Below are 112,596 nucleotides of genomic sequence, written 5' to 3' on the forward strand. Positions count from 1 at the left end.
CTTTACCTATGCGCTGAGCATTGCCGATCAATATGTGAAATCCGGCGCAGTGAAATATGCGCTGGTCATCGGCGCGGACGTTCTGGCTCGCACCTGCGATCCAAACGATCGCGGGACGATCATTATTTTTGGTGATGGTGCAGGGGCTGTCCTGTTAGGACAATCTGAAGAGCCAGGCATCATCTCAACGCATTTGCATGCGGACGGTAGCTACGGCGAACTGTTGACGTTGCCAAACGCCGATCGTGTTAACCCGGACAATGCCATCTACCTGACTATGGCGGGTAACGAAGTCTTCAAAGTGGCGGTAACAGAGCTGGCGCACATCGTTGACGAGACGCTGGAAGCGAATAATCTGGAGCGTTCTGCTCTCGACTGGCTGGTGCCGCATCAGGCGAACCTGCGCATTATCAGCGCCACGGCGAAGAAACTTGGCATGTCTATGGATAACGTTGTGGTGACGTTAGATCGTCATGGCAATACGTCTGCAGCATCAGTACCGTGCGCGTTTGACGAAGCGGTGCGCGATGGACGAATTCAACGAGGCCAACTGGTCTTGCTCGAAGCCTTCGGTGGCGGTTTCACCTGGGGTTCTGCGCTGGTTCGTTTCTAGTATAAGGATAAAAAAATGACGCAATTTGCTTTTGTGTTCCCCGGTCAGGGTTCTCAGGCCGTTGGAATGTTGTCCGGCTTAGCGGAGCAGTATCCGGTCATCGAACAGACCTTCCGTGAAGCATCGGATGCCCTGGGCTACGATCTTTGGGCGCTGACCCAGCAGGGGCCAGCCGAAGAGCTGAATAAAACCTGGCAGACCCAGCCTGCACTGCTGACCGCATCGGTTGCACTGTGGCGCGTATGGCAGCAGCAGGGCGGTAAAACGCCAGCGCTGTTAGCTGGTCACAGCCTGGGTGAGTATTCTGCGCTGGTTTGTGCGGGTGTGATTGCGTTTGCGGATGCTGTGCGTCTGGTTGAGATGCGCGGCAAATTTATGCAAGAAGCGGTGCCGGAAGGCACGGGCGGCATGTCAGCCATTATTGGTCTGGATGATGCTTCTATCGCGAAAGCGTGTGAAGAATCCGCAGAAGGCCAGGTCGTTTCACCGGTGAACTTCAACTCTCCGGGCCAGGTGGTTATCGCCGGCCATAAAGAGGCGGTTGAGCGTGCAGGCGCAGCCTGTAAAGCCGCGGGCGCCAAACGTGCGCTGCCGCTGCCGGTGAGCGTACCGTCCCACTGCGCGCTGATGAAGCCTGCTGCAGACAAGCTGGCCGTTGAGCTGGAAAAAATCACCTTCAGCGCACCGACCATTCCGGTGGTCAATAACGTTGATGTGCAATGTGAAACCGCGCCTGAGGCCATCCGCCACGCGCTGGTTCGCCAGCTCTACAGCCCGGTTCAGTGGACGAAAACCGTTGAATTTATGGCAGCGCAGGGCGTAGAGCACCTGTATGAAGTGGGCCCGGGTAAGGTCCTCACCGGTCTGACTAAACGTATTGTTGATACCCTGACCGCATCGGCGATTAACGAGCCTGAAGCACTGTCAGCGGCACTTGCGCAGTAAGAAGAGGAATACCATGAGTTTTGAAGGAAAAATCGCACTGGTCACCGGCGCAAGCCGTGGTATTGGTCGTGCTATCGCTGAAACCCTCGTCGCGCGTGGCGCGACAGTGATCGGCACCGCTACCAGCGAAAATGGCGCGCAGGCTATTAGTGACTATCTGGGTGCGAGCGGTAAAGGTCTGATGTTGAATGTGACCGATCCGGCATCTATCGAATCTGTTCTGGGAAATATTCGCGCAGAATTTGGCGAAGTGGATATTCTGGTCAATAATGCCGGAATCACTCGCGACAACTTACTGATGCGAATGAAAGATGATGAGTGGAACGATATTATCGAAACCAATCTGTCATCTGTGTTCCGTCTGTCAAAAGCGGTAATGCGAGCTATGATGAAGAAGCGTCATGGGCGTATTATCACTGTCGGTTCTGTGGTTGGTACCATGGGAAATGCTGGTCAGGCAAACTACGCTGCGGCGAAAGCAGGCCTGATCGGTTTCAGTAAGTCGCTGGCGCGCGAAGTTGCGTCCCGCGGAATTACTGTAAACGTTGTTGCTCCGGGCTTTATTGAAACGGACATGACGCGTGCGCTGACCGATGAGCAGCGTGCGGGTACGCTGGCGGCAGTTCCAGCGGGTCGTTTAGGCGACCCTAAAGAAATCGCCAGCGCGGTTGCATTTTTAGCTTCTGACGAAGCGAGTTACATCACTGGTGAGACTCTCCACGTCAACGGCGGAATGTACATGGTTTAACCACGATAGAAAATATTTGCGTTATGAGGGGGAATGGCCTCAAAATAACGTAAAATCGTGGTAAGACCTGCCGGGATTTAGTTGCAAATTTTTCAACATTTTATACACTACGAAAACCATCGCGAAAGCGAGTTTTGATAGGAAATTTAAGAGTATGAGCACTATCGAAGAACGCGTTAAGAAAATTATCGGCGAACAGCTGGGCGTTAAGCAGGAAGAAGTGACCAACAATGCTTCTTTCGTTGAAGACCTGGGCGCAGATTCTCTTGACACCGTTGAGCTGGTAATGGCTCTGGAAGAAGAGTTTGATACTGAGATTCCGGACGAAGAAGCTGAGAAAATCACCACCGTTCAGGCTGCCATTGATTACATCAACGGTCACCAGGCGTAAGTGAACATCTCCAGGCGGTCATTCGACCGCCTGAGTTTTTTCTTTTGTAGTCCCTCGTTTTTCTTTTTTTATCCCTCCCTGGAGGACAAGCGTGTCTAAGCGTCGTGTAGTTGTGACCGGACTTGGCATGTTATCTCCTGTCGGCAATACCGTAGAGTCCACCTGGAAAGCTCTCCTTGCCGGTCAGAGTGGCATTAGCCTAATCGACCATTTCGATACTAGCGCCTATGCAACGAAATTTGCTGGCTTAGTAAAGGATTTTAACTGTGAAGAGATCATCTCGCGCAAAGAACAGCGCAAGATGGATGCCTTCATTCAATATGGAATTGTCGCTGGCGTTCAGGCCATGCAGGATTCTGGCCTTGAAATTACGGAAGAGAACGCAACCCGTATTGGCGCCGCTATTGGCTCCGGGATTGGTGGCCTTGGCTTAATCGAGGAAAACCATAGCTCTTTAGTTAATGGTGGCCCACGTAAGATTAGCCCGTTCTTCGTTCCGTCAACGATTGTTAACATGGTGGCAGGTCACCTGACCATCATGTATGGCCTGCGCGGTCCAAGCATTTCGATTGCTACTGCCTGTACATCTGGTGTGCACAACATCGGCCAAGCGGCGCGTATGATTGCTTATGGCGATGCTGACGCGATGGTCGCTGGTGGGGCAGAAAAAGCCAGCACCCCATTGGGTGTGGGCGGTTTCGGTGCAGCCCGCGCGCTGTCTACCCGCAACGATAATCCTCAGGCGGCGAGCCGTCCGTGGGATAAAGACCGTGATGGTTTTGTGCTGGGTGACGGTGCCGGTATGGTCGTGCTGGAAGAGTACGAGCATGCGAAGAAACGCGGCGCGAAAATTTATGCAGAAGTCGTCGGCTTCGGCATGAGCAGCGATGCCTATCACATGACCTCTCCGCCAGAGAATGGCGCAGGTGCTGCGCTGGCCATGGTTAACGCTATCCGTGATGCGGGTATCGAGCCGGGTCAGATTGGCTATGTGAATGCGCACGGTACTTCTACCCCTGCGGGCGATATCGCTGAAGCGCAGGCCGTTAAGTCTGTGTTTGGCGATGCAGCCCGCCGCGTCATGGTCAGCTCCACCAAATCCATGACCGGTCACCTGCTGGGTGCGGCGGGTGCAGTAGAGTCTATCTACTCCATCCTTGCGCTGCGCGATCAGGCTGTTCCGCCAACCATCAACCTGGATAATCCGGATGAAGGTTGCGATCTGGACTTCGTTCCGCACGAAGCGCGCCAGGTCAGCGGTATGGAGTACACCCTGTGTAACTCCTTCGGCTTTGGCGGCACCAACGGCTCTCTGATCTTTAAAAAGGTCTGATGCTAACCTGTCGTTAGTGCAGTAAAAAAAGGTCCGCTTGTCGGGCCTTTTTTATTCGGCTTTCTTCCCTTGTCCAGAGCCATCCTTCCTGCCAGACTATTCGACCATCTTAAAGGAGCCACCATGTTCTTGATAAATGGTATAAAGCAGGCACAGCTTCCGGCGAGTGACCGGGCGATTCAGTTTGGTGACGGATGCTTCACAACGGCCCGCATTGTCGAAGGCAAGGTCTGTTTGCTTGAGGCGCATCTGCAACGATTGCGGGCGGCCTGTGAAAAATTGTTCATTCCCTTTGCCCAGTGGACGGCGTTAGAAAATGAAATGACAGACCAGGCGCACGGCGTCGAACGGGGCGTATTAAAAGTGATTATTACCCGGGGAAGCGGCGGAAGAGGATACAGCGCGGCTGGCTGTCAGGATCCGGTTCGCATTCTGTCGGTATCTGCCTGGCCCGCCCATTACGATCGCTGGCGCAAGGAAGGCATTACCCTGGCATTAAGCCCGGTGAGGCTGGGACGTAATCCGCAGCTTGCGGGGATAAAACACCTCAACCGGCTTGAGCAAGTGCTGATTCGCTCCCATCTTGAACAGACCGACGCCGATGAAGCGCTGGTTCTTGACAGCGAAGGGTTCATTACGGAATGCTGTGCGGCGAATTTATTCTGGCGGCAGGGTAAGGATGTGTTTACCCCCCGTCTGGATCAGGCTGGCGTTAACGGTCTGATGCGGCAGTTTTGTCTGCGGCAACTGGCGCATTCCGGATTTCGCGTGGTCGAAGTGCAGGCGCGCGAGGCTGCGCTGACCGATGCTGACGAGATCGTCGTATGCAATGCGCTGATGCCTGTTGTGCCGGTGCGCCAGTATGGTCCTCACCATTTTATATCGCGTGAGTTGTACTCGTTTTTAGCCCCTCTGTGTGAGCAAACCAGATAGTCATGAAGAAAATGTTGCGCTTTATTCTCCTCGTCGTTGTCGTGCTGGGCATTGCCGCTGGCGTGGGGATGTGGAAAGTTCGCCAGCTGGCGGAGAGCAAAATCCTGATCGCCGACGAGACGGTATTTACCCTGAAACCCGGTACCGGACGGCTGGCGCTGGGTGAACAGCTGTACGGCGACAAGATCATTAACCGCCCGCGGGTATTCCAGTGGCTATTACGCGTGCAGCCGGAGCTGTCGCATTTTAAAGCTGGTACGTACCGCTTTACCCCAGGAATGACCGTGAAGGAGATGTTGGAGCTGCTTGAAAGCGGTAAAGAGGCGCAGTTCCCGCTGCGTTTTGTCGAAGGGATGCGTCTGAGCGACTACCTGAAGCAGCTGCGCGATGCGCCCTACATCAAGCACACGTTGCCGGACGACAGCTATGCCGCCGTCGCCGAGGCCCTGAAATTTGAGCACCCCGACAGGATAGAAGGCTGGTTCTGGCCCGATACCTGGATGTACACCGCGGGCACCACCGATGTGGCACTGTTGCAGCGTGCACATAAAAAGATGGTTGCAGCGGTGGAGAAAGCCTGGGAAGGGCGGATGGAAAACCTGCCGTATAAAGATCAGAACCAGTTTGTGACCATGGCTTCTATCGTCGAGAAAGAGACGGCAATCGCCAGCGAACGCGATCAGGTGGCCTCTGTGTTTATCAATCGTCTGCGTATCGGTATGCGTCTGCAGACTGACCCTACGGTGATTTACGGGATGGGTGAGAACTACAAGGGCAACATTTCGCGTAAAGATCTCGAAACCCCAACGGATTATAATACCTATGTCATTAGCGGATTACCCCCGGGGCCGATTGCCACGCCGGGTCAGGCATCGCTGAATGCCGCCGCGCATCCGGCCAAAACGCCGTATCTCTATTTCGTCGCGGACGGAAAAGGTGGACATACTTTTAACACCAATCTTGCCAGTCATAATCGTTCGGTCCAGGACTATCTGAAGGCACTTAAGGAAAAAAATGCGCAGTAATTACATCGTCATTGAGGGGCTGGAAGGCGCCGGGAAAACCACCGCACGCGATACGGTAGTCGAGACGCTGAAACAGTATGGCATCGAAGAGATGATCTTTACCCGCGAACCGGGCGGCACACAGCTGGCGGAAAAACTGCGTAGTCTGGTGCTGGACATTAAATCGGTCGGCGATGAAGTGATTACGGATAAAGCCGAAGTCATGATGTTCTACGCCGCGCGTGTCCAGCTGGTGGAAACCGTCATTAAACCTGCGCTGGCGCGTGGGTGCTGGGTCATTGGCGATCGCCACGATCTCTCCACCCAGGCTTACCAGGGCGGTGGCCGCGGCATTGACCAGACGATGCTCGCCACGCTGCGCGATGCGGTACTGGGGGATTTCCGCCCGAACCTGACGCTCTATCTTGACGTGACGCCAGAAGTGGGCCTGAAGCGCGCCCGCGCCCGTGGCGAACTGGATCGTATTGAGCAGGAGTCGCTGGACTTCTTCAACCGTACCCGCGCCCGCTATCTTGAGCTGGCCGCACAGGACAGCACCATTCGCACCATCGACGCCACCCAACCACTGGAAGCGGTGATGGACGCCATTCGTAAAACGGTCACCGACTGGCTGAAGGAACAACAGGCATGAAATGGTATCCATGGTTGCGCCCGCACTTAGAACAGCTGGTGAACAGCTACCAGTCCGGTCGGGGGCATCATGCGTTACTGATCCAGTCGCTGCCGGGAATGGGCGATGATGCGCTGATCTACGCCATCAGCCGTTTTCTGATGTGCCAGCAGCCCCAGGGGCATAAGAGCTGTGGCCAGTGCCGCGGCTGCCAGCTGATGCAGGCGCAGACGCACCCGGATTATTACGCGCTTGAGCCAGAGAAGGGCAAAACGACGCTGGGTATTGATGCGGTTCGCGCGGTCAGCGAGAAGCTGTACGAGCGCGCGCGGCTTGGTGGGGCGAAAGTGGTCTGGGTCAAGGATGCCGCCCAGCTGACCGAAGCGGCGGCCAACGCGCTGTTAAAAACCCTGGAAGAGCCGCCGGAAAATACCTGGTTCCTGATGGCCTGCCGTGAGCCCGGACGGTTGCTGGCGACTCTCCGAAGCCGCTGTCGCTTGCATCATCTTAACGTGCCGCAGGAGGCGTGGGCTATCAGCTGGCTTGCGCGGGAAGTGACAACGTCACAAGAAGCGGCGCTCAGCGCGCTGCGTCTGTGCGGCGGCGCGCCTGCAGCAGCGCTGGCGCTGTTGCAGCCCAACGTCTGGGGGCAACGCGAACAGCTTTGCCAGGCGCTTGGGGCTGTACCTGACAGTGGTGACTGGATGAGCCTGCTGCCGGTACTCAATCATGAACAGGCGCCCGATCGTCTGCACTGGCTGGCGGCATTGTTGCTGGATGCCCTCAAAATTCAGCAAGGGGCGACCTTGATCAGCAATGCCGATGCCTGGCAAGGGGTTAACAGCCTCGCCCGGCGCCTGCCAGGAGTGGCATTACGGGCTATCCTTCATGACGTATGTCAGTGTCGCGAACAATTACTCAGCGTAACGGGGGTGAATCGGGAGCTTGTGCTGACCGACCTGTTACTCACTATCGAGCATTACCTGCAACCGGGCACAACGCTGCCTGTATCCCATCTCTGAGAGAGACATTATGTTTTTAGTCGACTCACACTGCCATCTTGATGGCCTGGATTATCAATCCCTGCATAAAAACGTCGATGACGTGCTGGAAAAAGCCGCAGCCCGCGATGTGAAATTTTGTCTGGCGGTCGCCACAACGTTACCAGGCTACCGCACCATGCGTGAGCTGGTGGGCGTGCGCGACAACGTCGTTTTCTCCTGCGGCGTGCATCCGCTGAACCAGGATGAGGCCTATGACGTCGAGGATTTACGCCGTCTGGCGGCGGAAGAGGGCGTCGTCGCGATGGGCGAAACCGGGCTGGACTATTTTTACACCCCGGAAACGAAAGCCCGTCAGCAGGAATCATTCCGCGATCATATCCGTATTGGCCGGGAGCTGAACAAGCCAGTGATTGTCCACACCCGCGATGCCCGTGCCGATACGCTGGCGATCCTCTCAGAAGAAAAGGTGACGGATTGTGGTGGCGTACTACACTGTTTCACTGAAGACAGAGAAACAGCGGGCAAACTGCTGGATTTGGGTTTTTATATCTCGTTTTCCGGGATCGTGACGTTCCGTAACGCAGAGCAGCTTCGCGACGCTGCGCGATACGTCCCGCTCGATCGCCTGCTGGTGGAGACAGATTCCCCTTATCTGGCACCGGTACCGCACCGCGGTAAAGAGAACCAACCCGCGATGGTACGGGATGTGGCCGAGTATATGGCCGTTTTGAAAGGCGTCGATGTTGAAGAACTGGCACGCATTACCACTGATAACTTCGCCAGTCTGTTTCACATCGATCCCTCCCGCCTGCAATCAGCATGAATCGTCAGTTTTTTTTGGGCTCGTAATTAATAGCTAAAGCGAGTAAAGTTCACCGCCCGAACAGGGGCGGTGAATGCGTTTCTGGTAACATTTAGACACCTATTTTGTAAAAAACTGAAAGTTTTTCAGGTAACGAACGCTGAAACGTGATAGCCGTCAAACAAAGATCCGCAGATTTATTTTACTCTGCGTAATAAATAAAGGGCGCTTAGATGTCCTGTCCACGGCACGGTTCTCCCCCCGGGCCAATGCGTGAAAACGTAAAAAAAGCACAAATACTCAGGAGCACTCTCAATTATGTTTAAGAATGCATTTGCTAACCTGCAGAAGGTCGGTAAATCGCTGATGCTGCCGGTATCCGTACTGCCTATCGCAGGTATCCTGCTGGGCGTCGGTTCTGCAAACTTCAGCTGGCTGCCAGCCGTAGTTTCTCATGTGATGGCGGAAGCAGGCGGTTCTGTTTTTGCCAATATGCCACTGATCTTCGCTATCGGCGTTGCGCTTGGCTTCACCAATAACGACGGCGTATCTGCGCTGGCCGCTGTAGTTGCCTACGGCATCATGGTTAAAACCATGGCTGTGGTTGCACCTCTGGTGCTGCACCTGCCACCGGAAGAGATCGCTGCTAAACACCTGGCTGACACCGGGGTTCTGGGCGGTATCATCTCGGGTGCAATTGCGGCGTATATGTTTAACCGCTTCTATCGCATCAAGCTCCCTGAGTACCTGGGCTTCTTTGCAGGTAAGCGTTTTGTTCCAATCATCTCTGGTCTGGCGGCGATCTTCACGGGTGTGATCCTCTCCTTCATCTGGCCACCGATTGGTTCCGCTATCCAGACCTTCTCTCAGTGGGCGGCTTACCAGAACCCGGTTGTGGCGTTCGGTATCTACGGCTTCATCGAGCGTTGCCTGGTGCCGTTCGGTCTGCACCATATCTGGAACGTTCCTTTCCAGATGCAGATCGGCGAATACACCAACGCTGCGGGCCAGGTCTTCCACGGCGATATCCCACGTTACATGGCAGGCGACCCAACTGCAGGCAAACTGTCTGGCGGCTTCCTGTTCAAAATGTACGGCCTGCCGGCTGCTGCGATTGCAATCTGGCACTCTGCTAAACCAGAAAACCGTGCAAAAGTGGGCGGTATCATGATCTCCGCAGCGCTGACCTCGTTCCTGACCGGTATCACCGAGCCGATCGAGTTCTCCTTCATGTTCGTTGCGCCGATCCTGTACATTATCCACGCGATTCTGGCTGGTCTGGCATTCCCAATCTGTATCCTGCTGGGTATGCGTGACGGGACTTCTTTCTCGCACGGTCTGATCGACTTTATCGTCCTGTCCGGTAACAGCAGCAAACTGTGGCTGTTCCCAATCGTTGGTGCATGCTACGCGGTTGTGTACTACACCATCTTCCGTGTGCTGATCAAAGCGCTGGACCTGAAAACGCCAGGTCGTGAAGATGCAACAGAAGACAGCAAAGCGGGTGCGACCAGCGAAATGGCTCCGGCACTGGTTGCAGCCTTCGGCGGTAAAGAGAACATCACTAACCTGGACGCATGTATCACTCGTCTGCGTGTAAGCGTTGCTGATGTTGCGAAAGTTGACCAGCCGGGTCTAAAAAAACTGGGCGCAGCTGGTGTAGTTGTTGCAGGTTCCGGTGTACAGGCTATCTTCGGTACTAAATCCGATAACCTGAAAACCGAAATGGATGAGTACATCCGCAGCAACTAAGTTGTGACCTGGGGAGACTAAGGCAGCCGAATGGCTGCCTTTTTTATATCTGTAGTTTGTGACATGCCGGGTGGCGCTACGCTTACCCGGCCTACAAAGGCAACAACCGCACGAATCGTAGGCCGGGTAAGGCGTAGCCACCACCCGGCAAACAACGCGCACAAAAAAGGGAGCCATTGGGCTCCCTTAGACGCTACATGCTTTATCAGAACTGATAGCTTGCGGTAAGGCTCACGTTACGCGGTTCGCCATAGACAATTTCGCCCTCAATGTTAGTGTCGTAAGTCTTATCAAAGAGGTTATTCACATTACCCTGCAGGGAGAAGTTCTTCGTCACCTGATAACGCGTGAAAAGGTCTACCAGCGCATAGCTACCCTGTGAGGCACGCCAGGTGCCGTAAGGGGTGTCCTGATAGGTGTAAACACTGTTTTGCCAGTTAACGCCGCCACCAACGGTCAGCTCAGGCATCGCCGGCAGGCGGTAGCTGGTAAAGAGTTTCACCGTGGTCCGCGGCAGCTGCGGGTTCACCGCCTTGCCATCATTATCTTCCGCAACGTAACGCGTTGCGCCAAAGGTCATCTGCCAGTTATCGGTCAGCGCACCGTTGATTTCAAACTCCACGCCTTTACTCACGGTACCGTCTACGCTCTCGTAGGCCGTATCCGTGGAGCCCTGAATCGTCCGGCCGGTGCTTTGGCCCAGATTATCCTGCTCAATGCGGAAGACCGAGAGCGTGGTGGTCAGACGGCTGTTCATCCAGTCAGATTTCAGGCCCGCTTCGTAGTTATTCCCGGTGATCGGATCAAGATACCTGCCCGAGCTGTCACGGTAGTTCTGCGGCTGGAAGATAGAGGTATAGCTGGCGTAGGCTGACCAGTTGTCATTAATGTCGTAGACCAGACCGGCATAAGGGGTGGTGTGGTTCTTCTCCATGCCGTAGGTCAGGGTTTCAATGCTCCAGTTGGTATAACGGGCGCCAAGAATTAAATGCAGAGGATCGGCCAGGGAAATGCGCGTCGCGGCGTAGAGCGATTTCATATTGGTGGTGTCATCCTGGGCCAGCGACTGGGATCCCCAGTTGGTTTCCGGGAAGTAACCGTTGTAGTCGTAGAAACTGCCGAACTCATCCGGATAGACGTTGGCCCACGAGTTGGTGTAGCGGTTCGTCTGACGGCTGAAGCTGCCGCCAATCATCATGGTGTGCTGACGGCCCAACAGCTCGTAGCCGCCGTCAGCGAAGAGATCCACTGCGTCTACTTTACGCTTGCCGCTGTTCCAGCCGGTGCCACCAATATAATCATAGCCCGGGCCATAGTTCGCATAAGGGCCTTCCAGCATACCGGTGCTTTTATTGACGTAAGCATCCAGATACATCGCTTTACTGTCGAATTTCGCTTCGGTATGAGTCCCATTCAACGTGGCCTGCCAGTTGTCGGCAAAGCGCTGCTTCAGGGTGAAGAAGACCTTATTGAACTCTTTGTCGTTGTAAGCCCAGTCAGGTGAGGTGCTGTGCGCGCGATCGTAATGTCTGACGCTGCCATCGGTGTTCCAGCGCGGCAAACCACCCCACGTCTGGTTATTGATGTCGATACGCTGGTATTCGTAGCCTGCCGACAGTGAAGTGCTGGTGCCCAGGTCCGCGTCCAGAATACCGGAGAAGAAGGTGCGTTTCTGATTGTAGTTGTCGAGCCAGGAGTCGCTGTCCTGATAACCCGCCACAATGCGCGCCCGTAGGTTGCCATCTTCCGTCAGTGGACTTTGCATGTCCATCACGTAACGTTGCTTGTTCCAGCTGCCGTACTCTGCAGACAGGTTGCCTTTAAATTCACGGCTGGTGGCATGCTTGCGCACCATATTGATGGCCGCCGACGGGTTACCCGTTCCGGTCATCAGGCCGGTGGCACCGCGCACGACCTCGACGCGTTCAAACAGCGCCATATCTGACTGGGAATCACCCAGATTCCAGCGCGACTCAAAATAGGTTGGGATACCATCGACCATGTAGTTGTCGATTTCGAAACCACGGGAGTAATAATTGCTGCGATCGGAGTCAGTCGTGCTTTTGCTGATCCCCATCGTGCTGTCCATCACTTCGCCCAGGGTCTGAAGCTGCTGGTCTTCCATACGTTGTTCGCTGACGATGGTGACCGACTGCGGGATGTCACGTTGGATCATCTGCATTTTGGTGCCCACGGACGTGCTTTTTACGCTGTAGTCCTGGCTGTCATCGGCGGAGGCGTCCGACTGAAAAGAACCATCAACAATGACGGTATCTTCGGTGGGGGCGGCGAAAGCGGTGGCTGGCATCAATGCCATAGCAATGCAGGCTGCCAGCAACGAAGGTGTTGCGACAGACCGGGATTGCCCTTCCCTGGATTGAATGGTGAAAGACATCATTAAACCCTTATGTACGGTGAATGGTGTGCATCAGTCCCGTATCGACGGACTGAAATCATTTTTCTAGGTATAAATTGCGCATGAAAATGCAAATGCGAAATATACGCATTCGATTTATCACTGTAAACAGATGTTGCGACGGTAAGTGAAATAATGTTTCAGAGCGGGTGGAGGGGAGGTGGTTACTCCGCGAGCAGATCGGGCCGCATACGCAAAGAATTCGTGGGATAAGGTTGAAAGGACAGGAGAAAGTCGCTCATACTCTTTAGTCTTGCCACAAAATATTGCGCCTGCACCGGGCGGGTTGTTTCCGGGCTCGTCGCCAGATTAATGAATAAGGAAAACCTCATGGCTGAAGAAACCATTTTCAGTAAAATTGTCCGCCGCGAGATCCCGGCAGATATCATCTATCAGGATGAACTGGTTACCGCTTTTCGCGACATCTCCCCCCAGGCGCCTACGCACATCCTCATTATTCCCAATATTCTGATTCCGACGGTAAATGACGTGAAAACTGAGCATGAACTGGCATTAGGCCGTATGCTGACAGTAGCAGCGAAAATCGCTGAGCAGGAAGGCATTGCCGAGGACGGTTACCGTTTGATCATGAACTGCAACCGCCACGGTGGTCAGGAAGTTTATCACATTCATATGCATCTGCTGGGCGGTCGTCCGCTGGGCCCGATGCTGGCGCATAAAGGTCTTTAAGATGCAAAGAGGATGGATGGCGGCGCTGGTGATAGCGTTGGCAGGATGCAGTTCGCAACCGTCGATACCCGTCAATGACGATCAAACGCTGGTTATGGAGTCATCGGTGCTGGCGGCAGGGATCACCGCCGATCAGCCTTCGCTTTCGGTCAGCGAAATTCAACCGTCCGCCTCCTCTGTGCTGTTCAATGAAAGAGATGCGCCAGTTACCGTGCACTACCGTTTTTTCTGGTATGACGCCCGCGGCCTGGAAATGCATCCACTCGAGGCGCCGCGCAGCGTAACCATTCCGGCAAAATCGTCGGTTAAGCTATATGGCAGCGCAAATTATCTGGGTGCGCATAAGGTCAGACTTTATTTATATCTCTGAGGGGTGAATTTTGATTAAACAGATCGGTCGTTACGCGCTTGTCACGGCTTTTGCACTGTTCCTGTCGGGCTGTATTAGCCGCACTGAGCAACCACCTGCACCGGTGGAAGAGGTCAAACCGGGCGTCGAGCAGCCGGTTCAGCCAACCCAGCCGGTTCCTGTTGTTCCTACCGTGCCGAGCGTTCCTGCGCAGCCTGGTCCGATAGAGCATCAGGAAGAGCCCGCCCAGCCTGCACCGCGTGAACGTCACTACGACTGGAACGGCGCAATGCAGCCTATGGTCGGTAAGATGCTGCAGGCGCAGGGCGTTAACGCAGGCAGCGTGCTGCTGGTGGACAGCGTCAACAACCGCACTAACGGCAGTCTAAATGCTGGTGAGGCGACCGAAACGCTGCGTAATGCGCTGGCCAATAACGGCAAATTTACGCTGGTGTCCGCGCAGCAGCTCGCTGTCGCCAAGCAGCAGTTGGGCCTCTCCCCGCAGGATAGCCTGGGCTCACGCAGTAAAGCCATCGGCATTGCCCGTAACGTGGGCGCGCAGTATGTGCTTTACTCCAGCGCAACCGGCAACGTCAATTCCCCGGCGCTGCAAATGCAGCTGATGCTGGTTCAGACAGGGGAGATTATCTGGTCGGGTAAAGGTGCAGTTCAGCAACAGTAACCTGCCGCGCGACACGCTGCTGTCGCGCTATTTTCCGCAGTTTCGCATCGTCGCGTCGCCATCCCATGCCGGGTTGAGCGGCGCGAGCTGCATTATTGAGCATGCTGCGCGTCGTCTGGTGCTACGCCAGCGTCATGACGCCCTGGCAACGCCTGCCCATTTTCGCCGTCAGTACCATGCCCTGCGCCATCTTCCCGTCGACATTGCTCCTCAGCCGCACTTTTACAGTCCGGGCTGGATAGCGGTGGACTATCTGGCGGGGGAGGTCAAAACCACGTTGCCCGCCGCACCCGCGCTGGCCCGGATGTTGTATCATCTCCATCAACAGCCCGTGTTTGGCTGGCGTATCATCCTGATGCCGCTACTGGAGCAGTACTGGCTCCAGGCCTCGCCCTCCCGGCGCACGCCGTTATGGCTGCGATGGCACAAACGCCTGCAAAAGCGAGGGGAGCCACGCCCGCTGCGACTGGCGCCGCTGCACATGGATGTTCATGCCGGTAATATCGTGCATACGGACGCCGGCATCCGGCTGCTGGACTGGGAGTACGCGGGTGACGGAGATGTGGCGCTGGAGCTGGCGAGCGTCTGGACGGACAGTGACGCAGAGCGTCAGCAGCTGCTCGCTGCCTACGCCCAAGCTGCTCAGCTTGACCTGACGCCTCTGCAACGTCAGGTGAAGCGCTGGCGTCCCTGGGTACTGATGCTGATGGCAGGCTGGTTTGAGCTACGCTGGCAGCAATCACAAGATAAACAATTTATGACGCTGGCCGATGAGATCTGGCGCCAGTTAGAAACAACAGAATAAGAGAGGTTCGTGTGGGTCCGGTCATGTTGGATGTGGAAGGTTATGAGCTGGATGCGGAGGAGCGCGAAATTCTGGCGCACCCGCTGGTAGGTGGCTTGATCCTGTTTACGCGTAATTATCACGATCCGGCGCAGCTGCGCGAGCTGGTTCGCCAGATCCGGGAGGCCTCCCGTCACCGGCTGGTGGTGGCGGTGGATCAGGAGGGGGGCCGCGTGCAGCGATTCCGCGACGGCTTTACCCGTCTGCCCGCTGCCCAGTCGTTTGCCGCGCTGCTCGGGCTGGAAGAGGGCGGCAAGCTGGCGCAGGAGGCGGGCTGGCTGATGGCAAGCGAGATGATCGCCATGGATATTGATATCAGCTTTGCCCCGGTGCTGGATGTCGGCCATATCAGCGCCGCCATCGGTGAGCGTGCATACCATGACGAACCGCAGAAGGCGCTGCAAATGGCGACACGCTTTATCGACGGCATGCACGAGGCCGGGATGAAAACCACGGGGAAACACTTCCCGGGTCATGGCGCCGTGACGGCGGATTCCCACAAAGAGACCCCGCATGACCCCCGGCCACAGGCGGAGATCCGCGCCAGGGATATGTCGATTTTCAAATCGCTTATCAGCGACAACAAGCTTGATGCCATTATGCCCGCGCACGTGATCTATGCCGACGTTGATCCGCGTCCGGCCAGTGGCTCGCCGCACTGGCTAAAAACCGTCCTGCGTCAGGAGCTGGGCTTCAACGGTGTGATTTTCTCTGACGACCTGTCGATGGAAGGGGCGGCGATCATGGGCAGCTACGCGGAACGCGGTCAGGCATCGCTGGATGCAGGTTGCGATATGATCCTGGTCTGCAATAATCGTAAAGGCGCAGTGAGCGTGTTAGATAACCTGTCGCCGATCAAGGCTGAACGTGTTACACAATTGTATCATAAAGGTTCTTTTAGCCGTCAGGAACTGCGGGATTCAGCACGCTGGAAAACCGTCAATGCGCAACTTGAAGCGCTTCATGAGCGCTGGGAAGCGCATAAAGCGGGGCAATGATCCCTCCTGACAAGCGTAGTGTGACGAGGATACGATGATCATCTATTTGCACGGTTTTGATTCGAACAGTCCCGGTAATCACGAGAAGGTCCTGCAACTGCAGTTTATCGATCCGGATGTGCGGCTGATTAGCTACAGTACGCGCCATCCGAAACATGATATGCAGCATCTGCTGAAAGAAGTGGACAAAATGCTGCAACTGAACGTTGATGACCGTCCGTTGATTTGTGGCGTTGGCCTTGGGGGTTACTGGGCGGAGCGCATTGGGTTCTTATGTGATATTCGCCAGGTGGTGTTCAATCCTAACCTGTTCCCGAACGAGAACATGGAAGGCAAAATCGACAGGCCGGAAGAGTATGTTGATATCGCCACCAAGTGCGTGAGCAATTTCCGCGAGAAAAATCGCGATCGCTGCCTGGTGATCCTCTCCCGCAACGATGAGGCGCTCAACAGCCCACGGGCAGCGGAGCTGCTGCATCACTACTACGAAATTGTCTGGGATGAAGAGCAGACCCACAAGTTCAAAAATATTGCCCCTCATCTGCAGCGGATCAAAGCGTTCAAGACCTTAGGATAAGGCTCATTTTTTCAACCAGGCCCGGCCACCTACGTGAGCCGGGCTTTCTTTTTGCTAAGCTTGGGTGAATTTTAAGCGGCAAAACTTGATGCACATCAATTTTGGTATGACCAATGCACCGAACATGTTATTCTCATGGTCGTGGGATGGTTTCAGTGCTGTAACCTGTTGTTAATTAAAGGTTATTTTCATAACTTTTAGTTAACAATTGGTTAATAATTTAGGGGGTCACGTTGACTACACCATTGAAAAAGATAGTGATTGTGGGCGGCGGCGCAGGCGGGCTGGAGCTGGCTACGCAGCTGGGCAAGAAGCTCGGACGCGGCAAAAAAGCCAAAGTGACGCTGGTCGATCGTAACCACAGCCACCTGTGGAAACCGCTGCTGCACGAAGTTGCCACCGGTTCTCTGGATGAGGGCGTTGACGCGCTGAGCTATCTGGCGCATGCGCGCAACCATGGGTTCCAGTTCCAGTTGGGTTCAGTGGTCGATATCAACCGTGAAAGCAAAACCATTACCCTGGCGGAGCTGCGTGACGAGAAGGGCGAACTGCTGGTACCGGAGCGTAAGCTGGCGTACGACACCCTGGTGATGGCGCTGGGCAGTACCTCAAACGACTTCAACACGCCGGGCGTGAAAGAGCACTGCATCTTCCTGGATAACCCGCATCAGGCGCGTCGTTTCCATCAGGAGATGCTGAACCTGTTCCTGAAGTATTCCAATAACCTCGGCGCAAGCGGCAAGGTGAATATCGCTATTGTCGGCGGTGGCGCGACGGGCGTTGAGCTCTCTGCGGAGCTGCACAACGCGGTGAAACAGCTGCACAGCTATGGCTACAAAGGCTTAACCAACGACGCGCTGAACGTGACGCTGGTGGAAGCGGGCGAACGTATTCTGCCTGCACTGCCGCCGCGTATCTCCGGCGCGGCGCACAACGAGTTGACCAAACTGGGCGTGCGTGTTCTGACCCAGACGATGGTCACCAGTGCCGATGAACAGGGCCTGAACACCAAAGATGGCGAACACATTAAAGCCGATCTGATGGTCTGGGCGGCAGGCATCAAGGCGCCTGATTTCATGAAAGAGATCGGCGGGCTCGAGACCAACCGCATTAACCAGCTGGTGGTTGAGCCGACGCTGCAAACCACCCGCGACCCGGATATCTTTGCCATCGGCGACTGCGCCTCTTGCGCCCGTCCGGAAGGTGGGTTCGTGCCACCGCGCGCCCAGGCCGCACACCAGATGGCCAGCCTGGCACTGCACAATATCCTGGCGCAGGCGAAGGGCAAGCCGCTGAAGAACTATGTCTATAAAGATCACGGTTCTCTGGTGTCGCTCTCGAACTTCTCCACCGTCGGTAGCCTGATGGGTAACCTGATGCGCGGTTCGATGATGGTAGAAGGCCGTATTGCCCGCTTCGTCTACATCTCGCTGTACCGTATGCACCAGATTGCGCTGCACGGCTATTTCAAAACCGGGCTGATGATGCTGGTAGGCAGCATCAACCGCGTCATCCGTCCACGACTGAAGCTGCACTAACGCCTTTGCCCCTTCGCTCCCGCGAAGGGGCTTTTTCAGCATATCGTTCTGCAAATCGCCCTCACAAAGTCTAAGAGTCCTCCTAAACCGGCTCATTTTGCGCTTGTTCCCACATTTTTAATCCTTTCTCTGATTTGCCTGCACACACCTTTAGTTGCAGAATTGTTACTAATAGCAATACAAAGGAGAACGTCACATGAATAAATCCATGGTGGCAGGTATAGGGATTGGCGTGGTCGCCGCATTAGGTGTGGCGGCAGTTGCCAGTCTTAATGTTTTTGATCGTGGCCCGCAGTATGCGCAGGTGGTTTCGGCTACGCCTATTAAAGAGACGGTGAAAACACCGCGTCAGGAGTGCCGGAATGTGACCGTAACGCATCGCCGTCCTGTACAGGATGAAAACCGTATTGCCGGTTCTGTACTGGGTGCGGTGGCCGGTGGGGTGATTGGACATCAGTTTGGCGGCGGACGCGGTAAAGATGTCGCGACGGTCGTGGGCGCTCTGGGTGGCGGTTACGCGGGGAATCAGGCGCAGGGTGCCCTGCAGGCGCGTGATACTTACACCACCACCGAGCAGCGCTGTAAGACGGTCTACGATAAGTCAGAAAAAATGCTCGGTTACGATGTGACCTACAAAATTGGCGATCAGCAGGGCAAGATCCGTATGGATAAAGATCCCGGCACGCAGATCCCCCTTAATGGCGACGGCCAGCTGATACTGAATAACAAAGCATAAAAAAATCTGTTCTCTGCATTTAGCTCCCCATTCGCTCAGGCTGGGGAGCTTTTTTTGCGCATAAAAAAGACCTTAACAGCGGCGCGATGTGCGCCATGAGTAAGGTCTTTCCTGGAGAGGCTGCTGGGTGACAGGGGTTAAAGGTCGAATTCATTATACTGGCGCAGTAACATAAATCCCGTTATCAGTACGGAAAGAAAAGCAAATAAAACTGACCCACCACATAAAACCCAGAGACCGAATAACAATGTAATGACTATTAACACCTTAAAAAAAGGTAATAGCAAAATCATTATATTCTCCTTCTGAATGTGAATAGCCAGAACGCCTTCGTCATAACTAATGCACCTAATCATTAGCACATCAATAATCACAGGTTAAGCATAGCAAGCGGTGAAGCCGTGGTGATAGCTTTTAACTATCTTTCTATGAAGTATAGCGGAAGCTGCGGTGAGAAAAGGGGGAGCAGGGCGGCAGACCGCCCTGAAAATCAGACTTTCAGCAGTTCAGGCCATAGCCGCAGGGTTATCTGGGTGACAGTCAGCAGTTTTTCCAGGCTGGCCCCTTCGCGGGCACTGATGGACATACCCTGCAAAATGCAGCTCAGATATTGGGCAAGTTTCTTCGGATCGCACTGCACCGGGATCTCACCGCGCTGCTGACGCTGCTGTAAAAACTGGCACAGCGTCTCTTCCTGCATGGCATGGCGAGATTTAACCGTATGGGCAATCTCTTCAGAAGAGGCTGCAAGCGTGGCCGACGTGTTAATCATAAAACAGCCCGCAGGGGTATCTTTGCTGGTAAAGCAGGTCGCCACCGCGGTGAAATAGTCTTCCAGCGCCCGTTCAACGGGCTTCTCCTCGCAAAACAGCTGCGCTTCATGGCGGGCGGCGAAACGGCTGATATAGCGATCCAGCACCGCCCGGAACAGCCCCTCTTTATTGGTAAATTCTGCATACAGCGTAGGCGCTTTCGCCCCCGTCGCGGCAACCAGGTCAGCCAGTGATGTGGCTTCATACCCATGCTGCCAGAACAGCGTCATGGCCTTGTCCAGCGCCGCTTCCCTGTCGAACACTTTTGGTCGGCCACGGCTTTTCTTTTCGCAACGCGTGTCATCGGTTGTCATGAGCCGTTGTACCTCTGTTGGATTGTTGAACGACCATTATAAAAATAATCCCTTTCCGCAGCCAGCGCCGCATGAATAAAAATTTATTCATCATATCAATATGAATTTAAACGCTTTTAAAATTATTTTAATGATCGTTATAAAAATAAATTGACGTGTGATGTAGATCACATCTATCATTTTGTTATCGATCGTTAAGTTAATGCTTACGACATCCCGTTCACTTGCAAAAGGTCCTTATCATGAAAAACGTAAAAACAATCATCGCCGCTGCAGTACTCAGCTCACTCTCATTTGCCAGCTTCGCTGCGGTTGAGGTTCAGTCTACCCCTGCCGATCAACAAAAGGTGGGCACCATCTCTGCGAACGCCGGGACTAACCTGAGCTCTCTTGAAAGCCAGTTAGCGCAAAAAGCGGATGAAATGGGGGCGAAATCTTTCCGTATCACTTCCGTAACCGGCCCGAACACCCTGCACGGTACCGCAGTGATCTACAAATAAGCATGGCTTAACCCTCATTAATGCCACTGCGAAAAAAAACGCTCTGCCTGTGCAGAGCGTTTTTTTATCTGTTAAGGCTACAGCGCCTGGGTAGTGGGGTGAGGAGTCACATCTACCGGCATACCCGAACGCGCTTCCATGGCGCGCTCCATAACGACCTCGTCAGCGCTGGCTTTAAAGCCCTGCTGCGCAGCATTCAGGACAATCGGCAGGGTCTGGGGATCGTCATTCAGCGCTTTTGACAGCGGCTGATGAACCTCCACCAGGCGTACGCCGCCAGGCTCTTCTGACACTTTAATCGGCGTGTTCATGATATTCACTTTGGTACCGGGCTGGACCACGCGGAACAACGTCTCGATGTCATTATCCCGCAGGCGAATACAGCCGGAGCTGACGCGCATGCCGATGCCAAAATCGGCATTGGTGCCGTGCAGCAGATAGACCCCACCGTAGGCCGCCAGGCGAATGGCGTGATGACCCATCGGGTTATCCGGTCCGGCGGGGACCACCGCTGGCAGATCGATACCCTGGGCTTTATAGCGGGCGCGGATGTTGGCGGTTGGGGTCCAGGTTGGATTGGCGCGTTTGTCCGACACCGTAGTGACCATGGTTGGCGTCAGGGTATCGCCCCCCAGTTGGCCAATACCGATGGGGTAAACCGTGACCTCGTTTTTACCCGGCGGATAATAGTAGAGCCGCAGTTCAGCCAGGTTGATCACAATCCCTTCCCGCGGGGCATCGGGAAGAAGGGTCTGAAGCGGGATGGTCAGGACACTGCCTGCACGGGGGACGTAGGGATCGACACCCGGGTTAGCCTGCAGCAGCGCCAGGAAACCGACGTTATATTTTTTGGCAATCGCCTCCAGCGAACCGCCATCGTTTTCCACCACATGAAAACGATTTTCACCCACCAGCCGACTACCCGCCGGGGGCAGGGGCCAGGTATTCGCTTGGGCGGGTAGGGCAAGCGCCACGGTTGCGAGGAGTGCAACCACCGATATCCAACGGGTAAAACGCGACGTTTTTATCATCACCAGAATCCATAGCAATAAAGATTATTATTATCTGAACGTTAATTGATAATTATGGCGAATGAGTGTGTCGGGAAGTCCAGGGGGATTGCAAAGAGTTGTAAATTGCGCAGCGAAAATCATGCCGGGCGACCCGATGGTAGCCCGGCACAGGGTCAGGCTACGGCATTCTCTTCAAGCTGACGCATAAAGTTACGTACCCAGTCCATGCGGGTTTTGCGCTCCGCCAGATCCTGGGTGAATTTCAGGCGCGTCGGTCCATCGAGCCGGAAGTGCTGGGGCTGTTTTTGCAGCAGGCCGATCAGCCACATCGGATCGACGTGGTTCTTCTCGGCAAACTCAATCATGCCGCCTTTATCATTCCCCTCCAGCTTGCGGATCCCCAGCTTCTGCGCCTGCTGGCGTAAACGGGCAATATCCAGCAGGTTACGCGCTGCATCCGGCAGCAGGCCAAAGCGGTCGATCAGCTCCACTTTTATCTCTTCCAGACTCGCTTCGTCTTTGGCGCTGGCAATGCGTTTGTAGAACGACAGGCGGGTGTTAACGTCCGGGATAAAATCATCCGGCAGCAGGGACGGCATCCGCAGTTCCACTTCCGTTTGCTGGCTGGTGAGATCTTCCAGCGACGGCTCGCGCCCCGCCTTCAGGGCATCGACGGCGTTTTCCAGCAGCTCCATGTAGAGCGAGAAACCGATGGTTTCCATCGAGCCGCTCTGATCTTCCCCAAGCAGTTCGCCCGCGCCACGGATCTCCAGGTCGTGGGTGGCCAGCGCAAAACCGGCGCCCAGATCTTCCAGCGAGGCGATGGCTTCGAGACGCTTCTGCGCATCGGGGGTCATCGCTTTCGGGTGCGGGGTCATCAGCCAGGCATAGGCCTGATGGTGCGAACGTCCGACACGGCCACGCAGCTGGTGGAGCTGGGCCAGGCCAAAGTGATCCGCTCGCTCAATAATGATGGTATTGGCGGTAGGGATATCGATACCGGTTTCGATGATGGTGGTGCAGACCAGCACGTTAAAGCGCTGGTGATGGAAATCGTTCATCACCCGTTCCAGCTCGCGTTCGCGCATCTGGCCGTGGCCGATGGCGATCCGCGCTTCCGGCACCAGCTCCGCCAGCCGGTCGGCCGCTTTCTGGATATTCTCGACATCGTTATAGAGATAATAAACCTGGCCGCCGCGCAGCACTTCACGCAGGATCGCCTCGCGCACCACCAGGTTATCGTACTCGCGGACAAAGGTCTTCACCGCCAGACGGCGGGCAGGCGGCGTGGCGATAATCGACAGATCGCGCATGCCGCTCATCGCCATATTTAACGTGCGCGGGATCGGCGTGGCGGTGAGGGTCAGGATATCGACATCGGCGCGCATCGCTTTGATGCGCTCCTTGTGGCGCACGCCGAAGCGGTGCTCTTCGTCGACAATCAGCAGCCCCAGATCTTTCCACTTCACGTCGCTCTGCAGCAGTTTATGGGTGCCGATCAGAATGTCGATCTTGCCCTCGCTTGCCTGCTCCAGGATCTGCGCCTGCTCTTTGGCGCTGCGAAAACGCGACATCATCTCAATGCGCACTGGCCAGTTGGCAAAGCGGTCGCGGAAGTTATCGTAGTGCTGCTGCGCCAGCAGGGTGGTGGGCACCAGAACCGCCACCTGCTTGTTGTTCTCCACCGCCAGGAAGGTGGCGCGCATCGCCACTTCGGTTTTACCGAAGCCCACATCGCCGCAGACCAGACGATCCATCGCCAGCGGCTGACACATGTCGCTCAGCACGGCGTTAATCGCCTGGGCCTGATCCGGGGTGGTTTCAAACGGGAAGCTGTCGCAGAAGAGCTGATACTGCTCTTTATCATGCTTGAAGGCGTAGCCCGCCTTCGCCGCGCGCTGGGCGTAGATATCCAGCAGCTCCGCCGCCACATCGCGCACTTTCTCTGCCGCTTTCTGCCGCGCCCGCGCCCAGGCATCGCCGCCGAGCTTGTGCAGCGGGGCATTCTCTTCCGCACCGCCCGCATAGCGACTGATCAGGTGCAGGGACGACACCGGCACATAGAGTTTGGCGTCGTTGGCGTACAGCAGCATCAAGTATTCACCTTTGATGCCGCCCGCTTCCAGGGTGGTCATCCCCGCATAACGGCCTACGCCATGCTCAAGATGGACAATCGGCTGGCCGGGATGCAGCTCCGCCAGGTTGCGGATCAGCGTGTCCGGGTTGATGGTGCGACGGTTGTCCTGACGGCGGCGCGCCACGCGCTCACCCAGCAGATCGCTTTCGCAGATCAGCGCCAGATTATTGAGCGTATCAATAAACCCATGCTCGGCGGCGCCGATCATCAGATAGCGCCCGGTGCCGCTGGCCTCGTCCAGTCGCAGGATCCGCTTCGGTGCGACCTTAATGCGGCCAAGCAGCTCGCCCAGCGCCTCACGGCGCCCTTCGCTTTCCACAGAGAAGATCACCGGGCCGGTAAAGGATTCGAGGAACTTACGCAGGTTATCCAGCGGCGATTTGTTCTGCGCCTGCACCGCGAGGTCTGGCAGCGGCTGATAGGCCAGGTTGGTATTGGCAGCTTTCTCCGGCAGGCTGTCGGTTTTAAGCTGCATGCGCGGCCAGCGTTTCAGCTCGCTGAACAGCTCATCGGTGCGCAGCCAGAGCAGCTCGGGCTCCAGCAGCGGGCGCATCGGATCAACACCCCGATTTTCAAAGCGGGCGCGGGTTTCACTCTCGAAACGGCTGGCGCTGGTCTCCAGATCGCCGGTGTTGAGCACCAGCGTGTTGGCCGGGAAATAGCTGAACAGGGCAGGCAGCGGCTCGCTGAAGAACAGCGGCTGCCAGTATTCGATCCCTGACGGCAGGGTGCCTTTGCTCACCTGTTGGTAGATATGCTCGGCGTCGCGCTTGACGTCAAACTTATCGCGCCACTGGCTGCGGAAGAGCTCAATGGCGGTTTTGTCGGTCGGGAATTCGTGGGCCGGCAGCAGGTTGATGGCCTCCACTTCCTCCAGCGTGCGCTGGGTATCGGCATCAAACAGGCGCAGGCTGTCGATTTCGTCGTCGAAAAAGTCCAGACGATAAGGTTGTTCACTGCCCATAGGGTAGAGGTCGAGCAGCGCGCCGCGGGTGGCGTACTCCCCGTGCTCCATGACCTGATCGACATGGCGATAGCCCGCGCTGTCGAGCTGCACGCGCAGGCCATCCCTTGAGAGGCGCTGGCCTTTTTTCATCACCAGCGCGTGACCGTGCAGATAGCTGTGTGGGCAGACGCGCTGCATCAGGGTATTGACCGGCACAATCAGCACGCCGCGCTGCATGGAAGGCAGCTGATACAGCGTGGAGAGGCGCGAGGAGATGATCTCCTGGTGTGGCGAGAAGCTGTCGTAGGGCAGCGTCTCCCAGTCGGCAAGGCTGGTGACCAGCTGATCGGTGAACTGGCGGATCTCATCATGCAGACGCAGGGCGTTTTGCATGTCCGGCGCGACCAGTACCACCGGGCCCTGATGACGCTCTGCAATTTCCGCCACCAGCGTGGCGCAGGCTGCCCCGGTCAGTTCACCTAACTGGCGTTGGTCGCCCGCTTTGACGGGCAGGGAAAAACGATTTTGTTCAGGCATGGCTTTGTCAGGATCTCGTATGGGCATATCACTGATACACAATGTCTTTATTATCCTTGATCGTTTTACATTAGCAAACCGTAACCGCACACAGCGCAAAGCTGCCTCTCACAGGGGCGCTAGCGTGTCGCCTGAACCAGCGTCAGCCGGGCGGGTGGGGTAAAGAAAATATCTCCGGCCAGCGCGCGGGAGAGGTTACGCGCCCCCAGCCCCACCAGGGTGCAGATCAGCAGGCTGGCAAACGGGTAGATCAGAACCAGCGTCAGCTCCGCCCATACCGGCCAGGTGCCGCCATTCAGCTGGTGAATCATCAACAGGCTGACCCCTTCAATAAGAATGCGGTGGGTGGTGTAAATCGCAATGGTGTTGGAGCCAACCACGTTCAGCACATTGTCAGGGCCCACGGCGAAACGCTGCTCCAGGCGGTAGAACAGGGCCATAATCAGCAGGATCGACAGCAGCGACAGCGGCAGGGGAACCCCGACAAACCACAGCACGACGGAGACCACCCCGAACGCCGCAACCGCCAGGGCGTCACGGCGCCACACCCGGCTCTGCATCCACGCCATCAACTGCACGCCGTACCAGGCCCCGAGGCTGTAATAGATCATATTGCGCACCACGCTGTTCATCCCCCACCACGGCAGCGGCACAAAGTTGATGGCGATGCTGGCGAGCGCCAGCAGCCCGATAAGCGGCAGCTTCCAGCGGCTCAGCAGCTTGCAGAGCGTAAAATAGACCACCAGGGCGTAGAGATACCACAGGCTGGTGCTGGCAGTGAGCATGCCGGTGATAAAGCCGGTCAGCGAGTCGGCATAGGCGGCGTTCGACGCGGTATTGAGATCCCGCTCCGGCGCCAGCCACGCATTAAGATGGGTCAACGCCTGCCACTGTAATACTCCCCACAGCGCCAGCACCCAGATAATGCTCCAGAGCCGTTTGTCCAGGCAGGTTTTCCAGTCGACCTCGTCAATGTAGCGCCGGACCAGATACCCCGAAATAAAGAAGAACACCGGCATGCGGAAGGGGGCGAGATAGAGATTGAACGTTACCCAACATTTGGCGAGCAGCACCGAAAGGGGAGCATGCAGCGCCTCAAGATGGGGATAAAAGGTGATCACCGAGTGGTAAATCACCACCAGGCAGATGCAGAGTCCTTTTATCTGGTTAATCCATAGAGCTTTTTGTTTCATCGCGTTCCGGGTCCTGTTATTACCTTAATCGAGCGGGTAAGTGTGTTGCGCGGCGGGCGGGATGTAATGGGTAAGAGTCTGTATCCGGATGCTTTTCAGAAAAGCTGCAAACACCTGCGCGGGACAGGGCGTCTTACGAAAGGGGGATATTGCGCTGATTTAACGTGCTTTTTCAGACAAATGATAAGCAAAGCTTACGGTTTCAGTCATTTACCCTTAGCGGATTCGCTTATATACTCGTGGGTCTGCTACCAGCAAACAGACGGATTTCATGTATCAACCTGTCGCACTTTTCATAGGCTTACGTTATATGCGTGGGCGCGCCGCGGACCGATTCGGTCGCTTTGTCTCCTGGCTTTCCACCATTGGCATTACGCTTGGCGTGATGGCGCTGGTGACGGTTCTCTCCGTCATGAACGGCTTTGAGCGCGAGCTGCAAAATAACATTCTGGGGCTGATGCCACAGGCGATCCTCTCATCCAGCAGCGGGTCGGTGAATCCGCAGCAGCTGCCACAAAGCGCCGTCAAGCTGCAGGGCGTAAGCCGCGTGGCGCCGATCACCTCCGGTGACGTGGTGCTCCAGAGCGCGCGCAGCGTGGCGGTCGGGGTGATGCTCGGCATCGACCCGGCGCAAAAGGATCCCCTGACGCCGTTTCTGGTTAACGTCAAACAGAGCGATCTGGCTCCCGGCCAGTACAACGTCATTCTCGGCGAACAGCTTGCCGGCCAGCTCGGCGTCAACCGCGGCGATCAGCTGCGGGTGATGGTTCCGTCTGCCAGCCAGTTTACCCCGATGGGGCGTCTGCCGAGCCAGCGCCTGTTTAACGTAATCGGCACCTTCGCCGCCAACAGCGAAGTGGATGGCTACCAGATGCTGGTCAATATCCAGGACGCGTCGCGCCTGATGCGTTACCCGCTCGGCAACATCACCGGCTGGCGTCTGTGGCTCAACGAGCCGCTGAAGGTCGATGTGTTAAGCCAGCAAACCCTGCCGGAAGGCACCAAATGGCAGGACTGGCGCGAACGCAAAGGCGAGTTGTTCCAGGCCGTGCGCATGGAAAAAAACATGATGGGCCTGCTCCTGAGCCTGATTGTGGCGGTTGCCGCCTTTAACATCATTACCTCGCTGGGCCTGATGGTGATGGAGAAGCAGGGCGAAGTGGCGATCCTGCAAACCCAGGGGCTGACGCCGCGGCAGATCATGGCGGTCTTTATGGTGCAGGGCGCCAGCGCCGGGATTGTCGGCGCACTGCTCGGCGCGCTGCTCGGTACGCTGCTGGCCAGCCAGCTCAATAATTTAATGCCGATTATCGGCGCGCTGCTCGACGGCGCGGCACTGCCGGTGGCCATTGAGCCGCTGCAGGTAGTGGGCATTGCGCTGGCTGCGATGGCCGTTGCCTTACTCTCCACGCTTTATCCTTCATGGCGCGCTGCCGCCACCCAACCCGCTGAGGCTTTACGTTATGAATAAGATCCTGTTGCAATGCGACAACCTGTGCAAACGCTATCAGGAAGGCACGGTGCAGACGGACGTCCTGCACAATGTCAGCTTCAGCGTCGGGGAAGGGGAGATGATGGCGATTGTCGGCACCTCCGGCTCCGGAAAAAGTACCTTACTTCACCTGCTCGGCGGGCTGGATACGCCGACCTCCGGGGACGTGGTCTTCTCCGGCACACCGCTGAGTACCATGTCATCTGGCGCAAAGGCCGATCTGCGTAACCGCGAGCTGGGCTTTATCTATCAGTTCCACCACCTGCTGCCGGACTTTACGGCGCTGGAAAACGTGGCGATGCCGCTGCTGATCGGCAAAAAGAAACCGGCTGAAATCAACGCCCGCGCCAGCGATATGCTGAAAGCGGTCGGGCTGGGCCACCGAGGTAATCATCGTCCTTCCGAGCTCTCCGGCGGCGAGCGCCAGCGTGTGGCGATTGCCCGTGCGCTGGTAAATAATCCGCGCCTGGTGCTGGCGGATGAACCGACCGGTAACCTGGATGCCCGCAACGCCGACAGCATCTTCCAGCTTCTCGGCGAACTGAATGCCTCCCAGGGCACCGCCTTCCTGGTGGTGACCCACGATCTGCAGCTGGCAAAACGCATGTCCCGCCAGCTGGAGATGCGTGACGGTCGCCTGAATACCGAACTGACCCTGATGGGGGCAGATTGATGGCCTCACCGTTATCGTTACTCATCGGCCTGCGTTTTAGCCGGGGACGCCGCCGCAGCGGCATGGTGTCGCTGATCTCGGTCATCTCCACCGTCGGTATCGCGCTGGGCGTGGCGGTACTGATTGTTGGCCTCAGCGCCATGAACGGCTTCGAGCGTGAGCTGAACAACCGCATTCTGGCGGTGGTGCCGCACGGCGAAATTGAGCCGGTTAACCAGCCGTGGAATAACTGGAACGACGCCCTGAATAAGGTGGAAAAGGTGCCGGGCATTGCCGCGGCTGCGCCCTATATCAATTTCACCGGGCTGGTGGAGAGCGGCGCAAACCTGCGCGCTATCCAGGTGAAAGGGGTGAACCCGCGCCAGGAAGAGAAGCTCAGCGCGCTGCCACAGTTTATCCAGAAAGAGGCCTGGGCCAACTTTAAAGCTGGCGATCAGCAGATTATCCTCGGTAAGGGGGTGGCCGACGCGCTGAAAGTGAAGCAGGGCGACTGGGTGTCGATCATGATCCCGAACGCCAGCGCCGATCATAAGCTTCAGCAGCCGAAGCGCGTGCGTCTGCACGTGACCGGTATTTTGCAGCTAAGCGGTCAGCTCGATCACAGCTTTGCTATGGTGCCGCTGGAAGATGCGCGCCAGTATCTCGATATGGGCAGCAGCGTCACCGGGATCGCCATCAAGGTTAACGAGGTCTTCAACGCCAACAAACTGGTACGCGACGCCGGGGAAGTGACCGACAGCTATGTCTACATCAAGAGCTGGATCGGCACTTACGGGTATATGTATCGTGATATCCAGATGATCCGCGCCATCATGTACCTGGCGATGGTGCTGGTGATCGGCGTGGCCTGTTTTAACATCGTCTCTACCCTGGTGATGGCGGTGAAAGACAAGAGCGGCGACATCGCGGTGCTGCGTACCCTCGGGGCAAAAGATGGTCTTATTCGTGCCATCTTCGTCTGGTATGGTCTGCTGGCGGGGCTGCTGGGTAGCCTGTGCGGTGTGGTCATCGGCGTGGTGGTTTCATTGCAGTTGACGCCGATCATCAACGGTCTTGAGGCCCTGATTGGGCATCAGTTCCTGTCGGGCGATATCTATTTTATTGACTTCCTGCCATCTGAATTGCACTGGCTGGACGTTTTTTATGTGCTGGTTACAGCACTTTTACTGAGTCTGCTGGCAAGCTGGTATCCGGCGCGTCGCGCAAGCCGAATTGATCCGGCGAGGGTATTAAGTGGCCAGTAATTACGTCATGATCCGGTGAGCGTTGCCGCCGGGTCAAAAGAGGAATGCACTATGTATTATGGATTTGATATTGGCGGCACCAAAATTGCGCTGGGCGTATTTGATACCAACCTGAAATTGCAGTGGGAAACCCGGGTTCCCACTCCCCATGAAAGCTACGATGAATTTTTAACCGCCATTGCCGCGCTGGTGGCCCAGGCCGATGAACGCTTCGGCGTGAAGGGCACGGTGGGCATTGGCATTCCGGGAATGCCGGAAACCGACGACGGTACGTTGTACGCTGCTAACGTCCCTGCTGCCAGCGGTAAGCCGCTGCGCGCCGATCTGACCCGCCTCCTTGAGCGCGACGTGCGCCTCGACAACGACGCCAACTGCTTTGCCCTCTCCGAAGCCTGGGACGATGAGTTCCAGCAATATTCACTGGTGATGGGGCTGATCCTCGGCACTGGCGTCGGCGGCGGGATTGTGGTGAACGGCAAACCGGTGACCGGACGCAGCTATATCACCGGCGAGTTTGGTCATATTCGCCTGCCGGTGGATGCGCTGGAAGTCGTGGGGCGTGATTTCCCGCTCATCCGCTGCGGTTGCGGCCAGCACGGCTGCATTGAGAATTACCTCTCCGGCCGTGGATTTGCATGGCTTTATGAACACTTCTATCATCAAAAACGTCAGGCTCCGGAAATCATTGCCCTCTGGGAGCAGGGGGATGAACAGGCCGTAGAGCACGTTGAGCGCTATCTCGATCTGCTGGCGGTCTGTCTGGGGAATATTCTGACCATTGTCGATCCTGACCTGCTGGTGATCGGCGGAGGATTATCGAACTTTACGGCCATCGCCGAACGGTTGTCCGGTCGCTTGCCGCGTCATTTGTTGCCGGTTGCCCGCGTCCCGCGCATTGAGCGCGCGCGACATGGCGATGCCGGAGGAATGCGCGGCGCCGCATTCCTCCATCTCACCCGTTAGCCATACGAGGTTTTTATGCTGTCGCGACGGTCACTTCGACTCAGCCGTTTTCGCAAAAACAAACGCCGCTTGCGTGAGCGATTACGCCAGCGAATTTTCTTCCAGGATGTGGCAATGCCGGAATTGATGGAAAAACCAAGAGTACTGGTCCTGACCGGGGCGGGGATCTCCGCAGAGTCGGGCATTCGAACGTTTCGCGCGACCGACGGGTTGTGGGAGGAACATCGGGTTGAAGATGTGGCGACGCCGGAAGGTTTTGCCCGTAACCCGCAGCTGGTGCAGGAATTCTACAATGCCCGCCGCCGTCAGTTACAGTCGCCGGAGATCGCCCCTAACGCGGCGCATCTGGCGCTGGCTAAACTCGAAGAGGCGTTGGGGGATCGTTTCCTGCTGGTGACGCAGAACATCGATAACCTGCATGAGCGCGCGGGCAACCGCAACGTGCTTCATATGCACGGTGAATTGCTGAAGGTGCGTTGTTCCAGCAGCGGCCAGGTCTTTAGCTGGACCGGCGATGTGACCTCCGATGACAAATGCCACTGCTGTCAGTTCCCGTCGCCGCTGCGCCCGCACGTGGTGTGGTTCGGCGAAATGCCGCTGGGAATGGACGAGATCTACAGCGCCCTGGCGATGGCGGATCTGTTTATCGCCATTGGCACCTCCGGGCATGTCTATCCGGCGGCGGGATTTGTTCACGAAGCGAAGCTGCACGGCGCGCACACGGTGGAGCTGAACCTTGAGCCGAGCCAGGTCGGCAGCGAGTTTGAAGAGAAAACCTACGGGCTTGCCAGCGAGGTGGTGCCGCAGTTTGTGGATAAGCTGCTTAAGGGATTGTAAGTGGTTCACTGCGCGAAGAGCAGACGCTTTTCGCGCAAATTTTCAAGGAACGACAGGAACAGGTTATGGATAACCCGCTAATTATATCGGCCATTATTTTTATTGTGGCGGTAGGGATAGGGCTGTGGAGCCAGGGTTGCCTGCCTCGCCTTTCTGACAGCAGAAATATTCTGTTCATTCTCTTTTTGTTCCTCGGCATTGTCTCCGCCGGCTCGTGTATATTTAACCTAGTATACCTGCTGTTTACCGGGCAACTTGCGCATGGCGATGTGCAGCTGCTGGGCACGATTGTTACGCTGGTGGTGCTGTGGAGGCCGCTGATGTATGTGATTGGCAAAATTGATGACGCGTTGCAAAAAATATCGGAATAAATAGTTGCGCGGCGCGAATCAACGCCAGATTATCCGCAAAGTCCTGACAACAACGCAGGACCTTACGCAGTTAAAATAATTAATCTATTGTTTATCTGTTGTTGATTCGACCAGCGCCTCATCAGACCACGGCGTCTCCGGGAGCCTGCGCATAATTCGCCTCATTGCCAGAGCGTCCAGTAAAATGGTTGGCACCATAATAAAAGAGATGAGCCAGAAAAAAGGATTCCTGACGGGGAAAATGGTTGTCCATTTATCCTGTTCATTGACACGCGACAATGTCCGGCTACTCAATCTCGTCACGCAATATTTAAAGGAGTAGTTATTTTCTATCGATATTAAATTAACGGGTGTCATCAGACCATTCATATAGTTTCTGCACCACGCCCAGGATTCCGCATAACTCAAAAGAGTATCTGCGATATCGGTAGAGAAGCGAGAGACCTGATAAAATAAAGGCGCGTTATCATCGCTGATGATCACCCAGTTTTTTCTTCCGTCGGTCGAGGGGGCTTGCCACTTATACCATGTCCGGGAACCCGCGGTTCCGGAACCGTTACTAAAATGGGCTTCAATGTCCTTCCAGTCATAAATCAGCGTTTCGACAGGCCATTTCGCAAAGATATTACGCGTGGGACGATACGTTTGAACATACACGCGTTGGCGTTTGCGATTCAGCCTGACGAGTAACGTTTTGGGGTGGGTCATGACGACACGCAATGCGTGGATGCTGCTATAGAACATCAGGATGAGTATAATCTCAACCAGAATAAATATGGGAGAATACTCAATAATTGGGCCAATAAATAAAAGAGATAACAGAAGTGGGATTAATGTCAGAAGCGGCATCGTTACGCCAAGCCATTCGCTTCTGGGGACGTTTCTTATGATATCGCAATAAATATCATTGACGGCGACTACACCGAACAGGGGCGGCGCTTTTCTCTGCGTTTTTTTTGACATAATAAGTCCTTTTATGATGTTGCCTGTAATCCTTTAAATCAGGAAACTCAATGCCCATGTCTTGTTAACGGTAGTAAAAATAATGTCGATGCAGAAAAAAGAGAATAAAGAACGTTATTGTTCAGCTTCATATGTACTTATCCTTGTACCATTGAGTGATGCCGGGTCGAAACCCGGCGTATTATTACATTAACGACCCGCCTTCAACTTCTGGTAATACTCTTCATACAGGCGGCTCGCGTCGCCCACATCGTTCTGCCACTCGCCTTTACTGATGGTCTGCGCATCCGGGTAGAGCGACTTGTCATTTGCAACGGTCGGGCTCAGCAGCTTGCGGGCGGCGAGGTTTGGCGTCGGGTAGCCGATGGTCTCTGCCACCTGTTTTGCCACATCCGGGCGCAGCAGGAAATTAATCAGCTTCAGGGCACCGTCCACGTTTTTAGCATTGGCCGGGATAGCCAGGCTATCCATCCAGAAGATCCCGCCCTCTGCAGGCCACACCACTTCCAGCGGCGTACCGGCCTGACGCGCGACGTATGCCGACCCATTCCACACCATTCCCACGTTGACTTCCCCTTCCATATACGGGTTCGCCGGGTTATCGGAGTTGAAGGCGGCCACGTTAGGCATCAGTTTTTGCAGCTCATGGTAAGCCGCTTCAATCTCTTTCGGATCGGTGGTGTTGCCGGAGTAGCCCAGCTTACGCAGCGCAATCTGGAACACTTCGCGGGCGTCGTCGGTCAGCAGCAATTCGCCTTTATAGTCCGGTTTCCACAGGTCGGCCCAGCTCGTCACCGATTTAGGATCCATCGCTTCGCTGTTGATCCCGATTGCCGTTGCGCCCCAGATGTACGGAATGGAGTAATCGTTATTCGGGTCAAACGGCTTGTTGAGCATCTCCGGATCGAGGTTTGAAAAATTGGTTAGCTTCGATTTGTCGATCTTCTGGATCATGCCCTCTTTGCGCATCTTGTCGACGAAATAGGTCGACGGGACCACCAGGTCGTAGGCGCCATCTTTATAGGTTTTGAGCTTGGCATACATGGTTTCATTCGACTCGTATGTCGAATAGATCACCTTGATGCCGGTCTCTTTAGTGAACTGCTCCAGCAGGCCTGGCGGCACATACTCGGTCCAGTTATAAAAATAGAGCGTTTTACTGTCGTCCGCGTGCGCAGCGCTAATACCCATTGCGAGAGCGCCTGCCGCGAGCAGGTGGCGTGACCATTTTTTCATTAATACGTCCCCTGAGATTTTGTTTTATCACGAGCAATAAGCTGGCTGGCGATCACCAGAACCAGCGATAACATCAACAGTATGGTCGCCAGCGCGTTCACCTCCGGTGAGACGCCGACTTTCACCATTGAATAGATCTTCAACGGCAGAATTTCATAGCTCGGCCCGGTGACGAATGACGAAACCACCACGTCATCCATCGACAGGGTAAAGCTGAGCAGCCATCCCGCGGCCACGGCAGGCATCGCCAGCGGCAGGATAATTTTGCGCAGGATGGTCATCTCGCTGGCACCCAGATCTTTCGCCGCCTCCAGCATCCGCACGTCAAAGCCTTTCAGACGGGAGTAAACCGTCACCACCACAAACGGCAGGCAGAAGGTGATGTGCGAGAAGAGCAGGGACCAGAAGCCCAGTTGCACCCCCAGCAGCATAAAGAGCACCAGCAGCGAGATAGCCATTACGATGTCCGGAGACATCATCACCACAAACAGCATGCCGCTGACGAAAGGCTTACCGCGAAAACGGTAGCGATAGAGCGCCACCGCCGTCAGGGAGCCAATGAGGGTGGCGAGGGTGGCCGAGAAGATCGCCATCGTCAGGGAGTGCTGCGCCGCCTGCAGCAGGCTGTCGTTATTTACCAGCAGGCTGTACCACTGGGTGGTAAAACCTTGCCAGTTAATGCCAAAGCGCGAGCTGTTAAAGGAGTTCACGATCAGGATAATGATCGGAATGTAGAGGTACGCATAAATCGCAGTCATAAAACCGCCGCGGAGCAGTCGACCGATCATTCAAGTTCCCCTTTACTGTTAAGCAGCCGCGACGCGCGCCAGTAGACCAGCAGCATCAGGCCCATCACCAGGGTCAGGGTGATACTGGTGGCCGAACCGAACGGCCAGTCGCGGATATTGAGGAACTGGCTCTTGATGACATTACCGATCAGCAGGTTTTTAGCCCCGCCCATCAGGTCAGAGACGTAGAACAGCCCCATCGCTGGCAGCATCACCAGCAGGCAGCCGGCAATGATCCCCGGCATGGTCAGGGGGATGATAATGCGGATAAAGGTCTGGATTTTGCTGGCGCCCAGATCCCTTGCCGCCTCCAGCAGGGGCTTATCCAGCTTCTCAATGCTGGAGTAGAGCGGCATCACCATAAACGGCAGCAGGATGTAGACCAGCCCCACAATCACCGCGCCGGGAGTGAACATGATGCGGATCGGGGTATCAATGATGCCCAGCCACAGCAGAAACTCGTTCAGGTAGCCTTTGGTGCTGAGAAAGATCTTCAGGCCGTAGATGCGGATCAGCGAGTTGGTCCAGAAGGGCACAATCAGCAGGAACAGCAGCAGCGGTCGCACTTTCGTCGGCAGCTTCGCCAGGAACCAGGCAAAGGGATACCCCAGCACCAGGCAGGCAACGGTGGCTATCAGCGCCATATTGAGCGAATGGAGCAGGACCTGGAAATAGAGCGGGTCCAGCAGGCGCGCGTAATTTTCCAGCGTAAAGACCAGCGAGACAAAATGGGCGTCGTCACGGGTCAGGAAGCTGGTGGCGATAATCATCAGGTTGGGTAAAAAGACAAATAACACAAGCCAACCGACGATAGTGGCGATCACCACATTCTGGAATTTACTTGTGTTCTTCATCAGCCAGCACAACCTCCCAGCTTTCCACCCAGTTAATGACCATTTTTTGATTGAGCGAGTGGTCGAAATCAGGATCGTCTTCGTTAAAGAATTCGCTGACCATCACCATCTTGCCGTTTTCCAGCTCAACGACTGACTCAAGCGTCATGCCTTTGTAGTTGCGCTCGCGGATATAGCCGATTAGCCCTTCGACTTCGGTTTCGTCGTGGATCTCATCAACGCGCAGATCTTCCGGACGCAGCAGAACGTTCAGCTGCTGTCCCGGCTCAACGGCAAAATTGACGAAGATATTGCAGGCGCGGCCCTCGACGTTAGCCAGCACCCGCTGGTCGTCGAGTCGTTCAATAACGGTAGCACTGAAGATGTTGATTTCGCCAATAAAGCTGGCGACAAACAGGTTTTTCGGCTCTTCGTAGATCTCGCGCGGCGTGCCGTCCTGCTCGATTTTGCCGTCGCGCATCACCACGATGCGATCGGACATGGTCAATGCCTCTTCCTGATCGTGGGTGACAAAGACAAAGGTGATCCCGAGCTTACGCTGCAGCGCCTTTAATTCGTTCTGCATCTGCTTGCGCAGCTTGTAGTCCAGCGCGGAAAGGGACTCATCCAGCAGCAGCAGGCGCGGTTTATTAACCACAGCGCGGGCGATGGCGACACGCTGTTGCTGTCCACCTGAAAGCTGGTGCGGTTTACGCTGAGCGAAGGCTTCAAGCTGGACCATACGCAGAGCCTCGGTGACGCGCGGGGTGATTTCGCTGGCGGGCGTTTTTTGCATCCGCAGACCAAAGGCGACGTTTTCAAAAACCGTCATGTGCGGGAAAAGCGCGTAACTTTGAAAGACGGTATTGACGTGGCGGTGTTCAGCAGGGACCTGGGTAATGTCCTGACTGTCCAGATGGATGTGACCGCGATCGACGTTTTCCAGCCCGGCGATAAGGCGAAGCACTGTCGTTTTACCACAGCCTGAAGGGCCAAGTAGTGTAAGAAATTCGCCGTTGTTGATCGTTAAATCGAGGTCGGAAATGACGGTTTTTCCGTCAAAGCTTTTACGAATTCCGGCCAGTTGCACCAACGGTGACAGTGAAGCTGGTTGTGTATTCAATTTTTGATTCAGTCCCATATCGACGCTGCAAATGCTTATCGCAGCGGGGTTTGTGGTTAACCACCTTGGTGAAACGTAATGAGGGCGGACATTCTACGGGAAAGCGCTGCAATCGCCAATCCTTGTTACCCATTGATAAGCTACATTTATTAGCAAACGACGAGAGAAACGGAAATATTCTCGTTTACGGGATAAAAGTGACCTGACGCAATATTTGGGTTTTGCTGCTTACTGATAATGTTGTCACGAAAAGTGAGGGTGACTGCATGGATAAATTACTTGAGCGTTTTTTACAGTACGTATCGCTGGATACCCAATCTAAGCCGGGTGTCCGCCAGGTGCCAAGCACCGAAGGGCAGTGGAAGCTGTTGCAGCTGTTAAAAAACCAGCTGGAGGAGTTGGGGCTCGTTAACGTGACCTTAAGTGAAAAAGGGACGGTAATGGGCACGCTACCTGCGAATGTGAGCGGTGATATTCCTGCCATTGGCTTTATTTCCCATGTCGATACCTCACCGGATTTTAGCGGTAAAAACGTCAATCCGCAGATTGTTGAGAATTATCGGGGCGGTGATATCGCCCTTGGCGTCGGTGACGAAGTGCTGTCGCCGGTGATGTTCCCGGTATTACATCAGTTGCTCGGCCAGACCCTGATCACCACCGACGGCAAAACGCTGCTGGGGGCTGATGACAAAGCGGGCGTTGCCGAGATCATGACCGCGCTGGCGGTGCTGAAGAACAACAACGTGCCGCACGGCGATATCCGCGTGGCCTTTACCCCCGATGAAGAGGTGGGCAAAGGGGCGAAGCATTTTGACGTTGAGGCGTTCGATGCCCGCTGGGCCTACACCGTTGACGGCGGTGGCGTGGGGGAGCTGGAGTTCGAGAACTTCAATGCGGCGTCGGTGAATATCCGTATCGTCGGCAACAACGTCCACCCAGGCACCGCGAAAGGGGTGATGGTGAACGCGCTATCGCTGGCGGCGCGCATTCATGCCGAAGTCCCGGCAGATGAAAGCCCGGAACAAACCGAAGGCTATGAGGGCTTCTACCACCTCACCAGCATCAAAGGGACGGTGGACCGCGCGGATATGCACTACATCATCCGTGATTTCAACCGCGAAGGGTTTGAAGCGCGCAAACGCAAGATGATGGATATCGCGAAAAAGGTGGGCAAAGGACTCCACCCGGACTGCTACATTGAGCTGGTCATCGAAGACAGCTATTACAATATGCATGAAAAGGTGATCGAGCATCCTTACATCCTTGAGGTGGCACAGCAGGCGATGCGCGACTGCGACGTCGAGCCGCAGCTTAAGCCGATCCGCGGCGGCACCGATGGCGCACAACTCTCCTTTATGGGGCTGCCGTGCCCGAATCTGTTCACCGGGGGCTATAACTACCACGGCAAGCATGAGTTCGTGACCCTCGAGGGGATGGAAAAAGCGGTGCAGGTGATTGTGCGGATTGCGGAGCTCACCGCAAAACAATAGTCGCCGTTTGACGCCGGGTGGCGGCTACGCCTTACCCGGCCTACGGTAAACGCGTAGGCCGGGCAAACAACGTGCCGCCCGGCATTTCCACACATGAGGAGGGAACCTCATATGTCAAACTACCGTCGACATTATGTGCCAGGCGGAACCTGGTTTTTCACCGTTAACCTGCAAAACCGGCGCAGCGATCTGCTGACGCGTCATATCGATACGCTTCGTGCGTCAACGCAATGTGTTAAACGCCGCAAACCTTTTCTGATTAATGCCTGGGTGATCCTGCCGGAACATATGCACTGTATCTGGACGTTACCCGAAAATGACACGGATTACTCCGGCCGCTGGAGAGACATCAAAAAGACCTTCACCCGCGTGCTGGGGATGTCAGGCATCTGGCAGCCACGCTTCTGGGAACATACCATCCGGGATGATAACGACCTGCGGCGACATACGGATTACATCCATATCAACCCGCTGAAACATGGCTATGTGACGCGCGTGAAAGCGTGGCCCTATTCCACCTTTCATCGTGATGTACGGGAAGGGATATACCCGGAGGATTGGGCTGGGGAGATAGAGGATTTTGACACCGGAGAGCGGCGATAAAAAAGCCGGGTGGCGGCTACGCCTTACCCGGCCTACGATAGGGTTTTGTAGGCCTGGTAAGCGAAGCGCCACCGGGCGTTGTCACAGACGACGTTGTAGGCCGGGCAAACGCAGTGCCGCCCGGCAACCCACAAACGACTCAGTCCTCGAAGAACCAGTACCCGCTGTTCACCAGCGCGGCCATCATCGCGAGGAACGACGGATCGTCCAGCGCATCGCCGAAATGATCGGCAGTCAGCACCATATGGCTGGCAAGGGCCTCCAGCGCCGGACGGTGCGGGGAATCCAGCTGCTCGCCATTGACATACACCGCTTCGCCAATACGTAACACCCGCAATCCACCCAGACGCGCCAGCTTGTCGCCCTGCTGAAGCGCATCATAGATTTCATCCGGCTGATACGGCGGCTCCGGCAGGGAGACGTCCAGCTCGTGACGGGATTGGCTGATAAACTCCCCGAACCACTGATTGAAATGTTCCGGCTGGTTGATCATCTCCAGCATCATTCCGCGCAGCTGATCCAGCTCCTGCGGCAGAATATCGGCCGGATGTTCGCGGGAAGGGACCGCCGGATCGCTGAAGCGGTGGCTGCCCAGTTCACGCTGCAGAACATAGTCGGCAAACCCGCTGATCATCTCGCGACCGCTTGGGGCACGGAAACCGACTGAATAGTTCATCGAGTTCTCAAGGGAGTAGCCCTCGTGCGGGAAGCCCGGTGGAATATAGAGAATATCGCCCGGCTCCAGCTCTTCGTCGATGATGCCGACAAACGGATCGACCTGCAGCAGGTCGGGGTGCGGACAGTGCTGTTTCATCGGCACCTTTTCACCCACGCGCCAGCGGCGGCGGCCGGTACCCTGGATGATAAACACATCGTACTGATCCAAATGCGGGCCAACGCCGCCCCCGGGTACGGAGAAGGAGATCATCAGATCGTCCATCCGCCAGTCGGGCAGGGCGCGGAATGGCAGCATCAGGGCTGCGGCGGGCTGGTGCCAGTGGTTAACTGCCTGCACCAGTAACGACCAGTTGCTCTCGCCCAGGTGGTCGTAGCTTTCAAACGGGCCGTGGCTCACCTGCCATTTACCGTCCTGATGGCTGACGAGACGACTGTCGACTTCGCTCTCCATGGCCAGGCCAGCCAGCTCATCGGGAGAGATCGGATCGACGAAGTTGGCGATGCCGCGTTTCAGGACAACCGGACGTTTTTGCCAGTAACGTTCGATAAAGTCGGGCCAGTTAAGAGCTAATTGATAATCCATATTTATATTCCGCAGGCTTTTAATGACTCGGATTATAACGGAAGCTCGGCAGCCTGCGTGTGAGAATCACGCTTTTTTCACCCTGGGGTTTAACTATCGTCGCTTGTCAGATGCTGACGACCAAAAATTGCCTCCATTCGGGCACCGCCCAGCAGACTGTCGCTGGTTTCGATTCTGCCGCCATACTGCTCCACAATATCCCGGGCGACCGAAAGGCCGACCCCCTGACCGGGGCGCAAGGTGTCGGCGCGCTGGCCGCGATCGAAGACCTGGTCACGTTTGCCCTGAGGGATCCCGGGGCCATCATCCTCAACGATAATATGCAGCTGGTCCTCTCCCTGACGGGCGGAGACTTCAACAAACTCCAGGCAATATTTACAGGCGTTATCCAGCAGGTTGCCCATCACTTCCATAAAGTCATTTTTTTCGCCGACGAAGCTGATTTCCGGGGAGATATCGAGGGTGATGTTCACCCCCTTGCGCTGGTAAACTTTGTTCAGCGCAGAAGTCAGACTGTCGAGCAGCGGGGCGACGGGGTGCAGCTCCCGGCTCAGCAGGGTGCTGCCGGTGCGCATGCTGGCCCGGTGCAGGTAGTAACCAATCTGCTGGGAGATACGGCTGATCTGCTCCAGCATCACGGGTTCTGCTTCTTCGGCGCTCAGCTTCGCGCTGCGCAGGGATCGCATCGTGCTCTGCATGACCGCCAGCGGGGTTTTCAGGCTGTGGGTGAGATCGGTGAGGGTGGTGCGGTACTTATCGTAACGTTCGCGCTCGCTTTTCAGCAGCCGGTTAAGATTGCGCACCAGGCTGGTGAGTTCCCGGGTGGTGTTCGGGTCGAGTTTTTCACGGTGATGTTCTTCCAGCTCGCGCACCTCTTTCGCCAGCGACTCGATAGGGCGCAGGCTCCACCAGGCGGCCAGCCAGAGCAGGGGGATCACCAGCAGCAGGTTGGCGGCGAGCACGTAGACGAACCAGTTCCACACCATATAGGAACGTTTAAGCTCAACCGGAATGGTGTCGATGACCACAATGGTCAACTGGGGCATCTGGAGGGTCGCGGGGTAAATATTTACCGCCACCGAGTGGGTCAGCTCGCTGTCGTCGTCATCCTCGCGGATCTCGGCCAGCTCCCGCTGCATGTTCCGATCGTTACCGACCAGCACGCTGGTGGCATCAACATTGGCTTCCAGCTCATGAAAGCCGTTGGCTCTTAACCACTCCGGGCGGATACTTTTAATCAGCCACGGCACGTCGCGCTGGGCCCACAGCAGCCTGCCTTTTTCATCATAAATCAGCGACATGGTCGGGCTCTGGCGATCCAGATGCTCCGGCATATCGATGCTGATTTTATTGTCTTCCCATCTGGCGAGGGTATAGAAGAGATTGCTTTCGCCGCGCAGCAGGCGGAAGGTGGTTTTGTCGAAACTGACGCTGTAGCCCACCAGCGCGACCATACCGTAGGCCAGGGAGAGCACCAGCACCACTACTGCTGTCGCCAGCAGGAATCGAAACCGCAGCGACAGCGGCAGAAAGTGACGCAGGAGATTTTTCATTTAGCGTAATTCGAAAAGATAACCCTGCCCGCGCACGGTGGTGATGACATCCTCCGGGTACTGCGCCTGAATTTTCTTACGCAGACGCCCCATCAGAACATCGATGGTGTGGCTTTCGCGCAGCTCCGCGTCAGGGTAGAGCTGGAGCATCAGGGAATCTTTGCTCACCACCTTGCCGCTGTTACGGATCAGCGTCTCCATAATGGTGTACTCAAAAGCCGTCAGCTTAATCACCTCGTCATTTATCGCCAGTTCGCGACGGGAGAGATCGACCTGAAACGGCGGAATGGAGATCACCTGCGAGGCCAGACCGCTGTTGCGGCGCATCAACGCCTGCATGCGGGCGGCAACTTCTTCAATATGGAAAGGTTTGGTGACGTAGTCATCGGCACCGGCGCTGAGCACTTCAACCTTATCCTGCCAGCCTTCGCGGGCGGTTAAAACCAGTACCGGCAAAGAGACATCGTGGCTGCGCCAGCGGCGGATCAGCGACAGACCATCTTCATCAGGCAGACCCAGGTCAACGATGGCGATATCGGGCAGATGTTCATTGAGATAGTAATCGGCTTCTTTGGCATCTTCAGCATCATCCACCTGATGCCCCATCTCCTGAAGCTGAACTTTCAGGTGATGACGTAGCAACGCATTATCCTCAACAACCAGTACGCGCATCATCGCTTCTCCCTAATATGAATGGTCAGAGTAGTTTAACGCTGATTATGTTGCGGCGGGGATAAACATTTCGTAAACCGGGGGAAAGGAACCCTCTTTCCGGGCGGAAAGAGGGTAAAAAGCGTTATTTCAGCTCATCAACCATCGCAATGGCGCGACCGATGTAGTTTGCCGGAGTCATCGCTTTCAGACGGGTTTTCTCCTCTTCTGGCAGGGCCAGACCGTCGATAAACTGCTTCATGCCTTCGGCATCGACGCGCTTGCCGCGGGTCAGCTCTTTCAGTTTTTCGTACGGCTTCTCGATACCATAGCGACGCATTACGGTCTGGATTGGCTCCGCCAGCACTTCCCAGTTGTGATCCAGTTCGTCGAGCAGACGCTCGCGGTTCACTTCCAGCTTGCTCACACCCTTCAGGGTAGACTGATACGCAATCAGCGCGTAGCCGATGCCCACGCCCAGGTTACGCAGCACGGTGGAGTCGGTCAGGTCGCGCTGCCAGCGGGAAACCGGCAGTTTGCTGGCCATGTGCTGCAGCAGCGCGTTTGCCAGACCCAAGTTGCCTTCGGAGTTTTCGAAGTCGATTGGGTTGACCTTGTGCGGCATGGTGGATGAACCGATTTCACCGGCGATGGTCTTCTGCTTGAAGTGGTTCAGGGCGATGTAACCCCAGATGTCGCGGTCGAAGTCGATCAGAATGGTGTTGAAGCGCGCGATGCAGTCAAACAGCTCGGCAATGTAGTCGTGCGGCTCAATCTGGGTGGTGTACGGGTTCCACTGGATCCCCAGAGAGGTAACGAACTCTTCGCTGAACTGGTGCCAGTCCACTTCCGGGTAGGCTGCGATGTGAGCGTTATAGTTACCCACGGCGCCGTTGATTTTACCGAGGATCTCCACCTGCTCAAGCTGGCGGTACTGACGCTCCATACGGTAGGCGACGTTCGCCATCTCTTTGCCGATGGTGGACGGGGTTGCAGGCTGGCCGTGGGTACGGGAGAGCAGGGGGATATCGCGATACTCTACTGCCAGGGCTTTCACCGCATCGATGATTTTGCGCCAGTATGGCAGCACCACTTCTTCACGCGCGGTAGAGAGCATCAGCGCGTGGGAGAGGTTGTTGATATCTTCTGAGGTACAGGCGAAGTGAATAAATTCTGATACCGCGTGCAGGGCCGGGACGCTTGCCACTTTCTCTTTCAGGAAATATTCAACCGCCTTCACGTCGTGGTTGGTGGTGCGCTCAATAGTCTTAATGCGCGCGGCATCTTCTTCATTAAACTCTGCGACGATTTTATCGAGGTAATCGTTTGCCTGGCTGTCAAAAGCAGGAACTTCCTTGATTGCTGCCTGCGCGGCCAGCTTTTGCAGCCAGCGTACTTCAACCTGTACGCGGAATTTCAGCAGACCATATTCGCTGAAGATCCCGCGCAGCGCGCTGACTTTATCGCCGTAGCGTCCATCGACAGGGGAAACGGCGGTCAGTGAGGATAATTCCATAATTCGCAACTCCGGGAGGTTAACAATGAGCAAGAATTTGTTTTGCCTGAGTAGTCAGGCGATTACGAGAAAACATTAGCTGCAGGCGGCCACCGCCGACCTGTTGCCACAGTACCGCGGCACGAATACCGGCGAGCAGGGAGGCGCGTACTTTGGCCTGCACCTGTGGGCTTTGCAATACGGCAGGGGAGCCGGTCACCTGGATACGCGGCCCCAGTGGGCTGATAACATCCACATAGATGCCCGCCATGGCGCTGAGTAAGGTATCGGACTGCAGCTCGAAATGTTCCAGCTGGCGCTGCAGGCCGGTAATGCGCTCACCGAGGGTATCCATCGCCCCTTTGGCGGCATTCAGCTTACGCTCCAGCACCATCATGCTGAGGGTATAACGCGTCAGTTCGGTGTTAAGCCCCTGACGGTTGCTGGCATTTAACACGCCGAGCAAGGTTTCCAGACCGAGACGAAGATTCGCTTCGCTACCACCAAACACGCCGAGGGTTGAACTGGGGTTCAGATCCACGACGCTGTTGAGCGAAACGTGCAGCGCGTCAGCGTCGCAGTGACCCTGATGCGCCAGCTGTTGCACCAGACGGGCAGACTGGCAAATTCCCGCCAGCGCCAGGGTGATGTCATAATAATTCTTCGCCACACTTGCTCCTTTCTGTGTGTTATCGCATTAAACCGCGGTCAGCGGCAGGCGTTGTTCGATGATACCGCCGCCAAGGCAGATTTCACCGCTGTAGAAGACAGCAGACTGACCCGGGGTCACGGCGGCGACCGGCTCGTCGAAACGCACTTCAATGCGTTCGTCATCAAGCGCAGTCACGGTGCAGGGGATATCGGTCTGACGGTAGCGGGTTTTCACCGTGCAGCGCAGCGTGCCTTTCAGCGGCTCGCGGTCGACCCAGTGCAGCTGTTGGGCAATCAACCCGACGGACATCAGACGCGGATGGTCATGACCCTGGGCCACAATCAGAATATTGTTTTCGACATCTTTATCGACAACGTACCACGGATCTTCGCTACCCTCTTTGATACCGCCGATACCGAGGCCCTTACGCTGGCCCAGGGTGTGATACATCAACCCCTGATGCTCGCCGATGGTATCGCCATCTACGCTCACGATCTTACCCGGCTGGGCAGGGAGATAGCGGCCAAGGAACTCACGGAATTTGCGCTCGCCAATAAAGCAGATACCGGTTGAGTCTTTTTTCTTCGCGGTAATCAGATCCAGCTCTTCGGCGATTTTACGCACTTCTGGTTTTTCCAGCTCACCCACCGGGAACAGGCTCTGGGCAATCTGTTCGTGGCCGAGGGTATAGAGGAAGTAGCTCTGATCTTTGTTACCGTCGAGCCCGCGCAGCAGCTGGCTTTTGCCGTCGACATCTGCGCGGCGCACGTAGTGGCCGGTGGCGATGTAGTCAGCACCCAGATCTTCAGCGGCGAACTCGAGGAAGGCTTTAAATTTGATCTCTTTGTTGCACAGAATATCCGGGTTTGGCGTGCGGCCGGCTTTGTATTCAGCCAGGAAATGCTCGAACACGTTATCCCAGTATTCTGCGGCAAAATTGACGGTGTGCAGTTCAATGCCGAGCTTGTCGCATACCGCCTGGGCATCAGCCAGATCCGCGGCGGCCGTGCAGTATTCCTCGCCATCGTCCTCTTCCCAGTTCTTCATGAACAGGCCTTCAACCTTATAGCCCTGTTGCAGCAACAGCCAGGCAGAGACGGAAGAATCGACGCCGCCGGACATGCCGACGATCACTTTTTTTTGGCTTTCAGACATTGGAATACTCACGACATTGAACTTCAAGGCGGCGTATTCTATCACGCGCCCCCGGCATTGACACCCTCTGTAAACGGCCAGTTAAATTCGCCGATGGTCTCCAGTGGCAGACGCTGGCCGGTCAGGTAGCTGCGAATGCTCTCCGCAACCAGCGGGGAGCGCAGATTTGTTGCGTTAAGAATGGTGTCGGCATCCACCCACAGGCAACGATCGATATCGCTGTCGTGCGGCTCAGTGGCGCACGTTTCGTTAAGCTCAATGGCGAACAAAAAACGGATAAACGGCGTTTTGTCCGGCGCGATCCATTGATGGAGGCGGATGAAATGTTGCGGCCTGGCATGAATGCCGGTCTCTTCCCACAGCTCACGCTGCGCCGCCTGGACCAGCGTCTCGTCGGCTTCCAGGTGGCCCGCAGGCTGATTCCAGAGCGCTTTGCCGTTGATGATCTCTTCCACCACCAAAAATTTGCCCTGGGCGTGCACAATCGTGGCCACTGTGACATGCGGTTTAAACATGAGGCTCTCCTTGTTCGGTAACATCCCGCCACTCACCGTTGGCGAGGTTATCCAGCGTGTAACTGCCCATGGCGTAGCGGATCAGGCGCAACGTCGGATGGCCGACATGGGCCGTCATGCGCCGCACCTGGCGGTTACGGCCTTCATAAAGGGTGACTTTGATCCACGAAACGGGAATCGATTTGCGCTCGCGGATCGGCGGATTGCGCGGCCAGAGCCACTCTGGCTCATTCACCAGCTCAATGCCTGCGGGCAGGGTAGGGCCATCGTTCAGCGTAACGCCGTTACGTAAAGCATCCAGCGCCGCGTCGTCCGGGACACCTTCGACCTGCACATAGTAGATTTTGCCGGTGCGTTTGCCGGGCTGGGTGAGCCTGGCCTGCAGCTCGCCGTCGTTGGTGAGCACCATCAGCCCTTCGCTGTCGCGATCGAGTCGGCCTGCGGCATAGACCCCCTGAACGGGGATGTAATCCTTCAACGTGCTGCGTCCGGCTTCGTCGGTAAACTGCGGCAGGACATCGTAAGGTTTATTGAACAAAACGACGCGTGTTGGCGCGCGTTGCTTGCGTGGTCTGGACGCTTGTCGGGTGCTGAATCGTTCAACCCGGTGATTTCTAAAAGAAGTTTTCTGCATGGTATTTTCAGACGTTATCAATTGCCGCATTATAGCCTAATAACGAATGCCTTTCATGGCGCCAGACATTCAGGTACTATCGGTGGGCTCATTACAAATTATTAACATAAGATCAGTAACAACCAGAAGCGCTCGAAGGAGAGGTTAATGGAAAGCAAAGTAGTTGTTCCGGCGGAAGGTAAAAAGATCACCCTGCAAGACGGTAAGCTGAACGTTCCAAACAATCCGATTATCCCGTTCATCGAAGGTGACGGTATCGGTGTTGATGTAACCCCAGCGATGCTGAAAGTGGTGGATGCCGCTGTTGAGAAAGCCTATAAAGGCGAGCGTAAAATTTCCTGGATGGAAATTTACACCGGTGAAAAATCTACCCATGTTTACGGCCAGGATGTCTGGCTGCCAGCTGAAACGCTGGACCTGATTCGTGACTACCGCGTTGCCATCAAAGGCCCGCTGACTACCCCAGTCGGTGGCGGTATTCGCTCCCTGAACGTTGCTCTGCGTCAGGAACTCGACCTGTACGTCTGCCTGCGCCCGGTACGTTACTACCAGGGTACTCCAAGCCCGGTTAAACACCCTGAACTGACCGACATGGTTATCTTCCGTGAAAACTCCGAAGATATCTATGCGGGCATCGAGTGGAAAGCGGACTCCGCAGAAGCCGAAAAAGTCATCAAGTTCCTGCGCGAAGAGATGGGCGTGAAGAAAATTCGCTTCCCTGAACATTGCGGTATCGGCATCAAGCCGTGCTCCGAAGAAGGCACCAAGCGCCTGGTTCGTGCAGCGATTGAGTACGCGATCACCAACGACCGTGACTCTGTGACCATCGTTCACAAAGGCAACATCATGAAGTTCACCGAAGGTTCGTTCAAAGACTGGGGTTACCAGCTGGCGGCGGAAGAGTTCGGTGGCGAGCTGATCGACGGCGGCCCATGGCAGAAGATCAAGAACCCGAACACCGGCAAAGAGATCATCATTAAAGATGTCATCGCCGATGCGTTCCTGCAGCAGATCCTGCTGCGTCCGGCTGAATACGACGTTATCGCCTGTATGAACCTGAACGGTGACTACATTTCCGACGCCCTGGCGGCACAGGTTGGCGGTATCGGTATCGCACCAGGCGCGAACATCGGTGACGAGTGCGCCCTGTTCGAAGCGACCCACGGTACCGCACCGAAGTATGCTGGTCAGGACAAAGTGAACCCAGGTTCCATCATCCTCTCCGCAGAAATGATGCTGCGTCATATGGAGTGGTTCGAAGCCGCAGACCTGATTGTTAAAGGTATGGAAGGCGCGATCAACAACAAGACCGTGACCTATGACTTCGAACGCCTGATGGAAGGCGCTAAACTGCTGAAATGTTCAGAGTTTGGTGAAGCGATCATCGAAAACATGTAATCCGGATTTCGGGTTGTATGCAAACGGGAGCCTGTTGGTTCCCGTTTTTTATTATTAGCTTTCGAACGGTTATCAAAATTTTATCAAAACAAGTTATCAAAACCCCACCCCAAAATCCTATATCGCGATTGTCGTCCAGTCCTTCCCGCGGTCGTCGTTGTAGCGATCGGTCTGCTGCTGTGACTTGTGGCCGAGCAACTTTTTAGTGTCAATTCCCTGTTCCTTATAAAGACGTTCCGATAGCGATCGCTGCTCATGGAATGTCGCCGGCGTTCCTTCCCTCCAGTCGATCCCTGCCTTATCCCGGGCCTTACTAAAATTCATTGTGAGCGTGTTCGCTTTAACCTGGGCTCCACGCTCTGCTTGCGATGTTGCCCTGAAAAAATGGACGAGGTAAGGGCTAACCGCATAATCACGACAGCGCGATATAACATCCCGCAAACTCCAGTTGATGGCGTTCAGGCGGAGCGATAACGGGATCGCGATTTTGCTTCCTGTTTTCTCCTGAATAATGTGCAGCTGATCATCCCAGACATCGCTAAATTTCATCCTCGAAATATCACCAAGGCGTTGGCCGGTTACCAAAGCCAGCAGCATAGCGTTACCCATATATTGGTGGTTGGCGTCTGCAATCTCGAATATCCGCTGCCATTCCTCAAGGCTAAGTCGCTGCCGGGTGATTCTACGTCTGGGCTTTTTAGTGGCTGACGCAGGATCGTAACCCGGGGGAACTTCACCTGCGTGTTGCGCCTCTTTAAATATATCGACCAAAACGGTTCGAATAACCTGAGCCATTCTCGCCTGACCCGCCGCAATATATTCATCAAGAATTTGGGCGATATCGCGTACATCAACGGATGGCAACAATTTCATACCAACACGTTCACGCAGAAGAGCCGCTGGCTTATTTTTTTGTTTGAATGTGTTTAATTTAATGTCACCTGAAGCCAGGCGCTCTTCCTGAATTTTCCAGTATCGGTCGAGCCATGTTGAAACCGTTATCGCTTTGCCTTTGCTTGTGGCGATCCTGTCACTGATCGCCAAAATCTGCCGGGTTCTCTGTTCTGCCAGACGCGCGTTTGCCTCAGTAGCAATCGCAATGGCCTCCACTTCGTCAGTGCCCAGCGCATGGAACTTGCCGGTGATTGGATGCTTATAGCGCCAGTAAACCTTGTTCACCTTCCTGCTGTAGAGAGGGTAAAGGTTCGGTACAGAGACATTGTTTTTACGTGGTCTGGCAGCCATCGTTCAAAATCCTTTGCAGCAATATGGAGTCGTTCTTCTTAAGTACCGGCGCGGCCAGTTCCCCTACCAACTCAGCATCTTCACGAACGCGCCATAAGCGGCCCTGCTTCATTGCTGGTGGAGAGAACTGATTCTGCTTCGCATATCGTCGAAGTGTCGACACGCTTGGAGGGTTGCTTCTGTATTTTTCAGCAGCCCATTCTTCGAGAGTTAACATCTGGATCATATGCTTTACCTCATAATGGCCCAGAAACGGGCCATTGGCTGAAAAACTGAAATCAGATTGCTGTCAGGCGCTGCCAGATAGCTGATACGTATTTGACCTGGTGGCGGGCGTCGGCCAGGGCATTATGCTGATCGCCTACAAAAGGGATGTCGTAGCGCGAGTTCAGCCCAACAGCTTTGCCCAGTTCGACAACAGTACGAACATCCCGATAGTTCCAGTGCGGGATCGGGAAGGGCGTGTCGGCCAGTTCTAAAGCTGCTTCCAGAAGTGAGCAATCGAAAGAGCTACCATTCCCCCAGAGCTGCACATTCTTCGAGCCATTAGCCGCGTTTTCAGCAATGAAGTCGAGGAATTGCTCCAACGCTTCCACCAGGCCGACCGTATCATCCACCACGATTGCAGATCGTGCTTCCGGCGATTGCTTCAACCACCAGAGGATGGTGCTGGCATCTGGCCTGGCCCCGAATGACATCGACGATTCCAAGCTAATCACCTGATAGTATTCAGCACCGGTTTTCCCGCTGGCCGGGTCAAAGAATACTGCCCCCACAGAAACGATCGGCGCGCCCGGTTTTTTACCCATTGTCTCGAGATCCACCATCAGGTGCGTGAACATGGTTTCCGAGTTTGAGGTATCAGCCCCCAGCGTCTCCAGTTCCTCTTCCAGACCCGCCTCCATTCCCACATAAGTTGCATCGCCAACCGCGGCCCCACAGTCAGGGCAACCGCTGCCGCCTTCGGTACCACAACCAGTGCATATGGTTCCCGCTACGGCATCTGTTTGCGCAGTAGCTGCATCAGTGCTTTCGCCTGCTGGAACCGCGCCAACACTTTCTCCTTTCGCCGGGTTAGTCTCTTCCATCTGCACATCGCTGGTGGTCTCCTTATTAACCGATGAACGGTCATCATTTCCTGTTTGTTTTTCGTTCATCAGGCCATCGATGGCGAATACGCCTCCGCCGAGGTTCGCGACCTGCGGCTGACTGCTGGCCTCATCCGCACGACGGCGTGCGCCCTCTTCACGTACTCGTTTCAGGTTTTCCTCGTGAGTGCAGAGAGGGGCTCGAGAAGATTTTTCATCTGCAGGATTGGTGGTTATTTCATTCGCAACCAGAGCGGCGGAGGCTGCAGGGATCGGCAGCAGTTCGGTTGCAGCGTTAAACTCAGCCGTCATTGTCTGGTTTACGAACTCAAGGTGAGCCGCAGGCGTCAGATGAATGTTCTCCGGCGCGATGCGCACCAGGTTGAAGATGGCTGTGCGGTTCACTGCCAGAATGCCGGGCTGGTTGCGCAGAATTTTGCTCCACGATTTCCATGGTTCTTCTTTTTTCTCGATGATTTCCTTGGCGCGGCGGGCGATGCTGCCCGGGATTTCCCGATAGTTGAAGTCCATCGGCAGCAGGGCGCTGGCGATCTCCAGATCGAGAGTATCCAGGGTATGGTGTGCGTCAGCGCCGCGGTCAGTTACATACCCACCGTCGGCATTGGTGCCAGCGTCGGTGCGCTGCACGAGGTTAATGCGGTTACCGGCAGCCCATTCACGCGTCAGGATCCCGCGGTCGATATATGGAGTAGTTACGAAGGCCTTTGTGAACTGCAAAAGCAGGCCCAGCTCATGGCGCTTATGCATGCTGAACACTTTGCGAATGGCGGTTGTGTAGCGCCAAAGGTCTTTGGTGTCGAAAGCCTTAACTTCCGGGAAGTTTTCAGCGGCGAGCAGCAGATCCTGGACATAGCCATTGTCGGTATCCATTTCCAGTGCGTAGAGCTCTGCATTCTCGCTGCGGGTAATGTGGTGGCGCAGTTCGTCCACCGTCAGTTGGGCCAGCAGTTGTTTGCGGAATGACATTTTGCAAACAGGGTAGTGGGCTCCTCCGGTATCGTGTTCGCTGATCTGCAGGCCATGTTCATAATGGGGTTTAGGGGCTTCATCCCTGGCTGGAAGCTTGCCGCTCTTCCAGTCCTCAACCAGCTGATTGCGATCATCGGCGTTAATCCAGCCCGACATGAAGGCGGCCAGCAGCGCGGGTTCGTGTTCTTTGTCCTGCGGGAAAACGTCTTTGATGGCCTGCACCAGTTTCCACTCAGCATGCAGGCTGAGATCGCAAATATCAGCAACGTCATTTTTGGCCTGCAGCATGTTCTGGAAGTAAGCATTCCCCTCATCGGTCGCCAGTTCGTTGGCGATAATCTGCTGCTCCTGGCTGATCTCCGAAAGGTACTTGTCACCCAACAGATGGACGGCGAAGCGGACAGCCGGGGTGCGATTTTCAAGCAGGGAGGTGTTGTCGGCGACTGCTGTGTCAGTAGAAGATACAGGCGCGGCAGGCAGATCTGCATCGCTGGTGACCACCGGGGTGGGGGTGGTTTCACCCTGAGTTGCGGCGCCGGAGATCACCTTCCAGGTGCGCTGGTCGTCGGCCAGGGTGTAGCGCTTGCAGAACTCGAAGCAAACAACGCCTTCTTCGGGCAGATCATCCACAACCGGCATGTCTGTACGGATCGGCTTGAGGTAGTCTTTCCCGCGGCCAGTTTCAATGCCTGCATCTTCGAGTGCAACATCCAGTGCAAGATTGGCGCGGGCTTCTGTTTTAAATGTCCCCCAGTAGATGGCGTCAGGTTTGCCTGATTTCTGGGTCGCCTTAATATGATTAAAAAATTCCATCTTGGAGCCTCGTTTGGGTGTAAGATACCCAACAGCTGATGAGCGCTGCTTAGGTAGTGGTCATTGGTCAAAACTCGATTCCGGAAAGCTTTGGTCGGCTGACCGGGTACTTAACCCGCCTTGCGCGGGTTTTGTGCTTATTGGGCGCCGGGCTTATTCGCCAGCTGAGAGATAAGCACTCCATCAAGTGCATCAAGCACCGGGTCGAACGCGGTGTTCGACGGGATCTTGCTTACTGCGCGAATGACAGCTGAAACTGAGATATCACCTTCACGAAGGCTATAACCGCCACCGGGCCCTCTGTGTGAGGTGACCAGGTTACCGCTGCGCAGCCGCTTGAAGATTTGCTCCAGGTAGGAAACCGAGAGCTTCATTTCTTTACTCAGTCTGGCCAGCGGAACTGGTGTGCCGCAGTAGATTCTGTCCAGAACAGCAACAGCCTGGACAGATGCCATCACTCGTTTCATTCCAAATTCCATAATGGATCCCTTCAGGGCCAGTCAGGCCATTGGTCAAAACTCGATTAAAAATGTAACGCTGGCTGTTGGTCGTCAGCCGATTTGTACGGGTAACACTGTCCTTTCACATGCTGCTCTGCGGCAGCTGCTTCACAAACCGCCTCGGTGTTATAAACGCCGAGCATGATGTCTGAGCATTCCCCGGTGAGGGCGCAGACGGTAACGATTAAGGCGAAGAGCGAGGTCATGCGTTGAGCTCTGGATTACCTTTCTGCGCCATGAAGTAGCAGAACTTGCGGATCAAGATTTCAAAGATGTTGAGGCGAATAGCCTGCTGTCTTACGGGATTACGTGCGTAGTCGATCATGGTTATCTCCTTGTTGCCCTTTGCGTCTGGCCGACGGAACGGTAAAGCCTGCTGCGCGTTAGTTTTTGTCATCTCATCCGGTGTTTCATATGCCGCCGGCAGCTACTACGTGGGCGTCCTGCCTGGATGACTTACTTGCTGCTTGGTGTGGATATAGTAAAACCCATTCGGTGTTTTATTGTCAACACGCGGTGTGTTTGTTTGAGGCGAAAAAATGCGAATTCCGAATTATGGGCAATAAAAAAACCAGCGCTACGGCTGGTTTGGTGATTAAGAGGGGGAGAGAAAAAAATTAGTTATCGGATGTTTTAAAACGTCCGCGGAGATACTTCTGTACGTAATCATCAATTTCTTTGAGCCGTACCTCGAACAAATCAATCATTCGATCCTGCTCACTTTCTGGCAGCTGATCAAAGAGCTCGATAAGATGGCGATGGCGTGCTGTTATCCATGACTCTGTCGAATCAGCACCGAAAACCAGGTCTGCTGGCGCTACCTTTAGAGCCTTAGCGAGGGTAATTGCGTCGTCAATACCGATTGTTCTGCTGCCTGATTCGTAATTTCCAACACGTGACTGCGCCCACCCGCACAACTCCGCAAGCGCCTTCTGCGAAATACCTTTTTGCTCTCTGGCCCGTTTTAACCGGGCGGCAATCTGATCATTCATGTTCATAAAGATGTTTTACCACGTTGCGTGTTATCACTCAAAAAACAAACGGTGTTGACAATCAAACACGCAGCGTGTTTAATTCTCTCATCGTATTCATAACGAGGTAGCAATGAACAACATCGCAAAGACGAGGCAATCCCTCGGGCTCACTCAAGATCAACTGGCTTCAATGTTCGGTTGGCGCCAGTCGCGTATTTCGAATTACGAAAATGGAACGAGAAAGCCAACTCTCAACGATTGCAGGCTCATTGTTGAGAAATTCAATCAACTGGGCGCCGAATGCACACTTGATAGTGTTTTCCCGCCAAAAAGTGATGAACAAGGTGACGAGCATGCAAACAGTAACGTTTGAACATCTTAGCCGACAAAAAACCGCTTCGCTGAAATCGAAAAATCATTATGAACCGCGTCGCAGAGATAACTTACGGCGCCAGGCGATCCTGACAGCCGTTCGTGAATGGGAGCTTACTCTGCCCGGACAGGCGCAGGACGTTGTTACGCAGCTGGTGGCCGAGCAGTGGGCAAAAGAGGGCGGACGTGGGATCACTGTGAACAAACAGAACCTTTACCGCTACCTGAAAAACGAAACCAATTCCAGCAAGTACACGGCTTATGTCATGCAACTCGCGAACGCGATCAGCGTGGCAATGCCGATTGAGATCGCCAGAAAACATGGTCTCCGCCAGGGTAAAACCGACATCGAGCTGGTGGCCGAAGCAATAAGAGAGACCGGGGAGCACCACCAATCGAAGTTGCTGGGCCTGCCGAGCAAGAAGCAAGCGAAGGAGGGTTTTGAAAATCTTCTTGCCAACGCAGCCCTGCTACCGGGAGAACTGGCTGGTGTGGTGATCGCTCACCTGCAGGCGCTGGCTCCACTATTCACGTAATCGAGTTTTGACCAATGACCATACGACCCGGCACTCCGGGCAACAGGAGTAAACATGGCAGCGCTGCCCTATATGCAACTCTACATTGCTGATTACCTGGCGGACACCATGCATCTGTCTACGGAAGAGCACGGCGCTTACCTGCTGCTGATGTTCAATTACTGGCAGACAGGAAGACCGATCCCTAAAAACAGGCTGGCGAAAATAGCACGGCTGAGCAACGACCGTTGGAACGCCGTTGAGCCTTCGTTAAAAGAGTTTTTTAACGACAACGGTAGCGAGTGGTCGCAAGAGCGAATTGAGAGGGATCTGGAGGCAGTGAAAACTTCACTCAGTCAGAAGTCCGCAGCAGGAAAAGCATCAGCGCAGGCGAGAAAGGCCAAAAAAGAGACTAAAGACCAACGAAATGACAACGGGTGTTCAACGGGCGTTGAAGTTCCGTTGCAACAGGAGGCCAACGGAAACTCAACTAATAAAGATACAGATACAGATACAGATACAGATCTAAAAGAAAACCCAGAGAGAGAGGAGCGCGAGCAAAACGAATATTTCCCACCGTTCGGGAAATTCCCGATCACCAACGACTGGATCCCCGGAACTGATTTCGTGGGGCAGGCTGCGCTCTGGGGCATCAACCTTGGTGAACGTCCTGGTTATACCGCGGTTGAGCTGCAGCAGTTCCGTGATTACTGGCAATGCGAGGGGAAGGTAAAACACCACATCCAGTGGGAGCAGACCTTTGCGTCCAGTCTGCAAACATCTCGTGCTAAATCGGTCGCTCAGGCGAAAGGCCAGCGCCGCCAGCCAGCCCTGACAGTATCGACACCTGACAATGCAATACCACCAGGATTTAGAGGGTAAAGATGAAAACGACGAATGACGTTCTGGGCCGCCTTCAGCGACTGATCCCTGAAGGCATTCAGCCGAAGTTCACCAATGCCACGGAGTTAATGGCCTGGCAACTGGAGGAGGGACGAAAGCGAGCAGCGGAGCTGGAAAAAGAAAATCAGCGCGCTCGCTCGGAGAAGATTTTTGGCCGTTCTGGTATTTGCGATCTGCACCGCAATTGCACCTTCGCAAATTACCAGGTGAGCAACGAGGGGCAAAAAAAAGCGCTGACGCTGGCAAAGAGTTATGCCCAGAACTTCGGCAGTGGGTTTGCCAGCTTTGTTTTCAGTGGCGGTTGCGGTACCGGGAAGAATCATCTGGCGGCGGCAATAGGCAATTTCCTGCTACAGCGTGATCACTCCGTTCTGGTGGTGACCGTTCCGGACCTGATGCTGCGTGCGAGGAAATGCTACGACGAAGGCCAGTCAGAATCTGCATTGCTGGACGACCTTTGCAAAGTGAGTCTGCTGGTGCTGGATGAGGTCGGGGTACAGCGCGAGACACGTAACGAATGGGTTTTGCTTAATCAGATTATCGATCGCCGCCTGGCGGCAATGAAACCAGTGGGGATACTGACGAACCTGAATTTTGACGAGTTATCGAAAACCCTGGGTGAGCGGGTAATGGACCGCCTGACCATGGATAACGGGATCTGGGTGAATTTCGCCTGGGGGAGTTACCGCAAAAACGTGAGCCATTTGCGGCTTGTGAAATAACTAAACGAGTTTTGACCAATGACCAAACCATTAACGATGAAAGACCAGGTGGCGATCTTTGTTCGCTACCAGCCGAACTGCGACATCAAGGACGTTGCAGAAGCCCTGGACATGGCAAGCACCACCGCCGGAAAGCACCTGCGTGCGCTGACGGATGAGGGCGTGCTTATCCGCAACCACAACGGATCGCAATACAGCTACACCGTGGCGCCAGGCGCAGATATTCCTGACGAGGTGCTGCCGTGCATGGAGCAGAAGAGCGATCCGGTAAAAATTCTCGCTGCAGAAACGAAGGCCAAAGAGCTGGAGGGCAAAGGGCTCTGGCGCCGGGCTGCAACGGTCTACACCGACATGATGGCGATCGCCTGCAGTTCGCTCGAGGTGGCCCGCTTCGCGCAGTGTCGTGAAAAGTGTCTGCGTCAGGCCCGGAGATAACGCCATGCCAAGACCAAAAACGCCTAAGGAACGCTCCCTGTTCATCGCCTGGATTATCGAGTTGGTGAAAACGCATGGCCGCGCAACGACCAAAGAAGTCGCCGCCATTTTCGGCCTGCATCGCACCACCGCAGAGAAATACATTCGGGCTGCCATAGAGCAGGGCCAACTTATCCGCCACGGTCGCAGCGGCGTCTTCCGCGACCAGCGCGCAGTTATCGATTTTGACATGGAACGTTATACGCACCGAGGAGCATCACATGAGTGATTCACTGAACAACAAAGAGCTCGTGGCCGTGGGCCATCAGTTTGCAAAGGCGATGAGCACCGACACGCCGATCATCGATATGGCGAAGATTGTTTCGCGCCTGGCCGAACGTCTGGACTGCACTACTGCGGCGCTGCGCGAGATGACGAAGCAGCGGGATGCGCTGGCGGCCATGCAGCAGCAAGTTATCAGGAAAGCGCTGGATGACTGCTGTGAGTATCTCGACAGGGACTGCATCATGGAGTCGAACGGTATTAGCTACGAAGATGCTGCTCAGCGAGAAGTGGGTGCAATTGCTCTTTATAATGCGTTACTTCGCAGGGAGCAGTTCAATTACCATCAACAAATGATTCCGCGCTGTCAGCGGTGATATCGGCACCGGCCACCTGAAATAGAAACCGAGAACGCATACGGCGAAAAAGAAAAGCGCTGGTTAGCTGAGCGAGTGCTAGTGCTGCAGGATGAACAGGATGTCGCGGCGAAGCGTATCTCCAACTTTGAAGATGAGCACCGCACTGATGCTGTTTTAATCGACTTCGGCTACGGCTAGGGTCGTACCTGTCAACTGGTGTCGTTCGGCAAAGCATTGGCTGACCCGCGGAGGTTGAATAATAGAGATGAGATGTTCAACAGCGCCAAGACCTGGCTGAAACTGGGCGGCGTGCTGGATGATCATGAAACGGCTGATTAACAGTTGGCGGCAGAGTACAGAGTCAGGGTGGACGGGAAGATAGTCATCGAGCCGAATTAAGATATCAAAGACCGGTTAGGCTGTTCGCTAGGCAAAGGTGACGCGCTTCTGTTGACCTTCGCTTTCCTGGTGTCGAAGCGGGTCTGCATACCAAGCAGGCAGAGGGGTATGCAGACCCAGTACGATCCATATGCTTAATCTTTATCTTTATCTTTCTGGGCAGAGAACCCCGACCAAGTCTTAAAATCATTGCTAGGGATAGCCCCTTTTTCTGTTAGGCCAGATAAGCCGATTAATCCATTTTGATTTATAATACCGCTTACAGTCTGGCCATTTCTCAAGTACAGGGAATTCAATGTGGTGTTGGCTGGGTTATTAATCTTGTAGTCATCGTATTCATTTTTAAGGGTTTTATGCGACTTGTTAAGTCTCGCGAACGCCTCTGTAAGTTCTTTTAGTGAGCTATTTAGAGTGGATATTTCACTTCTGGCTCCTGTCAGTTCTTCATCTTTAGATTTTAGCTCGGCGGTTAATTCGCCCATGCTATCCTTTGACTTAATGATCTCTTCCTTCATCGCCTGAATATCCTTTTCAGCGCCAGTCTTCACCTTATCGTAAGTCACATCATGTTTAGCTTGAAGGCGTTGCAATCGCGTGGCGCGAACAATGCGTTTAGCCTTACGATGGTTTTCAATTGAGTCGTTATTGTCGAGTGGCTTGGACTGCCATGCAGAAATCAAGTTGTTAATCCAAGGCAGCCCCCCGCACAGAAGCACTACAGAAATACACGGATACAGAGCCACTGTTTTCCAGCTGCTGTTATCGGAGATATAGGTGATTTTGTCGATGATGCCGGAGTCGCTGAGGAAGAGGTACAAAATTGATTTCCAATTAAATGCGCACCACGAGAGCGAAAACGCGCCAAATACCGGATTGCTAACCCTTTGCGCTGCGGTATTGATGGTAGAAGAAAAATATTCTTTAAGTGATTCAAGCATGGCCAGGTCCTTTTGGGTTTTTTCTTATTCTACCTTTAAGGTTATTCGTGGTCATCAGCAATGATCGTGCTCGCTAAAGCATTTCGGGTTAACCGCTTCGGGGATAAAAAAGCCCAACGAAGTGGAAGAACTAGAATAAACGGGAGCCTGCCTTGAAGAATACAAGGTTGTGCGTTACGCCTAGGATAAGCAGCTTTTCCGCTGCCGCAAAGCTGTGCCGCCGCCGTTCGCCGAAGCGCTGGTGCGCGCAAATCTGCAGGAGATGTGCGAAGTGAAGGAGTAAGCAGCCTGAATCACCCTCTGGCTGCAGCTTAACCGCGGCATTTTCAAACATGATCGATATTACCGATCAATACCAGAATATTGATCTATTAAATCGATTATTAAATAGACACAGACAGCAACAAATTACCAACGGGACACCCCTTACCACAGACGAAATATCCACTGTCGATACCGACAACTTTGTCGCTTCTCTGACGCCGGTCTTTCTGCACAGATATTAACGGTCGACAATTCTGACGTGACCTCGTGTTAAATATAACGATCAATTTTTACACACAATTAGCAATAAAATTCATTCAAATCAATAATATGAATGGACTTGCACAGACATGTAATTCATGTGCATACCTAAGCTAAACGAATAAATACTGTTTATGCATACAGTATTTTGTTGTATGGTTTAGATGCTACAGGAAAAAATGAATTTTTCTTCCGGCGAACCTATTAGGAAATTTGCGCCGTTTGTTAACTTGGCTCTGTGAACAGGATTTCTCCCCGCCGGGAGAGGGTATTTGTGGATAGCAAAGAAAGGGGGTTTTGTGAGTGATAGTGAGGCACAGCAAAAGGGTTGGTACGATTTGGTGCGTCGTGACGATGGACTGGTTATGGCGTCATATCAATTTGGTCCTGAGGACCATGTACTATTTTACCGATACGGCGATAAATTTAGTTGCAGGCCGATGGCTCCTGATGAGCTGATCGGCGATTTATCGATGTTCACCCAGATGCTCGTCAAGGCGGGTTACCGCCCCTCATCCCTTTCTGATATAGTCACCTCGTCAGCCTGAACAACTGACAACCTGCTGCGCCACTGGAGAGATACCATGGCGCAAAAACCTTCCAAACAAGTACTTAAACTGGTTCCTTCCGGAATCAGCGATTTCTTTTTGCCCGCGCTCGAACAGGTGATGGCATGAAGAAAACCAGCTTCATTCACACGCAGCTCACCGAGAAAGAAGTAGGCGAACTCGAGGCCCGCTATCGCGTCAACGACGTGCGCACTGTGCGAAGCCTCGATTTCGATCTCATCCACTGGACGCTCACCGCCTATCTGCCTGAGGCAAACAGAGCCCCACGGCAGGATAAAACCTTCCAGCAAAAGCTCTGGAGGGAATCGTGAAGACCTACAACATCACCCCGATGGGCAAACCCAGGATGACGCGCGCTGATAAGTGGAAAAAGCGGCCGGAGGTTCTCCGGTACCGCGCGTTCTGCGATCACGTTCGGCTGCTGGGCGTCGAACTGCCGGAAGCAGGCGCGCACATTACGTTTATCCTCCCTATGCCGCCGAGCTGGAGCAAGAAGAAGCGGCAGGAAATGGCGGGGAAGCCCCACCAGCAGAAACCCGACAAAGACAACCTGGAAAAAGCCCTGATGGATGCCATCTATGCCGATGACGCACACATCTGGGATTCTCGCGTGACGAAACGCTGGGGTGAAGTAGGGCAAATCATTATTGGGGAGATCGCCTGATGCGTGCCTTGCTGAAACCAGTTATCGCCAAGGAGCTGGGCGTTGTGCTGTTGAAGCCCGGCAGCGAGCTGATGCCCATGTTCATTTCAGGGCGCGTGCTGGTTGAGAGCCAGCCCGCCAGCATGGCCAGTTTTGAGACCGGAAGGGTTCCTGATTTGCGCCAGCCGCTGGCGATGAACCCGGCGCTGCGCCCGTTCTTCCTCCACGAAAAGGTGATCACCGCTGCTGGTGGGCTTGCTGGCCTGGAATACTGGCTGTTGCGCCACGGCGGCGGTGCCTGCCAGTACCAGCTCAGCGATTACCACTATCACGAACTGACCACCATGCGGCACGAGCCCGGCGCGATTCTTCTTTGCGGCCACTGCGACAACCGGCTGCGCGAGCAGTACACCGAACGGCTGGCGGAGCTCGCGCGTCAGAACGTCATCGACTGGGTGCTGGACATTGCCCGGGTTACGCTCGCGCTCGACAAAACCCGTGAACTATCTCTGGCTGAATTGTGCTGGTGGGCTGTACGTGTCGGCGTTACTGATGCATTGCCAGAATCGGTTGCCCGCGAAGCGTTACGCCTGCCAGTAGCGAAAGTGACCTACCGCGAGAGCGAGATAGTGCCGTCGGTACCGGCCACCAGCATCATCGCCGACAAGGCTCGCACGCTTCCATCAGGACCTGCAGCCACACCACCAGCCATTAAGCCAATCGTAGGCGTTCTGGTGGATCCCGAATCCCCACAGACCTTCATGAAGCGGCCAAAGCGTACCCGCTGGGAGAACGCAAACTATCTGGCTTGGGTTAAAACGCAGCCGTGCGAGTGCTGCAGCAGGCCTTCAGATGATCTGCATCACCTCATTGGCTGGGGCCAGGGAGGGATGGCAACAAAGGCACATGACATATTCGCGATCCCCCTGTGCCGCCAGCACCACACCGAACTACATAACGACCCGGTGAAATTCGAGCGTAAGCACGGAAGTCAGCCGGCAATGATAATCAGAGTGCTGGACCGGGCCTACGCGCTCGGCGTTCTGGCTTAAGGAGCAGTACAGGATGACACCACGTCAACGCAGCATTCATATCGAAGGTCTGGGTAAAGCAGCATCTGCACCGCGCAAAAGCTGGCTCGGCAAGTTCACGCCATTAACGGGCGTTCAGTCAGCGTGGATTAAATCCTTGCTGACGATCTGGGGAGAATGCGTCGGAGGGAAAACCCGCGCGCAATACCGGCTGGAGAACTGCAGCCAGTTCTGGTCTGAGGTAAAGCAATCAGAGTGGTCAGACACTCAGCTGTCACGCATTACTGAGGCGCTGGGGCAGGCAAGGGAGGAGGGATTCTGTGGCGTACAGGCGGCGTTGCGTGCCCGGGCCATTTTGTGGCCGGTGACCCTGTCAGCGTTAATCGAAGAGAGCGAGCGTCGCGATGATGCTGACTTTATCGAGCAGATCATGTTGAACACTTTCGACCTGCACGACCCGGTGTATCTGGTTGGCCTGCAGTTCTATACCACCCGGAAGAAGATATCCGACATCACCCGGGAACTGCAGCACGTGGCTCCCTGGCTAACTGACGGCGAAGCGCGTAAACGCGTGCGCTGGTGCCTAGAAATCTTCCAGGCGAAAGTGTTTCTGGCCGTGCGCCGGCAGATGAAAACCGAGCAAAACTGAGAGGCCTGTTAAAAAAAGATTTTAATTTTTGTTGAAAACGGGCCAGAAAGATGAATAATTCATTCATGCTTGGCAGAGCTGCGCCACGATGGCAGCGAAGAAAAGCCCTTATCAAATAAATTCTGTAACCTCGCTCCGGCGGGGTTTTTTATTATTAATAAATAGTAAATTAAATGTGTCTTTTAAGGTGCAAGCCACGTAGAGTGCCCCGGTGGTGAATCCCCCTCAGCGGTGGGGCGGCTAGACAAAACGAGTCGGGTTTGTAAACGCGGTTCTGTGGTCTAGCACAGGGTCACCGGGAGGCACCCGGCACCACAACCTCAGTATCATCTATTTCCAAGGCTGTCGATTGGCGGCCTTTTTGTTTTACATGATTCCGGTCTTCATAGTACCGCCGGCCTTTTTCGTTCATACCGAATAATAAACAGATAAAGTTAGCTTTATTGCAGGAAAGCGATTAGGCTGCGCCTGTAGTGAATCCCCCTAAGCGGTGGGGCGACTAGACTGGGAGGTGAATGACGCGATTCTGTGGTCTAGCATAGAGTCACCGGGAGGCACCCGGCACTACAGTTCTATTACCACAGTTTTTAAGGCTGCCGATTGGCGGCCTTTTTGTTTTACCTGACCCTAACCTGCACAGCACTGCTGGTCTTTTTGTTCATACTGAATATATAAACAGATAAAAATAGCTTTATGGCAGAAAGAAGACTAGGCTGTGCCTGTGATGAATCCCCCTATGCGGCGGGGCGACTAGACTGGTAGGTGTGTAGAACGCGGTTCTGTGGTCTGGCGCAGAGTCACCGGGAGGCACCCGGCATCACATCTTCAATATCATTTATTTCTAAGGCTGCCTTTTAGCGGCCTTTAACAGAGCGCCGACTTTATTAGCAATGCTATAGTTGAAGTGGCATTCGATAATGCTCTCGATACGATTACAACACTGGAGTGGGGAAGCGCCCACTTTGCAGAGACAACTGCATGACCCTGACCAGCTTCATTGCTGGTCTTTTTTATCCGCCATTAGCTCAACTGGAAAGAGCACGGAGCTTCTACCTCTGTGGTTCGGGGTTCGAGTCCTCGATGGCGGACCATTGCATCGCTTCATTCTTAATTAAGTATTTCTCACACCAGCCCGTAACCACAATGGCTACACTCTCCTCTCAGTGAGGGAGGGAAAGGCATGATAGAGGGTTTTTACTGGATACAGCACAATGGCAGAGTTCAGGTTGCCTACTATACCCATGGAGAAACGGAAGACCTTGAAACGGGTAAGACCGTAACCGGTATCTGGCACCTGACGCAGGGGGATCCCATTTGTGATAATGGTGAAGCAGAAGTTCTGGAAGGTCCTCTTACACCATCATGAGATCGTTAGTCGTTTCGGAATTTGATGAAGGTAGTCGTTATTCGAATGCGTTCCCTGTAATTACAATTTAGGCGAATTTGGAATAACGCTCCTATTAACTGGCATCATCGCACTCCTGTAACCAGACTTAGTTTTCTGCTTACGACTGAAAGGAGCGAAATATGCCAATTAACCATGCTGAATGCATCGAGGCCTGCTACAAATGCGCGGCTGCCTGTGATTATTGTGCTGCTTCATGTCTGAAAGAAGAACAAGTGGATATGATGCGTGAGTGCATAAGACTCGATATGCAGTGCGCGAATATTTGTCGGCTCGCAGCGCAATTTATGACCTTTGATAGTGAATTTGCCAAATCGCTATGCCGGGTCTGCGCAGAAGTCTGTCAGAAATGCGGTGAAGAATGTGGGAAGCACGAAGCAGAACATTGTCAGAAATGCTCTGAAGCTTGCCTTCGTTGCGCAGAAGCGTGCCGCTCGATGGCTTAATGGAACTTGCTTCCAGTTTTCTGTTTGAGCATCGACACTTTAGAATTCTGACAAACTTTTGCTATTGTTAAGAGTCAGGTGAATCCCCCTGTGCGGCGGGGCAATCCAGTTAACTGCTAAGTGCAGATATGCTTGCGGCTCGTATAACTGGTAACGAGTCACCGGGAGGCACCCGGCACCTGTCTTAGTATCAATACCTGGGTTTAGTATTGCCTGCTTGCAAAAGCAGGCTTTTTTTATATGCGCTTCGTTAGTAGTGCTATTATTTAATCGTAACCAAGCCATAACCATTAACCGGAGCTCCTGACCGGTCAGTAATGCTGCTCGACACAGTTGCAATACGGATGGTGGCTGGGGAACATGCCTACCTACTTAGATTTAAACTCAGTTAGGCCCGCTGAAAATGCGGGCCTTTTTTTATCTCAGGCTCCCGGAACCCCCATCACTCGTCTTGTCGTTAATTCATCCGGAAAGCCTGAACCCTACCCAAACAACACCCGCATCCCAGCGAGGTGAGAGAAATGTCCCGTATGAGCAAACTTGTCACCGGAGTCGCCCTCGGCACCTCAGGAGGAACCATCCTGAACGGCGTCCTCACAAAACTGAGCCCTGACGAATGGAGCGCCATCGGCGTACTGGCTGGTATTGCCGGAATAATCGTTACAGGGCTCATTAACTGGTACTTCAAACGTAAGGTCGCCAATGCGCAGGTTAAGGCGCTTGAGAAGTATGGCCCAACAGTCAAAGTCGGAGATGAATAAATGCCAATGACCAGTAGCCTGCGTAACAAACTCATCGCCGCTGCTGGTGGCGGTGCAATGCTGATCGCCTCGCTGTTTCTCGGCGGGAAGGATGGTGTGGAAGGACGGAAGTACGAAGCGTATAAAGACGTCGCCGGGGTGTGGACTGTGTGCGACGGCCATACGGGCCGGGATATCGTGAGAGGGAAGAAATACACCGATCGCGATTGCGACAACCTCTTGTGGAAAGACCTACAGCCAGCAAAGCGGACGGTGGACAATCTGGTGAAGGTGTCGCTGGGCGAATATCAGCGCGCTGCACTTTACAGCTTTGTCTTCAACGTTGGGTCTGATGCGTTCTCGAAGTCCACGCTGCTGCGCAAGCTGAACAAAGGCGATCACGACGGAGCGTGCGAAGAGATGCGGCGCTGGGTTTACGCTGGTGGCATGAAGTGGAAAGGCCTCCAGAACCGGCGAGAGATGGAGCGATCGATGTGCCTGGCGGAGAGCAGCAATGACCTTTGAATGGAAGCCTCTGATTCTGTTTGCCGTGATGACGGTAGCCGGTGCCCTCGCGTTCTGGTTCTATGGCATAGCTCAAGACGAGCGTCAGCGCGCCGAGACTGCCGAACAAAGCCTGAAGCTTGCGAAAGACATGATAATCAATATGCAGCAGCGTCAGCGCGACGTTGCAGCTCTGGATGCGAAATACACAAAGGAATTAGCCGATGCAAAAGCTGAAAATGATGCTCTGCAGCGCAAGCTTGATAATGGTGGCCGGGTGCTCGTCAAAGGCAAGTGTCCTGTGTCAGCCTCAACCGAAGCCAGCACCTCCGGCGTGGGCCATGATGCCACCATCGAACTCTCTGACGCTGCTGGACGAAACGTTCTCGGTATCCGAGCCGGGATTAAGCAAGACCAGTCAGCGTTAAGGGTGCTGCAGGAATACATCAATACGCAGTGCCTGAAGTAGCTGCTAGAAACTATACCCCATGTGAAGCTAACAAAAGAAAACCCTTATGAGCAGGAAATTCGGCCTGCTTATAAGGGTATGCAAATGCATATCGTTACCCTATTACCATAGTTACTTCACTGAAATATCATTATGGGAACAGTCTTTGAAGCGAAGCTGCTTTATTCACTGACAAGTAAGTGGTTGCACTCATCAATTCAATTGGGAATGTTCGTTTAAATGAAGGAAGGATAAAACGTTGACGGGTTGCGATTGTGAGACGGGATGTGATTCTAAAAACAAAAAAAAGCCCCGGTGTGGGGCAACTTTGAGTCAAACTATTTTTCTTCTTATGTGCTTCTAGCTTTCGTAGCGCGGGGACAATAACACTTTCGTTAGAAATTGCAATTCTTTTACAACTTTAAGTGATTTTTATCCATTCCTCTGGCTTACGCCTTGCTTTGAAAGTATCCCCCGGCAGTGGATGATAGCATTGATTTATCCACCTGAAGGTAACCGCGTGAAGCACTAACGCGCCAGATCGAAGCAGCTGAATGGCGGCAAATGCAAGCAATGGCCTTCTCCTGAATCTCTGATTACAGAACCGGCTGTATATCTGGTAAGGATTGATGAGATAAAATTATAGAGCGCGCCAATCCCGAACTGGCTATGGGTGACTACAGAACGATGAAATCTCCAGACATGAGCGCGACCAAAGCATGAGTATGGTTGCCATTACAGAGTACAGTTGATGATGAAAACGATAAAGACTTCACCTGATCTTCATGCATGATTCCAGTTTATCATGCTACCTTTCTGGGTTTGTCGCGTTAAATTATGCCAGCAGGCAGCACATCCCAGCACTTTTTCTTTTTAATGGATGCTTAACTTTTTTTTATGTATAGACTCAAATCACCTCTCCTGAGATGGTTATGAGGAAGGTGTATTGCTTGTATATGAAAGATAGTTCGCTTGGTGGCACCAAAGTAATATGGTCTGGAAGATAAGCAGTGCTAATAAAGGTCATGCAGTAACATGGTTTTTTTCTAAGTGTCAGCGTTTTTTTGAAGACAAAGCGAAAATTGCCTTAAAACAGACGCACGGGGATTGAGGCAAATCGATGAAAAAGGTTTTGGTCTTCTTTAACTCCCAACAGGTAGAAGTCGTAAATGTGCTTAAACCTGTAACAGCTATTATACGGAATTACCCAAACGGTGATGAAGTATCGTTAAAAATAATGCTTACCGGAATACATTCATTAACAGGTGATCACGTCGAGATTTGTGTTGCTTCCGATCGGGAGCTGACTAAAGAAGAAGTGATAAATGCAGTGAATAAATACCTTTGACTGTACGTAAGCGGTATCAAAAGTTATTTTCAGTCTGTGAATGAGTGAAATGATATCAGAAACAATACTCTAAAAATATGGTGAATCCCCCTCAGCGGCGGGGCTAAGTAACCTGAACGCTCTTCACTGGCGCTCATCATGAAAGACTGAAGCAGCGAGTCACGGGTGGTTAACCCAGGACTCACCGGGAGGCACCCGGCACCATATGCCCAAAGCCCTTGTAGTGATACAGGGGCTTTTTATCGACTTCAACGTGAGCAGTACTAACATGGTGAGGTCGCTATATAAATGATTATGCAAGCAATTTCCTTGTGCATGCAGCGTCTGCAATATTGATGGTCTATAATTTATATACAGTTATGGTTAAGGATTGTTAATCAAAAACTGTCACCTTGCTGGAGAATGGAAACTGTAAATGAATCAGAAGAGGTAAAAATGAAAATTGAAGCTCTGACGCAAAAGGCTGAGGAAGACATTGCCGCTCTGATAGCCAAAAAAATTTCAGAACTACGAAAAAAAACCGGAAAAGAAATTTCTGAAATTCAATTTGTTCCTCGCGAAACGATGACAGGCCTTGAAGGTTATGACGTAAAAATTAAACTAATTTAATCTCACCCTCCAAACACAAGGTCGCAACAGCGGCCTTTTTTATTGCGCATCGCATGCGCATTAATGCAATTGACATCCATTATCGTTTGCGGGTCCTTTCTGGCATATCGGCCTGTTACGGGGCGGCGACCTCGCAGATTCTCGCTATTTATGAAAATTTTCAGGTATTTGCCGTTTCCGTTCTTCTTCTGGCTATCTCGCTGTTTTTACTGAAAACACCCCTTCAAAAGAAAGGAAATGGTGAAGCCCAGGAAATGGTGATTTGGCGTCTGTCGTTTCCTTTCTCTGTTTTATGCAAGGAGTGAGCAATGGAGGTTAACAAAAAAATCTTATCCGAGATTTTCGGCGTCAGCGTTCGCACGATTCAGAACTGGCAGGATCAGGGGATGCCGGTAGCGCGTGGAGGCGGGAAGGGAAATGAGGTGCTGTATAATTCCGCCGCCGTTATCGAATGGTATTCAGCGCGTGACACTGCGATTGAAAATGAAAAATTACGGAAGGAGGTCGAAGACCTGCGGATTGCTTCAGAGTCTGACCTTCAGCCAGGAACGATTGAATATGAGCGGCACCGTCTCACCCGAGCACAGGCTGACGCTCAGGAACTTAAAAATGCAAAAGAGTCCGCTGAGGTGGTGGAGACCGCATTCTGCACGTTCGTGCTGTCGCGGATAGCCGGAGAAATTGCCAGTATTCTCGATGGAGTGCCTCTGTCGGTTCAGCGGCGCTTCCCGGAACTGGAAAACCGACATATTGATTTCCTCAAGAAGGACGTCATTAAGGCCATGAACAAAGCAGCTGCGCTGGATGAAATGATACCGGGGTTGCTGAGTGAATATATCGAACAGTCAGGCTAAGGGGTTGCAGCACTCTGTGAGTGCGGGACTCCGTTCGCTTTTCCGGCCCGAGCCGCAGACAGCTGTTGAGTGGGCAGACGATAACTATTACCTCCCGAAAGAGTCTGCTTATCAGGAAGGGCGCTGGGAAACCTTACCCTTCCAGCGTGCGATCATGAATGCCATGGGCAACGACTATATCCGTGAAGTAAATGTCGTGAAATCTGCCCGTGTTGGCTACTCAAAAATGCTGCTCGGGGTTTACGCGTATTTCATCCAGCATAAGCAGCGAAATTCTCTGATCTGGTTGCCGACTGACGGCGATGCCGAAAACTTTATGAAGTCGCATGTCGAGCCGACAATCCGTGATATTCCCTCGCTCCTGTCCCTTGCTCCCTGGTATGGCAAGAAACACCGTGACAACACGCTCAGCATGAAACGTTTTTCAAACGGGCGTGGATTCTGGTGTCTGGGGGGGAAGGCCGCAAAAAACTATCGTGAGAAATCCGTCGATGTGGCGGGCTATGACGAACTGGCCGCCTTTGATGAAGACATTGAGAAAGAAGGTTCTCCAACTTTTCTGGGCGATAAGCGAATTGAAGGCTCGGTCTGGCCCAAGTCTATCCGTGGATCCACGCCAAAAGTCAGGGGCACCTGCCAGATTGAGCGTGCCGCGAAAGAGTCGCAGCACTTTTTGCGGTTCCACGTTCCTTGCCCGCATTGTGGTGAGGAGCAGTACCTGAAATTCGGCGATAAAGAGACGCCGTTCGGCTTCAAGTGGACGCCGGGTGAGCCTGCCAGTGTGTTTTACCTTTGCGAGCATAACGCCTGTGTGATTAAGCAGCAGGAGCTCGATTTTGCGCAGGCCCGTTACCTTTGCGGGGAGACGGGAATCTGGACGCGGGACGGCCTGTGCTGGTTTTCATCATCCGGTACCGAAATTGATCCACCTGACAGCGTCACTTTTCATATCTGGACCGCCTACAGTCCCTTCACGACGTGGGTGCAAATCGTCAAAGACTGGATCAAGACCAAAGGGGACACCGGCAAGCGCAAGACTTTCGTGAACACCACGCTTGGTGAGACATGGGAGCCGAAAATTGGCGACCGTCCCGATGCTGACGTAATGGCCGAACGTAAGGAGCACTTTGGCGCCGCGGTACCGGACCGGGTGGCCTACCTGACTGCCGGTATCGACTCCCAGCTTGACCGTTATGAAATGCGGGTCTGGGGCTGGGGGCCCGGCGAAGAAAGCTGGCTTATCGACAGGCAGATCATCATGGGCCGTCATGACGATGAAGCCACTCTGCTCAGGGTTGATGAGGCTATCAACCGGACATACACCCGGGAAAATGGGGTGCAAATGTCGGTTTCACGCATCTGCTGGGATATCGGCGGTATCGACCCGACCATCGTTTACAACCGCTCGAAAAAGCATGGCCTGTTCCGCCTGATACCCATTAAAGGGGCATCTGTCTACGGTAAACCCGTTGCCAGCATGCCGCGCAAACGCAACAAAAACGGTGTTTATCTCACGGAAGTGGGAACCGATACGGCAAAAGAGCAAATCTATAACCGTTTCACCCTCGTGCCAGAGGCCGGTGAACCCCTCGCCGGGGCAGTGCATTTCCCGAATAACCCTGAAATCTATGATTTAGCTGAAGCCCAGCAGCTGACAGCTGAGGAGCAGGTCGAAAAGTGGGTGGACGGTAAGAAAAAGATCGTCTGGGACAGCAAAAAGCGACGAAATGAGGCGCTCGACTGCTTTGTCTACGCACTTGCAGCCCTGCGGATCAGCATTTCGCGATGGCAGCTTAATCTCGATTCTCTTCTGGCAAGTCTGCTGGAGGAAGACAGCGGGCGTAAAAATCACAAAACCCTGGCGGATTACGCCCGGGCATTATCCGGAGAAGAATAATGGCGACACAGGCTGACCTGGAGGCAGCACGCGCTGCATTACATGACCTCATGATGGGTAAACGGGTGGCAACGGTACAGAAAGATGGTCGAAGGGTGGAATTTACAGCTACCTCAGTCAGCGAGCTGAGAAAATACATTGCTGACCTTGAATCTCAGGTTGGCTCCACTTCACGGCGCCGGGGACCGGCAGGGTTTTATGTATGAAATTACCAGCTTTAGTGGGGCCGGACGGTAGAACATCCCTGCGCGAATATGCCGGGTATCACGGCGGTGGCGGCGGCTTTGGCGGCCAGTTGCGATCCTGGAATCCGCCCATCGAAAGTGCTGATGCGGCGCTCCTGCCTAATTTCTCACGTGGAAATGCCCGTGCTGACGATCTTGTACGAAATAACGGCTACGCAGCAAACGCCGTGCAACTTCACCAGGATCACATAGTCGGGTCATTTTTCAGACTGAGTTACTGCCCGAGCTGGCGTTATCTTGGCATTAAAGAAGAGGAGAGCCGCGCGTTTGCCAGGGAGGTGGAAGCCGCCTGGTATGAGTATGCTGAAGATGACTTTTGCGGAATTGATGCCGAGCGCAAGCGAACGTTTACGATGATGATCCGTGAGGGGGTCGCGACGCATGCATTCAACGGTGAGTTGTGCGTGCAGCCCACCTGGGACAGTGATTCAACGCGGCTTTTCCGCACGCAATTCAAAATGGTCAGCCCGAAGCGCGTGAGCAACCCGAATAACATGGGGGACACCCGGAACTGCCGTGCCGGTGTCAGCATAAACGATGCTGGTGCAGCGCTGGGCTATTACGTGAGTGAGGACGGTTACCCGGGCTGGATGGCACAGAAATGGACGTATATTCCCCGGGAACTGCCCGGGGGCAGACCATCGTTTATCCATGTGTTCGAGCCGCTCGAAGACGGGCAAACCCGCGGCGCTAACGTGTTTTACAGCGTGATGGAGCAGATGAAGATGCTCGACACCCTGCAAAACACGCAGCTGCAGAGTGCGATCGTGAAAGCGATGTATGCAGCCACCATCGAAAGCGAACTGGATACGCAGACGGCAATGGACTTTATCCTCGGCTCTGACAGTAAAGACCAGCAAAGCAAAATGACAGGGTGGCTCGGTGAGATGGCATCGTATTACACCGCGGCGCCGGTTCGGCTCGGTGGTGCCAAAGTCCCGCACCTGATGCCTGGTGATTCACTGAATCTGCAGTCAGCACAGGATACGGATAACGGTTATTCAACCTTTGAACAGTCACTGCTGCGCTATATCGCCGCCGGGCTGGGGGTGTCATACGAGCAGCTCTCGCGTAACTATTCCCAGATGAGTTACTCCACCGCACGCGCCAGCGCCAATGAATCCTGGGCGTTCTTTATGGGTCGCCGCAAGTTCGTCGCAGCCCGGCAGGCCTGTCAGATGTTTGTCTGCTGGCTGGAAGAGGCGATTGCGCGCCGGGTTGTCACGCTCCCATCCAAAGCCAGGTTCAGCTTCCATGAAGCGAGAACCTCATGGGGCAACGCAAACTGGATCGGTTCGGGGCGTATGGCTATTGATGGCCTGAAGGAGGTGCAGGAGGCTGTAATGCTGATCGAGGCCGGTCTCAGTACCTATGAGAAGGAGTGCGCCAAACGCGGGGATGACTATCAGGAAATATTTTCTCAGCAGGTACGTGAAACTATGGAGCGCCGGAGTGCGGGCCTAAAACCTCCGGCCTGGGCGGCAGCCGCTTTTGAATCCGGGCTGAAAAAATCAAACGAGGAGAATAAAGATGACGCCAGAGCTGCGTAATCTCCCGCATATTGCCAGCATGGCCTTTAATGAGCCGCTGATGCTTGAACCCGCCTATGCGCGGGTTTTCTTTTGCGCACTGGCAGGTCAGCTGGGGATGACCCGACTGACGGATACGGTGTCGGGCGCAACGCTCGGTGCCGAGCAGATTGCCGAGCCGCTGGCGCTATTTGGTGATGATGAGGAAATGGGACCCCGGACAGCGCGCAGTTACCAGATAACGAACGGCATCGCGGTGCTGCCTGTTTCCGGCACGCTGGTCAGTAAAACCCGGTCGCTGCAGCCTTATTCCGGCATGACGGGATACAACGGGATCATTGCCCGCCTGCAGCAGGCCATGAGCGATCCCGGCGTCGACGGCATTCTCCTCGATATGGATACGCCTGGCGGGATGGTGTCCGGGGCATTCGACTGCGCCGACATTATTGCGCGGATGCGCGATATCAAGCCCGTCTGGGCGCTGGCAAACGATATGAACTGCAGCGCCGGGCAGCTTATCGCCAGCGCCGCTTCCCGCCGTCTGGTCACCCAGACCGCGCGTACGGGCTCAATCGGCGTGATGATGGCGCACAGCAACTACGGGGCTGCCCTGAAAACGCAGGGCGTCGAGGTGACCCTGATTTACAGCGGCGATCACAAGGTTGATGGCAACCCTTACGAAAAACTACCGAAAGACGTTCGCGATGATTTTCAGACGCGGATTGACGCCACCCGCCGGATGTTTGCCGAAAAGGTTGCTGCTTATACCGGCATGTCCGTGCAGGCCGTGCTGGATACCGAAGCGGCTGTATTTTCCGGTCAGGAATCGGTGGATGCCGGTCTGGCTGAAGAGCTGGTCAATAACACTGACGCGCTGAACGTGATGCGCGAGTCACTTAACAAACGAAAAACAATCTCCCCTGGAGGAAATATGGAAAAAGTAACCACCGCATCAGCTGCGGATGCAATTCAGGCCACCGCGTCAGCAGAACAGACAAATACCGTCGAAACCGCTGCTGCAGTTGTTGCTTCACCGGCAGAGGTCAGTGCCCGGGTCGCCGCAGCGGTGAGTGCCGAAAATGGCCGAATTATGGGGATCCTGAACTGCGAAGAGGCGAAAGGACGTGAGTCACAGGCGCGTGCACTGGCCGAAACGCCGGGTATGACGGTCGAAAGCGCACAGCGCATTCTGGCCGCTGCACCGCAAAGTGCCCAGGCGCGTTCCGATACGGCACTGGATCGCCTGATGGAAACAGCACCAGGTGCGTTGTCCTCAGGTAATGCATCTGCTGAAGCAGGTGAAGATTTGTTAAACACCCCCATTTAAGAGGCTCTTATGGCAACGACTGAAGTTTTTACCCATCAACAGCCGCTGGGCAACAGTGATCCGGCACATACTGCATATGCACCTGGTGAACTGACAGCATCCACCCCGGCAATGACCCCACTCATGCTGGATGCCGCTACGGGCAAGTTAACGGTCTGGGACGGTACTCACGCTGGCGCGGCATGCGGTATTCTGGCCGTAGCGGCAGACCAGAGCAGCGTGGAACTGGCATTTTATAAATCCGGCTCATTCCGCATTGAAGATGTTCTCTGGCCTTCAGCTGTGACCGATGAGCATATCAAACGTAACGCGTTCACCGGCACGGCCGTCAGCATCATCTGAATCCTTTCTTATCACTCACATTCATCCATAAAAGCCGCCTGCGCGGCTTTTTTTACGGGAAAAATCTATGTCGATTTATACTACTGCCCAGTTGCTGGCGGTCAATCAGAAGAAATTTAAGTTCGATCCGCTTTTCCTTCGCATCTTCTTCCGCGAAAGCTATCCCTTCAGCACTGAAAAAGTGTACCTGTCGCAAATCCCGGGCCTGGTGAACATGGCACTCTATGTCTCGCCTGTTATTTCCGGCAAGGTCATCCGCTCCCGCGGTGGCACAACCTCAGAATTTACGCCTGGCTATGTCAAGCCGAAGCATGAAGTAAACCCGCAGATGACCCTGCGTCGCCTGCCGGATGAAGATCCACAGAACCTGGCTGATCCTGCCTATCGCCGCCGCCGCATCATTCTGCAGAACATGAAAGATGAAGAGCTGGCGATTGCACAGGTAGAAGAAATGCAGGCCGTATCCGCCGTGCTCAGCGGTAAATATACCATGACCGGGGAGGCGTTTGAGCCGGTGGAGGTGGATATGCAACGCAGCGCCAGAAACAACATTGTTCAGGCGGGTGCTGCGGCCTGGTCCGCCCGGGACAAAGAAACCTATGATCCGACCGATGATATCGAGACGTATGCGGTGAATGCCAGTGGCGTGGTCAACATCATCGTGTTCGATCCAAAGGGCTGGTCACTGTTCCGCTCCTTCAAGGCCGTCAAAGACAAGCTGGATACCCGCCGCGGCTCTAACTCTGAGCTGGAAACCGCACTCAAGGATCTCGGTCAGGCGGTTTCCTACAAGGGTATGTATGGCGATGTGGCAATTGTCGTGTATGCCGGTCAGTACGTTGAAGGGGGTGTGCAGAAGAATTACCTGCCGGATAACACCATGGTACTGGGTAACACACAGGCGCGCGGTCTGCGGACCTATGGCTGTATCCAGGATGTGGACGCGCAGCGCGAGGGCATTAACGCCTCTGCTCGCTATCCAAAAAACTGGGTGCAGACCGGTGACCCGGCCCGTGAATTCACCATGATCCAGTCCGCGCCGCTGATGCTGCTGGCAGACGCGGACGAGTTTGTGTCCGTCAAACTCGCGTAACTTCCACCCGGTGGCCCTTCGGGGCCAATTTTTCGGAGTAGCTTCCATGACTGAAAAAGAGACACTCATCGCCCGGCTGAAAGAGCTGGGCAAAATGCTTGGCCGTGACGTAAATACCAGCGGCACCATCCAGGAGCTGTCGATGCGTATTGCTGAGCTTGAAGAGGAGCTGGATGGAGATGCCGGTTCGGTTGACGGTGAAAATGGAGAGGAGAATGCTTCCGGCAGCACCGGCAGCACCGGCAGCACCGGCAGCACCGACGGTGATATTGCTGACGCGGCGAAAGAAAAAAAGAAAGCGACCACAACCGATGACCGGATAACAGTAGAAACGCTGGCAACCCTGCATATTGACGCGCTGCATGCCATGCGTAACGAACCGGTCTCCATCGCTGAGCCCGGTGTGATCATTCGCGTATCCGAACAGGATGCAGACGAGCTGATCGCAAAGGGGCTGGCCAGAGAAGTCTGAAGGGGACCGCATGGCTGTTTTCGATAATCTCTTTGACGAGGCCATGTCGCGAGCGGATGGCGCTATCCGCAGTGTGATGGGCGCAGAGGCAAAGGTGATGTCAGGCGCTTTGTCAGGTGTCACCCTGATGGGCGTTTTCGATGATCCGGAGAATATTGGTTATGCCGGTGTGGGGATTCGGGTTGAAGGTACCAGTCCGACCCTGTTTGTGGAAACCGCCACTGTTCAGCAGCTGGAACGCATGGACACCCTGATGATTAACGGGCGGGCTTTCTGGGTTGAGCGAATTGGCCCTGACGATTGTGGATCCTGCCATATCTGGCTGGGTAACGGGAGCCCGCCCGCCGGTACCCGCCGTCGTTAAGGAGGCTGCATGTCCATTAAAGGCCTTGAGCAGGCGATAGAGAACCTCAACAGCATCAGCAAAACGGCCGTCCCGCGAGCGTCGGCACAGGCCGTTAACCGCGTGGCAAACCGGGCCGTCAGCCGCAGCGTGGCAGTCGTGTCGAAAGATACCCGGGTCCCGCGAAAACTGGTAAAGCAACGCGCCAGGCTGAGACGTGCGACGGTTAATAAACCCCGCGCGCTTATCCGTGTAAATCGTGGCAATTTACCGGCCATAAAACTGGGTACCGCCAGCGTGCGCCTTTCCCGCAGAAAACGGGATAAGAAAGGGGCCAACAGCGTGCTGCGCATAGGACCGTTCCGTTTCCCGGGCGGATTCATTCAGCAGCTTAAAAACGGTCGCTGGCACGTCATGAGGCGAACAGCAAAGCCCCGTTATCCGATCGAAGTGGTCAGCATTCCTCTGGCAGCCCCTTTAACCACGGCATTTAAAGCTGAGCTGCCGAAGCTCATGGACTCGGATATGCCCAAAGAGCTCCGGGCATCCCTTACAAACCAACTCAGGTTGATTCTGACAAAATGAAACACAGTGATATCCGACAGTTGATTCTTGACGCGCTGGAAAGCGCGATGGGTACTGACGCCATTTATTTTGACGGCAGGCCAGCAGTGCTCGAAGAGGGAGATTTCCCGGCCGTCGCCGTTTATCTCACCGACGCGGAGTACACCGGGGAAGAACTGGATGCCGATGTCTGGCAGGCCACTCTTCATGTAGAAGTCTTTCTTCCTGCCCAGGTGCCTGATTCGGAGCTGGATGAATGGATGGAAGCGCGTGTTTACCCGGTTCTGGCGGAGATCCCGGGGCTTGCATCCCTTATCACCAACATGGTGCAGCAGGGCTATGACTACCAGCGCGATGATGATATCGGACTCTGGAGTTCAGCCGATCTGAAATATTCCATCACCTACGAAATGTGAGGACGTTATGACCACACCTAACCCGCTGGCACCGACGAAAGGGGCCGGCACCACCCTCTGGATTTACACCGGAAGCGGCGATCCCTACGCCAGTCCCCTTTCGGATGTTAACTGGCTGCGTCTGGCAAAGATCAAGGATCTGCAGCCAGGCGAACTCACCGCCGAGTCAGAGGACGACACCTATATCGATGATGACAACGCAGACTGGGCTTCATCCATGCAGGGTCAGAAATCAGCAGGCGACACGAGTTTTACTCTGGCATGGCTGCCGGGTGAAAGCGGTCAGCAGGACCTGGTGAACTGGTTCGATGACGGCACGGTTAAAGGATACAAAATCAAGTACCCGAATGGCGCCGTCGATGTCTTTAAAGGCTGGGTGAGCAGCCTTGGGAAGACCGTTTCGGCTAAAGAAGTGATGACCCGAACGGCAAAGATCACTAATAACGGCAAACCCTCTCTGGCAGAAGACAGCGGTACTGCGGTAATTGGCGTGACGGGTATCAGCCTGGATAAATCCACTGCAGCGGTCGCTGTCGGTGCGACCACGCAACTGGCAGTGACGGTCCTGCCAGCCAGCGCTTCAGATAAATCCTTCCGCGTAGCCAGCAGTGATCCTTCAAAAGCAACGGTCAGCGTCAGCGGTAATATCCTTACCATCACCGGCGTGGCGGCAGGCGCTGTCGAAATCATCGTCATGGGCAATGACGGTAACTTTGTGGCGATCTGCAAGGTCACCGTTTCCTGATAACCGGGGCGCGAGCCCCGTTCCCCGGAGTAAATATGTTTCTTAAAACTGAACTGCTCGAGCATAACGGCAGCAGCGTGACGCTGTATCAGCTGTCCGCGCTGCAGCGCATTGAACACCTTGAGTACCTGAAAGAGCTGGAAGCGGTTGAAGAAGGTGATTTCCAGACCGCTATCACCCTCACCGTGAAAAATGGTGCTTACCTGGTGGCGTTGTCGCTCTGGCATGGTCATACGCTGAAAGGTACGCTTCCTGAGGGCGCGTCAGCGGAAGTGATGAAAATTCAGGATGAAGTCCTGCAGACCTGGCCGACGGAGCTTATTGCTGAAGCGGATTTTAAGGTGAAACTCCTCTCCGGCATGATTGAACCGCAACTGGAGGCGCCGCAGGTTGGCATCAGCGAATCTGCAGAGCCTGTTACGGCGGAAAAGCTCTCGCCAGTGAGCTGACGTTTGTCCTGAAACTGGCGCGTGAGTTCGGTCGCCCTGACTGGCGCGCCATGCTTGCTGGCATGTCCTCTACGGAGTATGGCGACTGGAAAATTTTCTACCGGGATAATTTCTTTCATGATGCGCAGCTGGACGCCCATTTCTCCGGCCTGCTCTACACCATTTCAACCCTGTTTTTTGCCGACCCGGAGCTGACGCCTGCCAGCTTCAGCATTCTTTCACCTGTATCTGTACCCGTTGATGTAGCAGAGCCGGACGACGATGCGCTGATGGCGAAGGCGGAAGGTATTTCTGGAGGTATACGCTATGGCCCAGACGGCAGTCGGTGATCTGGTCGTTAATCTTGACGTCAACTCGACGAAATTTAACGAGCAGATCAACTACGTCAAAAAAGAATTCAGGCAAACGGGAGACGCGGCGAACGATTCTGCTTTGCGGATCCAGCAGTCATTCAGCCGTCAGGAGAGCGCTGCCCGCAAGGCAGGCATCTCTGTTGGTCAGTATAACGCGGCGATGCGCATGCTCCCGGCGCAGTTCACCGATATCGCCACGCAGCTGGCGGGCGGCCAGAGCCCGTGGCTGATCCTTCTCCAGCAGGGCGGACAGGTTAAAGACTCCTTTGGCGGGGTTATTCCAACATTTCGTGCACTGTTGGGATCTATCTCGCCGGTTATGCTTGGTATTGGGGCGCTCTCTTCAGCGACGGGGGCGCTGTTGTATACCTGGTATGCCGGGTCGTCCACACTCTCCGACTTCAACAAAACACTGGTGCTCTCCGGTAACGCTTCGGGGCTGACTGCCGATCGAATGCTCACGCTGGCGCGAAGCGGCCAGTCTGCCGGTCTTACGTTTAATCAGACGAGCAAGGCACTGACGGAGCTGATCAACGCTGGCGTGCGTGCCGGTGCCCATTTTGACGACATGAGCCAGGCTGTTGCCCGCTTCACCGAAGCATCGGGGGTACCAGTCGATAAGGTTGCCGCTGCGTATGGCAAGCTGACAACTGACCCGACATCCGGGCTCATTGCAATGGCCCGGCAATTTCACAACGTGACAGCCGAGCAGATAGCACATGTTGCCCAGTTGCAGCGTGCCGGTGATGAAGCCGGGGCACTTAAGGCGGCAAACGACGCGGCCACCGCCGGATTCAACGATCAGACCAAATCCATCCGCGACAATATGGGGTCGATTGAAACTGCTGCCGATACGCTGAAACGCGCTTTCAAGTCGATGTGGGATGCGGCGCTTGATGTCGGTCGGCCCGATACCGCGCAGGAAATGGTGGCAAAAGCACAAGCCGCTTTCAAAAAGGCCGATGAAATCTGGAACCTGCGAAAGGGTGATCGTTATGTGAATGATGAGGCCCGTGCCCGGTTCTGGAATGACCGCGAAACGGCCAGACTGGCGCTGGACATGGCGCAGCAGCAGGCGGGGATTTCCAGAGCGAACGAGGAGAATGCCTCCCGCGAAGCGGCTGCGGAATCTGATCGCCAGAAGTATGCTGCGCAGGCACAGGCAAACTATGCCAAAACGCAGACTGCACTGGAGAAATACACGGCCAGGCAGGGCGAGCTTAACAAGGCTCTGAAAGATGGCCGGATCCTGCAGGCGGATTACAACATCAACATGGCGGCGGCCAAAAAGGAGTATGAGGACTCCCTGAAAAAACCGACGAAAGGCAGGGTGCCCGGTGGCGCAAAACTCACCGACAGCACCAGTGCGCAGACACTGGAGCTGCAGACTCAGCTTGAGGTTTTGCGTCAGCACAGTGATATCATTGACACTATTAGCCAGCAGCGCCAGCAGTTGTGGAAAGAACAGGCCAGATTTACGGTCCTTGAGCAGGCTGCCAGAACCCGGGCGCTGACGGGTGATGAAAAGTCCCTGCTCGCCAGCAAGGATAAGGTGCTCGCGCAGGCTGAAATCAATGCAAAACTGGGTGACCAGATCGTCACGCAGGAACGTCTCAATCGACTGCAGGACACATCGCAAAAATACGTTACCCAGATGGGTGAGAAAACCCGGGCGCTGGTGGAAAGCGCGGGGATGAGCAGCCGTGCGGCACAGCGGCGCAATGAAGAGGCTCAGTTACTACAGGGCTGGAAAAACGGTGGCGGGTCTGAAAAAGATCAGGGCTACCAGAAAGAGCTGCAGGCGCTACAGGGATATTATCAGGAACAGGATAAAGTGCGCGGTGACTGGCTCTCTGGTGGAAAATCCGCCTGGGCTGATTACGCCGATTCTGCGGGTGACGCGTACGGCCAGATGAAAAATGTCGCGGCCAGTACCTTTGACGGAATGACGCAGAATCTTGCGGACATGCTGACCACCGGTAAAGCAAAGTGGGGTGACTTCACCCGCTCAACGCTTTCGATGCTGGCGCAAATCGCCCTTAAACAGGCGGGAGTAGGGATCGTGGGCGCTGTCAGTTCGGCTATCGGATTTGCCGGGGGCGGCTATACCGGATCGGGCGGTAAATATGAACCTGCCGGGGTGGTGCATCGCGGGGAGTTCGTTTTTACAAAAGAGGCGACCAGCCGGATCGGGGTGGGGAATCTGTACAGCATGATGCGCGGTTACGCGTCCGGCGGGCTGGTCGGTGGCGGCAGAATGCCCGCTGCGGCCACGGGAGGGATCAGCGTTTATGCACCGGTCAGCGTCAGTCAGCAGGGTGGTGGCGAGTCCAGCCAGGCAAACACCATCGGAACGGCGCGGCAGCTTCAGGGCATTGTTCAGCAGACCATCACTGACCGGCTTAAAAAGGAGATGGGGCCGGGTGGTGTACTTTACCCAAGGAGGTAGCAGTGACAGACACATTCAGCTGGCGCACCCGTAAATCAGCCCGGGGAACAGAAAGCGCCCGGACGCTTCAGTCCCAGTTTGGCGACGGGTATAAACAGGTCGCCGGAATGGGGCTCAATGACAGGTCCGAAGTCTGGGATCTTGACTGGACGGGAACACGAAACGAGGCCGCAGTGCTGCGTGCGTTCCTTATGTCGCACATCACTAAATCGTTCTGGTGGACGAACCCCTGGGGGGAGAAGAAGCTCTACCGGATGAAGGCTGATTCCTTCAGTGTTTCGTTCCCCTCCGGGATAAAAGCGACAGTAGCGTTCACGTTCGAGCAGTCCTTTGCTCCCTGAATATCTTCAAATCCAGAACGACTGACCGCCTCCAGGCGGTTTTTTTATGGGGTGAATATGAGTTTCACGCAGGATATACAGCAGCTGGAACCGGGCCAGTTAGTCCAGCTGATCGAAATAGACGGCACCGAATTTGGCATGGATACCGTGCTGCGCTTCCATGCCCACAATATTGCTACTGGAGGCTGGGCTGCGTTCGCGGCTGACAACCTGCCTGCCATTATCTGGCAGGGTCAGCAGTACGACCCTTACCCTTACGAGCTGAAAGGCCTGGAGCTGTCCAGCACCGGGGCACAGCCCACACCCACGCTTTCCGTGTCGAACGTCGGCAACTACGTGACTGCGCTATGCCTAGAGTACGACGACCTGGCGAGAGCGAAAGTGAAGATTCACACCACGCTGGCGAAGTACCTGGACGCGGCCAACTGGACAGCCGGCAACCCGACCGCCAGCCCGACCGACGAGCGTGTACAGCTTTTTTACGTCAATGCCAAAACCGCTGAAACGCGGGTGCAGGTCGACTTTGAACTGTGCTCACCCTTTGACATCCAGAACCTGCAGCTGCCCACCCGGCAAATTACGCCGGTCTGCACCTGGTGCACGCGCGGCTGGTACCGCACCGGCACCGGGTGCGACTACAACGGGAACCGTTATTTTCTCAAGGATGGCACCCCCACGGATAACCCGGCGCTGGATATGTGCGGCGGCCAGATACAGGACTGCGAAGCGCGGTTCGGAACCGGTAACCCGCTGCCGTTTGGCGGCTTCCCGGCGGCAAACCTTCAGGGTAAATAACCATGCGAAAAAAACTGATGGATGCGATCCGCGCTCATGTTGCCGCGGAATATCCGAACGAGGCGTGCGGCGTGGTGGTGCAGGCCGGACGGGCGCAGCAGTACATTCCGTGCCGGAATATCTCAGCAACGCCCACTGAGGCCTTCACGATCTCGCCGGGGGATAAGCTGGCTGCATCGGAGCAGGGAGAAATCATTATGATTATCCACTCGCATCCTGATGTGGTGCAGCTTGTGCCGTCCGAAATGGACAGGGTGCAGTGCGACTGGTCCGGGGTGGAATGGGGCATCATGAGCTGGCCGGACGGTGATTTTTGCACGTTGGCACCCCGTGAGGACCGGGACTACGCCGGGCGTCGCTGGGTGCTGGGCTTTGCTGACTGCTGGTCGCTGATCCGTGAGTGGTTCCAGCGTGAGCACGGCATTACCCTGGGTGATTACTCGGTACCGTACGAGTGGTGGGAGCAGGGGGAAAATCGCTACGACGATAACTGGGAGGCAGAAGGCTTTATCCAGGTGGACCCCGCTGATATGCGCCCCGGCGATATGATCATGATGCGCATACAGGCGCAGGTAACCAACCACGCGGCTGTTTACCTCGGTCACCACGAGCACCAGGAAAACATCATGCTGCACCATAATTTCGGCAACCTGTCTGCCCGGGTGCCGTACGGCAAATATTACCGCGACCGCACCGTTCGTGTGGTCCGGCACAGGGAGCTGATGAATGCTGAAAACACTGATACTTGAAGGCCGCATGGCGAAAAAGTTCGGGCGCGAACACCAGTTTCACGTTGAGGATCTGCGCGAGATGCTGCGCGCTACCTGTCAGAAGGACATATGCAGGGGATCCGCTTTGCCTTCTTCAATGACAAAAACAATATTGGCCTTGACGAGTTTGAGATGACCCGCGGCGGTATGGTGTACCGGATTTCTGCCATTACCGAAGGTTCAAAGCGCGGCGGCGTGCTGCAGATTGTTATCGGGGCGGTGGCGCTCGTGGCCGCGTATTTTACCGCGGGTGCTTCTTTTTCTGCGTGGGCAGCTGCAAACGGAATCAGCGCTGCAGCAGTAACTGCCTCGTCTACGGCCCTTGCCGGGATCGGTCTGTCTACGGCCCTTGCCGGGATCGGTCTGTCTATGTCGCTTGGCGGCGTAGTGCAGATGCTGACACCCCAGCCGAAATACAACGTCGGTGCCTCGTCCAGTACGGACAATAAACCCAATTACGCTTTTGGCGCGCCGGTGAATACCGTGGCTGTGGGTTATCCGGTCCCCGTGTTTTTTGGTGAGCGCGAGATCGGCGGGGCAGTTATCAGCGCGGGGATCTTCTCCAGCGACCAGCAGTAAATTTTATTGCAGCTACAGGCCACCTGCGGGTGGCTTTTTTTATGGGTGAAATATGCGACTTCTCGAAGATGAAACCCTTATTCAGGGACGTAAAGGCGGTGGCGCTAAACAACACAGTCCTGTTGAGGATCCGGATGACCTGCTGTCGACAGCAAAATTAAAAATGCTGCTGGCGATCGCTGAAGGTGAAATCCAGGGCGAGCTGACGGCACAGAACATCTTCCTTAACGACACCCCGCTGGCAAACGCCGACGGCACAGAACATCTTCCTTAACGACACCCCGCTGGCAAACGCCGACGGCAGCTACAACTTCACCGGCGTGAAGTGGGATTGCCTGAGGTCGACAACGAAATGTCGGCAAACGTGACAGTGACCACCACCGCGCCCTGGACACGCCAGTTCTCTAACCTGATGCTGGATGCCGTGCGTATTAAGCTGAGCCTGCCCGTACAGTACACCTATAAAGACAACGGCGATATGGTCGGGACGGTCACGGAGTACGCCGTTGATCTCTCGACTGATGGTGCTGCCTGGCAGACAGTGGTAAACGGCAAATTCGACGGAAAGACAACCACGGAATACCAGCGCGATATCCGCATTGATCTGCCTGCCGCCACTACCGGCTGGGCTGTGCGGGTGCGTCGTATCACGCCTGATTCCGTGGGTAACTCAAAACTGATAAACGCCTTCAAGGTGTTCTCGTTCGCTGAGGTGATCGACAGCAAGTTACGCTATCCCAATACAGCGCTGCTGTATATCGAGGTGGATGCCAGCCAGTTTACCAGTGGGGCCCCAAAGGTGACCTGCAGGCCGAAGGGCAAACTGGTACGTGTCCCGGACTCCTACGACCCGGTTACGCGCACCTACAGCGGCACCTGGTACGTGTCCCGGACTCCTACGACCCGGTTACGCGCACCTACAGCGGCACCTGGTCCGGTGGCTTCAAAATGGCCTACACCAACAACCCGGCCTGGGTATTTTACGATCTGGTGCTGGATGAGATTTACGGCATGGGCACCCGCATCGATGCTGCCATGATCGATAAGTGGGAGCTGTACGCGATTGCGCAGTACTGCGATCAGAAGGTGTCGAACGGGGCGGGTGGTACCGAGCCGCGCTTCACCTGCAACGTCTACATCCAGAGCCAGCAGGACGCCTACACCGTTCTCAGCGATCTGGCGGCGATATTCCGGGGGATCACCTTCTGGGGCAACGACCAGATTTACGTGCGCGCGGATGTGCCGCAGGATGAAGTGGATTTTACGTGCGCGCGGATGTGACGGGCTGTTTACCTACGGCGGCGGCAGCTACAAAAACCGCTACTCGTCTGCCCTGGTGTCCTGGTCTGACCCGCAGAACCATTACAGCGATACTGTTGAGAGTGTCTACGATTCCGACCTGGTGAAGCGTTACAGCGATACTGTTGAGAGTGTCTACGATTCCGACCTGGTGAAGCGTTACAAGGTCAACCAGATGTCGATGACGGCGATTGGCTGCACATCCCAGAGTGAAGCGCACCGCCGGGGGCGCTGGGCGCTGCTGTCTAATGCGCGCGACGGAACGGTGTCATTTGGCGTGGGGCTGGACGGTTATATTCCCCTGCCTGCAGAAATTATCGGTATCGCGGATCCGTTCCGTGCCGGCAGGCAAAACGGCGGGCGTATCCGGGCGGTGAGCGGGCGTAATGTCACGCTTGATCGCCCTGTTGACTACGCCGCTGGCGACCGCCTGGTGGTCAACCTGCCGGACGGCAAGGCGCAGACGCGGACAATCGCATCCATCAGCGCGGACGGCAAGGCGCAGACGCGGACAATCGCATCCATCAGCGCGGACAAACAGACGGTGACGGTCACCACCCCCTTCAGGCTGCTGCCTGAGTCCGGTGCAGTGTGGGCCATCGACAGCGACAACCTGGCTATCCAGTATTTTCGTGTGACATCCATCCGGGCGAACGACGACAGCAACGGTGGTTTCACGATCACCGCAGTTCAGCATGACCCGAATAAATACCGCTATATCGATGACGGTGTGCGCATTACCCCAGCGCCGATCACCGTCACGCCGGTAAGTGTTCTTCCGGCACCGAAAAACATCACCCTCACCGAAACCGACCACATAGAGCAGGGACTTACCGTTGCCACCATGAATGCTTCCTGGGATCGGGTGGATGGTGCTATCCGGTACCAGGCGCAATGGCGCAAGGATAATGGCGCAAGGATAATGGCGACTGGATAAACGTTCCGGTGAGCAGCGCCCAGGGATTTACGGTGCAGGGGATTTACACCGGGAGTTATGACGTGCGGGTGCGAGCGCTGAACGCTCAGGATTCAAGCTCGCCGTGGGGTTATGCTGACACCACCTATCTGACGGGCAAAAACGGCAGGCCTGGAACGCCGCAGGCACTGGTCGCCACGGATGATGTCGTCTGGGCTATCGATATTACCTGGGCTTTCCCGGATGGCTCAGGTGATACGGCATACACCGAGATTCAGCGCGCCACCACTGAAGACAAGGCTAACCCGCAATTACTGGCTCTGGTGCCGTTTCCGGCCACGCATTACCAGCATGGCCCGATGCGGGCGGGCGGGCGGGCGTCAGTCAGTGGTACCGTGCGCGCCTGGTGGATCGTATCGGCAACACCGGCGACTGGACGGAGTGGGCGGCAGGCCAGTCCAGCTCGAAAGCCGGTGATTATCTCGACATGATCGGCGACACGCTTGAACAGACTGATGGCTATAAAAACCTCGTTTCGGACATTGCCGATCTGGGTGAAGATATCCAGTCTGTGCGCGACGACATCACCGCAGTAACGACAGAGTCGGCGACGACTAAAGCGGGCCTGGCGCAGGAGGTCACGGACCGTAAGAAAGCCATCACCGACGAGGCAACGGCGCGGGGGCAGGCGCTGCTGACGGAGAAGAACGAGCGCGTCGCGGATATCAGCAACGTCAACCAGACAATTCAGACCACCTCTGACTCGCTGGCGCAGCAGATTGCGCAAATTTCGGCAGGCACCGGCTCCCAGTTCGACCCGGCGAAAATATGGTACTTCGATTCGACGGTAGAAGGCTGGACCGGGAACGGGACTCCCACAATCGTTGACGGGTGGATCCGCCCGGCGAACCACGCCACCGATCCGTGGGTGGCATCACCGGGATCACTGGCTATCAACTCCTCGTCCTATCGCTTCGTTAAACTCCGCATCAGGAAATTCGGTGCGCCAGGCTGGACGGGGCAGCTGCGGTGGCGTGGTACGGGTGGTTTCAACGACACCAACATGATCACCGTCGCCGAGCCTGCCTATGACGCCAACGGTATCGCCACGGTGGAGTTCGACAACATCCCCTGGCTGACCGAAGCCACGATGAATCAGTTCAGACTGGACCTGTCCACCAAACAGGACGCGACGAACTATTACCTGATTGACTGGGTAGCGGTCGGACGGCCAACACCGGGGGCCGGGATGGCGGCGCTGCAGCAGGAAACAACGGCCCGTGTTACTGGCGATCAGGCGGAGGCAACGGCGCGCGAGACGCTGGCGACGCAGATCCGGGGCGGCTATACCGGCGACGACCCGTCAAAACTGGCATCGGGCCTGATGTATACCGAACGCCAGGCGCGCATCACGGCGCAGGAAGCGGAGGTGACAGAGCGGAAGAAACTGGAATCGACCGTCAATGACAACCATGCCTCTGTAACGCAGGAACTGGCAACGCTGACGACAGAGCAGGAGGCTCAGGCCACCACGCTTTCGGGACTGCAGGTTACCGTCGGCAAAAACACCGCTGATATCATTACGGTCACCAAAGCCGTTGCTGATAACAACAAGGCGCAGACCACGGCGCTGGCTGAGGTGAAAGCCACCACTGACCAGAACACGGCTGACATCAGCTCTGAAATCACAGCCCGCACGGATGGTGACAGTGCGCTGGGCCGCCGTATCGACAGTCTGAAGGTTGACGTGGACGGCAACACGGCCAGCAGGGATGCCGGTATTGTAGGCAACGTCACCAATGCGCTCGCCAACTTCATGGCGTTCTCGGATCAGCGCGTGACGTTCGCCGTTGGTGAAACGAAAACGATGGCCGAGATCAGCGACGTCCGGAAGACCTCTGCGGATGCCACAAGTGCCGTGGCGGAGCAGGTCACTACGCTTAAGGCCACGGTAGAGCAAAACGGCCAGACCAATGCTGCAGCCATCACGCGCATTGATAAAGCCGTTACGGATCTGGAGAGCGCCACGGCAACCAGCATTCAGCAGGTGACGGCGTCAATTGGGCAAACCAATGCCAATGTCCAGACGACCAGCCAGGCTGTTGCTGATATCAACGGCAAGCTAAGCGCGCAGTGGGGCGTTAAAGTTCAGGTGGAGGCGAACGGCATCAAACGTATCGCGGGTATCCAGCTGGGCATTGATGCCACAGGCTCCTCTAACTTCCTCGTCAGCGCCGACACGTTCGCGGTTTATAATCCGACGACCACAGGACAGGAGTTGGTGTTCGCAGCGACCGGCGGCCAAATGTTCTTGCGATCGGTGTTTATCCAGGATGGTTCCATTGATAACGCCAAGATTGGCTACCAGATAAGTTCTAATGACTGGAACGATCTCGGCCCATGGGATCCGAATGGGCGCGGCTGGTGTATCCGCAAGGATGGATCGGCTTATTTTAATAGCGTGACAGTCAGAGGGACTGTTTATGCCACCAACGGGAGTTTCAAAGGAAGCATCGAGGCAACCAGCGGGAGCTTCAGGGGCACGGTAGAGGCTACGTCTTTCATAGGGGACGTGGCAAACGTAGGTATAGCGCCGGATGCCTACATATCAGGCGCTGGCGTAGCATCAAGTTCAATTACCTTTACCGACTCATCCTCCTCATCGCTGGATAAATCGGCTCTGCTTGAGGCAATGGTTTATGTCACATCTATCTCTGGCACAACGTCCGTAAATATCACCCTCAACATAAACGGTAATGTCCGCGATATGGGCTCTATTGGCGTGCCAGCTGGAACGGGAGGACTCTGGATAACCGTACGTCACGCAGTACGCAACCTTACGGCCAATGTGATCAACGGGACCATTACTGTTGTTGGCTCGGGCACGGCAGGTAAGCGCATTGCCGCCCCGACACTGACCATTACCCGGGGCACCGGCTCCTTCTCCTGATCCTCATAACCTCAGACCACACAACCCGGCTCCGGCTGGGTTTTTCATTTTAAGGACATCATGAATGGCCACACTTGATGACGATTTAGCAAAAGCCGTCTCGGAAGGGTTTCGCCTGGCGCAAAGCAGTATCATCAACCAGGACCTGATTTTATCGGGTACCGGCGATGTCACCGTAACCCTGGCAGACGGCTCGAAAAAGACGGGTCCCAGCTGGTCAAAGCTGATCGCCCAGGCGGGTGCGGCAGGAACCAGCGCCGCTGCTGCTAAAACATCCGAAGCGAATGCCCTTGCTTCAAAAAATGCGGCCGCATTAAGCGCAACGAACGCTGCAACGTCTGAGGATAATGCACTCGCATCGAAGAATGCTGCCAAAACCTCCGAGACGAACGCCAAGACTTCGGAAAATAACGCAAAGACCTCTGAAAACAACTCAGCCGCCAGCGCCAGCAGTGCCGCAGCATCACTGGCGGCCGCGCAGAAGCTGACATCCGTACCCTATGAGGCAGCGCCGCACCCGGATGTGTGGGTACCGTTCAACGATAGTTTAAAAATGGAAGGTATTGCACCTTACGATACTTTGACTATTTCCGGGAAGTTGTTGGAATTGACATCAAAGTCTGCAACATTCACCCGGTCCACTGCCGGTAGTTATTATGACAAGTCTGGAGTAATGCGAAACGCGGATATTAATGAACCTCGTTTCGAGAAAGAGGGCCTTTTAATTGAGCCTCAGATTACGAACCTGTATACCTATTCAGAGCAGTGGGGTGCAGGTTCACGAGTTACCACAACGAATAATAGCGGCGACTCGCCTCGTGGCGATAAAACGATGGCGCTTATAGTTGAGGATACTGCGAGTTCTGAACACTATACGCAAGACCGTAACATCACTTTAACTGCCGGAACGATTTACTGTTATTCGGTATTTGTTAAAGCTCATACAAACTCTCGTCTTTTATATTTACGCGTCGCAACGGGAACGACATCGGGCGTATTCTTTGACCCGGTTGCAGGAGCTTTCGTTGGTGGCGCTGTCGGTGCTCAATACCTTGATCGTGGTTTTGAAGATCTCGGAAATGGTCTTTACCGTGTTTGGATGGCAGTTACAGCCGGGGCTACTCAGAGTAGCGTGTTCCGTCTGCAACTAGCGAAAGACGGTGTAACCGCAAGCTATGTCGGTGATGGTATCTCTGGTTTATATGTCTGGGGAGCACAGGTAGAAGATAGCCCGTTCCCTACATCGTACATCCCAACGATAGCGGCCACGGTTACGCGTGGGGCTGATTACTGGCAAATCCCGAAAGAAAACTGTGGATATAATTCTCTGGCAAATCTATTTAATCGGACTTTGGCATTTGAGTTTTTCCCTAAGAATTTCCAGGATGCCGCTGGTTATATTGAAATCGTTAAGGTTCAAGGCCCGAGTAATGATATTGCTTGCCGATGGGTTAATGACAACACATTAAAAGCATATCGCAGCAGCGGTGCTATAAGTGTGCCTTGTAAAAAAGGCGAAAGCGGGGTGTTCGCACACGCAATCGAAGGTAACAAAGTATCAACGTTCTACGGGGGTAATACTTCTTCCGCTGATAACGTACAGCCTAACGGCACAACGCAATCCGTTTCTTATATAGGGAACTCAAATCAAACCACATCCGTGAGATTTGTTTATCACATTCGAAATCTGCGCATCTGGCACCGCCTGCTAACCCTTAACCAAATTAATGGACTCCGATAATGAGAGACTTATATCTGCGCTTTAATGACGCCGACGAAATGCGCACGCAGTTAATCGCGGCGGGGTTTATGGATGATGAGGGGCATGGCAGCTTTTATCACCCGAATATCAGCCTGGATATCGTCGGCGTTATCACTGTTCCTGCTGAAGTTATCAATCCCGGTGAAGAAAACGAAGTTATCAAGTACACCACCGAACCCGGCTATCACGCCAATTTGCGGGTCATGAATGACTTGCTCGATTTATCCGGGCTGAACGACTTTGTGGTTACACCGAAAACACCGGCTCGCGTCTGGGCGTAAGGAGTTAAATCATGGCATTGAGAAAAGACACAGTAGCCCTGGCTGCGGCAGACGTAAAGGCACTGAGTAGTGAGTCCGGCGGTGTCGTAAACGGCAACGTACAGGTAACTGGCAAAATGACGGTTAATGCAGGAGGCAGCGTATTTACAGACATTCACACCAGTGCGGGAGGTGGCTGCGGGGTTAATGCGTGGCGGGCTGAATCCAATAATGGGATCGAGCTAAACAACACCCCAAATGATTCCAGTGAAGGAAATTACGTAAACCGGGTATCTGGCGGCTGGTACACTGCCGGCTGGGCGATTGGGGGCGTACGAGGCTCCAGCACTAATATTGACCGGGTGCAAATTAACGTTAACGGTGGGTCATCAGGTTTAAACTCGGCTTTTGTATTCGGTGCTAACGGCAACGCTGGCGGCGGGACATGGAATAATCCCTCTGATGAGCGCCTGAAATACAATATTAAAGATATCGAAAACCCCATAGAAAAAATGAAGTCCTTCCATGGGAAAACCTTCACTTATAAAAAAGGTGATGTTGATTCTGCAGGGTATATCGCTCAGGAAGTGAAAGAGGTTCTACCGGAGGTTGTCGGTGAGGATAATGACGGATTCCTGTCTCTAAACGTCGCGGGAGTTGGAGCGCTTCACCATGAGGCGATCCTGGCACTGATTGAGCGCGTTGAGTATCTGGAAGCTAAGCTCGGTTTGCAGTCAGACGAAAAGTTGGAGGTTCAGCAGTAATCATCAATAGGCAGGGCTTTCTTGATCTGCACTATCTTTAAAACTACTGTATGAATACACAGTAATAATAAATGAGAGGTCACCATGCCCCGCCAATCAGACGTTAACTCGGCTTTCCACGCTGCTATTCAGCTTAACCCCAAAGGTTACCGATGCCTGAGGTCTTCTGACTTCGTTCGGGAACTGGCAAAGGTTCACCATCATTTCACCCTGGTCGATGCCAACGAGTGGATAGAATTCTACCAAACTGGGTTCGTTGACAAGACTCCGGACAATAGCGAGAACCGATACTGGATCTTGCGCACTATGGGGCAAGTGTTCTGATGGGCTTCGTATCTCCAGCCACCGATTATGTCGAGCAGCGCTTGTCTCCGGCCAGCATTTGCACCACGAACGAAAGTCGCATCTTGGAAACGTCAACCGGGTTTGCGGTGGTCGAACCTGTCAGCCGGCTGACGCAGGGGCAGGTGCTGCTGATCCTCAGCGGTGGAAGGACTCAGTTCGCTAAGCTCAGAGGTAGGGCGTTAATCACCGATGATGGCGAGGCGATCGAGGGGGCAGCGGCGGAAGAGGTCGAAGTTATGGGCAGGGTGACATTCTTCATCAACAGTGTCGATGGTGATGGTGATAATTGCCCGGTGTAAGAAGCGGTGCGTGGTAAGGGGGATCAGATGATCCTCCCTAATGAGTTTTAATGTCTGCTATGAGCGAAAAGCGGACGCCCGCATAGCGTAAACAGGCGTCCGATATTTTGAAGTGGGTAGATTAATTAACCCGCTTCCCCGTTTCGTCAATGACCTTCTCGCCATCCTCTTTGGTAAACGCTCCTTTCTGGCCTTCCGGTAGAATATCCAGCACTATTTCTGAAGGGCGGCAAAGACGAGTGCCAAGCGGCGTAACGACAATCGGCCGATTAATCAGGATCGGATGTTGAAGCATGAAATCAATCAACTGCTCATCACTAAATTTCTCTTCATCAAGACCCAGGAGTTCATAAGGCTCAACATTCTTACGCAGTAATGCACGCACCGTAATTCCCATATCTGAAATAAGTTTAATCAGCTCATCACGGGTCGGTGGCGTATCGAGATAATGAATTATCATCGGTTCGTTGCCGCTGTTACGGATCATCTCCAGCGTGTTGCGTGAGGTGCCACAGGCCGGGTTGTGATAGATGGTAATGTTGCTCATATCAGTATCTCATTACAAAGTGACAGAGAGCCGCCACGCCAGAGCGGCCAGAGTGACAAACAGCACCGGCACAGTCATGACAATGCCGGTACGGAAGTAATATCCCCAGGTGATCGTCATATTTTTCCGGGCAAGCACATGCAGCCACAGCAAGGTTGCCAGACTGCCTATCGGGGTGATTTTCGGGCCTAAATCACACCCAATCACATTGGCATAAATCATTGCCTCTTTGACGACGCCAGTCGCCGTACTACCGTCAATCGACAGCGCGCCAATCAGCACCGTCGGCATATTGTTCATCACTGATGAGAGAAATGCCGTCAGGAAGCCGGTGCCGAACGTCGCTGCCCATAACCCCTTGTCTGCCAGCAGATTCAGCACACCAGACAGGTGCTCCGTGAGCCCTGCATTGCGCAGGCCATAGACCACGAGGTACATGCCCAGCGAGAAAATAACGATCTGCCATGGCGCACCGCGCAGGACTTTCCCGGTATTGATGGCATGGCCTCGTTTCGCCACCACAAACAGCACTGCTGCGCCAGCCGCCGCTATCGCACTGACCGGGATCCCCAGCGGCTCCAGAACAAAGAAACCGACAAGCAGCAATAACAGGACAATCCAGCCCGCCCTGAAGGTTGCCGGATCCTTGATTGCACTGGCAGGCTTCTTCAGCAGCGAAACGTCATACGTTGCCGGAATATCCCTGCGGAAGAAGAAATGCAGCATGATCAACGTGGCCGCAATCGCTGCCGCATCCACGGGGATCATAACGGAAGCGTACTGCGTAAAGCCCAGACCGAAGAAGTCCGCCGAGACGATATTAACCAGGTTAGAAACAATGAGCGGCAGGCTGGCCGTATCTGCAATAAATCCTGCAGCCATGACAAAGGCCAGTGTCGTGCCCTGGCTGAACCCCAGAGCGAGCAGCATCGCAATCACAATCGGCGTCAGGATCAGCGCGGCGCCGTCATTGGCAAACAACGCAGCAACAGCGGCACCGAGCAAGACTATCCAGGTGAACAGCAGGCGGCCACGTCCGTTACCCCAGCGGGAGACGTGCAGTGCGGCCCATTCAAAGAAGCCGGACTCATCGAGCAGCAGGCTGATGATGATGACCGCAATAAATGCCGCTGTCGCGTTCCAGACGATATTCCAGACAACGGGAATATCAGCGACATGGATGACACCGGCTCCGAGCGCCAGCACTGCCCCGATACTCGCGCTCCAGCCAATACTCAGGCCTCTGGGTTGCCAGATAACCAGTACCAGCGTCAGTAAAAATATACTCCCTGCCAGAAGCATCTCAGACTCCATCATATATGATTATGTAAATATGTTTTCCTGCCTCAGCAGGAGGTGCAGGCTGATTTATCCAGCCATTCACGCACATCCTCCCGCATACACTGCCAGGACGTTGTGATTGTCTCAGCTGCCCACGCCGGTATGTGGGGTGACAGACGATAGTGGATCCATTTGCCTTCACGACGGTCAAGAACCAGCCCAGCATCGCGAAGGATAGCCATATGTCGCGAGATTTTTGGCTGCGATACGGAGGTGGCCGCGCAGATATCGCAGACGCACAGTTCACCGGACTCCCGGAGAAGCATGACGATGGCAAGCCGTGTTTCATCCGACAGGATTTTGAAAAGCTGAACAGGTTGTAGCATTTATCACTCCGTTCTCTTTAGAATACATATATGTTAAATCATATGTATAAATTTTAAAATCACCTGTTCTCTCCGGAGGAGAAAAATGGAACAATTTCCTGCCTTGAACACCGAATGCTTTGATCAACACATCACGGAACGCCTGCACCTGCAGGAGCCGCCACGGATTCTGATCCTGTATGGCTCAGTAAGAGAGCGCTCCTACAGCCGTTTTGCCGCGGAAGAAGCTGGTCGCCTGCTGACGGCAATGGGCGCGGAGGTAAAACTCTTTAACCCCTCCGGTTTACCCCTGCCGGATGATGCGCCGGACACGCACCCTAAAGTCACCGAGCTACGCGGTCTGGTCAGATGGTGTGACGGGATGGTGTGGAGTTCTCCGGAACGGCACGGGGCTATGAGCGCAGTTATGAAGGCGCAGATTGACTGGATACCCTTAAGTGAAGGCGCGGTTCGTCCTTCACAGGGCAAAACACTTGCGGTAATGCAGGTCTGCGGTAGTTCCCAGTCCTTCAATGCAGTGAACCAGATGCGTATTCTGGGCCGCTGGATGCGGATGTTTACGATCCCCAACCAGTCTTCCGTAGCCAGGGCATGGCAAGAGTTCGACGAAAACGGCCGAATGAAACCTTCGTCATGGTATGACCGCATCGTCGATGTAGCCGAGGAGCTGTTTAAAATCACACTGCTGCTTAAGGGACAAACCGGTTATCTTGCGGATCGTTACAGCGAGCGAAAAGAGAGCCATCTGGAGCTTTCATCCCGTGTCAATCAGGACAAAATATAACGTCTGTTCTTCGTGAATCCATACTGCATGAGCTTAACAACGTCCGCTATTGGCACTTAACAGACAAATAGTTATGAGCGAGTAAGGCGCTCTTAGCCTTTAAAAGTGGTTATCAAAACACTAAGCATTTATCGCAAAAACAAAGGGTTATTAAGCAGATCAAACAAGCCATAAAATCTGTTTTTGTGTTATCATTGTTATAGAAAGTAATGACTTACAACGATTGCGTGGAACTACTGCTGCGTCATATGGAATGGTTCGAAGCCGCAGACCTGATCGTTAAAGGTATGGAAGGCGCGATCAATAACAAGACCGTGACCTATGACTTCGAACGTCTGATGGAAGGCGCTAAGCTGCTGAAATGTTCAGAGTTTGGTGACGCGATCATCGAAAACATGTAATCCTTATTCTGGGTTGTATGCGAACGGGAGCCTGATGGCTCCCGTTTTTTATTAGCATTCTTGCGCTGCTGCGGATGCCCTACCTTCTTACTCCCTCTTTGTCTCTTTTATTGATGCCATGAATGGCTAATATCGCAACGTCCGGACAGACGTGCTGATGCACATCCGTCGTCGCGTTTGAATAACAAACACAGGCTTACCCGAACATCGCAAAAAAGGAGATATGCATGAAGCGTCCAAACTGGTTTCAGGTTTCTGCTGAGGGTGGAAAGGCTATGGGAGCACTTCATCATTACGCTACTACCGGGACAGATTTGCCTGCCGATCTGATTCATCTGGTTTTTTTACGTGTTTCACAGATTAACGGTTGTGCGCACTGCATTGATATACATACGCGCGACCTTATCAAGAGCGGCATGTCCGTCGAAAAATTGGTCCTGGTGCCGGTGTGGCGAGAAGCGACCTACCTTTTCTCGGATGTGGAGCAAGCTGCGCTTGCATGGGCAGAAGAAGTTACCCTTATCAGTGAAACACACGCTTCTGATGAAGCCTATTCCGCAGCGCTTGCTCTATTTGGTGAAAAAAATCTGGTTGAACTGACCATTGTGATTGCCACCATGAATGCCATCAATCGGATGGGCATCAGTTTCCGCATGAAGCCGCTCGCTAAAGCCTGAAATCATACCCGTTGGTTTAGTTTCACTTTGTGCGTACAGCAGATCTTAGCCAGACCGCAGAGGGCTCAAATAAATGAGCCCTGAATTTAGCTGGAGGTTGATAAATCCCGTTATTTTAATTTGAAACCGCGCTGCATGACCGTTTCGCGTAAATTGATTCGCCCGCCGAGATAATCCATGCTGGTCGCGGAATCAACGACGGAGCCGGCCCAGGTTTTGTCGCGCATATTCTGGCGACGACGAAATGCCTGATATGCATTTTCATAGCCTTCAAGGTACGAGCGATAACGATCCTGTTGGTATTGATTGTAATGGAGCAACATTGGCTGAGCCGGTCGCGGGCGAATGCTGCTGGTTCTGGCTCTGTCGGGCCACCCGGTTGCCATGCCAAACGTGACAAAGCTGTACTCAGGCAGGTTGATGATTTCCGCCACCTCTTTAGCGATATTACGCATCACCCCGAGATAGACTATTCCTAAGCCTATGGATTCCGCTGCAACGGCAGCGTTCTGGGCGGCAAGCGCGGCATCAATCGATGCCATCAGAAAAGAGTCGAGGTAGTCGAGCACAACAGGTTCTTTACCGGCATCTTTTGTTATTCCTGCCCCTCTCGACAGATCTGCTACCCAGAGGAGCAGCGCGGGTGCTTCCTCAATCCACGGGATACGGTCCACGGGCACCGAACGTGCTACGGTATCTGAAATACGCTGTTTAAGCGCCGGGTCCGTAACGGCTACCAGGCTCCACTGATTCAGGGCAGAGGAGTTTGAGGCTGATTGCGCCGCAGCGACCATGGTCTCAATTGCCCCATCCGGGAGAGGTTCAGGCAAAAATGTCCTGACAGATTTATGGCCCAGCAGGGCTTCAACTTGTGGCGTCCAGATAATGTTGTCTGGTTTGGGTTGCTCAACACCGTATCGGGCCTCCAGCAACGCCTGTTGTTTTGCAGTAACGTCAGTCATGGTTTTACTCTCCTTCGGCAAATTTCATAACCGCAGGATAGCTGGAGTTGCCACACGGATAAGCCCCCCATTTACGACTTCAGTTTCCATGTGTGTGCACAATCAGTTGGCATACTTTAAAATAGAGGCATGGATCATCTGTTAGCTATACGCATATTCCAGCGCATCGTAGAGACGCGCTCTTTCACAAAGGCCGCAGCACACCTGGATTTGCCGCGCTCCACTGTCAGTAAGAATCTGAAATCATTAGAGGAACATATAGGCACTAAGCTGATACAGCGCACGACACGTACTGTCACCTTAACGACTGAGGGTGCCGAGTATTACAGAAGGATCAGTAAGCTCGTCACTAAACTTGATGAAACCGAAGGTGCCATTCGGGATATGGGCGCCGCCGCGAAAGGAAGGCTGCGCATTGATCTTCACTCCTCGCTGGCGAATTTTGTCCTGATGCCGGTACTCGAAGAGTTTCGTGAACGCTATCCCCATATACAGCTGGCGCTTGGGGTGGGCGATCGCCCGGTGAATCTCATAGAGGAAGGTGTTGACTGCGCCATTCGCGCAGGTGAGCTGACGGATTCTTCTCTGATTGCGCGAACGCTGTATAAAGATCGCTTAATCACCTGTGCAAGCCCCGGCTACCTGAAACAATATGGTGTGCCGAGGAAACTGACGGACCTTGAAAATGGACATAAAATCGTCGGCTATTTCAGTGCTGCAACCGGTGAGGCCTGGCCGCTGCGTTTCATGAGCAGGGGAGGCGAAAAACAGTTGGCAGCATTTGATATCGCCGCGAATGACAGTGCCGCGCTGATAAGTATGCTTGTTCACGGTATGGGCATCGGGCAAACACATGCTTCCGTAAGCCGTCGCTTTATAGCATCGGGTGAACTTGTTCCTGTTCTTGAAGACGTTACGCACAGACAATTTCCTGTCTCTATTATTTACCCGCCAACAAAGCCGTTAAATGGCCGATTGAGAATATTCATCGACTGGATGATTGAGAGATTTTCTGGAAATAGTGCCTGGTAGGAAGTCGTTTTTTATGGTTACGCAGGAGGAATAATGCTTGATGATACAGCGCTTCGCCGCATTGCCGCAGGTGAACTCTCCGCGGTTACGCCAGCAGAGCTTGCCGCCGAACTTCTGACCCTCCGCCAGGAGAACGCCCGCCTGAAGCAGCTTCTCGCAACCGAAGTGAAGCTCCCTTATGTCAGCGCCAGCCCGGTGTGCGATATCGAGGCCGGATACGCGGCAGGCGTCACCGACAGCAAGGAGGCGATACGTCGGGCAGGGTTTTTAATCGAAGGGGATGATTAACAGATGAAACCCGGCGGGATGCCGGGTCTGCTCACGTTAAAACCAGTTAAATTTGTCCGAAAGTATAAGCAACAAGGAACTGGCACAAACAAGGTTAATACAAATCACGAATCTGCTGGAAACATTCATGTTATCAATACCATTATGGCTGTACTGGGATTGTGCTAATAAGCGTAATCGCAAATTCCAGAACGTCAAATCGCAAGATAACAGGCAAAAAAAAGCCCACGAAACGTGGGCAAGTAATACTGGAAGCAATGTGAGCAATGTCGTACTGAATACCTGAGTGATTTGCTCAACTATTCAGTGTTGAGAAAGATAATGTTTCTCATTAACGATTGCAACCCCATCTTTTGTGTGGGACGCCCTTTGTGGACTTAATCTTAAAATCTTCACGTGATGGCTATCACAAACTTGCATTTCTGAATCCTGTGCTAAGCTTTCTGTGTACTTGATTTGACGACAAAAACCATACAGAGAGGAAAGCAGTTATGGGAATCATATCCTGGATTATCTTTGGGCTTATTGCAGGTATTCTGGCGAAGTGGATCATGCCGGGCAAAGATGGCGGTGGGTTCATCGTTACGGTCATTCTGGGCATCATCGGTGCCGTAGTGGGTGGCTGGATCAGTACCCTGTTCGGATTCGGCAGAGTCGATGGCTTTAACTTCGGCAGCTTTATGGTTGCAGTAATTGGTGCGCTGGTGGTGCTGTTTATTTACCGTAAGGTAAGAAGCTAACCCGACACACTTCAGAAAAAAGACCGCCAATGGGCGGTCTTTTTTCGCGATTTACCACCAGCCTAACTGGCTTCCGGCCACGGCCACAATGGCGACAATCAGCATGATAATCGTCGTTTTTCTCATTTATCCCCCAGGCGCAGCGTAGCCGCCGATAAAAAACCACGTTAAAAACACCACCGCCGTGATAAAAATCACGATCGGGAACAGAATACCAAGCCGCATGCTATCACCTGTCCTGAAATACCAAACCCGTCGAGTGTACGGGGTTAATCGATATTGAGAAAGGGCGTTTTCCGTTTCCCTTTTTTATCGCTGTACATGGCGGCGTCGGCTGTCCGCAGCGCGCTATCGGCATCCAGTTTGGCAGGATCCACCTCAATCACCCCCAGGCTGGCACCCGGGTAGACCAGATGCACATCCCCCAGCCAGTACTCCCCGGCGATCTGCGCGCTTAGTTGTCTCTTCAGCACCGTCAGCGACGTCTGCTCACCGCTTTCGCTATCATTACTCAAGCAGGCCACCAGGAACTCGTCGCCACCCAGCCTGCCGACGATATCATCCTCGTCGCGTCCGTCGTTGAGGCGCTTGCCCACCTCAACCAGGAACCGATCGCCCGCCTCATGACCAAAGCGATCGTTAATGAGCTTAAAATTATCCAGGTCGATGTAGGCGATAATGGCGTTGCGGTTCATATGGCGCGCGAGCGAGAAGAGGGTTGTGAGGTTCTCGAAGATGGCGCGGCGGTTCGGCAGGCCAGTAAGGGCATCGGTATAGGAGTAAGCAATCAGAGCGGCGTTGGCTTCGCGTAACTGCCGGAGCAGCGACTCTTTCTCAATGTACTGGGCGATAAGCCCGGCGAAGAGCTGTAAAACCTGCTCGCCGCGTTCGCTCAGCGGCTGTTTAAGGGTGCTGGTGGCGCACAGCGTGCCATAGAGCGAACCATCCGTCAGATGGACCGGGATACTCACGTAAGTGGTGATACCCAGCGCTTTTGCCGCGTCGCAGTCCGCAAAGCGTTCAGGTACGTTATCGCTATAGAAGCAGTCGGAGTCGATCGCCCGTTTACACAGCGTATCCCCCCAGGGAACGCTGAGCCCTTCCGGGATTTGCATCTGTTTGCTGTTTCTGGCGTAGAGAATATGCTGCAGCCGGGCGTTGATATCAATTTTGGTAAGGTAGGTGGACTCCATGCCAGTCACTATCTCAAGCATTTCGAGCAGCTGACGCACCAGGCCCTCAAGTGATTGCTCAGTGCTGAGCGTTTCTGAAACACGGGCAAGAATAATATCCGACATGACGCTGCTCAACTCCCCTTACAGATGATTTCTGTACCTGTCTGATTTGCTCAAAGATTGACGGCGGATAGTAAAACATGAATTAACAACATTTCATATATTCAGGCGAGGAACGTCACATTCTGGAGGAAAAAGCCCCGGCGCAGGGCCGGGGAAAATAACAGCTTGATTACGGAATGATGTTCTCTGGTCTTTGCGAGAACGACATCACTATAGCGAGGAAAGATGTCGCCAGAATGAAGAAATCATGGAGAAAGATTAACCGCTCCCCCTGGTGACAGGGCAGACCGGCTGAGATAAACTTTGCTAAGATAATTCTTAAACTCTCAGTATCCAGCACGAGGAAGTATGTTCCAGTTAAATCCGGGCAGCCTGGCGATGGTTATCGGCGCCCGCACGCCAGCAGGTCGTCGCAATATTGGTAAATCTGTGGAGCTGTTTAGCCTCTGTCAGCCGGGGCAGCGTTTTTTAAACCCGGTCAACGGCGTGGTGACCGAGCTGCCGCGAGGGGCAGAACGTCCCCTGTGGCTGGTGACCGGTGATGTCTGGTCGGTGGATAACCAGCACGGCTTTGCGTTTGTTCGCCCGGAACACCTGATGCCGCTCACTCCTGAAGAGGCGCCTGAAACTCTCGACGCGCTGATGCTGGACTGAATTACAGCTCACGCAGCCAGTCGGCTAACACCAGCGCGTGATTTTGCTCCCGGTCTTTCGCGCCATAGAGCAGCGTCACGGTCTGGTTGTCTGCCAGACGGGCAATGCGCCGCCCCTCATCCTCCTGCAACGCCAGCTCCTGACGATAAAGTTTGCTGAAGCTGGCGAAATCGATCGCCTCACTGTGAAAGTCCTTGCGGAGTCCATTGGAAGGCGCCAGCGTTTTACACCACTCATCGCACGCTAACGCCGCCTTTTTAATGCCCCGCGGCCAGAGCCGATCCACCAGTATACGGTAGCCATCATTCTGGTCTGCTTCGTCATACAGTCGTTTGCACTGAATCATTCTCTTGCTCCTTAATCCGGGTGATGCGGTGCTGGCGGTCACGATCGTAACGCTATCACAGGTTGGCTTTCCGCTTTCGCCCACTTATTTTAAGGTGTTGTGATATCAACGAAAGATCGGTAGTCTGACGCGCCTTATGTTATCTGATATTTATCTGGCATAAGGATCACTCTATGGAACTCTCGGCCCGAAAAGATACTCTCCGAATTGCGCTGGTCGGCGACTACAATCATGACGTGCCGGCTCACCAGGCGATCCCTCTCGCCATTGATGATGCCGCCGCGGTGCTGGACATTACCGCCGACTACGACTGGCTGGCCACCACCGAATTAAGCAGCCCGGAAGACCTGGTCGGCTACGACGCGATCTGGCTGGTTCCTGCAAGTCCTTATAAAAATGCTGACGCTGCGTTCATTGCGGCGCGGTATGCCCGTGAGAACAGCGTGCCGTTTCTGGGCACCTGCGGCGGATTTCAGCATGCGCTCATTGAATATGCGCGTAACGTTCTGGGCTGGCAGGATGCCGCCCACGCAGAAACCGATACCGTAGGGCGAATGGTCATTGCCCCACTGACCTGCTCGCTGGTGGAGGTCGCCGATACCATTGAACTACGCGCCAACACCCTGATCGCTAAAGCCTATGGTCAGGAGGAGATTGAGGAAGAATATCGCTGCAATTATGGCGTTTCGCCTGAATTTGCACAGGAGCTGGAGAAGGGCGATATGCGCGTCACCGGCTGGGACGCGCAGGGGGAGATCCGCGCCATTGAACTGGTCACCCATCCGTTCTTTGTGGCGACGCTGTTCCAGCACGAGCGCGCAGCCCTTGCAGGGCGTCCTGCGCCGCTGGTGCAGGCGCTGCTTCGCGCGGCACAGAGTTACTGAATAAAAGGGCTTAGCCGGCTGTGATCTCCCGGTCACGCCCGGCAAGGATCCCGCACACGGCCATGATGACTGACACCAGCGCACAGGCCAGCAGCGGGATCCGCCAGTCGCCGTTGGCATCATGGATTTTACCCATCAGCGGCGGGCCACATGCGGCAAGCAGATAGCCGACCGATTGCGCCATCCCGGAAAGGGCTGCCGCCTGATGGGCCGAACTGGCGCGCAGGCCAATAAACGTCAGGCCGAGGATCATCGTGGCACCGGAGCCAAAGCCAAAAATCAGCGTCCACATCACCGCCATCGTCGGCACAAACCACAGCCCGGCAGCACTTACCGCACACATCATCGCCGCCAGTCCGGCGATACCGCGCTGATCTTTCAGGCGAAGCAGGATCAGCGGCACGACAATTCCCGGTGCCGCGGTCGCCAGCTGTAACAACCCGTGCAGGGAACCCGCCTCGGTTTCGCTGTATCCGTGACTCTGTAGGATCGCCGGAAGCCAGCCAATAATTACATAGTAAATCAGCGAGTTAATCCCCAGAAACAGCGTCACCTGCCAGGCCAGTGCGGAACGCCAGATGCCCCGGCTGTGCAGGGCGCGGGCGCCGCTCAGGGAACCGGCAGGGCGCTGACGCCATTGCGGGAGCCACAGCAGCAGGGCCAGCAGAGGAAATACCATCAGCATTAACAGCGCGCCGTGCCAGCCCGCGCCGCTCAGGGCAACTGGCACCACCAGCGCCGAGCCCAGCGCGGCGGCAGCTCCCATGGTCAGGGAGTACGCCCCGGTAAGTTTCGCCACCTGGCCGGGGAAATCACGTTTGATCAGCCCCGGCAGCAGGACGTTGCCCAGCGCAATACCGCAGCCAATGATGGCGGTGCCGCCAAACAGCAATGCTGAAGAGGGAAGCGAACGCAAGGCAATCCCAGCGATGATCAGCAGCAGGGCGATAAAGAGGCTGCGCTCCATTCCGATGCGCCGGGCGAGGCCAGCCGCCAGCGGCGAAATCAGCGCAAAGGCCAGCAGGGGAAGGGTGGTAAGCAGCCCGGTCTGGGCGGTGGTCAGGGCATAATCTGTACGAATAGCATCCAGCAGCGGCGCTGCACCGGTAAAGGTCACCCGCAGTGAGGTGGCAATCATCAGGATCCCGGCAATCAACAGCGCTCGCTGTTTGCCGGTAGCAGAAAGGGCAAGGGTCATGGGAATCTCTTACGTCGAAATGAGGCTACAGGATACGCATTTTCACCGTGGTTGAAATCAAGCTAAAATGACAGATTATCGCTAATATCGGACAAAATGATGCCTGGACTCGGCCTTGCGGGATACGATCCCGACAGCCAGCACGATCCTGCGGTGGCGTTTCATGTGCGCGTGGTGGAAGACGAGCAGCGCATTCCGTTCCACCAGCACCGCAAAGGTCAGCTGATCCTCGCCCTGCACGGGGCCATTACCTGCGAGGTGGAAAATGCCATGTGGATGGTGCCCCCGCAGTTCGCCGTCTGGATCCCCGGCCTGCTGCCGCACAGCAATAAGGCCACGCCCAGCGCCCGCCTCTGCTTTTTGTTTATTGAACCTGGCGCGGTATCGATGCCGGACCGCTGCTGCACCCTGAAAATTTCACCTCTGGTGCGGGAGTTGATCCTGACCCTGGCGGAGCGCAGCCCCGCTGAGCAGGAGCCTGCCACCCGGCGGCTGGTGCAGGTGTTGTTTGATGAGCTGCCCCGACAGCCGCAGGAGCAGTTGCAGCTCCCGGTATCCACGCACCCCAAAATCCGCCTGATGAGTGACACCATGGCCGAATCGCCTGCCGCCTGGCAGACGCTGCACCAGTGGGCGCGCCATTTTGCGATGAGTGAGCGCAATCTCGCCCGGCTGGTGGTCAGCGAAACCGGGCTCAGCTTTCGCCGTTGGCGGCATCAGCTCCAGCTGATTGTCGCCCTGCAAGGGCTCATTAGCGGGCAGTCGGTGCAGCAGGTGGCGCAAAACCTGGGTTATGACTCCACCACGGCGTTTATCACGATGTTCAAAAAGGGGCTGGGCCAGACCCCGGCCCGGTATGTCGCCAGCCTCGCTACGACTTCCCGATAAACAACGACACCAGCCCGGCGGCGATCAGCGGGCCGACCGGGACGCCGCGGAAGAGCGCCACGCCCAGCACCGTACCCACCAGCAGGCCGGCGACCAGCGTGGGCTGGGAGCTCATCAGCGTAACGCCGCGACCGCCAAGCCAGGAGACAAATACCCCCACGGCAATAGCGATCAACGATTTCCAGTTCATAAAAGCATGGATAAGCGTAGAGGCCGGTAAAGTGCCGCTGGCAATGGGGGCCATCACCCCGATGGTCAGGATGATGATCCCCACGGTTAGTCCTTGTTTTTCAATCCACGGGAAAAAACCGCTAAGCGGCGTCACGCGGACGATGATCAGCACCAGAATTGATATTGCGACCGTGGTGTTATGGCTGATAAAGCCCAGCGCGGCCAGGCCCAGAAGAATGAGCAGGGTAGGGTCAAACATGTGGTATTCCTTGCCAAAATAGAAAAGTAAGCCTGCTTACTTTACGTGCTCGCGCGCCGGTAAAAAGGGTTTTGTGCAAAAAAGAGTGTGATTTGGGCGATTGCCTGAAGTAGAGATGCGGGGCGGACTAACGCCAATGAACAGGCGTGTCAGAGGCGGGAAAATGGCGTACTTTTCGAACAATCACCGCTGACGTTAAGTATCAGCAAAACCAACAACATGACAATTTTCAACTTTTTTCTACAGCTCTTATTCTCTTCAAGCAGCGTTGTTCCGGTGTACACACTTCTGCAAAATTTACGTCAGTTTATGTGCCTGCTCGTTAAGCACTTTCGTTAACGAAAGGATTCGGTTTGGCAGCGGTACACCACGCCACTCTTCGCTCAGGCACAGCAATGAAAAAATTAACGTTTAACCCCCATCCCCTGGCTCTGGCGCTGATGACCCTCTTTTCCGGCGCAGCGCTTGCCACGGACACTATCAGCACAGCGCCGGTTAACGATCAGGATGTGATCACCGTGACGGCCCCGGTTCTTTCTCCACTTGAAGTTGTCACGTCGCCTAAAACTCCGCGCCAGCCGGTGCCAGCCAGTGACGGCTCGGATTACCTTAAAACCATCCCCGGCTTTAGCCAGATCCGTAACGGCGGCAGCAATGGCGATCCGGTATTTCGCGGCATGTTTGGCTCGCGTCTTCGCCTGCTGACCAACGACAGCGAAATGCTGGGCGCCTGTCCGGCGCGAATGGATGCGCCAAGCTCGTACATATCGCCGGAAAGCTACGATCTGCTGACGGTCACCAAAGGGCCGGAAACCGTGCTCTGGGGGCCGGGGAACTCCGCCGGGACGGTACGCTTCGAACGTGAACCGCCCCGTTTTGACAGCGCCGGCATCAAGGGCGACGCCAGCTTCCTCGCCGCTTCGAATGACCGCTTTGATGAAAATGCCGATGTCAGCTTTGGTAACGAGACGGGTTATGTACGTCTCAACGGCAATAAATCGAAATCGGGCGACTACAAAGACGGTAACGGCGACCGCGTGGCCTCGAAATGGGACAAGTGGAACACCGATCTGGCCATCGGCTGGACCCCGGATGCGGATACGTTACTGGAACTCACCGCCGGTCAGGGGGATGGCGACGCAAGCTATGCCGGGCGCGGCATGGACGGATCCCAGTTCAAGCGCGAAAGCCTGGGCCTGCGCTTTAAGAAAGAGAATATCGGCGACGTTTTCGATTCCCTGGAGATGAGCGCCTATTACAACTACGCCAACCACATCATGGACAACTACTCCATGCGCTCCCCCGGCACCCCGGATTCCGGCTCCATGAACGGCATGCCGATGGGATCGATGGATATGTCGATGCCGATGGAAAAACAGGTCGATCGTCGCACCGTCGGCGGCAGGATGTTGGGGACCTGGCTATGGTCAGATTTCCAGCTGCAAAGCGGGCTGGATATGCAGACCAACACCCATCGCAGTAATGAAGATGATGAGGACAAAGGCTGGCAGGAGGATGCACGTTTTCACGATTACGGCGCGTTCAGCGAGCTGACGTGGAATGCGACCGATCTGAGTAAAGTGATTGGCGGCGCGCGTCTGGATAAGGTCGAAGTGGATAACTATACCGGCATCGGCAGCGACAGCCGCGAGGATACCCTTCCGGCGGGCTTCCTGCGCGTGGAGCATAATCTGGGCACGGCACCGGCGATGGTCTACGCCGGGCTCGGTTATACCGAACGTTTCCCCGATTACTGGGAGCTGTTTTCGCCTACCTATGGCCCGGACGGCACCTCGGATGTTTTTGATAATCTCAAACCAGAGCAAACCACCCAGCTTGACCTCGGCGCCCAGTACAAAGGCGAGCGTACCACCGGGTGGATCTCCGCCTACGTCGGGCGCATTAACGACTTTATCCTGTTTAGCTACGATCCAAACGATTCCCACGTCAGCCAGGCCGACAACGTGGATGCCACCATTATGGGCGGGGAGATGGGTGCCTCGTATCAGCTGAGCGATCAGTGGAAAACCGATGCCACCCTTAACTACTCCTGGGGAGAGAACACGGACGATCACCAGCCGCTGCCGCAAATGCCGCCGCTGGAGGCACGTCTTGGCCTCACGTGGGAGCAGGGCGACTGGAGTTCAACCGGCCTGCTGCGCATGGTGAGCCCGCAGCATCGGGTGGCGATGAACGAAGGTAACGTGGTCGGGAAAGATTTCGATCAGAGCGCTGGCTTTGCCATTCTCTCCGCCAACGCAGCATGGAAGGTGAATAACTACCTGAAGCTGAGCAGCGGCGTCGATAACCTGCTGGACAAGAACTACAGCGAACACCTGAACCTGGCGGGGAACAGCAGCTTTGGCTACTCCTCCGACACGCCGGTAAACGAACCGGGTCGAACCGTGTGGGCTAAAATGAACGTTACGTTCTGACAGAGAGCTAACGTAAAACCGCCGGTCAATGACCGGCGGTGGCGTTAACTGTTGCTGGTGGCAGATTGCTTATGGAAAAGCTCTCTGAATACCGGATAGATATCGTCCTGGTCGCGAATGTGCTGCATCGCGAAGTTGTCAAACGTGCTTTGCAGATGTTCATACTCACGCCACAGCGTCTGGTGGGCGCGGCGGGTGATCTCGATATAGCTGTAGTAACGCACCACAGGCAGCAATTTTTTCGCCAGAATTTCATGGCACAGCGGCGAATCGTCTGCCCAGTTATCACCATCCGACGCCTGAGCAGCATAGATGTTCCACTGCGCCGGATCGTAACGCTCTTTCACCACTTCATCCATCAGCTTCAGGGCACTGGAAACGATAGTCCCGCCCGTCTCCTGTGAGTAGAAGAACTCATGCTCATCCACCTCCTTGGCCTGGGTGTGATGGCGAATATAGACCACTTCCACGTTCTTATAGGTTCGGCTCAGGAAGAGATAGAGCAGAATATAAAAGCGCTTGGCCATATCTTTGGTGGCCTGATCCATCGAGCCGGAAACGTCCATCAGGCAGAACATCACCGCCTGGCTTGAAGGCTCAGGACGCTTTTCATAGTTCTTGTAACGCAGGTCAAAGGTGTCGATAAACGGCACGCGCTCGATTTTGGCGCGCAGTTCAGCGATCTCTTTGCGTAAACGCTCCTCTTCCAGCAGCTGCGCTGGCTCGCTTTTTGCCACGATATCCAGGCTTGCTTCCAGCTCGCGCAGTTCACGCCGTTTGCCCGCGGTCATGGCGGTACGGCGCGCCAGTGAGTTCTGCAGCGAACGCACCACGCTGATATTTGCCGGCACGCCGTTGGCGGTAAAACCGGCCCGGTGGGTTTTGTATTCGTTTAACTGACGATGCTGGTTCTTCTTCAGATTCGGCAGGGCCAAATCTTCAAACAGCAGATCCAGATACTCATCCTTGGAGATCTGAAACACAAACTCGTCCTGACCTTCACCATCCTGGCTGGCCTGGCCTTGACCACTGCCGCCGCCACCGCCGCCCCCTTGTGGACGCTCAATACGGTCATTTTGCACAAAATGGTCATTACCGGGATGAACGCGATGGCGCAAACCACCGCGTCCCTGATGGAACATCGGTTCGCTAATATCATCCGTCGGGATAGAGACGGACTCCCCGCTGTCTACGTCGGTCACCGAACGCTTGTTAATGGCCTCGGAGATCGACTGTTTGATTTGCGCTTTATAACGACGCAAGAAGCGCTGGCGATTCACCGTGCTCTTGTTTTTGCCGTTAAGACGCCGGTCAATAAACCAGGTCATATGCCCCCCGTACTGCATTTGCCAACTTTCAGTGCCCGTAAGTGCCGGATAGCGCTGACGCTTATCCGGCCTACGGAACATTGTTGTAGGCCCGGCAAGCTACATGCCGCCGGGCTTTTTGGGCTGTTAAGACGACTTACGCACGCGCAGGTACCATTCGCAGAGCAGGCGAACCTGTTTGCGGGTGTAGCCTTTCTCCATCATGCGGTCGACAAAATCGTCGTGCTTTTTCTGCTCGTCAGTTGAGGTTTTGGCATTGAACGAAATGACCGGCAACAGCTCTTCGGTATTGGAGAACATTTTCTTCTCAATCACGGTGCGCAGTTTTTCGTAGCTGGTCCAGTTTGGATTCCGTCCGCTGAAGTTCGCTCTGGCGCGCAGCACGAAGTTGACGATCTCATTACGGAAGTCTTTCGGGTTACTGATCCCGGCAGGCTTCTCGATTTTTTCCAGTTCCGCATTCAGTGACTCGCGGTCAAACAGCTGGCCGGTATCCGGGTCGCGGTACTCCTGATCCTGGATCCAGAAATCGGCATAGGTGACATAGCGGTCAAAAATGTTCTGCCCGTATTCGGAGTAAGATTCCAGATAGGCGGTCTGGATCTCTTTGCCAATAAACTCGGCGTATTTCGGAATCAGATAGCCTTTCAGGAACTCCAGATAACGTTCAGCCTGCTCCTGTGGGAACTGTTCACGTTCAATCTGCTGCTCCAGTACGTAGAAGAGGTGTACCGGGTTAGCGGCCACTTCGGTGTGGTCAAAGTTGAACACACGGGAGAGGATTTTGAACGCGAAACGCGTGGAGAGACCGTTCATCCCTTCATCGACACCGGCGTAGTCACGATACTCCTGATAGGATTTCGCTTTCGGGTCGGTATCTTTCAGGCTTTCACCGTCGTAAACACGCATTTTCGAGTAGATGCTGGAGTTTTCTGGCTCTTTCAGGCGCGACAGGATTGAGAAGCGCGACAGCGTTTCCAGGGTCCCCGGGGCGCAAGGGGCATGAACCAGCTCACTGTGGTTCAGCAGTTTTTCATAAATCTTGATCTCTTCGGAGATCCGCAGGCAATAAGGCACTTTGACGATGTAAACACGGTCAAGGAAGGCCTCGTTGTTTTTATTGTTTCTGAACTGAACCCATTCAGATTCGTTGGAGTGCGCCAGGATAATGCCGTTAAACGGCAGGGCGGAAATACCTTCCGTCCCGTTGTAGTTACCTTCCTGGGTTGCCGTCAACAGCGGATGCAGCACCTTAATCGGCGCTTTAAACATCTCGACGAACTCCATAATCCCTTGGTTGGCGCGGCACAGCGCACCGGAATAGCCGTATGCGTCAGGATCGTTTTGCGCGTGGTTTTCCAGTTTACGGATATCCACTTTACCCACCAGCGCAGAGATATCCTGGTTGTTCTCATCACCTGGTTCAGTTTTGGCAATCGCAATCTGCTCCAGAATGGATGGCCATACTTTCACCACGCGGAATTTGGTGATATCACCGCCAAATTCATGCAGGCGTTTCGCTGCCCACGGCGACATGATCGTCCCGAGATAGCGGCGAGGAATGCCGTACTCTTTATCCAGTATCTGCGCATCTTCCTGCGGGTTAAACAGGCACAGCGGATGGTCGTTAACCGGGCTGCGTTCACCGTTGGCGCTCAGCACGTAAATCGGCACGCGCTGCATCAACGATTTCAGCCGCTCGGCCAGCGAGGATTTACCGCCGCCAACGGGACCCAACAGATACAAAATCTGTTTCTTCTCTTCCAGACCCTGAGCAGCATGTTTCAGATAAGAGACAATCTGCTCGATGGCATCTTCCATGCCGTAAAATTCTTCAAACGCAGGATATCGGGCGACGACCCGATTCGAAAACAGACGGGAAAGCCGTGGCTCCTGGGCGGTATCAACCATATTTGGCTCACCGATAGCCATCAATAGTCGTTCCGCCGCATTGGCATAAGCACTGCGATCTTGCCGGCAGATGGTAAGAAACTCCTGCAGTGTGAACTCTTCGTCCTTGGCAGCTTCATAACGCTGGCGATAGTGATCGAATATATTCATGGCATGCCGTCCTTTCGTTTTTTAGCACAGGAAAAGAGCCGTTCATATGAATAGTAGAGGCTCCCGGAAGCGGGATCCGTTGCACCTCACTGCCAGAGCAGCAACCCGTGTGCCAGGTCGGGCGGCTGAAACTGCGGGGTGATCAGGTATTCAGCTTCTTAAAATTAAGCGTAGATGGCATTTGCAAAACTTGCATGTATGCAAAAACTAATTTCAATGACATATCAATAACTCATCCAAAAAAATAGCCAAATCTTAAACGTCAAACACACTTCTTTCACTGAACGGTAATACGCGTGACAGCGTTTCGTCATCTGCCGCAAACAAAATAGTCGGTTAATCAAAATGATTAGGAGACAAAAAATTTTGAGCAATGGGGGGGATGACGGTTACACTTCACACGCTGATTATTTGACTACAGGAAAGAATGGATTGTGACCAAACTCAAACTTCTGGCACTGGGGATTATCGTTGCCACCTCAGTGAGTACAGCATACGCGGAGAATCAGTGGTCAATTGGTGCTGGTGTCGGCGTAATCAATAGCCCTTATAAACAGTACGATCGTGATTTTTACCCGGTTCCGGTTATTACCTATGAAGGCGATAACTTCTGGTTCCGTGGGCTGGGCGGTGGCTACTATCTGTGGAACGACCAGACCGACAAACTCTCCATCATGGCTTATTACGACCCGACGCACTTCAAGCCAGGCGACAGCGATAACTATCGGCTTCGCCAGCTCGACAAACGTAAGAGCACCATGATGGCGGGCGTTTCCTGGGTCCATAACACCGAATACGGTTTCCTGCGCACCGCCCTGGCTGGCGACACGCTCGACAACAGCAACGGTTATATCTGGGATCTGGCGTGGTTGTACCGTTATACCAACGGCGGGCTGACGCTCACCCCGGGTATTGGTCTGGAGTACAGCAGCGACAACTACAACGACTACTATTATGGCGTGTCCCATAAAGAATCACGCCGCAGCGGTCTGCATAGCTATGACGCAGACGATGGCTGGAGCCCGTACCTGGAGCTGACCGCCAGCTATAAATTTGCCTCTGACTGGAACGTCTACGCTACGGGCCGTTATAACCGCCTGAGTGACGAGGTGAAGGATAGCCCGATGGTCGATAAGTCCTGGACCGGTCTGATGTCGATGGGTGTGACTTACAGTTTCTGATTGTGCATTTGTACTGCGCAATTTGTGCATCATAACGGGGCCCTCGGGCCCCGTTTGTTTTAGGGTGGTGCAGACAAACAGGAGCGTATTATGAGCGAAAAAACCGTCAACTTTGGCGACAACAGGGTGCTTCCGGCCATCGGTCAGGGTACCTGGTATATGGGTGAAAAGGCAAGCCAGCGCCGCCAGGAGAGCGATGCCTTACGGGCAGGCATTGACCGCGGGCTAACGCTGATTGATACCGCCGAGATGTATGCCGAGGGCGGGGCGGAAGAGGTGGTTGGCGAGGCGATTAAGGGCCAGCGCGATAAGGTCTTTCTGGTCTCCAAAGTCTACCCGTGGAATGCCGGTGGCAAAAAAGGGATTGCCGCCTGCGAAGCCAGCCTGCGCCGTCTGGGTACCGATCATATTGACCTCTATCTGCTGCACTGGCGGGGAAATTACGCTCTGGCAGAGACTGTCGAACTGATGGAGACGCTGCAGCAGCAGGGCAAAATTGGCCGCTGGGGCGTCTCGAACCTTGATTATGCGGATATGCAGGAGCTGGGACAGGTGCCGGGCGGGCAGGCCTGTGCCACTAATCAGGTGCTCTACCATCTGGCCTCGCGCGGTATCGAATATGATCTGTTGCCCTGGTGCCAGCAGCAGTCAATGCCGGTGATGGCCTATTGCCCGCTGGCGCAGGCCGGGCGACTGCGCGCCGGGCTGATGAATCACCCGGTCGTCAATGCGATTGCCAAAGAGTACAACGCCACGGCGGCCCAGGTGCTGCTGGCGTGGGTGATCAGTCACCCTGGGGTGATGGCGATCCCGAAGGCGTCATCAATCATGCATGTGG

At 54.6% G+C, this 112,596-nt stretch carries 121 protein-coding genes, 1 tRNA gene and 5 pseudogenes (2 of these 127 only partly in view); 88 read left to right on the forward strand and 39 right to left on the reverse strand.

Going from position 1 to position 112,596, the window contains the following annotated elements; all coding sequences use genetic code 11:
• From GNG26_RS08325 to ptsG, 11 genes are all read left to right on the forward strand, one after another.
• Positions 1-613 carry the 3' portion of a beta-ketoacyl-ACP synthase III gene (locus GNG26_RS08325; RefSeq protein ID WP_156238390.1) on the forward strand. It extends 341 nt beyond the left edge of the window, so only the last 613 of its 954 coding nucleotides appear in the window; its start codon lies beyond the left edge, outside the window; its stop codon occupies positions 611-613.
• Between the two features lie 15 nt (positions 614-628).
• The gene (fabD, locus tag GNG26_RS08330) at positions 629-1,558 is read left to right on the forward strand and encodes an ACP S-malonyltransferase (protein ID WP_156238391.1); all 930 of its coding nucleotides are present in this window, start codon (positions 629-631) and stop codon (positions 1,556-1,558) included.
• A gap of 13 nt (positions 1,559-1,571) precedes the next feature.
• Positions 1,572-2,306: a 3-oxoacyl-ACP reductase FabG gene (gene fabG / locus GNG26_RS08335; protein WP_156238392.1), complete on the forward strand. Its 735-nt coding sequence runs from the start codon at positions 1,572-1,574 to the stop codon at positions 2,304-2,306.
• A 154-nt stretch (positions 2,307-2,460) separates the two neighbouring features.
• Entirely contained in the window at positions 2,461-2,697 is a 237-nt protein-coding gene (gene acpP / locus GNG26_RS08340; RefSeq protein WP_000103754.1) for an acyl carrier protein, read from the forward strand.
• Between the two features lie 91 nt (positions 2,698-2,788).
• Positions 2,789-4,030: a beta-ketoacyl-ACP synthase II gene (gene fabF, locus GNG26_RS08345; RefSeq protein ID WP_103179094.1), complete on the forward strand. Its 1,242-nt coding sequence runs from the start codon at positions 2,789-2,791 to the stop codon at positions 4,028-4,030.
• Positions 4,031-4,153: 123 nt separating this feature from the next.
• On the forward strand, positions 4,154-4,963 hold the full coding sequence (gene pabC, locus GNG26_RS08350) for an aminodeoxychorismate lyase (protein WP_156238393.1): 810 nt from the start codon (positions 4,154-4,156) through the stop codon (positions 4,961-4,963).
• Between the two features lie 2 nt (positions 4,964-4,965).
• Positions 4,966-5,988, forward strand: coding sequence for a cell division protein YceG (gene yceG, locus GNG26_RS08355; RefSeq protein WP_156238394.1), 1,023 nt, complete (start codon positions 4,966-4,968; stop codon positions 5,986-5,988).
• Positions 5,978-6,619 carry a dTMP kinase gene (tmk, locus tag GNG26_RS08360; RefSeq protein WP_103823718.1) on the forward strand — a complete coding sequence of 214 codons (642 nt, stop codon included), beginning with the start codon at positions 5,978-5,980 and terminating at the stop codon, positions 6,617-6,619. The genes yceG and tmk overlap by 11 nt, the downstream gene beginning before the upstream one ends.
• The gene (gene holB, locus GNG26_RS08365) at positions 6,616-7,620 is read left to right on the forward strand and encodes a DNA polymerase III subunit delta' (protein WP_156238395.1); all 1,005 of its coding nucleotides are present in this window, start codon (positions 6,616-6,618) and stop codon (positions 7,618-7,620) included. Before tmk ends, holB begins: the two co-directional genes overlap by 4 nt.
• A gap of 10 nt (positions 7,621-7,630) precedes the next feature.
• Entirely contained in the window at positions 7,631-8,425 is a 795-nt protein-coding gene (locus GNG26_RS08370) for a metal-dependent hydrolase (RefSeq protein WP_114315343.1), read from the forward strand.
• A gap of 297 nt (positions 8,426-8,722) precedes the next feature.
• Positions 8,723-10,156 carry a PTS glucose transporter subunit IIBC gene (ptsG, locus tag GNG26_RS08375; protein ID WP_103823721.1) on the forward strand — a complete coding sequence of 478 codons (1,434 nt, stop codon included), beginning with the start codon at positions 8,723-8,725 and terminating at the stop codon, positions 10,154-10,156.
• Positions 10,157-10,361: 205 nt separating this feature from the next.
• Here ptsG and fhuE read toward each other — a convergent pair whose 3' ends face one another.
• Entirely contained in the window at positions 10,362-12,551 is a 2,190-nt protein-coding gene (gene fhuE / locus GNG26_RS08380; RefSeq protein ID WP_103823723.1) for a ferric-rhodotorulic acid/ferric-coprogen receptor FhuE, read from the reverse strand.
• A gap of 351 nt (positions 12,552-12,902) precedes the next feature.
• On the opposite strand from fhuE, the gene hinT reads away from it, so the two are divergent.
• From hinT to GNG26_RS08420, 8 genes are all read left to right on the forward strand, one after another.
• Positions 12,903-13,262, forward strand: coding sequence for a purine nucleoside phosphoramidase (gene hinT, locus GNG26_RS08385; protein ID WP_139156331.1), 360 nt, complete (start codon positions 12,903-12,905; stop codon positions 13,260-13,262).
• Between the two features lies 1 nt (position 13,263).
• Entirely contained in the window at positions 13,264-13,632 is a 369-nt protein-coding gene (locus GNG26_RS08390; protein WP_103179104.1) for a YcfL family protein, read from the forward strand.
• Between the two features lie 10 nt (positions 13,633-13,642).
• Positions 13,643-14,293 (forward strand): penicillin-binding protein activator LpoB, encoded by a 651-nt coding sequence (gene lpoB, locus GNG26_RS08395; RefSeq protein ID WP_103179105.1) that lies wholly within the window; start codon positions 13,643-13,645, stop codon positions 14,291-14,293.
• On the forward strand, positions 14,274-15,098 hold the full coding sequence (thiK, locus tag GNG26_RS08400) for a thiamine kinase (RefSeq protein ID WP_156238396.1): 825 nt from the start codon (positions 14,274-14,276) through the stop codon (positions 15,096-15,098). The genes lpoB and thiK overlap by 20 nt, the downstream gene beginning before the upstream one ends.
• Positions 15,099-15,109: 11 nt before the next feature.
• Positions 15,110-16,135: a beta-N-acetylhexosaminidase gene (gene nagZ, locus GNG26_RS08405; protein WP_156238397.1), complete on the forward strand. Its 1,026-nt coding sequence runs from the start codon at positions 15,110-15,112 to the stop codon at positions 16,133-16,135.
• A gap of 34 nt (positions 16,136-16,169) precedes the next feature.
• Positions 16,170-16,712 (forward strand): alpha/beta hydrolase YcfP, encoded by a 543-nt coding sequence (gene ycfP, locus GNG26_RS08410; RefSeq protein WP_032617568.1) that lies wholly within the window; start codon positions 16,170-16,172, stop codon positions 16,710-16,712.
• Between the two features lie 233 nt (positions 16,713-16,945).
• On the forward strand, positions 16,946-18,250 hold the full coding sequence (locus tag GNG26_RS08415) for an NAD(P)/FAD-dependent oxidoreductase (RefSeq protein ID WP_103823726.1): 1,305 nt from the start codon (positions 16,946-16,948) through the stop codon (positions 18,248-18,250).
• A gap of 196 nt (positions 18,251-18,446) precedes the next feature.
• Entirely contained in the window at positions 18,447-18,986 is a 540-nt protein-coding gene (locus tag GNG26_RS08420) for a glycine zipper 2TM domain-containing protein (RefSeq protein WP_103823727.1), read from the forward strand.
• A gap of 490 nt (positions 18,987-19,476) precedes the next feature.
• Here GNG26_RS08420 and GNG26_RS08425 read toward each other — a convergent pair whose 3' ends face one another.
• Entirely contained in the window at positions 19,477-20,112 is a 636-nt protein-coding gene (locus GNG26_RS08425; protein WP_156238398.1) for a TetR/AcrR family transcriptional regulator, read from the reverse strand.
• 242 nt (positions 20,113-20,354) lie between these two features.
• Here GNG26_RS08425 and bhsA point away from each other — a divergent pair, with 242 nt between their 5' ends.
• Positions 20,355-20,612, forward strand: a complete 258-nt coding sequence (gene bhsA, locus GNG26_RS08430) for a multiple stress resistance protein BhsA (RefSeq protein ID WP_103179112.1) — start codon at positions 20,355-20,357, stop codon at positions 20,610-20,612.
• Between the two features lie 77 nt (positions 20,613-20,689).
• Here the strand turns inward: bhsA and GNG26_RS08435 are convergent, their stop codons facing one another.
• The 3 genes from GNG26_RS08435 to GNG26_RS08445 form a co-directional block, all read right to left on the reverse strand.
• The gene (locus GNG26_RS08435; protein WP_156238399.1) at positions 20,690-21,646 is read right to left on the reverse strand and encodes a L,D-transpeptidase family protein; all 957 of its coding nucleotides are present in this window, start codon (positions 21,644-21,646) and stop codon (positions 20,690-20,692) included.
• 152 nt (positions 21,647-21,798) lie between these two features.
• A complete protein-coding gene (mfd, locus tag GNG26_RS08440) occupies positions 21,799-25,245 on the reverse strand; it encodes a transcription-repair coupling factor (RefSeq protein ID WP_156238400.1) in 3,447 nt (1,148 codons plus the stop codon).
• Positions 25,246-25,364: 119 nt separating this feature from the next.
• Positions 25,365-26,438: an acyltransferase family protein gene (locus GNG26_RS08445; RefSeq protein WP_156238401.1), complete on the reverse strand. Its 1,074-nt coding sequence runs from the start codon at positions 26,436-26,438 to the stop codon at positions 25,365-25,367.
• Positions 26,439-26,709: 271 nt separating this feature from the next.
• Here GNG26_RS08445 and lolC point away from each other — a divergent pair, with 271 nt between their 5' ends.
• From lolC to GNG26_RS08475, 6 genes are all read left to right on the forward strand, one after another.
• The gene (gene lolC / locus GNG26_RS08450) at positions 26,710-27,909 is read left to right on the forward strand and encodes a lipoprotein-releasing ABC transporter permease subunit LolC (protein WP_156238402.1); all 1,200 of its coding nucleotides are present in this window, start codon (positions 26,710-26,712) and stop codon (positions 27,907-27,909) included.
• A complete protein-coding gene (gene lolD, locus GNG26_RS08455) occupies positions 27,902-28,603 on the forward strand; it encodes a lipoprotein-releasing ABC transporter ATP-binding protein LolD (RefSeq protein WP_103823734.1) in 702 nt (233 codons plus the stop codon). Before lolC ends, lolD begins: the two co-directional genes overlap by 8 nt.
• On the forward strand, positions 28,603-29,847 hold the full coding sequence (gene lolE, locus GNG26_RS08460) for a lipoprotein-releasing ABC transporter permease subunit LolE (protein WP_156238403.1): 1,245 nt from the start codon (positions 28,603-28,605) through the stop codon (positions 29,845-29,847). Before lolD ends, lolE begins: the two co-directional genes overlap by 1 nt.
• Positions 29,848-29,898: 51 nt before the next feature.
• Complete coding sequence (gene nagK, locus GNG26_RS08465) at positions 29,899-30,810, forward strand: N-acetylglucosamine kinase (protein ID WP_156238404.1); 912 nt, start codon at positions 29,899-29,901, stop codon at positions 30,808-30,810.
• 15 nt (positions 30,811-30,825) lie between these two features.
• Positions 30,826-31,647: a Sir2 family NAD+-dependent deacetylase gene (cobB, locus tag GNG26_RS08470; protein WP_114387410.1), complete on the forward strand. Its 822-nt coding sequence runs from the start codon at positions 30,826-30,828 to the stop codon at positions 31,645-31,647.
• Between the two features lie 65 nt (positions 31,648-31,712).
• The gene (locus tag GNG26_RS08475) at positions 31,713-32,018 is read left to right on the forward strand and encodes a hypothetical protein (protein WP_156238405.1); all 306 of its coding nucleotides are present in this window, start codon (positions 31,713-31,715) and stop codon (positions 32,016-32,018) included.
• A gap of 84 nt (positions 32,019-32,102) precedes the next feature.
• Here GNG26_RS08475 and GNG26_RS08480 read toward each other — a convergent pair whose 3' ends face one another.
• From GNG26_RS08480 to potA, 5 genes are all read right to left on the reverse strand, one after another.
• Entirely contained in the window at positions 32,103-32,981 is an 879-nt protein-coding gene (locus GNG26_RS08480; protein ID WP_156238406.1) for a DUF6708 domain-containing protein, read from the reverse strand.
• A 189-nt stretch (positions 32,982-33,170) separates the two neighbouring features.
• The gene (potD, locus tag GNG26_RS08485; protein ID WP_103179123.1) at positions 33,171-34,217 is read right to left on the reverse strand and encodes a spermidine/putrescine ABC transporter substrate-binding protein PotD; all 1,047 of its coding nucleotides are present in this window, start codon (positions 34,215-34,217) and stop codon (positions 33,171-33,173) included.
• Positions 34,217-35,005 (reverse strand): spermidine/putrescine ABC transporter permease PotC, encoded by a 789-nt coding sequence (gene potC / locus GNG26_RS08490; protein ID WP_103179124.1) that lies wholly within the window; start codon positions 35,003-35,005, stop codon positions 34,217-34,219. The genes potD and potC overlap by 1 nt, the downstream gene beginning before the upstream one ends.
• A complete protein-coding gene (potB, locus tag GNG26_RS08495) occupies positions 35,002-35,859 on the reverse strand; it encodes a spermidine/putrescine ABC transporter permease PotB (RefSeq protein WP_103823740.1) in 858 nt (285 codons plus the stop codon). Before potB ends, potC begins: the two co-directional genes overlap by 4 nt.
• Entirely contained in the window at positions 35,843-36,979 is a 1,137-nt protein-coding gene (gene potA / locus GNG26_RS08500) for a spermidine/putrescine ABC transporter ATP-binding protein PotA (protein ID WP_114315327.1), read from the reverse strand. The genes potB and potA overlap by 17 nt, the downstream gene beginning before the upstream one ends.
• A gap of 248 nt (positions 36,980-37,227) precedes the next feature.
• Here potA and pepT point away from each other — a divergent pair, with 248 nt between their 5' ends.
• The gene (gene pepT / locus GNG26_RS08505) at positions 37,228-38,451 is read left to right on the forward strand and encodes a peptidase T (RefSeq protein ID WP_156238407.1); all 1,224 of its coding nucleotides are present in this window, start codon (positions 37,228-37,230) and stop codon (positions 38,449-38,451) included.
• Between the two features lie 111 nt (positions 38,452-38,562).
• Entirely contained in the window at positions 38,563-39,054 is a 492-nt protein-coding gene (locus GNG26_RS08510; protein WP_156238408.1) for a transposase, read from the forward strand.
• A 139-nt stretch (positions 39,055-39,193) separates the two neighbouring features.
• Here GNG26_RS08510 and GNG26_RS08515 read toward each other — a convergent pair whose 3' ends face one another.
• The 8 genes from GNG26_RS08515 to rluE form a co-directional block, all read right to left on the reverse strand.
• Positions 39,194-40,315 carry a cupin domain-containing protein gene (locus GNG26_RS08515; RefSeq protein WP_103823743.1) on the reverse strand — a complete coding sequence of 374 codons (1,122 nt, stop codon included), beginning with the start codon at positions 40,313-40,315 and terminating at the stop codon, positions 39,194-39,196.
• 89 nt (positions 40,316-40,404) lie between these two features.
• Complete coding sequence (phoQ, locus tag GNG26_RS08520) at positions 40,405-41,868, reverse strand: two-component system sensor histidine kinase PhoQ (RefSeq protein ID WP_156238409.1); 1,464 nt, start codon at positions 41,866-41,868, stop codon at positions 40,405-40,407.
• A complete protein-coding gene (gene phoP / locus GNG26_RS08525) occupies positions 41,869-42,540 on the reverse strand; it encodes a two-component system response regulator PhoP (protein ID WP_039028964.1) in 672 nt (223 codons plus the stop codon). It abuts the gene before it with no gap.
• A gap of 124 nt (positions 42,541-42,664) precedes the next feature.
• Complete coding sequence (gene purB, locus GNG26_RS08530) at positions 42,665-44,035, reverse strand: adenylosuccinate lyase (protein WP_103179175.1); 1,371 nt, start codon at positions 44,033-44,035, stop codon at positions 42,665-42,667.
• Positions 44,036-44,054: 19 nt separating this feature from the next.
• Positions 44,055-44,684, reverse strand: a complete 630-nt coding sequence (hflD, locus tag GNG26_RS08535) for a high frequency lysogenization protein HflD (RefSeq protein ID WP_156238410.1) — start codon at positions 44,682-44,684, stop codon at positions 44,055-44,057.
• A 27-nt stretch (positions 44,685-44,711) separates the two neighbouring features.
• Entirely contained in the window at positions 44,712-45,821 is a 1,110-nt protein-coding gene (gene mnmA, locus GNG26_RS08540; RefSeq protein ID WP_139157103.1) for a tRNA 2-thiouridine(34) synthase MnmA, read from the reverse strand.
• A gap of 41 nt (positions 45,822-45,862) precedes the next feature.
• The gene (locus tag GNG26_RS08545; protein WP_156238411.1) at positions 45,863-46,336 is read right to left on the reverse strand and encodes an NUDIX domain-containing protein; all 474 of its coding nucleotides are present in this window, start codon (positions 46,334-46,336) and stop codon (positions 45,863-45,865) included.
• Positions 46,329-47,000 (reverse strand): 23S rRNA pseudouridine(2457) synthase RluE, encoded by a 672-nt coding sequence (rluE, locus tag GNG26_RS08550; protein WP_114315320.1) that lies wholly within the window; start codon positions 46,998-47,000, stop codon positions 46,329-46,331. The genes GNG26_RS08545 and rluE overlap by 8 nt, the downstream gene beginning before the upstream one ends.
• A gap of 117 nt (positions 47,001-47,117) precedes the next feature.
• Here rluE and icd point away from each other — a divergent pair, with 117 nt between their 5' ends.
• Positions 47,118-48,368 (forward strand): NADP-dependent isocitrate dehydrogenase, encoded by a 1,251-nt coding sequence (gene icd / locus GNG26_RS08555; protein WP_156238412.1) that lies wholly within the window; start codon positions 47,118-47,120, stop codon positions 48,366-48,368.
• 117 nt (positions 48,369-48,485) lie between these two features.
• On the opposite strand, the gene GNG26_RS08560 is transcribed toward icd, so the two are convergent.
• The 7 genes from GNG26_RS08560 to GNG26_RS08585 form a co-directional block, all read right to left on the reverse strand.
• Positions 48,486-49,613 carry a site-specific integrase gene (locus GNG26_RS08560; RefSeq protein WP_149335803.1) on the reverse strand — a complete coding sequence of 376 codons (1,128 nt, stop codon included), beginning with the start codon at positions 49,611-49,613 and terminating at the stop codon, positions 48,486-48,488.
• The gene (locus GNG26_RS08565; protein WP_156238413.1) at positions 49,594-49,839 is read right to left on the reverse strand and encodes an excisionase; all 246 of its coding nucleotides are present in this window, start codon (positions 49,837-49,839) and stop codon (positions 49,594-49,596) included. The genes GNG26_RS08560 and GNG26_RS08565 overlap by 20 nt, the downstream gene beginning before the upstream one ends.
• Positions 49,840-49,891: 52 nt before the next feature.
• On the reverse strand, positions 49,892-52,504 hold the full coding sequence (locus GNG26_RS08570) for an exonuclease (RefSeq protein ID WP_156238414.1): 2,613 nt from the start codon (positions 52,502-52,504) through the stop codon (positions 49,892-49,894).
• A gap of 137 nt (positions 52,505-52,641) precedes the next feature.
• Positions 52,642-52,983 (reverse strand): Rrf2 family transcriptional regulator, encoded by a 342-nt coding sequence (locus GNG26_RS08575; protein ID WP_197080138.1) that lies wholly within the window; start codon positions 52,981-52,983, stop codon positions 52,642-52,644.
• Between the two features lie 44 nt (positions 52,984-53,027).
• Positions 53,028-53,210 (reverse strand): DUF1482 family protein, encoded by a 183-nt coding sequence (locus GNG26_RS08580; RefSeq protein ID WP_156238415.1) that lies wholly within the window; start codon positions 53,208-53,210, stop codon positions 53,028-53,030.
• A complete protein-coding gene (locus GNG26_RS22745) occupies positions 53,207-53,329 on the reverse strand; it encodes a hypothetical protein (RefSeq protein WP_255473432.1) in 123 nt (40 codons plus the stop codon). Before GNG26_RS22745 ends, GNG26_RS08580 begins: the two co-directional genes overlap by 4 nt.
• 292 nt (positions 53,330-53,621) lie before the next feature.
• Positions 53,622-54,002, reverse strand: a complete 381-nt coding sequence (locus GNG26_RS08585) for a helix-turn-helix domain-containing protein (RefSeq protein ID WP_156238416.1) — start codon at positions 54,000-54,002, stop codon at positions 53,622-53,624.
• A 106-nt stretch (positions 54,003-54,108) separates the two neighbouring features.
• On the opposite strand from GNG26_RS08585, the gene GNG26_RS08590 reads away from it, so the two are divergent.
• The 8 genes and pseudogenes from GNG26_RS08590 to GNG26_RS08625 all read left to right on the forward strand — a co-directional run.
• Positions 54,109-54,351, forward strand: a complete 243-nt coding sequence (locus GNG26_RS08590; protein ID WP_114315313.1) for a helix-turn-helix transcriptional regulator — start codon at positions 54,109-54,111, stop codon at positions 54,349-54,351.
• Complete coding sequence (locus tag GNG26_RS08595) at positions 54,332-54,886, forward strand: toxin YdaT family protein (protein WP_156238417.1); 555 nt, start codon at positions 54,332-54,334, stop codon at positions 54,884-54,886. The genes GNG26_RS08590 and GNG26_RS08595 overlap by 20 nt, the downstream gene beginning before the upstream one ends.
• Positions 54,887-54,940: 54 nt before the next feature.
• A complete protein-coding gene (locus GNG26_RS08600; RefSeq protein WP_156238418.1) occupies positions 54,941-55,747 on the forward strand; it encodes a DUF1376 domain-containing protein in 807 nt (268 codons plus the stop codon).
• A 2-nt stretch (positions 55,748-55,749) separates the two neighbouring features.
• Positions 55,750-56,490, forward strand: coding sequence for an ATP-binding protein (locus GNG26_RS08605; RefSeq protein WP_156238419.1), 741 nt, complete (start codon positions 55,750-55,752; stop codon positions 56,488-56,490).
• 18 nt (positions 56,491-56,508) lie between these two features.
• Positions 56,509-56,925, forward strand: a complete 417-nt coding sequence (locus GNG26_RS08610; protein WP_156238420.1) for a PerC family transcriptional regulator — start codon at positions 56,509-56,511, stop codon at positions 56,923-56,925.
• 4 nt (positions 56,926-56,929) lie between these two features.
• Positions 56,930-57,193, forward strand: coding sequence for a DUF977 family protein (locus tag GNG26_RS08615; RefSeq protein WP_156238421.1), 264 nt, complete (start codon positions 56,930-56,932; stop codon positions 57,191-57,193).
• Positions 57,186-57,563, forward strand: coding sequence for a hypothetical protein (locus GNG26_RS08620; RefSeq protein ID WP_156238422.1), 378 nt, complete (start codon positions 57,186-57,188; stop codon positions 57,561-57,563). Before GNG26_RS08615 ends, GNG26_RS08620 begins: the two co-directional genes overlap by 8 nt.
• A 102-nt stretch (positions 57,564-57,665) precedes the next feature.
• Positions 57,666-58,082: pseudogene (locus tag GNG26_RS08625) on the forward strand (terminase); the annotation flags it as partial.
• On the opposite strand, the gene GNG26_RS08630 reads toward GNG26_RS08625, so the two are convergent.
• Entirely contained in the window at positions 58,079-58,882 is an 804-nt protein-coding gene (locus tag GNG26_RS08630; RefSeq protein WP_156238423.1) for a hypothetical protein, read from the reverse strand. The pseudogene GNG26_RS08625 and the gene GNG26_RS08630 sit on opposite strands and share 4 nt — an antisense overlap.
• Positions 58,883-59,706: 824 nt before the next feature.
• Between GNG26_RS08630 and GNG26_RS08635 the strand changes: the two genes are divergently transcribed.
• The 39 genes and pseudogenes from GNG26_RS08635 (at position 59,707) to GNG26_RS08820 (ending at position 91,957) form a co-directional block, all read left to right on the forward strand.
• The gene (locus GNG26_RS08635; RefSeq protein ID WP_156238424.1) at positions 59,707-59,955 is read left to right on the forward strand and encodes a hypothetical protein; all 249 of its coding nucleotides are present in this window, start codon (positions 59,707-59,709) and stop codon (positions 59,953-59,955) included.
• 125 nt (positions 59,956-60,080) lie between these two features.
• Complete coding sequence (locus GNG26_RS08640; RefSeq protein WP_156238425.1) at positions 60,081-60,287, forward strand: hypothetical protein; 207 nt, start codon at positions 60,081-60,083, stop codon at positions 60,285-60,287.
• Positions 60,284-60,640 carry a RusA family crossover junction endodeoxyribonuclease gene (locus GNG26_RS08645; RefSeq protein WP_197080139.1) on the forward strand — a complete coding sequence of 119 codons (357 nt, stop codon included), beginning with the start codon at positions 60,284-60,286 and terminating at the stop codon, positions 60,638-60,640. Before GNG26_RS08640 ends, GNG26_RS08645 begins: the two co-directional genes overlap by 4 nt.
• Positions 60,640-61,671 carry a DUF968 domain-containing protein gene (locus GNG26_RS08650; protein ID WP_156238426.1) on the forward strand — a complete coding sequence of 344 codons (1,032 nt, stop codon included), beginning with the start codon at positions 60,640-60,642 and terminating at the stop codon, positions 61,669-61,671. Before GNG26_RS08645 ends, GNG26_RS08650 begins: the two co-directional genes overlap by 1 nt.
• Before the next feature lie 13 nt (positions 61,672-61,684).
• Positions 61,685-62,299 (forward strand): hypothetical protein, encoded by a 615-nt coding sequence (locus GNG26_RS08655; protein WP_156238427.1) that lies wholly within the window; start codon positions 61,685-61,687, stop codon positions 62,297-62,299.
• A gap of 1,014 nt (positions 62,300-63,313) precedes the next feature.
• Positions 63,314-63,390 (forward strand) — tRNA-Arg (locus tag GNG26_RS08660).
• 89 nt (positions 63,391-63,479) lie between these two features.
• Complete coding sequence (locus tag GNG26_RS22635) at positions 63,480-63,665, forward strand: hypothetical protein (RefSeq protein WP_103792454.1); 186 nt, start codon at positions 63,480-63,482, stop codon at positions 63,663-63,665.
• Positions 63,666-63,826: 161 nt separating this feature from the next.
• Positions 63,827-64,150: a four-helix bundle copper-binding protein gene (locus GNG26_RS08665; protein WP_103179202.1), complete on the forward strand. Its 324-nt coding sequence runs from the start codon at positions 63,827-63,829 to the stop codon at positions 64,148-64,150.
• 530 nt (positions 64,151-64,680) lie between these two features.
• Positions 64,681-64,911 carry a class II holin family protein gene (locus GNG26_RS08670; RefSeq protein ID WP_168194490.1) on the forward strand — a complete coding sequence of 77 codons (231 nt, stop codon included), beginning with the start codon at positions 64,681-64,683 and terminating at the stop codon, positions 64,909-64,911.
• A gap of 6 nt (positions 64,912-64,917) precedes the next feature.
• Positions 64,918-65,415 (forward strand): lysozyme, encoded by a 498-nt coding sequence (locus GNG26_RS08675; RefSeq protein ID WP_168194519.1) that lies wholly within the window; start codon positions 64,918-64,920, stop codon positions 65,413-65,415.
• Complete coding sequence (locus GNG26_RS08680; RefSeq protein WP_114387375.1) at positions 65,405-65,863, forward strand: lysis protein; 459 nt, start codon at positions 65,405-65,407, stop codon at positions 65,861-65,863. The genes GNG26_RS08675 and GNG26_RS08680 overlap by 11 nt, the downstream gene beginning before the upstream one ends.
• Positions 65,864-66,962: 1,099 nt before the next feature.
• Positions 66,963-67,190: a hypothetical protein gene (locus GNG26_RS08685; RefSeq protein ID WP_103179207.1), complete on the forward strand. Its 228-nt coding sequence runs from the start codon at positions 66,963-66,965 to the stop codon at positions 67,188-67,190.
• Positions 67,191-67,625: 435 nt separating this feature from the next.
• A complete protein-coding gene (locus GNG26_RS08690) occupies positions 67,626-67,799 on the forward strand; it encodes a GnsA/GnsB family addiction module toxin (protein WP_156238428.1) in 174 nt (57 codons plus the stop codon).
• Between the two features lie 53 nt (positions 67,800-67,852).
• Complete coding sequence (locus GNG26_RS08695) at positions 67,853-68,104, forward strand: hypothetical protein (RefSeq protein ID WP_156238429.1); 252 nt, start codon at positions 67,853-67,855, stop codon at positions 68,102-68,104.
• Between the two features lie 3 nt (positions 68,105-68,107).
• Positions 68,108-68,653: a terminase small subunit gene (locus tag GNG26_RS08700; RefSeq protein ID WP_156238430.1), complete on the forward strand. Its 546-nt coding sequence runs from the start codon at positions 68,108-68,110 to the stop codon at positions 68,651-68,653.
• Positions 68,628-70,550, forward strand: a complete 1,923-nt coding sequence (locus GNG26_RS08705; RefSeq protein WP_103179210.1) for a phage terminase large subunit family protein — start codon at positions 68,628-68,630, stop codon at positions 70,548-70,550. Before GNG26_RS08700 ends, GNG26_RS08705 begins: the two co-directional genes overlap by 26 nt.
• The gene (locus GNG26_RS08710; protein ID WP_103179211.1) at positions 70,550-70,756 is read left to right on the forward strand and encodes a phage head-tail joining protein; all 207 of its coding nucleotides are present in this window, start codon (positions 70,550-70,552) and stop codon (positions 70,754-70,756) included. The genes GNG26_RS08705 and GNG26_RS08710 overlap by 1 nt, the downstream gene beginning before the upstream one ends.
• On the forward strand, positions 70,753-72,345 hold the full coding sequence (locus GNG26_RS08715; protein WP_103179212.1) for a phage portal protein: 1,593 nt from the start codon (positions 70,753-70,755) through the stop codon (positions 72,343-72,345). The genes GNG26_RS08710 and GNG26_RS08715 overlap by 4 nt, the downstream gene beginning before the upstream one ends.
• A complete protein-coding gene (locus GNG26_RS08720; protein ID WP_156238431.1) occupies positions 72,326-73,651 on the forward strand; it encodes a S49 family peptidase in 1,326 nt (441 codons plus the stop codon). Before GNG26_RS08715 ends, GNG26_RS08720 begins: the two co-directional genes overlap by 20 nt.
• A gap of 9 nt (positions 73,652-73,660) precedes the next feature.
• Positions 73,661-73,993 carry a head decoration protein gene (locus GNG26_RS08725; RefSeq protein ID WP_103179214.1) on the forward strand — a complete coding sequence of 111 codons (333 nt, stop codon included), beginning with the start codon at positions 73,661-73,663 and terminating at the stop codon, positions 73,991-73,993.
• 67 nt (positions 73,994-74,060) lie between these two features.
• Complete coding sequence (locus GNG26_RS08730; RefSeq protein ID WP_103179215.1) at positions 74,061-75,086, forward strand: major capsid protein; 1,026 nt, start codon at positions 74,061-74,063, stop codon at positions 75,084-75,086.
• Positions 75,087-75,132: 46 nt separating this feature from the next.
• The gene (gene gpFI / locus GNG26_RS08735) at positions 75,133-75,558 is read left to right on the forward strand and encodes a DNA-packaging protein FI (protein WP_156238432.1); all 426 of its coding nucleotides are present in this window, start codon (positions 75,133-75,135) and stop codon (positions 75,556-75,558) included.
• Positions 75,559-75,568: 10 nt separating this feature from the next.
• Positions 75,569-75,922, forward strand: a complete 354-nt coding sequence (locus GNG26_RS08740; protein WP_155166902.1) for a head-tail joining protein — start codon at positions 75,569-75,571, stop codon at positions 75,920-75,922.
• A gap of 9 nt (positions 75,923-75,931) precedes the next feature.
• Positions 75,932-76,486, forward strand: a complete 555-nt coding sequence (locus tag GNG26_RS08745) for a phage tail protein (protein WP_103179218.1) — start codon at positions 75,932-75,934, stop codon at positions 76,484-76,486.
• A complete protein-coding gene (locus GNG26_RS08750) occupies positions 76,483-76,881 on the forward strand; it encodes a phage minor tail U family protein (protein WP_103179219.1) in 399 nt (132 codons plus the stop codon). Before GNG26_RS08745 ends, GNG26_RS08750 begins: the two co-directional genes overlap by 4 nt.
• Positions 76,882-76,888: 7 nt before the next feature.
• A complete protein-coding gene (locus GNG26_RS08755; RefSeq protein ID WP_155166901.1) occupies positions 76,889-77,626 on the forward strand; it encodes a phage tail protein in 738 nt (245 codons plus the stop codon).
• A gap of 35 nt (positions 77,627-77,661) precedes the next feature.
• Complete coding sequence (gene gpG, locus GNG26_RS08760; RefSeq protein WP_156238433.1) at positions 77,662-78,075, forward strand: phage tail assembly chaperone G; 414 nt, start codon at positions 77,662-77,664, stop codon at positions 78,073-78,075.
• Positions 78,030-78,398 (forward strand): annotated as a pseudogene (locus GNG26_RS08765) (phage tail assembly protein T); the annotation flags it as partial. The gene gpG and the pseudogene GNG26_RS08765, both read left to right, overlap by 46 nt.
• A complete protein-coding gene (locus GNG26_RS08770; protein ID WP_156238435.1) occupies positions 78,382-80,877 on the forward strand; it encodes a phage tail tape measure protein in 2,496 nt (831 codons plus the stop codon). The pseudogene GNG26_RS08765 and the gene GNG26_RS08770, both read left to right, overlap by 17 nt.
• Before the next feature lie 2 nt (positions 80,878-80,879).
• Positions 80,880-81,218: a phage tail protein gene (locus tag GNG26_RS08775; RefSeq protein ID WP_156238436.1), complete on the forward strand. Its 339-nt coding sequence runs from the start codon at positions 80,880-80,882 to the stop codon at positions 81,216-81,218.
• A 57-nt stretch (positions 81,219-81,275) separates the two neighbouring features.
• A complete protein-coding gene (locus GNG26_RS08780; RefSeq protein ID WP_156238437.1) occupies positions 81,276-82,013 on the forward strand; it encodes a phage minor tail protein L in 738 nt (245 codons plus the stop codon).
• A 2-nt stretch (positions 82,014-82,015) separates the two neighbouring features.
• A complete protein-coding gene (locus tag GNG26_RS08785) occupies positions 82,016-82,762 on the forward strand; it encodes a C40 family peptidase (RefSeq protein WP_156238438.1) in 747 nt (248 codons plus the stop codon).
• A pseudogene (locus GNG26_RS08790) lies at positions 82,740-83,362 on the forward strand (tail assembly protein). Before GNG26_RS08785 ends, GNG26_RS08790 begins: the two are co-directional and overlap by 23 nt.
• Before the next feature lie 52 nt (positions 83,363-83,414).
• Positions 83,415-86,041: pseudogene (locus tag GNG26_RS08795) on the forward strand (host specificity protein J); the annotation flags it as partial.
• 1,403 nt (positions 86,042-87,444) lie between these two features.
• A complete protein-coding gene (locus GNG26_RS22640) occupies positions 87,445-88,527 on the forward strand; it encodes a DUF1983 domain-containing protein (protein ID WP_231604309.1) in 1,083 nt (360 codons plus the stop codon).
• A gap of 64 nt (positions 88,528-88,591) precedes the next feature.
• Positions 88,592-90,268, forward strand: a complete 1,677-nt coding sequence (locus tag GNG26_RS08805) for a hypothetical protein (RefSeq protein WP_156238439.1) — start codon at positions 88,592-88,594, stop codon at positions 90,266-90,268.
• On the forward strand, positions 90,268-90,570 hold the full coding sequence (locus GNG26_RS08810; RefSeq protein ID WP_156238440.1) for a hypothetical protein: 303 nt from the start codon (positions 90,268-90,270) through the stop codon (positions 90,568-90,570). Before GNG26_RS08805 ends, GNG26_RS08810 begins: the two co-directional genes overlap by 1 nt.
• 11 nt (positions 90,571-90,581) lie before the next feature.
• The gene (locus GNG26_RS08815) at positions 90,582-91,313 is read left to right on the forward strand and encodes a tail fiber domain-containing protein (RefSeq protein WP_156238441.1); all 732 of its coding nucleotides are present in this window, start codon (positions 90,582-90,584) and stop codon (positions 91,311-91,313) included.
• Positions 91,314-91,636: 323 nt separating this feature from the next.
• On the forward strand, positions 91,637-91,957 hold the full coding sequence (locus GNG26_RS08820) for a hypothetical protein (RefSeq protein ID WP_156238442.1): 321 nt from the start codon (positions 91,637-91,639) through the stop codon (positions 91,955-91,957).
• 121 nt (positions 91,958-92,078) lie between these two features.
• Here GNG26_RS08820 and arsC read toward each other — a convergent pair whose 3' ends face one another.
• The 3 genes from arsC to GNG26_RS08835 are packed head-to-tail and all read right to left on the reverse strand — an operon-like array spanning position 92,079 to position 94,171.
• A complete protein-coding gene (gene arsC / locus GNG26_RS08825; protein ID WP_156238007.1) occupies positions 92,079-92,504 on the reverse strand; it encodes a glutaredoxin-dependent arsenate reductase in 426 nt (141 codons plus the stop codon).
• 12 nt (positions 92,505-92,516) lie between these two features.
• Positions 92,517-93,806 carry an arsenic transporter gene (locus tag GNG26_RS08830; protein WP_156238006.1) on the reverse strand — a complete coding sequence of 430 codons (1,290 nt, stop codon included), beginning with the start codon at positions 93,804-93,806 and terminating at the stop codon, positions 92,517-92,519.
• 44 nt (positions 93,807-93,850) lie between these two features.
• A complete protein-coding gene (locus GNG26_RS08835; protein ID WP_156238005.1) occupies positions 93,851-94,171 on the reverse strand; it encodes a transcriptional regulator in 321 nt (106 codons plus the stop codon).
• A gap of 85 nt (positions 94,172-94,256) precedes the next feature.
• On the opposite strand from GNG26_RS08835, the gene arsH reads away from it, so the two are divergent.
• The 3 genes and pseudogenes from arsH to GNG26_RS08850 all read left to right on the forward strand — a co-directional run bounded on the left by arsH (position 94,257) and on the right by GNG26_RS08850 (position 96,033).
• Positions 94,257-94,955 (forward strand): arsenical resistance protein ArsH, encoded by a 699-nt coding sequence (arsH, locus tag GNG26_RS08840; RefSeq protein WP_156238443.1) that lies wholly within the window; start codon positions 94,257-94,259, stop codon positions 94,953-94,955.
• A gap of 230 nt (positions 94,956-95,185) precedes the next feature.
• Positions 95,186-95,356: pseudogene (locus GNG26_RS08845) on the forward strand (isocitrate/isopropylmalate family dehydrogenase); the annotation flags it as partial.
• A gap of 227 nt (positions 95,357-95,583) precedes the next feature.
• Positions 95,584-96,033: a carboxymuconolactone decarboxylase family protein gene (locus GNG26_RS08850; protein ID WP_103823797.1), complete on the forward strand. Its 450-nt coding sequence runs from the start codon at positions 95,584-95,586 to the stop codon at positions 96,031-96,033.
• Between the two features lie 110 nt (positions 96,034-96,143).
• Here GNG26_RS08850 and GNG26_RS08855 read toward each other — a convergent pair whose 3' ends face one another.
• On the reverse strand, positions 96,144-96,995 hold the full coding sequence (locus GNG26_RS08855) for a nitroreductase family protein (RefSeq protein ID WP_156238445.1): 852 nt from the start codon (positions 96,993-96,995) through the stop codon (positions 96,144-96,146).
• Positions 96,996-97,124: 129 nt separating this feature from the next.
• Between GNG26_RS08855 and GNG26_RS08860 the strand changes: the two genes are divergently transcribed.
• Together GNG26_RS08860 and GNG26_RS08865 are read left to right on the forward strand one after the other, a co-directional pair.
• Positions 97,125-98,027, forward strand: a complete 903-nt coding sequence (locus GNG26_RS08860; protein ID WP_156238446.1) for a LysR family transcriptional regulator — start codon at positions 97,125-97,127, stop codon at positions 98,025-98,027.
• 33 nt (positions 98,028-98,060) lie between these two features.
• On the forward strand, positions 98,061-98,315 hold the full coding sequence (locus GNG26_RS08865) for a hypothetical protein (RefSeq protein ID WP_156238447.1): 255 nt from the start codon (positions 98,061-98,063) through the stop codon (positions 98,313-98,315).
• Positions 98,316-98,351: 36 nt separating this feature from the next.
• Here the strand turns inward: GNG26_RS08865 and yncL are convergent, their stop codons facing one another.
• Positions 98,352-98,444, reverse strand: a complete 93-nt coding sequence (gene yncL, locus GNG26_RS22810; RefSeq protein WP_071886459.1) for a stress response membrane protein YncL — start codon at positions 98,442-98,444, stop codon at positions 98,352-98,354.
• A 362-nt stretch (positions 98,445-98,806) separates the two neighbouring features.
• Between yncL and GNG26_RS08875 the strand changes: the two genes are divergently transcribed.
• A complete protein-coding gene (locus tag GNG26_RS08875) occupies positions 98,807-99,055 on the forward strand; it encodes a GlsB/YeaQ/YmgE family stress response membrane protein (protein ID WP_032617669.1) in 249 nt (82 codons plus the stop codon).
• A gap of 51 nt (positions 99,056-99,106) precedes the next feature.
• On the opposite strand, the gene yoaJ is transcribed toward GNG26_RS08875, so the two are convergent.
• From yoaJ to GNG26_RS08890, 3 genes are read right to left on the reverse strand one after another with little or no spacing between them, the layout of a single operon-like run.
• Entirely contained in the window at positions 99,107-99,181 is a 75-nt protein-coding gene (gene yoaJ / locus GNG26_RS22815; RefSeq protein ID WP_073885218.1) for a protein YoaJ, read from the reverse strand.
• Positions 99,182-99,280, reverse strand: a complete 99-nt coding sequence (locus GNG26_RS08885) for a YoaK family small membrane protein (protein WP_103179242.1) — start codon at positions 99,278-99,280, stop codon at positions 99,182-99,184. It lies immediately after the preceding gene.
• 44 nt (positions 99,281-99,324) lie between these two features.
• Positions 99,325-100,353 (reverse strand): sensor domain-containing diguanylate cyclase, encoded by a 1,029-nt coding sequence (locus GNG26_RS08890; RefSeq protein ID WP_156238448.1) that lies wholly within the window; start codon positions 100,351-100,353, stop codon positions 99,325-99,327.
• Positions 100,354-100,701: 348 nt separating this feature from the next.
• On the opposite strand from GNG26_RS08890, the gene GNG26_RS08895 reads away from it, so the two are divergent.
• Positions 100,702-101,007, forward strand: coding sequence for a hypothetical protein (locus GNG26_RS08895; RefSeq protein WP_103179244.1), 306 nt, complete (start codon positions 100,702-100,704; stop codon positions 101,005-101,007).
• Between the two features lies 1 nt (position 101,008).
• On the opposite strand, the gene GNG26_RS08900 is transcribed toward GNG26_RS08895, so the two are convergent.
• Positions 101,009-101,353: a DUF488 domain-containing protein gene (locus GNG26_RS08900; RefSeq protein ID WP_156238449.1), complete on the reverse strand. Its 345-nt coding sequence runs from the start codon at positions 101,351-101,353 to the stop codon at positions 101,009-101,011.
• Positions 101,354-101,526: 173 nt separating this feature from the next.
• On the opposite strand from GNG26_RS08900, the gene GNG26_RS08905 reads away from it, so the two are divergent.
• Positions 101,527-102,237, forward strand: a complete 711-nt coding sequence (locus tag GNG26_RS08905; protein ID WP_156238450.1) for a CTP synthase — start codon at positions 101,527-101,529, stop codon at positions 102,235-102,237.
• 10 nt (positions 102,238-102,247) lie between these two features.
• Here the strand turns inward: GNG26_RS08905 and GNG26_RS08910 are convergent, their stop codons facing one another.
• A complete protein-coding gene (locus GNG26_RS08910; RefSeq protein WP_156238451.1) occupies positions 102,248-103,435 on the reverse strand; it encodes a CynX/NimT family MFS transporter in 1,188 nt (395 codons plus the stop codon).
• Positions 103,436-103,531: 96 nt separating this feature from the next.
• On the opposite strand from GNG26_RS08910, the gene GNG26_RS08915 reads away from it, so the two are divergent.
• Positions 103,532-104,323, forward strand: coding sequence for a helix-turn-helix transcriptional regulator (locus tag GNG26_RS08915; protein ID WP_103179248.1), 792 nt, complete (start codon positions 103,532-103,534; stop codon positions 104,321-104,323).
• Here the strand turns inward: GNG26_RS08915 and GNG26_RS08920 are convergent.
• A complete protein-coding gene (locus GNG26_RS08920) occupies positions 104,307-104,753 on the reverse strand; it encodes a DUF441 domain-containing protein (RefSeq protein ID WP_103179249.1) in 447 nt (148 codons plus the stop codon). The two genes, GNG26_RS08915 and GNG26_RS08920, sit on opposite strands and share 17 nt — an antisense overlap.
• Positions 104,754-105,148: 395 nt before the next feature.
• Between GNG26_RS08920 and GNG26_RS08925 the strand changes: the two genes are divergently transcribed.
• Positions 105,149-107,188 (forward strand): TonB-dependent copper receptor, encoded by a 2,040-nt coding sequence (locus GNG26_RS08925; RefSeq protein WP_156238452.1) that lies wholly within the window; start codon positions 105,149-105,151, stop codon positions 107,186-107,188.
• 44 nt (positions 107,189-107,232) lie between these two features.
• On the opposite strand, the gene GNG26_RS08930 is transcribed toward GNG26_RS08925, so the two are convergent.
• Both GNG26_RS08930 and yeaG read right to left on the reverse strand, forming a co-directional pair.
• On the reverse strand, positions 107,233-108,516 hold the full coding sequence (locus GNG26_RS08930) for a YeaH/YhbH family protein (RefSeq protein ID WP_103823926.1): 1,284 nt from the start codon (positions 108,514-108,516) through the stop codon (positions 107,233-107,235).
• A gap of 126 nt (positions 108,517-108,642) precedes the next feature.
• On the reverse strand, positions 108,643-110,577 hold the full coding sequence (gene yeaG / locus GNG26_RS08935; RefSeq protein WP_103179251.1) for a protein kinase YeaG: 1,935 nt from the start codon (positions 110,575-110,577) through the stop codon (positions 108,643-108,645).
• Between the two features lie 434 nt (positions 110,578-111,011).
• Between yeaG and GNG26_RS08940 the strand changes: the two genes are divergently transcribed.
• Positions 111,012-111,758 (forward strand): MipA/OmpV family protein, encoded by a 747-nt coding sequence (locus GNG26_RS08940; protein ID WP_114315265.1) that lies wholly within the window; start codon positions 111,012-111,014, stop codon positions 111,756-111,758.
• A 90-nt stretch (positions 111,759-111,848) separates the two neighbouring features.
• Positions 111,849-112,596 carry the 5' portion of an aldo/keto reductase gene (locus tag GNG26_RS08945; RefSeq protein ID WP_156238453.1) on the forward strand. 107 nt of this gene lie beyond the right edge of the window, so only the first 748 of its 855 coding nucleotides appear in the window; its start codon is at positions 111,849-111,851; its stop codon lies beyond the right edge, outside the window.

It is taken from the genome of Leclercia sp. J807, from assembly GCF_009734465.1.
In the GTDB taxonomy this organism is placed as follows: Bacteria; Pseudomonadota; Gammaproteobacteria; order Enterobacterales; family Enterobacteriaceae; genus Enterobacter.

Excerpts from the sequence above, each read along its gene's own strand:
- fabD (WP_156238391.1), top strand. The coding sequence starts at position 629 with ATGACGCAATTTGCTTTTGTGTTCCCCGGTCAGGGTTCTCAGGCCGTT.
- fabG (WP_156238392.1), top strand. The coding sequence starts at position 1,572 with ATGAGTTTTGAAGGAAAAATCGCACTGGTCACCGGCGCAAGCCGTGGT.
- acpP (WP_000103754.1), top strand. The coding sequence starts at position 2,461 with ATGAGCACTATCGAAGAACGCGTTAAGAAAATTATCGGCGAACAGCTG.
- pabC (WP_156238393.1), top strand. The coding sequence starts at position 4,154 with ATGTTCTTGATAAATGGTATAAAGCAGGCACAGCTTCCGGCGAGTGAC.
- yceG (WP_156238394.1), top strand. The coding sequence starts at position 4,966 with ATGAAGAAAATGTTGCGCTTTATTCTCCTCGTCGTTGTCGTGCTGGGC.
- tmk (WP_103823718.1), top strand. The coding sequence starts at position 5,978 with ATGCGCAGTAATTACATCGTCATTGAGGGGCTGGAAGGCGCCGGGAAA.
- holB (WP_156238395.1), top strand. The coding sequence starts at position 6,616 with ATGAAATGGTATCCATGGTTGCGCCCGCACTTAGAACAGCTGGTGAAC.
- GNG26_RS08370 (WP_114315343.1), top strand. The coding sequence starts at position 7,631 with ATGTTTTTAGTCGACTCACACTGCCATCTTGATGGCCTGGATTATCAA.
- ptsG (WP_103823721.1), top strand. The coding sequence starts at position 8,723 with ATGTTTAAGAATGCATTTGCTAACCTGCAGAAGGTCGGTAAATCGCTG.
- fhuE (WP_103823723.1), bottom strand. The coding sequence starts at position 12,551 with ATGTCTTTCACCATTCAATCCAGGGAAGGGCAATCCCGGTCTGTCGCA.
- hinT (WP_139156331.1), top strand. The coding sequence starts at position 12,903 with ATGGCTGAAGAAACCATTTTCAGTAAAATTGTCCGCCGCGAGATCCCG.
- GNG26_RS08390 (WP_103179104.1), top strand. The coding sequence starts at position 13,264 with ATGCAAAGAGGATGGATGGCGGCGCTGGTGATAGCGTTGGCAGGATGC.
- ycfP (WP_032617568.1), top strand. The coding sequence starts at position 16,170 with ATGATCATCTATTTGCACGGTTTTGATTCGAACAGTCCCGGTAATCAC.
- GNG26_RS08420 (WP_103823727.1), top strand. The coding sequence starts at position 18,447 with ATGAATAAATCCATGGTGGCAGGTATAGGGATTGGCGTGGTCGCCGCA.
- GNG26_RS08425 (WP_156238398.1), bottom strand. The coding sequence starts at position 20,112 with ATGACAACCGATGACACGCGTTGCGAAAAGAAAAGCCGTGGCCGACCA.
- bhsA (WP_103179112.1), top strand. The coding sequence starts at position 20,355 with ATGAAAAACGTAAAAACAATCATCGCCGCTGCAGTACTCAGCTCACTC.
- mfd (WP_156238400.1), bottom strand. The coding sequence starts at position 25,245 with ATGCCTGAACAAAATCGTTTTTCCCTGCCCGTCAAAGCGGGCGACCAA.
- GNG26_RS08445 (WP_156238401.1), bottom strand. The coding sequence starts at position 26,438 with ATGAAACAAAAAGCTCTATGGATTAACCAGATAAAAGGACTCTGCATC.
- lolC (WP_156238402.1), top strand. The coding sequence starts at position 26,710 with ATGTATCAACCTGTCGCACTTTTCATAGGCTTACGTTATATGCGTGGG.
- lolD (WP_103823734.1), top strand. The coding sequence starts at position 27,902 with ATGAATAAGATCCTGTTGCAATGCGACAACCTGTGCAAACGCTATCAG.
- lolE (WP_156238403.1), top strand. The coding sequence starts at position 28,603 with ATGGCCTCACCGTTATCGTTACTCATCGGCCTGCGTTTTAGCCGGGGA.
- nagK (WP_156238404.1), top strand. The coding sequence starts at position 29,899 with ATGTATTATGGATTTGATATTGGCGGCACCAAAATTGCGCTGGGCGTA.
- cobB (WP_114387410.1), top strand. The coding sequence starts at position 30,826 with ATGCTGTCGCGACGGTCACTTCGACTCAGCCGTTTTCGCAAAAACAAA.
- GNG26_RS08475 (WP_156238405.1), top strand. The coding sequence starts at position 31,713 with ATGGATAACCCGCTAATTATATCGGCCATTATTTTTATTGTGGCGGTA.
- GNG26_RS08480 (WP_156238406.1), bottom strand. The coding sequence starts at position 32,981 with ATGTCAAAAAAAACGCAGAGAAAAGCGCCGCCCCTGTTCGGTGTAGTC.
- potD (WP_103179123.1), bottom strand. The coding sequence starts at position 34,217 with ATGAAAAAATGGTCACGCCACCTGCTCGCGGCAGGCGCTCTCGCAATG.
- potC (WP_103179124.1), bottom strand. The coding sequence starts at position 35,005 with ATGATCGGTCGACTGCTCCGCGGCGGTTTTATGACTGCGATTTATGCG.
- potB (WP_103823740.1), bottom strand. The coding sequence starts at position 35,859 with ATGAAGAACACAAGTAAATTCCAGAATGTGGTGATCGCCACTATCGTC.
- potA (WP_114315327.1), bottom strand. The coding sequence starts at position 36,979 with ATGGGACTGAATCAAAAATTGAATACACAACCAGCTTCACTGTCACCG.
- pepT (WP_156238407.1), top strand. The coding sequence starts at position 37,228 with ATGGATAAATTACTTGAGCGTTTTTTACAGTACGTATCGCTGGATACC.
- GNG26_RS08510 (WP_156238408.1), top strand. The coding sequence starts at position 38,563 with ATGTCAAACTACCGTCGACATTATGTGCCAGGCGGAACCTGGTTTTTC.
- GNG26_RS08515 (WP_103823743.1), bottom strand. The coding sequence starts at position 40,315 with ATGGATTATCAATTAGCTCTTAACTGGCCCGACTTTATCGAACGTTAC.
- phoQ (WP_156238409.1), bottom strand. The coding sequence starts at position 41,868 with ATGAAAAATCTCCTGCGTCACTTTCTGCCGCTGTCGCTGCGGTTTCGA.
- phoP (WP_039028964.1), bottom strand. The coding sequence starts at position 42,540 with ATGCGCGTACTGGTTGTTGAGGATAATGCGTTGCTACGTCATCACCTG.
- purB (WP_103179175.1), bottom strand. The coding sequence starts at position 44,035 with ATGGAATTATCCTCACTGACCGCCGTTTCCCCTGTCGATGGACGCTAC.
- mnmA (WP_139157103.1), bottom strand. The coding sequence starts at position 45,821 with ATGTCTGAAAGCCAAAAAAAAGTGATCGTCGGCATGTCCGGCGGCGTC.
- GNG26_RS08545 (WP_156238411.1), bottom strand. The coding sequence starts at position 46,336 with ATGTTTAAACCGCATGTCACAGTGGCCACGATTGTGCACGCCCAGGGC.
- rluE (WP_114315320.1), bottom strand. The coding sequence starts at position 47,000 with ATGCGGCAATTGATAACGTCTGAAAATACCATGCAGAAAACTTCTTTT.
- icd (WP_156238412.1), top strand. The coding sequence starts at position 47,118 with ATGGAAAGCAAAGTAGTTGTTCCGGCGGAAGGTAAAAAGATCACCCTG.
- GNG26_RS08560 (WP_149335803.1), bottom strand. The coding sequence starts at position 49,613 with ATGGCTGCCAGACCACGTAAAAACAATGTCTCTGTACCGAACCTTTAC.
- GNG26_RS08565 (WP_156238413.1), bottom strand. The coding sequence starts at position 49,839 with ATGATCCAGATGTTAACTCTCGAAGAATGGGCTGCTGAAAAATACAGA.
- GNG26_RS08570 (WP_156238414.1), bottom strand. The coding sequence starts at position 52,504 with ATGGAATTTTTTAATCATATTAAGGCGACCCAGAAATCAGGCAAACCT.
- GNG26_RS08575 (WP_197080138.1), bottom strand. The coding sequence starts at position 52,983 with ATGGAATTTGGAATGAAACGAGTGATGGCATCTGTCCAGGCTGTTGCT.
- GNG26_RS08580 (WP_156238415.1), bottom strand. The coding sequence starts at position 53,210 with ATGACCTCGCTCTTCGCCTTAATCGTTACCGTCTGCGCCCTCACCGGG.
- GNG26_RS22745 (WP_255473432.1), bottom strand. The coding sequence starts at position 53,329 with ATGATCGACTACGCACGTAATCCCGTAAGACAGCAGGCTATTCGCCTC.
- GNG26_RS08585 (WP_156238416.1), bottom strand. The coding sequence starts at position 54,002 with ATGAACATGAATGATCAGATTGCCGCCCGGTTAAAACGGGCCAGAGAG.
- GNG26_RS08590 (WP_114315313.1), top strand. The coding sequence starts at position 54,109 with ATGAACAACATCGCAAAGACGAGGCAATCCCTCGGGCTCACTCAAGAT.
- GNG26_RS08595 (WP_156238417.1), top strand. The coding sequence starts at position 54,332 with ATGCAAACAGTAACGTTTGAACATCTTAGCCGACAAAAAACCGCTTCG.
- GNG26_RS08600 (WP_156238418.1), top strand. The coding sequence starts at position 54,941 with ATGGCAGCGCTGCCCTATATGCAACTCTACATTGCTGATTACCTGGCG.
- GNG26_RS08605 (WP_156238419.1), top strand. The coding sequence starts at position 55,750 with ATGAAAACGACGAATGACGTTCTGGGCCGCCTTCAGCGACTGATCCCT.
- GNG26_RS08610 (WP_156238420.1), top strand. The coding sequence starts at position 56,509 with ATGACCAAACCATTAACGATGAAAGACCAGGTGGCGATCTTTGTTCGC.
- GNG26_RS08615 (WP_156238421.1), top strand. The coding sequence starts at position 56,930 with ATGCCAAGACCAAAAACGCCTAAGGAACGCTCCCTGTTCATCGCCTGG.
- GNG26_RS08620 (WP_156238422.1), top strand. The coding sequence starts at position 57,186 with ATGAGTGATTCACTGAACAACAAAGAGCTCGTGGCCGTGGGCCATCAG.
- GNG26_RS08630 (WP_156238423.1), bottom strand. The coding sequence starts at position 58,882 with ATGCTTGAATCACTTAAAGAATATTTTTCTTCTACCATCAATACCGCA.
- GNG26_RS08640 (WP_156238425.1), top strand. The coding sequence starts at position 60,081 with ATGAAGAAAACCAGCTTCATTCACACGCAGCTCACCGAGAAAGAAGTA.
- GNG26_RS08650 (WP_156238426.1), top strand. The coding sequence starts at position 60,640 with ATGCGTGCCTTGCTGAAACCAGTTATCGCCAAGGAGCTGGGCGTTGTG.
- GNG26_RS08655 (WP_156238427.1), top strand. The coding sequence starts at position 61,685 with ATGACACCACGTCAACGCAGCATTCATATCGAAGGTCTGGGTAAAGCA.
- GNG26_RS22635 (WP_103792454.1), top strand. The coding sequence starts at position 63,480 with ATGATAGAGGGTTTTTACTGGATACAGCACAATGGCAGAGTTCAGGTT.
- GNG26_RS08665 (WP_103179202.1), top strand. The coding sequence starts at position 63,827 with ATGCCAATTAACCATGCTGAATGCATCGAGGCCTGCTACAAATGCGCG.
- GNG26_RS08670 (WP_168194490.1), top strand. The coding sequence starts at position 64,681 with ATGAGCAAACTTGTCACCGGAGTCGCCCTCGGCACCTCAGGAGGAACC.
- GNG26_RS08675 (WP_168194519.1), top strand. The coding sequence starts at position 64,918 with ATGACCAGTAGCCTGCGTAACAAACTCATCGCCGCTGCTGGTGGCGGT.
- GNG26_RS08680 (WP_114387375.1), top strand. The coding sequence starts at position 65,405 with ATGACCTTTGAATGGAAGCCTCTGATTCTGTTTGCCGTGATGACGGTA.
- GNG26_RS08685 (WP_103179207.1), top strand. The coding sequence starts at position 66,963 with ATGAAAAAGGTTTTGGTCTTCTTTAACTCCCAACAGGTAGAAGTCGTA.
- GNG26_RS08690 (WP_156238428.1), top strand. The coding sequence starts at position 67,626 with ATGAAAATTGAAGCTCTGACGCAAAAGGCTGAGGAAGACATTGCCGCT.
- GNG26_RS08695 (WP_156238429.1), top strand. The coding sequence starts at position 67,853 with ATGCGCATTAATGCAATTGACATCCATTATCGTTTGCGGGTCCTTTCT.
- GNG26_RS08700 (WP_156238430.1), top strand. The coding sequence starts at position 68,108 with ATGGAGGTTAACAAAAAAATCTTATCCGAGATTTTCGGCGTCAGCGTT.
- GNG26_RS08710 (WP_103179211.1), top strand. The coding sequence starts at position 70,550 with ATGGCGACACAGGCTGACCTGGAGGCAGCACGCGCTGCATTACATGAC.
- GNG26_RS08715 (WP_103179212.1), top strand. The coding sequence starts at position 70,753 with ATGAAATTACCAGCTTTAGTGGGGCCGGACGGTAGAACATCCCTGCGC.
- GNG26_RS08720 (WP_156238431.1), top strand. The coding sequence starts at position 72,326 with ATGACGCCAGAGCTGCGTAATCTCCCGCATATTGCCAGCATGGCCTTT.
- GNG26_RS08725 (WP_103179214.1), top strand. The coding sequence starts at position 73,661 with ATGGCAACGACTGAAGTTTTTACCCATCAACAGCCGCTGGGCAACAGT.
- GNG26_RS08730 (WP_103179215.1), top strand. The coding sequence starts at position 74,061 with ATGTCGATTTATACTACTGCCCAGTTGCTGGCGGTCAATCAGAAGAAA.
- gpFI (WP_156238432.1), top strand. The coding sequence starts at position 75,133 with ATGACTGAAAAAGAGACACTCATCGCCCGGCTGAAAGAGCTGGGCAAA.
- GNG26_RS08740 (WP_155166902.1), top strand. The coding sequence starts at position 75,569 with ATGGCTGTTTTCGATAATCTCTTTGACGAGGCCATGTCGCGAGCGGAT.
- GNG26_RS08745 (WP_103179218.1), top strand. The coding sequence starts at position 75,932 with ATGTCCATTAAAGGCCTTGAGCAGGCGATAGAGAACCTCAACAGCATC.
- GNG26_RS08750 (WP_103179219.1), top strand. The coding sequence starts at position 76,483 with ATGAAACACAGTGATATCCGACAGTTGATTCTTGACGCGCTGGAAAGC.
- GNG26_RS08755 (WP_155166901.1), top strand. The coding sequence starts at position 76,889 with ATGACCACACCTAACCCGCTGGCACCGACGAAAGGGGCCGGCACCACC.
- gpG (WP_156238433.1), top strand. The coding sequence starts at position 77,662 with ATGTTTCTTAAAACTGAACTGCTCGAGCATAACGGCAGCAGCGTGACG.
- GNG26_RS08770 (WP_156238435.1), top strand. The coding sequence starts at position 78,382 with ATGGCCCAGACGGCAGTCGGTGATCTGGTCGTTAATCTTGACGTCAAC.
- GNG26_RS08780 (WP_156238437.1), top strand. The coding sequence starts at position 81,276 with ATGAGTTTCACGCAGGATATACAGCAGCTGGAACCGGGCCAGTTAGTC.
- GNG26_RS08785 (WP_156238438.1), top strand. The coding sequence starts at position 82,016 with ATGCGAAAAAAACTGATGGATGCGATCCGCGCTCATGTTGCCGCGGAA.
- GNG26_RS22640 (WP_231604309.1), top strand. The coding sequence starts at position 87,445 with ATGGCCGAGATCAGCGACGTCCGGAAGACCTCTGCGGATGCCACAAGT.
- GNG26_RS08805 (WP_156238439.1), top strand. The coding sequence starts at position 88,592 with ATGGCCACACTTGATGACGATTTAGCAAAAGCCGTCTCGGAAGGGTTT.
- GNG26_RS08810 (WP_156238440.1), top strand. The coding sequence starts at position 90,268 with ATGAGAGACTTATATCTGCGCTTTAATGACGCCGACGAAATGCGCACG.
- GNG26_RS08815 (WP_156238441.1), top strand. The coding sequence starts at position 90,582 with ATGGCATTGAGAAAAGACACAGTAGCCCTGGCTGCGGCAGACGTAAAG.
- GNG26_RS08820 (WP_156238442.1), top strand. The coding sequence starts at position 91,637 with ATGGGCTTCGTATCTCCAGCCACCGATTATGTCGAGCAGCGCTTGTCT.
- arsC (WP_156238007.1), bottom strand. The coding sequence starts at position 92,504 with ATGAGCAACATTACCATCTATCACAACCCGGCCTGTGGCACCTCACGC.
- GNG26_RS08830 (WP_156238006.1), bottom strand. The coding sequence starts at position 93,806 with ATGCTTCTGGCAGGGAGTATATTTTTACTGACGCTGGTACTGGTTATC.
- GNG26_RS08835 (WP_156238005.1), bottom strand. The coding sequence starts at position 94,171 with ATGCTACAACCTGTTCAGCTTTTCAAAATCCTGTCGGATGAAACACGG.
- arsH (WP_156238443.1), top strand. The coding sequence starts at position 94,257 with ATGGAACAATTTCCTGCCTTGAACACCGAATGCTTTGATCAACACATC.
- GNG26_RS08850 (WP_103823797.1), top strand. The coding sequence starts at position 95,584 with ATGAAGCGTCCAAACTGGTTTCAGGTTTCTGCTGAGGGTGGAAAGGCT.
- GNG26_RS08855 (WP_156238445.1), bottom strand. The coding sequence starts at position 96,995 with ATGACTGACGTTACTGCAAAACAACAGGCGTTGCTGGAGGCCCGATAC.
- GNG26_RS08860 (WP_156238446.1), top strand. The coding sequence starts at position 97,125 with ATGGATCATCTGTTAGCTATACGCATATTCCAGCGCATCGTAGAGACG.
- GNG26_RS08865 (WP_156238447.1), top strand. The coding sequence starts at position 98,061 with ATGCTTGATGATACAGCGCTTCGCCGCATTGCCGCAGGTGAACTCTCC.
- yncL (WP_071886459.1), bottom strand. The coding sequence starts at position 98,444 with ATGAATGTTTCCAGCAGATTCGTGATTTGTATTAACCTTGTTTGTGCC.
- GNG26_RS08875 (WP_032617669.1), top strand. The coding sequence starts at position 98,807 with ATGGGAATCATATCCTGGATTATCTTTGGGCTTATTGCAGGTATTCTG.
- GNG26_RS08885 (WP_103179242.1), bottom strand. The coding sequence starts at position 99,280 with ATGCGGCTTGGTATTCTGTTCCCGATCGTGATTTTTATCACGGCGGTG.
- GNG26_RS08890 (WP_156238448.1), bottom strand. The coding sequence starts at position 100,353 with ATGTCGGATATTATTCTTGCCCGTGTTTCAGAAACGCTCAGCACTGAG.
- GNG26_RS08895 (WP_103179244.1), top strand. The coding sequence starts at position 100,702 with ATGTTCCAGTTAAATCCGGGCAGCCTGGCGATGGTTATCGGCGCCCGC.
- GNG26_RS08900 (WP_156238449.1), bottom strand. The coding sequence starts at position 101,353 with ATGATTCAGTGCAAACGACTGTATGACGAAGCAGACCAGAATGATGGC.
- GNG26_RS08905 (WP_156238450.1), top strand. The coding sequence starts at position 101,527 with ATGGAACTCTCGGCCCGAAAAGATACTCTCCGAATTGCGCTGGTCGGC.
- GNG26_RS08910 (WP_156238451.1), bottom strand. The coding sequence starts at position 103,435 with ATGACCCTTGCCCTTTCTGCTACCGGCAAACAGCGAGCGCTGTTGATT.
- GNG26_RS08915 (WP_103179248.1), top strand. The coding sequence starts at position 103,532 with ATGATGCCTGGACTCGGCCTTGCGGGATACGATCCCGACAGCCAGCAC.
- GNG26_RS08920 (WP_103179249.1), bottom strand. The coding sequence starts at position 104,753 with ATGTTTGACCCTACCCTGCTCATTCTTCTGGGCCTGGCCGCGCTGGGC.
- GNG26_RS08925 (WP_156238452.1), top strand. The coding sequence starts at position 105,149 with ATGAAAAAATTAACGTTTAACCCCCATCCCCTGGCTCTGGCGCTGATG.
- GNG26_RS08930 (WP_103823926.1), bottom strand. The coding sequence starts at position 108,516 with ATGACCTGGTTTATTGACCGGCGTCTTAACGGCAAAAACAAGAGCACG.
- yeaG (WP_103179251.1), bottom strand. The coding sequence starts at position 110,577 with ATGAATATATTCGATCACTATCGCCAGCGTTATGAAGCTGCCAAGGAC.